Here is a 115,343-nt window from a genome sequence, read left to right as displayed (position 1 = left end):
AAGCGCAGCTGCACCTCCATCAGTGTGCATATCCGAGGCCCTCCCCGCCCCCGCGCGAACAAGATCCACTGCGGAATTGCCAAAAATCCCCACCCAAATCACCACATAAGCAAAAGGAATAGTCAGTGTTCCTGCAACGAATTGTCGAATCGTTCTCCCACGAGAAATACGCGCTAAAAATATGCCAACAAATGCTGCCCACGTGATCCACCACGCCCAGAAAAACAAGGTCCATGTATTGAGCCACGCATCCGGCCTTTCCCATGCGTAGGTCTCTAGACTCCATGCGGGTAACAGCCGCACAAAATCACCCAGATTGCCCACGAGCGCATCAATGAGGAACGCAGTGCGTCCTGTGATGAGCACATAACCTGTCAGTACTCCAGCCAAAGCCACATTTGCTGAACACAGGATTTTGATGCCTCGTGAAATGTCGGTAAGTGCCGACAGGCACGCCACTCCAATACCGATCAACAGAAGCATCATTTGTGTAGGTAACCCAGCAGTGACACCGAAGATTACATTCAACCCTGCGCTGAGCTGAACCACCCCTACGCCAAGAGAGGTGGCAATACCGAACATGCCGCCAACAAGGGCAGCAGCATCAGCAATATGTCCAACCCAACCATCGGCTAACGGACCGAGCACCGGACGCAGCACTGAACGCAAGGACAGTTCAGCGCCTCGTCGATACGCAAAATATGCCAATGCCATCCCCAGCAGCGCATATAACCCCCACCCGTGCAAACCATAATGAAACATCGTCATGACGACCGCTTCACGAGCCGCCTGTACCGTCTGTCCTTGTCCCATGGGCGGCGACAGGTACTGCAATACAGGCTCAGCGACAGCAAAAAACATAATATCGGTGCTGATGCCAGCCGCAAAGAGCATGGCGGCCCACGAGAAAGTGGAATACTCAGGTTGTGTATCGTCCGCGCCGAGGCGCACACGACCAAAGCGGCTCAGTGCCAGTCCAACGACCAGCACCAAGACCCCGGTCGCTACCAGCATGTAGACCGAACCGAAATAGCGGCCCGCCCACTCAACAGCGTGTGTGAAAAGCTGTGCGATCTGTTGTGGAGCAAAAAGTCCAGCGATGGCAACGGAGATAATGACGGGTGCAGCAAGACCAAAGACTGGCCAACGTAGTGACGGCGTGATGTCCGTGAAGGAAGCACGGCGAAGCATCCAGCTTTTCTCCTCATCGCTACTTGGAAACGACAGCATGTCAGCTCATATGTGTGTGATACGCGCGTATGTTTTGTTAATAACCATACTGCCCGTTGGTTGACATCCGCAGCGACTAAACGCCTGACAGGCAAAGATGGTCGCCTCTTACAATTTTCGGTGAACCTCGATAGTCTCAGGTCACAAGCAGTCCGTCGACAACCCGCCCATGCGGAAAACAGGGAGTTAGCGTGCTACCTACACTTTTTGCCCCGAGCACTACGGCAGTGGCCGATTCACTACCCATCACGGCACTTTTGGCGCTATTGCCGCTTCTCGTTTTCTTCGTCATGCTGGGCGTATTTAAGATTGCCACTCACTGGTGTGCCATTGGTTCCCTTGCAGTGGCGTTAGCTGTAGCAGGTTTTGCTTTAAAAATGCCGCTTTCGCTGTCGCTTTTGTCGGCAAGTCAAGGCGCAGTATTTGGCCTCCTCGTCATTTGTTACATTGTTGTTGCAGCGGTGTGGCTCTACAACATTACTGAAGCCTCAGGTCGAGCAGCCGACGTGCGCACGATCTTTTCCCTAGTCGGTAAAGGAGACCTTCGCGTTCAAGCCCTGCTGATCTCCTTCTGCTTCTGCGGAATGCTGGAAGGTCTGGCAGGTTTCGGTGCACCCGTTGCCATTACCTGCGCCATGTTGCTGGCACTGGGACTGTCCCCATTGAAAGCTGCCCTTGCCACCATGGTCGGCAATAGCCTCAATGTCGCATTCGGTGCCATGGCAATCCCCATGATTACCACCGCACGACTGGGCGGCGTGACCACCGAGGTCCTCACCTCCACAAGTACCCGCATCACCCCGATTTTCTTCCTCATTATTCCGTTCCTCTTACTTGCGATGTTCGACGGGGCGCGAGGAGTCCGCCAGTTATGGCCAGCAGCCCTCGTTTCCGGGGCGGGTATGGGAGCGGGACACTTCATCACCGCTCACTTCATCTCTTTTGAGCTGACAGCTGTGGTGGCCTCGTTGATTTCCTTTGTTCTCACTGGGTTGCTTCTGGTGGTGTGGCGTCCCCCAACGCCTGAGGAGCAACGCTCAGAAACTGACACTGCGCGCATGAAAATCAGCCCTGCACGTATTGGATTGGCTTTGCTGCCGTATATTTTCGTCGTCTCTGTTTTCGCTGTTGCGAAGCTATGGCGCATCGGCTGGGATATTCCAGCGGCCCTCAAATCCACCGATCTGCCAATTCCATGGCCCGGCCTTGACGGCAACATCGGTACGGTTGCTGGCGAAGTCTCAAAGGACACGATTTTCGTGCTCTCCTCGCTGTCGTCACCTGGGACGATGCTGCTGTTTGCAGGCATAGTGGTGACACTGGTGTATGCTTCGACAAGTTCCGGTGGCCTTTTTCCATTCACTATTCGGCAAGGTATTGCCACCCTTGGCACGACCTTGTCGAGCCTGAAAACCGCAATCTTTACCATCGCGTGCGTGATGGCCCTTGCCTACACCATGAATTTCTCGGGCCAAACGGTGGCAATTGGCACATGGCTCGCCACAACCGGCGCCGCCTTCGCCTTCTTCGCCCCATTCCTTGGATGGCTTGGTACGGCGGTGACTGGATCAGCTACCTCTGCTGGCGCACTCTTCGCTAATCTGCATTCCGCAGCGGCTCAACAGGCGGGCCTGAGCCCACAACTGCTCCTAGCAGTCAACGAAATCGGTGGCGGTACCGGAAAGATTGTGAGCCCACAAAACCTTGCTATTGCCGCCACTGCGGTCAAGCAGGAGGGCTTGGAATCGGAGTTGCTGCGTAAAGCTGCGCCCTATTCTTTGGGCTTGGTGACGCTACTGGGCGTGATTACGTTCCTCGCGTCCATCGGCGTGCTGGGATTCCTTATCGCACACTAATCGTGCGGTCTGCGTTCTGCCTCGCGCGTGAGTCGTGCGACCTGTGTTCCGCCTCGTGCGTTTGTCGTGAGGCTTGTGTTTCGCCTCGCGCGTTGGTTGTGCGACCTGCGTTCTGCCTCGCGCCGAAGAAAGGGAGGTGGCAGGATAGGGGCATGACACTGAAGTCTCACGCTGATCTTCCCCCTATTCCCGAGGCCATGGCTGACCTTTTGCCAGGTGGCCACCCCTGGGCAGACGCCCACATCCTCGACCCGATGACGGCGCCGCCGCTTCGGTGGGGCATACTCGGTGCGGGCGGTATTGCTCATACCTTCGCACGTGACGTCCCAGCACACACTCGATCCACCGTTGTTGCTGTTGCCGCCCGCGACACCGATCGTGCCCAAGCATTCGCAGCAGCTCACAATATTGCCTCTGCCTACGGTTCCTACCAGGAATTGCTGACCAATGATCAGGTCGACGCTGTTTATGTCGCGGTCATCCACCCGTATCACGAAGAACTCGCACATATGGCCATCGAGGCAGGTAAAGCACTCCTCGTTGAAAAACCTTTCATGATGGACAGCGCACAAACACAGCGTGTCCTCACCGCCGCACGCGAGGCAGGTACATTCCTTATGGAAGCCATGTGGACACGCCACCTGCCGCAACACACACTCATGCAAGGCATCCTTGATGCGGGGGCACTTGGCCAAGTCGTCACCGTCCACGCTGACCACGGCCAAGCTCTGCGCCACGTACCACGACTGACCGAGAAAGAACTTGGTGGCGGGTCGCTCCTTGACCTTGGTGTCTACCCCATCTCGTTCATACAAAGCGTCCTGGGAAACACCACGCGCCTTTGTGCCGCGTCAGCACATATGACCCAGGCCGATGTTGACGCTCAGGTCGCAGCCATCTTCGAAGGGGCCGGCGCCTTGGCTACTGCAACTGCAAACCTTGACGGGCGTAGCGCCACCGCAGCAGAAGTCGTCTGCGAATGGGGTGCCATTGAAATGCCTCAACAGTTCTACCGGCCAGGCCAAATCCGCTTGCGTCAATTCCCTGAAGCAGGGTCTTATGGTGACATCACGTCGTGGGACGCCACCGTTGACGGTGGTTTCCAATACGAGGCCGCTGAAGTGGCACGCTGCATTACCGCAGGTTTGACACAATCCTCGGTTATGCCCTGGACTGATACCCTCCAGGTGATGCAGTTGATGGATCAGGTACGTGAACGCATCAACTTAAGTTACGACTAATACGACTTGCACAACATGCCGACAGTGTCACCCTGCGGCATAGGCAGGTGGGGTAATCCATACAGAACCCGCCTATTTCACGGTATCTGGTGCGGCGCACAGCAAAGGGCGTAAAACCAATGTGGGACAATGCTTGTACGTAATTGAGTCCTGCAACGGTGCGATATCCGCGCTGGGCGCCAGACGCCGCGACTACTGTTGTGCGCCTCGTTTCACTGATTCCAGAAGCATCACGGCAACATCCTTGACCTCAGGCAATGGGTGACCAGATCCTCCACCCGATGCAGAGCGTGCTGGATCAGCATCGTCTTCACCTAGCGCCACGTCCGGAAGACCTGCCTCAGGCGTCAAACCAACTGACGAACCAGTCGCAGACCCTAGCATCTGCGAACAGAAGGGGCAGCCTGTGGCAACAATATCAGCACCGGTTTGAGCCGCCTCGACAATACGCGCATCAGCAATGCGCACCCCACGGGTTTCCTCAAACCACGCATGCGCACCACCAGCACCACAACACATGGCGCGCTCACGATTACGAGGCATTTCCACCAGGGTCACACCCGGCAAAGCACCCACCAATTCACGAGGCGGTTCATACACTTCATTGTGACGACCCAAGTAGCAAGGATCGTGGTACGTGACAGTTGGCGAGGCGTCACCAGCAGATGGCGCAAGGGGTGTCAGGCGCCCTTCACGCACTAAACGGTTAAGCAACTGCGTGTGGTGGACCACGTCAAAGCGGCCACCAAGCTCCGGAAACTCTCCAGCAATCGTATTAAAACAGTGAGCGCAGCTCACCACAATGCGTTGAACCTTCGCATCATTCAGTGTGTCAATAGCCGCAGCAGCAAGCATTTGGAATAGCGGCTCATTACCGGCACGCCGAGCCGCATCACCTGTGCAGGACTCGCCAGAACCCAATACAGCAAATGACACGCCCGCAATATGCAGCAGCTCAGCAACGGCAGCAGAGGTGGCGCGGCCTCGGTCATCAAATGCCCCAGCGCATCCCACCCAGAACAGCCAATCGACATCTTCAGCAGATTCAATATCCACCCCAATGACAGGAACCTCGAAATCTAAGCCTTTGGCCCATTCCATGCGTTTACGTGCTGGCTGGTTATACGGATTTGCTTTGGATTCCATACCGCGGAAGGCACGTCCCAGTTCCCGCGGAAATGCTGCCTCCATCAGGACACGGTGGCGACGCAAGTCAAGGACGTGGTCAATATGTTCAATATCCACCGGACACTGGTCAACGCAGGCTCCACACATCGTGCAATCCCACAGTGCCTCTTCACTGACCACATGCGGGACAAGATCAGTAAAAACGTCAGCAGCCCCTTGCGGACCACTGGTGCCCGACACCGACAAAATATCAAGCAAATCCATACTGTGAGGTGTAGGCTCAGCGCCCTTTTCCAGCAGCATCGTGCCGTCTTGTTCCATCTGCGCGAGCCTGTCAAGACCCCCAACACCGGGTATCTCCGCGTCGGTAACCTCGCGTTCCTGCAGTTCCAAACGCGACAACGACTGCACATGATCCCTCATAGCCAACACGAGGAGTTTCGGCGACAAAGGCTTGGCGGTATTCCACGCTGGACACAATTCCTGACAGCGACCACACTCAGTGCAGGTATACAGGTCAAGGCGATCTTTCCATGACAGATCCGCAGCAGTGCCCGCCCCTAAATGCACGTCATCGCCCAGATCGTCAAAAGCGTCGGGACTTGTCACCGGAGCGCCATCAATGAGCATCGGAGCTGCTGGGCCCAGGCTCTTCGAACCATCAGCGTTACGGCGCGTATAAATATTGACCACAGCCAGGAAACGGTGCCACGCCACACCCATTGACGTTTGGACACCTACCACCATCAGCCACACCATTGAGGCCAAGATTTTCAACAGGGACACCACGACAATGGCATTAGCAAGTGCGGTGGGGGTGGGGGAAACGACGCCGATTAATTCGCCCGCCCACCACGTCGCTGGGTAATTCCACCACATGGCAGCATGTTCGTGAGTGCGCGCAATGTCGACCAGCGCATAATCGAGGGCGCGCAGGACCACTACACAGGCACACACAATGAGGATGACCCACTCAACAAACAGAGCCTGCCATCGAGTCGAACCAAGGAAACGGGAAGCCAAACGATTGGCCTGGCCGCGGCGCGGCAATGACGAGGCAGAGGTGCCGGATGCGTTAACGGGCGAGGGAAGGGCCGCTTCGGGCGAGGACAGGGCGGCTTCGTGAGAGGGAAGGGCCGCATCGCGCGCGTTATTGGGCGAGGACAGGGCGGCCTCGGCAATCGAACCGGTGCCTTCGCGCGACCGCACGAACATGAGGGCACCAATACCAAGGAGCCCTCCCCACGCGAAAAACTCCACCAGCCAATTCCACGGCGCAAAACTGCCCAGCAGCGGCAAGACCCACTCAGGGTCACGCAGATGCACGTAGGCCGAGGTCAACGTAAGGAAAAGAACGGGGAAGGACAACATCACAAGCCAATGCGCTGCCTTCACCAGCGGACGGCCGCGAAATTCGCGGTGAGAGAGTGCAGCCCACACTAGCGACCAGGTTCGACGCAATACAGGGCGGGTACGACCAGGTTCTGGCGTTCCTGAAGAAAATTGGCGCCACAAGTGGGCAAGGCCACGCGCGAAGGCAATCAGTGCAAACAGGGTGGCAAATAATGCCACAACCCAGCTCACAACAGACAAAACGGGCGTTGCCATGCAAACTCCAGTCGATAGCTGAATAACGGTACCGCTCCATTGTCCCACGCATAGCGTTGACTAGGCGCAGTGCAGTGGTATGGACCTGTCCAATCGGTGGCGTCGTTTCTTGGGGCAGCAGCACTTATCGACCACGACCCACATGAAGGACATGTGCTCACTGGAGTCGTGTCACATGCGAGGTGAGATTTGTGTTGAAAGCGCACAAAGACGCGGATTCCATTATTGTTAAAAGATAACAAAGTTCCGTCCGACTCCCATCCCTGACTGGAGCCGTAATGTTCGCCGTGATCGCTGCCCACCTGTGTGCCGCGATCATCGCCCCTGCACTTGTGGATGCAATGGGTCGTCGCGCACTGGCCATCCTCGCAGCCATCCCCGCTTCAGCCCTGATTTACGCCCTATGGCACAGCCCCACCATAATGGCAGGCGGAAGTATCACCAACACGTGGACGTGGATCCCCGGACTTGCCCTGACCATCAGCTTGAAAATGGATCTGCTTGGTTGGGTGATGAGTCTTATCGTGGGTGGCGTGGGCGCAATCGTCCTGCTGTACGCCAGCGCCTACTTCACCGACGCCTCGGTCGGCCTGCGGCGCTTTGCCTCAATATTCACCCTCTTTGCTGGCGTCATGTTTGGCCTCGTCTTAGCAGATCACACGATGGTGCTGTACACCTTCTGGGAAGCGACGTCGATCCTGTCGTACCTGCTCATCGGCCACCACCACGAACGTCGCCCCGCGCGCCTCGCCGCACGCCAGGCCCTACTGCTGACCTCGTCGGGCGCATTAGCAATGTTTGCCGGACTCATTATGCTGGCCGAGGCGCCCGGAGGTTCCTACAGGATCAGCATCCTGGTTGCCAACGCAGCCAACGGCACCCTTGACACATCCTCCCCATTGGTGATCGTCGCTACCTTCCTCGTCTTGGCGGGTGCCCTCTCCAAATCAGCTCAACTCCCTTTCCACTTTTGGCTGCCCGGCGCAATGACAGCCCCCACACCCGTGTCGGCCTATCTGCACGCTGCAGCGATGGTGAAAGCAGGAGTTTACCTCATTGCCCGCCTCACACCAGGTTTCGTTCAGGTCCCAGCATTTAGTCCAGTCTTAGTGATCTTCGGTCTTGTCACCATGTGCCTAGGGGCACTGCGCGCACTACGACAATACGACCTGAAATTGCTTCTAGCCCACGGCACCGTATCTCAACTCGGCCTGATTATCGCCACCATCGCACAGGGGAGTGCCGCTGCCATGACGGCAGGTTTGGTCATGTTGGTATCCCACGCCACCTTCAAATCGGCCCTATTCCTTACCGTGGGGGCCATCGAACAGGCAACCGGTAGGCGCGACTGGCGTCGCCTCAGTGGTGTCGGCAGACGCAAACCTGTCCTGGCTGCGGCGGGTGCTGTGGCATTGGCGTCGATGGCAGGTATCCCGCTGACAACAGGCTACCTAGGCAAAGAAGCACTGATTAGCGCACTGTTACACGGAAGTGGAGCAGCGTGGACACAGGCAACACCGTGGGCCGATGTGCTGGTCTTGGTCGCCGTTGCACTAGGTTCGACGCTTACCGTTGCCTACGCATGGCGTGCATGGTGGGGAGCTTTTGGGACGCGGCCACTGCCAGATGACGAAGATATTTGCCGCACCACATCAGTCAAGGGCAGTGTCATCGCCGCGCATAAATGCACACGCACCCCCACATTGATGGTGCTCATGATTGTTCTATTAGCAAGCGGTGCGTTAATTGGTCTATTTCCCACAGCTCTTGAACACGTCTTGTCACCATTTGGCGCAGACACCCTTCCTGGAAGTGCCCACCTAGTATGGTGGTCCGGCTGGGGGCCAGCACTGATCACCGCTGCGATCCTCAGCGTCGGAGCCTTCCTCGCATTTGCTGGACGGAACGTAGAAAGGCTCCAAGAACGTTTTGCGCCACGTGTGGCACTTGTGGACCTGTATGCGTGGAGTATCCACGAACTCGACATTGTGTCAGCGCGCATCACTCGACTTATTCAACGCGGTTCTTTGCCATGGGACCTGTCAGTTATCGTTGTCACCCTTGTGTTGCTGGTGAGCGGCGTATTCATCATTGCGCCGCCGCAATACTTTGCGATCCGGTGGGCTGATTCAGCTGCGCAGGTCGCAATTGGCGTCGTCATCGTCCTAGCTGCCATTCTTACCGTTCGTTCCCGAGGCCGTATGCGTGCCGCTATCCTCCTAGGCGCGGTAGGTCTTGGGGTGGCGCTCCTATGGGCAAGTCAAGGTGCCCCCGACCTTGCGTTGACCCAAATCGTTGTCGAGGCGGTAGGTATTGTCGTCTTCGTCCTCGTCTTGCGGCGCCTTCCCACCTACTTTTCTGACCGGCCCCTCCAACGTTCTCGCTGGTGGCGCTTTGCTCTTGCGTTAGTGACGGGTGTCGGTGTGGTCGCCACTGGACTGTACGCCTCCTCGGCGCGTATCCACGATTCGGTGGCGACATTGATGCCTTCAGAAGCCCTGGACTTTGGTCACGGAAAAAACATTGTCAACGTCATCCTTGTGGATATTCGTGCTTGGGACACTGTGGGTGAATTGTCAGTCCTTCTGGTAATTGCCACCGGTGTTGCGGCCCTTATCCATGTGCGTTCCCGAGGCCGTAGTCCCCGCAGTTTGCCGCGCGCTACCACGTCGGCAGCAACACCACGTTTCTTACGCGGTGTTGCCTTGCTGGATCCACGTGAACGCTCCACAGTGATGGAAGTTGTCACCCACCTGCTATTCCACACGATGCTGGTATTGTCCGTGTGGCTGCTATTTATTGGGCACAACAGCCCAGGTGGCGGTTTCGTTGGGGGCGTTGTGGCTGGATTGGCCTTCCTCCTACGCTACCTGGCGGGTGGCCGATACGAATTGGCCGAGGCAATGCCACTGTCCGCGGGACGTGTCCTCGGTTTTGGTCTTTTCCTTGCCGGTTTGGGGGCTTTGCTGCCACTTCTTGCTGGCAATACCGTTTTAGAATCAACGGCTATTGACTGGAGTTTGGGTGTCCTTGGCGAAATCCATTTCACGACCGCCATGCTGCTTGATGTCGGTGTTTACGTCCTCGTGATCGGTCTGGTCCTTGACCTCGTATCGACCCTTGGCAGCGAAATTGACCTTCACGCGCGTGAACACACAGAGCAGGTGAACGCATGAATATCCCATCGGTAGCCCTGCTTGTCATCGCTGGCGTTCTTGTAGGTTGCGGCGTTTACCTGCTGCTGGAACGCAGCCTGTCACGTATCTTCATCGGTCTAGGCTTACTCACTCACGGCGTCAACGTCCTACTGTTGGCCTCTGGTGGAGCCGCAGGTCGTCCCCCGTTGATTGGCTCAGAAGATGTGGCGGCCATGTCCGACCCCTTACCGCAAGCTATGATGCTCACCTCGATCGTCCTGTCACTGGGGACCACCGCTTTCGGTCTTGCCTTGGCGTATCGGCAGTGGCGCCTAGCAGGTCACGATGAAGTGGTCGACGATATTGAAGACCGTTTGCTGTCGCGCCGCATTGAAACGGAACACGCCGTGGATGCACGTGAAGAAGCGGCAACCGGTGCCGAAGACGCCAATATTGACTACGACGAAGAAGCTGCTGACGGTGTTGCCGGAGCCGCTGGTCCTGGCCGCGAAGGCTTGGCGCCTCAGGCCAGCGATCTTGACCTTAGCAAGGAGGATCGCCCATGATCGACCTTGCGTGGCTGGTTCCCGTTCCGGTTCTGTTGCCTCTGCTTGCAGCAGGTATGGTTTTGGTTCTTTTCCGCAGGCCGAGGCTGCAGCGTTTCCTTGCGCTCCTCACACTGTCGGCGACTACCGTGGTGTCTTTCGCTTTAGCATACGCAGCGCATTGGGGTCCGCAGGTACTTGACGTTGGCTCCTGGGCGGCACCTATCGGAATCACCCTGGTCATTGACCGCCTGTCAGGAACGATGTTGGTCGTCAGTCAGGTGGTGACGTTGGCGGTCCTGGTTTACTCCACGTCGCAGTCAACCGTTGATGACAATCCGCGCACCCCTGTCGCCATCTACTTCCCGACATTCTTGATCCTGTCAGCGGGGGTAGCCAACGCATTCATCACAGGTGACCTTTTCAACCTTTTTGTTGGCTTTGAAATCCTCCTTGCCGCGTCCTTTGTCCTGATTACTTTGGGTGCGACCCGCGGGCGTGTACGTGCAGGCACGGTGTACGTTGTCGTGTCGCTCCTGTCATCGGCGGTCTTCCTTGCCGGTATTGCACTGACGTACGCGGCAACGGGAACCGTTAACCTCGGCCATTTGGCGCAGCGGCTTCAAGAAATCGATCCAGGCACTGCTTTAATGATTAATGTCGTGCTGCTGACCGCATTCGGCATTAAAGCAGCTATTTTTCCGCTGCACGCGTGGTTGCCTGACTCTTATCCGACCGCCCCAGGTCCTGTCACGGCGGTCTTTGCCGGCCTGATGACGAAAGTTGGCGTCTATGCGTTGATCCGACTTCAAGTTCTGCTTTTCCCTGGCGACAACCTCAGTGCGCTACTTACCGTTCTTGGCATGGCGACCATGCTGGTGGGTATCGTAGGCGCCGTCGCACAAAATGACATTAAGCGACTCCTGTCCTTTGTGCTGGTGTCACATATTGGCTACATGCTGTGGGGTCTTGCCATACTGTCAGAAACGTCTTTAGCTGCCACGATCTACTACGCTGCCCACCATATTGTGGTGCAAACCAGCCTATTTTTGGTGGCGGCTCTTATTGAACGACGGATGGGAACAACGTCGCTGGCGCGGCTCCATTCCTTGTCGAAGACAGCGCCTGTCCTTGCCGGTATTTTCTTTGTTTCAGGTATTAACCTGGTGGGGATTCCCCCTTTAACGGGCTTCGTTGGCAAGCTGGGTTTGGCCCGCGCTTCGGTCGAATTAGCGACGCCGAGCGCGTGGATACTGCTTGCGGGTGGTCTTATCACGTCGTTCCTTACCCTGTATGTTCTGGTGAAATGGTGGGCGCTTGCCTTTTGGCAGGGTGAGGATGACCGGTATAGCTATATGACCACTCCGCTGGTAAGGCCTGACGCCAGCGAAGCTGTCAAAGCGCGTGCCGAACGGCAATTTGAGCGGGCACGTCAGGTTCTCGTTCCCGCTATTCGGCGTGCCGAGGCGGTGGCGGACCAGGCGCGCACCGAAGGGGAAACGGGTGCGAATGCCTCGACACGCCTCATGTACGCGGTGGTAGCCGTGTTGGTCGGTGTCCAAGTTGCCATGGCGGCGTTTTCAGGGCCACTGTGGGAGTACATGTCCTCAGCCGCACGTGACCAGATTGGTGGGCGCGCCTATGTTGAAGCTGTCCTTGGCGACGACGGTCGTGGGTCAGGTACTTCAGATGAATACTCCTCCAATGACCTTAATGTGGAACCGTCGCCTGACCCGACCGCACCACCGCTTGACCAGAACGACGCAACTAGCGGAGGTGAACACTGATGAAGCGTGTATTGCGGCGAATATCGCCAGCGATGACGGTGTGGCTCACGCTGCTGTGGCTGCTGGTATTCCACTCAGTGGCACCCCTGCACGTAATGTCGGGCCTGCTGGTTGCCATCGTCGTGCAGGTGCTGTTCCCACTGCCGCAGACCAATACCAGGTGGCGTTTACGAACTATCGCAATCGTTGTGCTCCTGGGCGTCTTTTTTAAAGACCTTGTTGTGGCTTCGTGGCATGCGATACGTATCGTTGTCAGTGGACGCGAGGTGACCAACGGGGTCGTGCATGTGCCGCTGAACTCTCCTGATCCGGTTCACTTGACCATAATGTCGGCCATGACATCGCTGGTTCCGGGTTCACTGGTGGTCAAAGTGCATCACGACACGTGCGCATTTGACCTGCACGTATTGGATCTCCCTGCACAAGGTGGAGTGCGTGGCGTACAGACGAAAGTTCTTAAGCTCGAACAGCGACTCCTTGCCGCAGTGGCAGGCACGCCGATACTGCCACGCCCCAACCCTCGTCTGACAGATGTGAGGAGCAGCCGATGAGCGCCATTGACTACATCCACTTGGCGTCCTTGGTGATTGCCGCAGTGGCAGGCATTTTCACACTGTGGCGCATGAGAATCGGCCCGACCATCCTTGACCGTGTCGTTGCCAGTGACGTACTAACAGCTGTGGCGATTACTTTCGTTGCGGTCCTCATCGTATGGTGGGCGCGTTCTGATTTGGCGCTGGTACTGATCCTTTTAGCGCTCACAGGTTTCATCACATCAGTGGTTGCAGCACGCTTCGTCACCCGCGAGGTCGTGGGGGAGCGGCGCATCCTTTCGCGGGAAGAAGCTGCGATCCAGCAGCAGGCCCGCCAAGCCATTGAAGAGGAGGCTCTTGACGAGGCGGAACAGGAGGCTGAGCAATGGTGATTGCCGCCGCTGCCCTTTCGACTGCCCTGACCACCGAATCGAGCGTAGGGCCACTCATCAGCAGTATTGACTGGGCGCAGGTACGCACGTGGATTGGGGCGCTCCTCATCCTGTTGGGTGCCGTGCTCACATTGATTGCTGCAATTGGCGTTGCCATCAGGAAAGATCCTTATGAGCGTATGCATGTGGCATCAAAGCCCCAATACCTTGGCCTGATCGTGCTGTGCACCGGCATTGTTGTGGAAACGGCGTCACTATGGTGGCTGATTACCGGCGTGGTAGTCCTTATCCTTCAAGCAGTGACCGTCCCTGTCGGTTCTCATCTGGTGGCACGCGCCTTCGATCGCACACACCGTCTTGATGAGCCGGCCGACGAAGAAGTGCAGTACTAAAAGTACAGCTCAGCTTGCGCCTGCACGGTGCAGCACCAAGGCCACTAAGGGCATCGGATTGGCGCTAGTGGCCGGGACGAAAGGGGAGTTCTGCACCCAGACTTTGCTGCGCCTCGCCAATTGTCGGACCATAGTGGCATCAAAGGTGCCAAGTATGAAAAAGTTAGCCTGTGCGTGCTTCCCTACAGGATCATACGGACCACCTTCTCGATAGCGTTGACCCTTTCGAGGACGATCGACCACATGACCACTGCGGTGTCTTTGGCGTGTGGGCACCCGGTGAAGACGTTTCACGTCTGACGTATTTCGCGCTCTACGCTCTGCAACACCGAGGCCAACAGTCAGCGGGTATCGCCACCTCCGACCGTGAATCTATCCTCGTGTATAAAGATCAGGGGCTTGTGAACAGGGTTTTTAATGAACAAACCCTCCAAGGCTTGAAAGGTCACATCGCCCTGGGGCATGTGCGCTATGCCACCACCGGTGAGGATACGTGGCGCAATGCTCAACCGACCCTTGGCCCAACCCCGGTTGGTACCGTGGCCCTCTGTCACAACGGTAACCTCACTAATACCGCTGAACTGAGGCAGCTCGCAGCCTCTATCGCTGGTGATGACGATGATTTTGAACGTGGCGCATCCACAGACACCAGCATCGTGACCGCCCTGCTCGGGATGGCCGATCGCATTCCCGGCCCTGCGCCGTTCATCCCCCAAGGGACACACACGCCGACTGACGCTACCCAAACCTCGGCAATCCAACAGGCAGGCCACCTCAGAGAAAGCGAAGAACGTATCCGAGGCGCCCTGGTTGGTGCCGCGCTCAAAGTATTGCCGCGACTCAAGGGCGCATTCTCGCTGGTCTTTATGGATGAGCACACCATGTATGGGGCGCGCGACCCCCACGGCTACCGACCACTGGTCCTTGGCCGCCTCTCCTCCGGGTGGGTGTTGGCCTCAGAAACCGCAGCCCTTGACCTGTGCGGCGCGACCTTTGTGCGCGAAGTCGAACCAGGCGAACTGATCACCATTGACTCCACTGGCGTCCACACTCGCCGTTTTGCCATCAGTAACGCCAATACCTGCGTCTTCGAATACGTGTACCTGGCGCGACCAGACACCAAGATCGGCGGCACACAGATCGTCGCATCACGGCACCGCATGGGCGCATTGCTCGCCAAAGAAAACCCCATCGACGCTGACTTGGTCATTCCGACCCCAGACTCTGGTACGCCCGCTGCCATTGGCTATGCGGAAGCATCCGGTATTCCTTTCGCGCAGGGCCTAGTGAAGAACGCCTATGTGGGTCGCACCTTCATCCAACCTACCCAGTCCTTGCGGCAACAAGGTATTCGCCTCAAACTCAATCCGTTGCGTGACGTTATCGAAGGTAAACGGCTTGTCGTCATCGACGACTCGATTGTGCGCGGCAATACGCAGCGTGCGTTGGTGACGATGCTGCGCGAGGCGGGGGCTGCTGAGGTACATGTGCGTATCTCATCGCCGCCGGTGACGTGGCCATGTTTCTTCGGTATCGACTTTCCTACACGCGCTGAACTGATTGCTTCAGCCCTTGACGTGGAGGGGGTGCGGGCCTCGATTGGCGCCGACTCCTTGGCTTACCTGTCCCTGGATGGCATGGTGGAAGCCACCGGTCAGGGAACAGCCCTGTGTTTGGGGTGTTTCACCGGCGACTATCCTGAGGACGTGCCCGAAGGTACGCCAATACCTGGCACACCTGGCGCGCGAATATAGCCGACATAACGGGCGCGCGAGGCCCATTTCGATCACAATCCCCACCGTCCCACCGTCCCACCGTCGCAGGAGAAATGATGACTGACACCAAGCCCCTTGACTACGCTACTGCAGGTGTCGATACCGCTGCCGGCGATCGCGCGGTGGACCTGATGAAAGCCGCAGTGGCGTGCACGCATGATGCCACCGTGGTGGGCGCAACTGGAGGTTTTGCGGGAATGGTGGACGCCTCGGCACTGCTGGGGATGAAACGCCCACTGCTGGCAACGTCTACGGACGGTGTGGGAACAAAAATTGCTTTAGCGCGCGCTCTGGATATCCACGACACCATTGGTCAAGACCTTGTGGGCATGGTGGTTGACGACATCGTGGTCGTCGGGGCCCGCCCGGTGCTGATGACGGACTATATTGCCTGTGGCAAAGTCGTGCCCGAACGTATTGCCGATATTGTTCGCGGTATCGCTCAGGCGTGCCAGCAGGTTGCGTGCCCGCTTGTTGGTGGGGAAACGGCAGAGCATCCGGGTTTGATGGCTGACGATGACTACGATATTGCGGGTGCAGCCACCGGCGTTGTGGATGCCGATCAAGTGCTTGGCCCACAGCGTGTGCGCCCTGGTGACGTGCTTGTGGCCATGGCCTCGTCGGGTCTGCATTCGAATGGCTATTCGTTGGTGCGCGCTGTGGTTGACCGTGTTGGTCTGCCCTTAGAAGCACAGGTGGCAGATTTTGGCCGCACCCTAGGTGAAGAGCTACTTGAACCGACACGGCTTTACACCACCGTTTGTCTTGACCTTGTCCAGACCTATGGCGTTGAGGCAATACATGCCCTGTCCCACGTTACTGGCGGAGGATTGGCTGCCAATGTGTCGCGTGTACTACCTACAGGCGTGACTGCAAGCGTTGACCGCAGTTCGTGGAGTGTTCCGCCGGTCTTTGACTGGGTGCGTCGCGGCGGAGACGTAACGTGGGACGCATTGGAAGACTCTCTCAACTTGGGGGTCGGCATGGTCGCGGTCGTTTCAGCTGATGCCGCTGACCAGGTTATTCGTACCACGCGTGAGGCTGGTATCGAGGCGTGGGTCCTTGGCGTGGTTCATGACGAGGCGTGGGTGGGCGCTTCTGGTGCGCGTGTGGTGCGTGGCGCGAAAGGTGTGACTGCGGGCGCGGTGGCCATGAGCGGGCAGTACCGACTGTCTTAAAAACGGGTAGTACCGACTGTCTTAAAAGTAGTGCCCTTAGTGGGCTTGTGGTGGCGGTGACTACTGTGGCTGTCGTCTGGCTCGGCATTTCCCCCTCAGCTTTGCTTGCTGACAGATTGTGTGACCGTTAACTTAACAATACGGGCCGCTTCGACATAGGATTTGTCTAGCGAGCACCGCAATACCGTCACAGGAGACGATCACGGAGGATACAGCCATGTCAGAAACACACGAGCGCAGCTGGATTGACAGTGGCGACACCGCGTTGGGTATCGAATTAGGGTCAACCCGTATCAAAGCCGTACTTATTGGCCCGGATCACCAAGTTTTGGCAACAGGGGGCCACAGCTGGGAAAACCAACTTGTTGACGGTCTGTGGTCCTACTCCCTCGACGCAGTACATGACGGTTTGCAGGCGGCCTACGCCAGCCTCGTCAATGACGTGCAACAGCGGTACGGCACCACCCCCACCACCTATGGGTCCTTTGGCGTTTCCGCCATGATGCACGGCTACCTTGCCTTTGACGAAGATGGTCGCCAACTCGTGCCATTCCGTACGTGGCGCAATGTATCAACCGGTGCTGCTGCGGAAGAACTCACCGCGCTCTTTGGCGTGAATATTCCCATGCGATGGTCGGTTGCTCACCTGCATCAAGCAGTCTTGGACAACGAGGAACATATTGCACGTGTTGCCTCGATTAATACGCTTGCCGGTTACGTCCACGAACTCCTTACCGGACGCCACGTCTTGGGGATCGGTGACGCTTCGGGGATGTTCCCCATCGACTCAGTTGCAGGCGACTACGACCAGAAGCGTCTTGACGCGTACGAGCAGCATATTGCCGACCGCGGATATACGTGGACACTACGTGAACTTTTGCCTGAGGTCCTTTGTGCAGGAGCTGATGCAGGTGTTCTCACGCAGGCAGGGGCAGCGTTCCTTGATCCGACTGGTGTTCTTCAAGCAGGTGTTCCGCTGTGTCCGCCCGAAGGTGATGCAGGTACCGGCATGGTTGCGACCAATGCGGTGGCGCCACGCACCGGCAATGTGTCGGCAGGAACATCTATCTTCGCCATGATTGTTTTGGAAAAAGCACTGTCGAAACTCCATATGGAAATTGACCCCGTCACCACGCCTGATGGCTCTCCAGTGGCAATGGTGCATTCCAATAACGGCGCCTCTGAATTGGATGAGTGGGTGGGAGTATTTGCTGAGTTCGCAGCCCTGGCTGGCGTGGAGATTCCTATGGGGCGTATCTACGACCTGCTGTATAGCCATGCTCTGACAGGTGCAGCTGACGGTGATGGCGTGATGGCCTATAACCTGTTGTCCGGGGAACCTGTCATCGGGTTGGATGCGGGGCGTCCGCTGGTCATGCATACGCCGGGTGCGGATTTTTCCCTCGCGACCTTTATGCGCACACAATTGATGGCGGTTTTTGCTCCTGTTCGCGTTGGTATGGATATCCTCACAGAGGAAGGCGTGGAACTTGACCGCCTTTTGGCTCACGGTGGCATCTTTAAAACAGCGGGTGTGGCACAGAAAGTCTTGGCTGACGCCCTTCGTACACCTATTGCTGTGGGGGAGACTGCTGGCGAAGGCGGCGCGTGGGGTATCGCGGTCCTTGCACGCTTTGCGCAGCGGGCTACCCAAGGACAAAGTCTGCCCGCCTACCTTAATGAGCAGGTCTTTGCTCAAGCTGGTATGAGCGTGATCGACCCCGACCAGGATGATGCGGCGGCATTTGAAACCTTCCTTGCCCGCTATATGCAGGCGCGTCCCGTTGTCGAGGCAGCCGCTACGCATTCCTAAAGGGTTGGCGCCGCCGTCGAAGCGCGTATCACAAGATCGGGCACAAAGCGCCGATGTGAAGCCGCCTCGCTTGCGTGAATGTCCCCGTTCAGGAGAAGGTCGGCGGCGGCCCACCCTAATTCATCCATGGGTTGATGCACTGTGGTGAGCGGTACGGCCATCTGCTTGGCCAGGGGAATATCGTCGAATCCGACGATTGATACGTCATGTGGCACCCGTAGTCCAGCATCGCGCAGTGCTGACACCGCGCCAATAGCAATCAGGTCGTTGGCGCAGAAAAAGGCAGTGGGTAGCGTGTCCATGCTGTCGCGGGCGCAGTTGTCAATGAGTTGTCGCATGAGTGACATGGAGGCGTGGACTGTGAAGGCTTCACATTCGTAGACCGATAACGCCACCTGGTCATCTGTATCGCGTTGGGCGTTGAAGGCAAGGACTGCTTCACGTGTGCCTGCCTCACGATCGCGTGCTTGTCGAATGCGCGCGGGGCCGTTGAGGAAACCGATGCGGCGATGTCCCAGTTCCATCAGGTGATTGAGTGCAAGTCGTGCACCAGCGTGGTCGTCTACAGCAACTGAAGGAATCGAGGTGTCGTCGGCAGGGAAATCAAAGAGCACTACCGGGATGCCGCGCTCAACTAATTCGCGCGCGATCTTCAACGAGGCGTCGACAGGGGACAGGAGAATGCCGCGCACTGCCTGTCCTGCCAGGGTGCGCAGGAGCTGGGCCTCAGCCTGCGCCTCGGCCTGCGTTGCTGACAGCGCCATAATGCACCCGCCCTCGGTAAGGCGCCTGTCCATACCTGCGGCGGCCTCCATAAAGAACGGGTTCGTCAGATCGTAGACGGCAACCCCGACCAGTGGGGAGGTGCCGCGACGTAGCGCTTGTGCGGTTGGGTTGGGAACGTAGCCGAGGTCGCGTATGGCAGTCTCGACGCGCTCGCGGATTTCGGGACGCACCGTACCCCGTCCGTTAATAACGTTCGACACCGTGCCGACGCTGACGTGGGCGTGGCTGGCGACATCTTTGACGCTGGGTGGACGGCTCGCGGTATTCATGCGCCCATCATAGTGGGCGCAGGATTGTTGATAGATACCGTCGGGATTACGCAAATATGCGCAGTTTGTTGACGAGCAGGTGTTGCTTATGTGTTTGGTCTGCATATTGGCATCGAATCGTTATGTGATGCGGATTGACAATGTGGTCACATTTACGCGATGATACGTTTTAATGAATCGTTTCAGCCCTCAAAGAGGAGGAGGTGACTTCGTGCCAACATCACAAACCGTGCCACTGGTGTCTTTACAACATGCGGTCAAAACCTTCGGACCTGTTGTTGCGATGGCAGATGGATGTATCGACCTATATCCCGGTGAAATCCATGCACTCGCAGGAGAAAATGGTGCAGGTAAATCCACATTGGTGAAGGTGCTGGCCGGTCTTCATCGCCCAGACTCCGGTGAGTTCCTTGTTGGCGGAAAGCCCGCAAAATTCGCTAGCCCTGCCGAATCAAAAGCTGCAGGGATCTCGGTGATCTACCAGGAGCCCACGTTATTCCCGGACCTGAGTGTTGCAGAAAATATCTATATTGGTCGCCAGCCCCGTGGTCGATTCGGCATGATCGACCACGCGAAGATGCGGCGTGACGCCCAAACACTCTTTGAGCGCCTTGAGGTAGATATTGATCCATCGCGCGCGGCTGAAGGTCTGTCTATTGCCGATCAGCAGATCCTGGAAATTGCAAAAGCCATCTCCCTAGATGCCAATGTGCTCATTATGGACGAACCTACGGCCGCACTTTCTGGGCACGAGGTGGAGCGCCTCTTCGCTATCGCACGCACCCTACGCGATCAAGGCGCTGCGCTGATGTTTATCTCGCATCGCATGGAAGAAATCTTCGACCTATGCGACCGCATCACCATCATGCGCGATGGGCGGTATGTTTCCACCCGGATGTTGGCTGAAACCACCCACGCCGAATTGGTGCGCGACATGGTGGGACGCGATGTCGATCAGCTCTTTCCAAAAGTTGAGGTTGAGATAGGTGAGCCAGTATTACGCGTCAAAGGTCTGACCCGCACAGGCGTCTTTCACGACATTACCTTCGATGTGCGCGCTGGTGAAATCGTTGCCTTGGCGGGGCTTGTCGGAGCAGGACGTTCAGAGGTTGCACGAGCCATTATGGGTATTGATACCGTCGATGCTGGTAGCATCTGGGCCCTCGGCTCCGATCTGCCCCTTGGGAATACGGCCGCCACCATTGCCCGAGGCCTCGCATTTGTTCCCGAGGACCGACGCAGACAAGGCCTCGTCATGGAGATGTCAGTCCTGCGCAATACCGCACTGACATTGCGTCACCAACTGGCACACTTTGGGTTGATTAGCTCCAAAGAGGAAGAAAGCCTTGCCACCGAATGGGCGCGCAACCTTGAGGTGAAAACCGCGACGATGCACCATGCCGTCTCAACCTTGTCAGGTGGCAATCAACAAAAGGTTGTCCTCGCCAAATGGCTAGCGACCGACCCTCGGATCCTCATCGTCGACGAACCCACCCGAGGCATCGATGTGGGGACGAAAGCAGAGGTACACCGACTACTGGGAGTCCTTGCCAAACGAGGCGTCGGCATCGTCATGATTTCTTCTGAATTACCCGAGGTACTAGGGATGGCTGATCGTGTCCTCGTGATGTGTGAAGGGCGCCTTACGGGTGAATTCACCCGAGAGCAGGCCAATGCCGAGGCCATTATGGTTGCGGCCACCGACCACTCAAAGGCGGCATCATGACAAAAAGTCTTTCGCAGAGCCATTCGCGGCTGCGCGCAATTTTGAGCGCACGAGAAATGCCGGTATTTGTTGCTCTGCTTGCATTGGTCATTATTACCTGGGCAATCAACCCACGATTCCTCACCCCACAAGGGGTGAAGGATCTCTTCCTCAATGCCACCATCGCCATGCTGATGGCCGCAGGGCAATCCCTCATCATTTCCTCAGAGGGTGTCGACCTGTCAGTCGGTTCAATCCTGGGATGCTCAGCATTCTTCACGGGCGTGCTCTTTGCGCAATACCCAGATATTCCCATCGTGGTGGTCTTCGTGGCAGGCACCCTATTGGGGGCGTTGCTGGGCAGTATCAACGGCATACTCGTCACCAAAGCAAAAGTGCCAGCGATGGTCATTACCTTGGGAACCCTGTATGCCTTCAGAGGCTTCCTTAACTGGTGGGCGGGTTCTACACAGTATTTCGCTGGCGACCGGCCCCAAGCCTTCGGTGACATGGGCGTGGCCACCTTCTTTGGTTTCCCGGTCCTGACTGCATTGGCCGTATTTGTCGTGATCCTTGTATCACTCTACCAGCGTTATGCGCGCTCTGGCCGTGACCTCTACGCCATTGGTTCCGATCGTGATGCTGCTGCCGTCTACGGTATTCCCGTGGGACGCCGAGTCTTTACAGCCTTCGTAGTCAACGGCGCTCTTGTTGGCCTAGGAGGCGTCCTTTACGCCTCGCGTTTTAATTCAGTAGGCGCCACCACCGGTAGTGGCATGGAACTTGATATCGTCGCCGCCTGCGTCGTTGGCGGTGTGGCAATTACTGGCGGTGTCGGTATCGCCTATGGCGCCGCCATCGGAGCATTGCTTCTCAACACCATTACATCGGCGTTGACGGCGCTCGGAGTCGACAAATTCTGGCAAAAAGCCATGGTGGGCGCTCTCATTATCGTCGCCATTGTTATCGACCGTGTGTCGACCATTCGCCGCCAAGAAGCTCTGCGGAAGAAGGGAGCTGCAGCATGAGTAGTGGTGCAACATTAGGGCGACTTGTCGCATCACGTGACGCGAAGATGACCATGATTCTGCTTGCGGTCGTCATCATTGCGGCCGTTCTCGTCCCGCGGTTCACTCAACCGCGGACCCTGACCTACCTTGTCTTGGATATTGCCGCCATCTTGCTGATGGCCTTACCTATGACGCTGGTAATGATCTGCGCAGATATCGACCTCTCGGTGGCCTCTACCGCTGGATTGGTCAGTGCTGCAATGGGTGTAATGGTCAGTAGCGGCATGCCATTTGCTCTCACCATCATTGTGTGCCTACTCATTGGCATCGCCTGCGGCACATTCAATGCACTGATGACTACATGGGTAGGTCTGCCTGCGCTTGCCGTCACCATCGGTACCTTGGCGCTCTATCGTGGCCTCGCTTTAGTGGTTATTGGAGACCAATCCATCTCGGCATTCCCCGAATGGGCTACCGCACTGGTCACAGGCAAATTTGGAACTACTGGGATCCCCTACATCGGGCTCCCTCTGGTGCTCATCGTCATATTCTTCTGGCTACTGCTACACAAAACTCCTTATGGTCGCGGTCTTTTCGCATTGGGATCCTCACGGGAAGCGGCAGCATTCGTTGGGATTCACACGCAGCGTTCACGCAGTATCGCACTGATCCTGTCTGGCCTGATGGCTGCTATCGCAGGTATCTATTGGACGCTGCGCTATTCAGCGGCAAAATCAGACAACGTCGAAGGCCTTGAACTCACCGTCATCGCTGCGGTGGTTTTTGGTGGCGTTTCTGTCTTTGGCGGCAAGGGGTCCATTTGGGGCTCTGTCTGCGGCGTGATGACGGTCGGCGTGATCAACTACGCTCTGCGTCTTAACCGTGTGCCAGAGGTGGTCCTTGTGACCATCACTGGTCTGCTCCTTATCGCATCGGTCGTTGCCCCGTCGGTGGCCTCGGCCTTTAACAACTGGCGTCACCGCAATCAACGAAAGGTGACGACCCAACCGGCAACCCCCCACACAATTGGCGCATAACGCCAGAAAGGAAGACAACGATGTCCCGCTCAACACGAGGCATAACCGCCCTCGGTGTCGTCACTGTCACCGCTGCAATGGCGCTATCAGCTTGCTCAGGAAGCAGTGACACTGCGAACACCACTGAGACGACGAGCAGTGATGGCGCCAGCAGCGCTGCCACCATCGACGTTGCAGATGCCACGATTACGTTCATTCCGAAACAGCTCAACAACCCCTTCTCTGATGTGATGCTCGGTGGTGGTGAGGCAGGCGCCAAGGAACTTGGATTTGCCGAGGCCAATATCGTCGGCCCGCTCGAAGCATCCTCCTCGTCACAGGTGTCCTTCATTAATGCTGAAGTGCAGGCAGGCACCAATGTTCTGGTGATTGCAGCCAATGACCCCGATGCCGTGTGTCCGGCACTGAAAGAAGCCCGTGATGCTGGCACGAAGGTGGTGACCTTCGACTCTGACGCATCAGCTGACTGCCGTGACGTCTTTATTAATCAGGTGGAATCCAAGCAGGTTGCTATCACCATGCTGGAAATGGTGCATGAGCAGATCGGTGGCCAAGGTGATATTGCCATACTGTCAGCAACAGCGACAGCAGCCAATCAAAATGCGTGGATAAAGTTCATGGAGGACGAAATTGCCTCTAATGACAAGTACTCCAAGATCAATATTGTCACCAAGGTCTACGGCGATGACGATGACACCAAGTCCTTCCAGGAAGCGCAGGGGCTGCTTCAGCAGTACCCTGAGCTCGATGCGATTGTCTCGCCAACAACCGTTGGTATAGCCGCAACAGCTCGTTACCTGTCGACCTCAGAATACAAGGGGAAAGTGGTACTGACCGGTCTGGGCCTACCCAATGAAATGCGTTCTTTCGTTAAAGATGGAACAGTTACGGAATTTGCACTATGGGATCCAGCTCAGTTGGGGTACGTCGCAGCCTACGCAGGAGCTGCGCTGCACTCAGGTGTCATCACCGGCGCCGTGGGTGAAAGCTTCACCGCAGGTGAACTGGGTGAACGCACCATTGAAGAAGGTGGCATCGTCGTTGTTGGCGATCCTGTCCGCTTCAATGCAGACAATATTGACAACTACGACTTCTGACAGATAAAGGGGCGGTCGGTGATCGAGTGTCATCGGCCGCCCCTTTGCCATTGAAAAATACGCTACCCCATTGCAAATGAAACGATTCAGCGCTATGCTAAAACCATCGCTTCCACTCAAGGATGAAGGAGAGCTGATGAGCACACCTACCGTATCTGAACTGCTAAACAGCACATCGCAAGCATCATCCACACGCGCCTGCTTTCTCCTTCGCGTCCGGCCAGAAAAACTCGCGGAATACATCGAGGTCCATCAGCATGTCTGGGAGGACATGCGTCAAGCTCTCTCCGATTGTGGCTGGCGAAACTACTCCCTATTTCTCGACCCAGATACCGGCATGGTCGTTGGCTACTTTGAATCAGACGACGTTAAGGCTGCCCAAGAATCCATGGCGCGCACCGATGTCAATACCAGGTGGCAAGCCGAGATGGCGCAATACTTTGTCCAACCAAGCGGCGGAAACGCGCATATTCTGCCTCAATATTTCTACCTGCCGTAAAGCTGCGCATGCATCTGAGCGCCCCTGTCTTTCGCGGCAATGTCTGCATCGTCCTTACCACACCACCCCCTAATAACTCGTGGACAGATGTTCCGATCCTCGCCCACATCACCCTCGATAATGCGCGATCCCTGCCCGCGCCTCGTCAATCACCCCTAGGAGAACAACGATGGTCACCCTTGACAGTCTGGCCCCCAACCAGCGGCGTCTGCTGGACGAACAAAGTATTGAATTGCCCAGCTGGGCTTTCGGAAACTCGGGTACGCGATTCAGGGTATTTACCACCCCAGGTGTCCCGCGCGATCCATTTGAAAAAATCGACGACGTCGCTGAGGTCCACAGGCTTACAGGCATCACGCCTCGCGTATCCCTCCACATCCCTTGGGACAAAGTAGACGACTACGACGCCCTGCGTGCGCACGCCCACAGTCAAGGCATTAGCATCGGCACCATTAACTCCAATGTTTTTCAAGACGAAGACTACAAACTCGGGTCACTATGTCACGCAGATCAGCGTGTCCGTGACAAGGCCATCGCCCACCACATTGATTGCATCGACGTCATGCGCGCGACCGGCGCATTCGCACTGAAAATCTGGCTTGCCGACGGGACAAATTATCCAGGTCAAGACTCGATACGTGCTCGCCAAGATCGCTTGGCTGACTCTCTGCAGCAAATATATGCGGCAATGGATGACGACCAACAACTTGTCCTTGAATATAAGTTCTTTGAACCTGCGTTCTACCACACTGACGTGCCCGACTGGGGGACAAGTTTCGTCCACTGTCTCGCTTTGGGCGACCGCGCCAAAGTTGTCCTAGACACGGGGCATCATGCGCCGGGGACCAATATCGAGTTCATAGTCGCCCAGCTGGTTCGTGTGGGCCGCTTGGGTGCCTTCGACTTCAACTCCCGTTTCTACGCTGATGATGACCTCATTGTTGGTTCAGCCGACCCCTTCCAACTCTTCCGCATAATGAACGAAATTATTGCCGCGGACGTTTTGCGCGCTGACTCAGGTGTGAACTTCATGCTTGATCAGTGCCACAACCTGGAAGAGAAAATCCCGGGCCAAATTCGTTCAGTCACCAATGTGCAAGAGGCAACAGCCAAGGCGCTCATCGTTGACCGTGAAGCGTTGACGGCAGCGCAGAACGCGGGCGATGTGTTGGGTGCAAACGCCATTTTGATGGATGCTTACAACACGGATGTGCGTCCGCTGCTGGCCGAACTGCGTCAGGCACGAGGCTTACCTGCCGACCCCATGAAGACTTTCCTTGAATCAGGGTATCTGGAGCGTATCCGTGCCGAACGCGTTGGTGGCAACGCAGCCGGTTGGGGTGCTTAAACGTATGACCGTGGGGGTGCGGCGGGCAATTGTGCGCCTAGTTGAGCCATTGCCCGCGGCACCACGGTTGGGCCAAAAGAGTACGTGGCCCGCTACATCATCGATGAAACGAGTTTCCTATGGCACACATATTGCCTGTCCATATTGGTGCCGTTGACCTTGGTGCATCTTCCGGCCGTGTCATGGTCGGTACCTTCGACGGCGAGTCAGTAACACTGACCGAGGTGCGCCGATTCTCCAATGCGCCTATTCCAGTGCCCACGGATCGTGGTACTCGGCTGTATTGGGATGTGTTGCGCCTATGGGATGAGATACGTCAAGGTCTTGCCCAGGGTGCGCGCGATGTTGGTCCGCTGTCTGTCGTTGGTATCGACAGCTGGGCGGTGGACTACGGCATTATTGACGAGGCGGGGGTGCTGAGCACTCAAATGGCCTCCTACCGCTGTCAACGGACCGCCGGTGTGCCACAGGAGGTATTTGCCAAGATTCCGGCACAAGATTTCTATCGCATTAATGGCTTGCAGGTGCAACCATTTAATACGGTTTTTCAGCTCATTGCCGAGCAGCGTGAAGGCGGTTTGGCTGCCGCGCACAATACCGTATTGCTCTTGCCGGATTTATTGGCTTACTGGCTCACAGGTCAGCGCGTCGCGGAAGTTACCAACGCCTCGACAATGGGCCTTATTGATGCGCGCACACGTCGGTGGTCGGCGCACCTTCTGGAGGAGCTGCGTGACAAGATGTCACTTGATGTTGCCCCACTTTTGCCGACATTGGTGGAAAGTGGTGCGCTGGTCGGTACTATTCGCCCTGAGGTTGGTGATCTGCGCACGCCTGCCGGTGCGCTAGTGCCAGTGATTGCGGTGGGGACGCACGACACTGCTTCGGCGGTTGCTGCCGTACCAGCTGCGGGCAACGATTTCGCCTATATTTCCTGCGGTACTTGGTCGCTCGTTGGTCTTGAACTTGATGAACCGGTGCTGACTGAAGCGTCGCGGGCCGCGAATTTTACGAATGAACTGGGTGTCGATTCTACGGTGCGCTATTTGAAGAATGTGATGGGCCTGTGGGTCTTCAACGAAGCGGTGCGCACGTGGCGCGAGCAGGGTTACGAGGCTTCGTATCGTGACCTTGATGCGGCTGCGGAATATGCCGAACCATTGCGCACCGTGGTTGATATTAACGATGAACGTTTCTTTGCGCCTGGCGATATGGCGGCCCGCATCGACGCCTACGCCAAGGAAACGGGTCAAGCGATCCCGCGTAGTTTAGGTGAGTATGTGCGCTGTATTGATGACTCTTTGGCCTTAGCGTACCGGCGCGCGGTGAGGCAGGCTGTCGCGTTGTCAGGTCGTGAAGTGTCGGTACTCCATATGGTTGGTGGTGGTATTCGCAACCGCCTACTGTGCCAACTTGCCGCCGATGCGACAGGTTTGCCGGTTATTGCTGGGCCCGAAGAAGGTACCGCCATGGGTAATATCCTTGTCGCGGCCCGAGGTGCGGGCATCGTTGAAGGGGATCTTGCGGATTTGCGGGCTATCGTGCGCGCCTCGACGTCGCTGCTGCAATATGCGCCTCATGAGGCGCTTGCCCTTGCGTGGGACGAGGCTGAGGCGCGGATATTCGGCTAAAGCGGGGCGCGGATATGGCAGCGTGCGGATAGCGTTGCGCATGGGCATGGCAGAACACGGATAGAGCGGCGCACCGCCGGTGTTGCGTGCGGATAGCGTTGCGCATGGGCAGCGCAGTCTGTGGATAGAGCAATGCGCCCGATGGTGACGGATGAACACCATCGGGCGCGCGGCTAGTGTCGTGATCCCGGGTGGCAATGTGACGTGACAGTCGACGCTACGGAGCCTTGATGCTGGGGCTAGCCCTGTGCCGCTACGTGCTTTCGGTAGGCCTCGGCTTCCCAGTTTTCGATGAAATGACGTTCGCGCATATCCATTGCGCGGCAGGTGCCAAGCCTAGAGGCGTCGGCAGCCACCCGCAGCGCGTCCGTAAATGTTGCGAGGGCGTTAGTTGCACTGGCCTCGCTGTTTCCTGCAGCAAAAATTGCCCGACCTGGGATTACTGCCACAATGGGGCAGCGGCCATGCGTTTCGCGATACGTTGACATGGCATTGGCAATCTCGTCTGCTGAGGCATCGGCGGGAAGTATTAGTGGTAGAGACCCGGCATAGACGATCTGATCGGGGATCAACGGCCCGTCGACAAGGGGGGTGGCTGTTGGGTGGGCTAATGCCAGGGTTGGCGTGTGGGTGTTGATCGCGATGCTGTCCACTTCCAAAACTTCTTTGAGGTGCTTTGCTACGGCAGTTGCGCGGCCCGGCTCAAGCGGATCGGCGGTGAAGGGTGCAGGATGCGGCGCCTCGTCAATGGTGGCACGAATGGCGGCAGTAGCACTAAAGATGCGTTGCGCAACCTCGTCGTAGCTGTTGCCGGAGGCAATAATGCCGTGATTGCCGAGCATGACTAGACCAGGCGTGGCCTTGCCTGTGCGCTGCTTATGGGCCTCAATGGCTGTTTCAATACCGCGTGCCAGCGGGATGCCTGGATCGAGATAGTCCACCCAAATGGCCTCGTCACCAAGTATTTGAGCGGTGAGTTCGCGGCCGTGTGTATTGCAGGTGATGGCATTAGCAGTGAGCGGGTGGAGATGGAGAACAAGAGGCTGTTCAAGAAGGGCATGGAAGAGGATTTCGACGCTGGGTCGCCTGCCACCCGCATCGCCGACCTGTGCGCGCTGGGCTGCGATACGGACAGGGTCGCCGTCGAATTCTTCGTCGCTGTGAAGGGCGGCAAGGAGTACGTCAATTTTGAGTGGCACAAGGTCGTCGGCATCCAAGGTTGCCAGCGGTACGCCGGAGGGTTTGATGTGAAGGATGCCGTCGATTTTTACCGAGGCGTTGCCACCGCCTGCGCGTGAAAACTCAGGGTCACCGCCAATTTCATTAGCGAGGCGGATGAGTTCAGATGTGAGGCTGTCCTGCGGCACGAGATTCTCCAATGAATACGTGAATCGTTTCAGAAGTAGCCTATGGTGCGTTTCGGTTATTGTCAATGGAACGTTTCATTTCCTTGGCAGTGCAGCATGCTGGGGCAGGACATGACTTATTAACCAATAAACTAAATATCGAATGAATAGTGGTGAGCTTCGTGGTACTGCCGAACGCCTCCCACCCTTTTCGGGACCGTCATTCGTGGGCTAGTGGATATCAGTGGCTGTGACGACACTCAATCACCAAGTAATGTCCAGGCACTTCCACCGTGTTCATTTTCTTCCTTTCTCTCAACTCCAGGTACCCTTGAGTCCATGGGTAAAGCCAGTCGCCGCAAGAAAATCGCACACGTCGCCAACCGACCCGCGCCTCGTGCCGTTATTCCTTTCGTGGAACGGCCCTATGAAGGGCTTTCCGCAGAAAAGGAATTGGTCGCCATGCGCGAAATCATTCCATGCGCAACGATGAGCGCACGTACCACAGCCCAATACGGTGACCTTGAATTCGACATTGTTACGCTTCTGCCTGACGGTGTTGCTGCCATGGTCAGAGGCGACGGACGTATCCTCGTTGGACTTCAAACACGCAATAACTCCGGTGACCTCTCACATGACGCAGGTGCCGCACTCCTTGCAGCCATCGCCGCAAAGGAAGCAGGCAATGACGGCGTGGTCACTACCGACGTGCGTGAACCTGCGCCGCGCCTCCAAGAACTCCTTGTTGCAGACGGTTTCGGCCCAATGGAGCTGACCGCCGACTACGGATATTGGTTCGACCCAGCTGAAGAACTTGACGCTGACACCCGCAGCGCCCTGGAGCGTAACCGTGAAGAGGTCGTCCCTACTGAGGCTGTCCCAGGTGTTGACGGCATGTACTGGTGCGAAATGAACCGTAATTTCGTGCGTATTCTTACCGACGTCGACGAATCGAAACTTTTCACTGCACTGGCACGCCTCCAAGCTTCCGGCAAAGCCACTCTTGGTGACGGCTCCCGTTTCGTCGGCGCATTCCGTGCCTGCGGTATTGCCATCCCAGTATTTGAACTTGCTGAAGGGGCAACAGCGACCGACATTGCCGACGATGCGAAAAAACTCGCCGACAACCTCGCTGCCGCGCTGAAAGTCACTGACCCAATGACGCACGACGAACGCAGAGCCCGCCAAGGCCTCGTTTCGCGGCAAGTCACCATCCGCTGAAAAGCCGCACCCGGGCCTGCAGTGAACGACGCTGCAGGCCCAGTGTATTTGCCCACAATTACACGCAGAAGCCGTCCGTAAGCCGAGGAGTGGTTTCACTGCCGACAGCTTGCCTCTACCATTGATGCTGTGAATCACGCTGGTCCGCTCGCGCCACACCACCGCAATGCCCCGCAACGAGTCGCAGCAATTATCCCTGCCCACAATGTTGGCCGAATCATTGCCTCTACGGTACGTTCATGTCGCGCAATCCCCGGCGTTGACCTCATTATTGTCATTGACGATGCGTCAACTGATGACACTGCCCGTGCCGCGCGACATGCAGGTGCCACCGTCGTCTCTCATACGGTGATGCGTGGTCGGGCCTCGGCCATCGAAACCGGCGTCAAAGTTGCTGCCATGCGTGATCACTCAGACTGGCCACCACGGCTCCTCCTGTTACTTTCAGGAGATCTTGGCGAATCAACAGTCGAAGCGACAATCCTCGTCGAAGCGGTAATGTCAGGCCGCGCTGACTGCGCTATCGCCACCCCACCTGGAGCCGAGGCTCCGCCGCGTACCGTTTCAGAAAACCTTGCCCGCGCCTCGATTCGCCGCGCAACCGGCTGGAATGCGCGTTCGCCACTCAAACAAGAACGCTGTCTGACACGCGAAGCAATTACCGTGTCCATGCCATTTGCCTCTGGCACAGGTCTGGAAGCGGCAATGGCTATCGACATTTTGACCGCTGGCCTCTCCGTCGTCGAATTACCCTGCTCTTTCGTTCACCACGACCCTCATGGGCACGCGCGCACATCACGGCGTTCCCGTAACCCTGCTGAAGTGCTCCTCGGTGTCGTCAAACGCCGCATCGTTGGTAGACGTATGCCCAGGGCACAACGCACACCGATCACCAAACAGCACCCCGTCGGTGACCCGTATCCGCGTGCAGCCTACGAACGGCTTGCCGTCAGCGACGAGGCGTAGTGATGTTCGCACAACAGCTGTCCGCGTGGATGACGGTTGCCACGCCGATCGGTGACCTCGTGTTGTACGCCAGCGAACAGGGCCTTATGCGCATCGCATTACCCTATGAACGTCCCAGCGGGATATTTGCCACCGACCATACGACCATGGGTGATGTGGCTAATTGTCCTCAGGCCCACCTCATCCTTGAGGAGGCGAGCACACAGATCACCGAATATTTTGCCGGCCAGCGACACCACTTCGACCTTCCTCTCGACCGACGCCTCAGCGGGGCCGAAGGCTCATTTACACAGAATATTCACCGAGCCATTGGCCTCATCCCGTACGGACACACCATGACCTACGGTGAAGTCGCCGAAGTTGCAGGGCATCCTCGCGCTGTGAGAGCTGTCGGCACCGCATGCTCAAAAAATCCGCTGCCCATCGTGGTGCCCTGCCATCGTGTATTGCGCGCCGACGGGTCGATCGGCGGATATGGTGGCGCTGCAGGTGCTGGCGGTGGAGGACTCCTCATCAAAGAAACCTTGCTGTCTCTGGAAGGCGCAATCTGAAGTATCGCAGCACACTTTGATGCAGGTGTTCCCATGACAGATGTCATGGGAACACCTATCCCAAGGGCCACTGTGCGTACCGACAGGGTGAACATAGTGTTGAGGTATGGAAACGACACATGCACTTTCAGCCCGCGAGATCATCAAATCTTTCGGGGCCACAACAGCTGTGAACAAGGTAAGTATTGACATTGCTTGCGGTGAAATCGTTGCTCTCCTGGGCAAAAACGGTGCCGGCAAAACGACGTTTCTGGACATTGCCCTCGGCCTGCAGCAGGCAGACAAAGGGCAGGCCACCCTATTTGGTATGCCGCCACGTGAAGCGGTACGCCGTTCCCTGGTGGGTGTTGTCCAGCAAACCGGAGCACTGCTCGAGGAATACACAGTTCGTCAATGCCTTGGTGTTTTCGCAGCAGCCCACAGTCACGCTCGCGATATCGACGAGATTTTGGCCGAAACCCGGCTAACAGCCCTGGCCAAACGCCCAATCCGTAAACTATCTGGCGGCGAGAAACAGCGGGTGCGCCTAGCTCTCGCGCTGTTGCCTGACCCGAGGCTACTGATCCTTGATGAGCCAACCGCAGGGATGGACGCCCTGGCGCGCCGCGATTTTTGGGCATTGATGCGTCAGCAAGCAACCAATGGACGCACCATTATCTTCGCCACCCACTACCTGGCAGAAGCGGAAGATTTTGCTCAACGCACCATTGTCATCAAAGACGGGTCCCTTGTTGCAGACGCTGAAACCTTCGCCTTACGGCAACACTATGCGCGCAATGTATTGCGTATCTGTGTAGCAAATCGCGCGCGCACAGCAGTCGAAGACATTGTGTCCAACACAGGCGATCTTGAGCCGGGTAGCGTCACATGGAACGCCGTTAATGGGTCGGGTGACAACGAATTAGTGATTCGTTCGCACAACACTGACGCTCTTGCACGACACCTCCTTGCCATTGACGGCACGTCAGGGCTGACTATCAGCGCCTCCAGCCTCGAAGATGTTTTCGCCCACCTCACTGCCTGACTCACTCTGCCCGCACCGCCTCGTCACATATCAGCGTCGACCCCTGACCTTAGGAATGACACTCATGGAAACCGTATCCACACCTGCCAGCACACCTACTCGCCGCCCCCGTCCAGCAAAAGCTGGGACCGGATGGAAGGGGTGGGGAACCCTCACCTGGTACTCCTTCTGGAAGATGCTCACCAACCCCTTTATCGTCGGCTTTGCCATTGGGTTGCCGACCTTTATGTACTTTATGTTCGGCACGGGTCAGGACTACTCGAAAGAATGGGTGATCTACTCCAACGTTGCGGCAACGGTTCTGGTCAATATGGCAATCTATGGCGCAGTGATGACGGTATCGTCGATGGGTGCCAATTATGCCCTTGAACGCACCAGCGGAGTGTCGCGCCTATTCGCGATGACGCCACTGTCACCACTGGCCATCATCGTCTCACGGCTGAGTGCTGCGGTGAGTTTGGGTGCTTTCGTTGTCGCCATTGTTTTCGCTATCGGGCGGGCAACAGATGCACGTATGGAGGCTCATGCTTGGGCAGGGTCCTTCATCATGATCCTCGTGCTATCGGTGCTTCCAGCTGTTATTGGCCTTGCCTTCGCATTTGCAGTACGCAGCGATGGGGCCTTTGCTGCAACGAGTGGCCTGACAGTGGTGTGCTCTTTTGGGGCGGGGATGTTTATCCCCGTGGAACAAATGGGTGAGTTTATGGGACATCTTGCCCCGTGGACACCTCTGTATGGGCTAGCCAAACTGTCGGCACTGCCCATGTACGGCTGGGAAGAGTTCCAATGGGAGTGGCTGGCGAATTTCGTCATCTGGACCCTACTTTTTGCCCTACTCGCAGTATGGGGGCAGCGCCGAGACACTGGTCGCTAACCTATTATTGATGGTGGACGAGGTGAGGAAGAGTATGCCAACATCAGGTACGACACGCAGGTGGCGCCTCACCCTACCACCTGGACGTCTCGAATCATTGGCATGGGCAAGTCCATATGTCATATTCCTCCTGCTGCCCGTGATAGGTGCCGTCCAATTGGGTGTGGCGACGCCCCAAGGGGCAGCGGTACTGGCAGCCACCCTTATCTTCGGCGCCGTCTATCTCTTAAGTTGGTTGTTTAATGAGTCGGCACCACCTGACTCACACAGCAGCCGCATATTCGTCGCGTGGTTCATGGCTCTGTGCGCTACCTATGGGCTGCTTCACCTGAGTCTGGAGTGGAGCGGTCTAGGGTCCGGTACGTACTACCTCACCTTCTGTGCAGCCGCTTTCGTCTTTCAAGCACCCAAAAAATGGTTGATGCCTGGCGTGACCGTCCTCCTCTTTCTGGTGGGACTGTTGGCCAATGTCATCACCAACGATGGTCTCATTCCTTTTGTGGTGGCCACCATCACCACTATCGCAGCGTTGAAAGTACGTAACGAAGTTGAACGTGAACAATACCGGTCGCTTCAGCTTGAACACGACTTGGAACTGTCTCGCGAACGTGAAAGGGTGCGTCTGAGTGCTGACCTTCACGACATCCTTGGGCACACACTCACAGGTATCACTGTGACAGCCGACCTTGCTGGGCGTTTGCTTGACGCAGGAAAAATTGACCAGGCCCGCGCGCAACTTGACGAACTCACTGAAATGTCACGCCAAGCTCTGGCGGATGTGCGCCAAGTCGTGGCCGGCAACCGAAGTCTGGAACCTGCAGCTGAAATAGACAGTGTGCGCCGACTGCTGGCCAGCGCCCACGTTGAATGTGTGGTGATCAACGATGGTGAACCGAGCTTCGCACCGATGAGAACCCTGGTTGCCCACGCCATTCGTGAAGGCTGTACAAATGCATTACGACATGCGAATGCCAACACCGTGACCATCCACATGCGCACCGATGGTGTCACCATCACGAATGATATGGCGCGGCGATGGCGGCGAAATGTGCCGCGTGCAGAAGGGAGTAGCGGAACTGGTCTTGAGGCCTTGCGGGAGCGCGGCCTCAATATCGCCACGGTCACGTGGGGACTGCGCGATGCTCAATGGGTACTTGATGTGAAGGAAGACCGAGGATGAATGCCGGAAGCACACTCCAAGTGGTCGTCATTGACGACCAAGCAATGGTGCGTGGAGCGATTGCCACACTGCTCAGCCTGGAAGACGATATTGACGTGGTAGGACAAGCAGGTGACGGCGCGGCGGCGTTGACTCTTTTGGAAGAGCTAAAAAATAAGGGTCAGCATGTTGATGTTGTCCTCATGGACATTGAAATGCCAACAATGGATGGGATTACTGCGTGCGCAGCAGTGAAGGCACGGTATCCGCGCACGGCGGTGCTGATCCTCACCACGTTTAGCCGCCCGGGCTACGTTCAACGTGCCCTTGATGCCGGTGCGGGTGGTTTCGTTGTCAAAGATGCGCCATCAGAACAGTTAGCTCTTGCGGTGCGACAAGTTGCCGCAGGTAAACGGGTGATTGACCCTGCTCTTGCCCTTGAAACGCTCACCGCAGGTGCAAGCCCCCTTACCGAGCGAGAGGTAGAGGTACTGCGCGAGGTGGCCAAGGGTGGAACGATTGCTGACGTTGCCGACGCCCTTGGTATGAGCCAAGGGACGGCACGTAATCACGTGAGTTCTGCGATGGTGAAAACCGGTGCACGTACCAGAGCGGAAGCAGCGGTAATCGCCAATGGAGCGGGTTGGCTGTAGCGCCGAGGTGGTGGATGCTTTCGCTGTTAGTCGATTGACAAGTAATTTTATTAAGTTGTAACGACGTGTTCAGGGTTTTGTTCCGTTTATTTGTTGGGTCATTACCGTGGCTGGTGTGCGGTGTGTGGATCATTTTTTCAAGAATGCGGTGGTTGAGGGTTTGGTGGAGGCGGATGGTGTTCCGCCAGTGCGCTCACGAGGTGGTCGCCACTTCTGTTTCGGTGGGACTGTCCCATTGTTGGGAGTAGGTGGGTTTGGTTTAATATGAGCCGAAGGCAGTGGCGGACAAGGCGTCAGTGATGACCGCTGTATACACCAACAATTATGTGGTAGAGACGTCGACAAAATTGGTTTCAAGCTCAACTATCGTGTACTACCGGCATTCTATGTAAGAATGGATCAGGTGCTCTTGCTTGGCAGATCGGAGAGAATCGTTTGTCACATTGCGGGGCTTTGGATTAATCTATTCATCGTTTTTATGGTTATTCTCTTTGCAGGTAATGTAAGATATATGGTCTCTCTCGAATCCTCTGCCTTCGTTTTTCTGACGATGCTCATTATGAATCTTCTCCCTATTCTTAATACGGATGGCCAGAAACTCCTGACAACTATTTTGGATATCGAGCGACCATGAGACATGAGGGTCGCGAGTCAGGTCTTGCGTATTATTCATGTTGTGTCGATATTGGCTGTAATTGGGATTGTTGCTCGTTTTATTTTTGACGTGTCAACGGTTTTTTGGGGGGAAGTCGGCGTATGAATACTGTTGTGGAGGCTCATCATCTACGTGTCTCATACGGGAGACATGTTGCCTTGAATCTCGAACAGTTCGTGTTGGATCGAGCCGAAGGAATCGTTGGAGTTTTTGGACCGAACGGTGCGGGCAAATCGACCTTTTTAAGGACCGTTGTTGGTGACATCGTCCGATACGAAGGTAGGTTGTCAGTTCCAAATCGAGCCGTAGTTAGTTATCTTCCTGATGAGCCATTCCTGTATCCGTGGTTGACGGTATCGCAATGCGTTGAGTTATTCCGCAACCGCTACCCTGATTTCCGGACGCCGGTTTTTGAAGATTTTCTTTCAGGCGCACAGTTTTCATATTCGAGCCGTGTACAAAGCCTCTCAAAAGGAATGAATGAGCGTCTTCACCTTGCGTTGGTAATGTCAAGAGCGCCTCATCTTTATGTTCTGGACGAGCCGCTTGCTGGCGTTGATCCTCTCACTCGTGATCATCTTTTGGAACTCATTCAAGGGTTGCGTTATCCAGAGGCTCCAATGCTGCTTAGTACCCATCTGATTAATGGTGTGGATTCCATTTTCGATCAGGTGGTACTTTTCTCGGAGGGGCGCGTGCTCAGACATGATAGTGCGGCTCATCTTCGTGAATTAGGTGAGGGCGATCTTGAACGGGCGTACAAGCTGAGTATGTTGGGACAGGAATGACGATGACTGAAATTCACCTTATCGCGACCAAATATGGCCGCCTCATGATCTCCCTTGTTTTGGCTCTCCTAGTCTTTGCGTTCATCCGCCTGATGTCCAGCGAACTCCTTGCTGCCCAAATTTACGGCGTCGGAACAATGTTGATAGAAGTTGCGCTAACGGTATACGCATTAGATGCTGTTATCCGTCTCGTTGGAACATGTGATGACCAGTTACTCTTGCTCTCACCACTTCCCAGGTGGCGTCTCGCTATCAGGGTCATCACTGTCCTGTGTGCGAATCTGCTGGCGGGATATCTTGCAACATTGCTGCCGCTTCTTCACGGGACCCGAGACGAGTGGATGGCACAGATACCAAACCTTGTTGGCTATGTCGTTTCAACTTTCACCGGACTCGGCATGATGTTGCTCATCGCATACGCTCTAAAAGGGATCAATAATCGTTTCGCGTTCCTTGTTCTCGCCTGGTTCAGTTATGTGCTCGTCAGTGCCATCGCAGTCGGTGTCGGCCTGTGCTGGCTCGAGACTGCCGCTCCCGATGCAGTGTGGATTCTGGGCGCGACATCTAATGAATCTGTCCTCAACCTCTTCGCCGCTAATATCCCGATCACCGTTCTTGACGCGACAGCGCAATCGAAAATTGCTGCCGCTTATATCCTGGCGAACGCGGTTTTGGGGATTGTCTGTTGGGTAACTGCTTTCACTGTTAGTCGATCGAACAACAATTTCATCAAGCTGTAATGAACTGTCCTGGGTTTTGTTTCTTGGTTTTTGAGGTGGATTTTTTGGGGGTGGATTTCGTTCGCCGTGGAGTTTGGAGCGTTACTCTGTGGGGATTAGGGATCGGGTTGGCACGCTTGTTGAGAATCAAATCAAAGCCAAACTTGGCGCGTTAAACTTAGAAAAGTGATCCGCGCCAACACTCAAAATCGGACACCAGACGCGGTGGCCACACAATAAACAAGCAGAACAACACCCCGGATATTTCAGTTCTTAAGTCGTAAGCTATTGAGGACCACGAAAACTGACGAAAATGCCATTGCTGCCGAGGCAATCATGGGATTGAGCATGCCCAACACAGCTAGAGGTATCATCGCCACGTTGTAGGCAAAGGCCCAAAAAAGGTTCTGCTTGATGACGCGCAACGTTTTGCGGGAGATTCGGATGGCGGTGGCAACGGTGTGAAGGGACGAGGTGGATAAGGTCACCTCAGCCACGTCAATGGCCACATCCGTTCCTGAGCCCATCGCCATCCCAAGATCAGCTTGGGCTAAAGCCTCGGCGTCATTCACGCCGTCACCAACAACGGCCACTGTGTGACCGCCTTCGCGTAAAGCAGCGACCAGAGCACGCTTATCGTGGGGGAGCATGCCAGCGTGAACTTCGTCGATGCCGACCAGCATGGCAACGTGGTGGGCTGCTCCCGCATTGTCGCCACTAGCCAACATAGGTGTTAAACCTAAAGCTTTGAGGTCTGCGATGGCGTCGCTCGCCTCAGCTTTGGGTGTATCGCGGATGGTGAAAAGTCCCAGCACCTGCGCCTGAGGTAGCTGCTCAGGAAGGACACGGTGCCGCGATGGAGCCGTGGCCAGTGGTGCTTCCACCTGCACCTGTCGTGCCTCACGGCGCTGAACCTGTCCCTGATAGCCAGCCGCGTTGACGGTATATTCCAACTCGGCATCGTCCCAGGGTCGGGTCAATGTGATGGTTGCTGACTCAGTGGCGAGGTTGACGACGGCAACAACACCATCAAGCTTGCCGAGTTTACGTTCCACGCGACGCACGCAGGATGCGCAGGTCATCCCTTTGACGCTCATATACACCGTCTCCGTCAAAGCATCAGGGGCAAGGGACGAGGCGGTGGCAGATTGCGCCGCAGACGTGGCGGGCGCACGGTGATTCCAGGTGTCCTCACGCCAGCAAGGGACGCGCGCAAGCAAAACCGCTGAGGCGCCACTGGCCTCGGCCCGCTTCGCTTGGTCTGCGAGGGGGGTAGATAGGCCGTGGCCCGCCAGCCACTCGGGTTTCCCCAGCAGTATCAATTCGGTGGTATCGCCACTGCGAACGAGGGCGCTCACCCCATGACCAGGATGATTAGTGAAGGCGTCGACGGGCGGTAGGGCAAGACCTTTGGAATGAGCTGCCTCGACAATAGCGCGAGCCAAGGGATGTTCCGATGCTGCCTCAATACCTGCCGCCACAGCAAGCACCTCATCACCCGTCAACTCCAAATCGGCAGGTACGTCAACCGACTCCAGGCTCATCACGCCTGTGGTCACAGTCCCAGTTTTGTCGAAAACCACGGTGTCGATGCGGCGCGTCGACTCTAAAACCTCTGGTGTACGAATGAGGGCACCAAGTTTTGCTGCCCGACCCGACCCGACCAGCAGTGCTGTCGGCGTCGCAAGACCCAGGGCGCAAGGACAGGCCACGACCAACACGGATACTGCCGCTGTAAATGCCATCTGTATTTCTGCGCCCACCAGCAGCCACAATACAAAGGTTGCCAGCGCAATGGCGATAACAACAGGAACAAAAACGGCGGAAATACGGTCAGCGAGGCGCTGAATTGGAGCTTTGCCGGATTGGGCGTCAGCAAGAGCCTTGCCCATCTGCGCCAGTGTCGTTTCGGCCCCCACTTTGCGTGCACGCACCACCAGTGTGCCCCAGGTGTTCAGGGTGGCGCCCGTAACCTCGTCACCCACCGTGACATCTACAGGCAAAGATTCGCCGGTCAGTAGTGCGGTATCAACGGCGGAAGCTCCTTCAATAACCGTACCGTCGGCGGCAAATTTTTCGCCTGGACGCACAAGGAAAAGATCCCCTGGCTCAAGTTCGCTGGCAGCGACAGTGCGTTCAGTGCGCACGCCTGTTTCGTCAATGGTCACCAAGGACGCCGTTTTCGCCCCCATTTCAAGGAGGGACCGTAGTGCATCGCCTGCGCTGTGTTTTGCTCGTGCTTCCAAAAGTCGACCAAGGAGCAAAAAGGTGACGATAGTGGCGGCACCTTCAAAATAGATATGTGCGCCGCCAAATGCGTGGCTGCTTCCGGCGTGCGTGGCAGTGCTTTCGGTGAAGTAGGGTGGCAGAGTCGGTAGGAACGACGTCCACCCCATGTCGTGCGAAGTGGCTGCTGCGCCGCCAAATATCAATGCCCATAGGCTCCACGCGGTCGTGGCAACCACCCCCAGCGATACCAGCGTGTCCATAGTGGTGGAGCCATGCTGTGCAGCACGCCACGCTGTCGCGTGAAATGGCCACGCTGCCCATGTCACTACCGGCATGGTCAGTAGTGCGACCAGATACTGCCATCCGTTGAATTGCCACACAGGCACCATTGATACGGCAACGATTACCGCAGTGAGCGGTAAAGCGACCCACAAGCGTATGCGGAGTTGGTCGAAACGGTCGGATGTGGGTGCGCTCATCGGTAGTGTCCTGTGAGTGAAGTAGAGAAAGCAGGGCGAAGATGCCCGCAGCGTGGCCGCCCACATGCTGGGGCGGGTGACAGGCGAGTGACCTTAGAAGTCGCGGTGGATACCCACAAGTTCAAAACCGGCTTCTGCGACAGCGTCGCCTAACGCTGCGTCATCAACACCGGTGTCGGTGACGACGGTGACTTTCGAGGTGCCGCCAGAGTTGAGGATGACCTCAACGTTGAGGACGCCGTCAACGTCTTGCAGTTCCTCAGATATGGAGGCGACGCAGTGTCCGCAGGTGAGTCCGTTGACGTCAAGGACGACGGTGCGATCAATAGCCATGGGTTTCTCCTTATGGGTAGGTGGGGCAGATGGGTGGGCGCTTTGTGATGGTTACGACTTGACGAGGCGGGCGATGGCCTTGGTCGCTTCAAGGACTTTCTCCTGCGCTGCCTCGTCCGATTCCTTTGCTGCCTGCACCACGCAGTGTCCCAGGTGGTCTTGGACCAGACCGAGCGCAACGGCGTCAAGGGCGGACTGGACCGCGGACACTTGGGTGAGGATGTCAATACAGTAATCCCCTTGGGAGACCATGCGTTGGAGACCGCGCACTTGGCCCTCGATGCGACGAAGGCGCGTGAGGTACTGCTCGGTGGAAGCGGCGTATCCGTGCATATTCCCCTCCTTAGTGGACCACAATCCCCAAGGTACCCCCAGGGGGTATGTCTGTCAATGGCTAAAACGGCACACGGCCACCACACAGCAGTCGTACTCTTGGAGGTGTGAGCCTTGGTCAGAAATATCTTCCCGCAGTTGCCCTTATCGGTGTGACCGTCGTATGGGGCTCCAGTTTCTTCCTGATCCGCGACCTTGTCCACACCATTGCGCCACTGGATTTCCTTGGCCTGCGTTTTGCTATTGCGGCACTCGTCATCGGAGCCGTGCGCTGTAGGCCACTTATCCGATCAACGAGGCGCACGTGGGGTCGCGGCATCATCCTTGGCTTAGTATGGACCGGCGCGCAGATCTTTCAAACCTATGCACTGTCAGTGGGTAGTGCCTCGGCCGTTGGTGTAGTAACAGGCATGTACGTTGTCCTCACCCCACTGATCCTGTTCCTCGCTTGCCGAATGCGGTTATCAGCGCGAGTGTGGGCAGCCAGCGCCCTTGCGATGACAGGGCTTGTTGTCCTGAGCTACCAAGGGTGGTCTTTTGGTGGTGGCGAAAGCCTCGCGCTGGTCGGTGCTTTTCTTTATGCGGTGCACATCGTATTACTTGGCCGCTGGTCACCTAAAGAAAATGGACTAGATCTTGCGGCCATACAAACGATTACCTTGGCACTGGTGCTGGGGCCGCTCGCACTCCCCGGCGGCGTGACACTGCCGCAGACACTACAACAATGGGGTGTCCTCATGTATATGGCGCTGGTGGCCGGCGTTGGTGCACTCTATATTCAAACCTGGGCCCAAGCCCATATTGCCTCCACAGCAGCAGCCGTCATCATGACCACCGAACCTGTTTTCGCCGCAGCCTTTGCCGTAGGGCTTGGCGGTGAAACTCTCACCTTGCGACTCCTCGCTGGGGGCGGAATGATAGTGGCAGCGATGATGATCAACGAACTTGGTGGGGCATCCACAGTGTCTCGGGCCTCTGGGCATTCAGGGGGTCGCCCACGCTCCTCCTGGACAAGGACACGTAGGAGGTGACCTTATGGCGCGACAACGCAAACGCTCGCCGTTTTACGCATCGAGGCGTGTTCCCCATGCCATCACCCCCCTACATGCCCGCCTCAAACTAGCGCCGCTTCTGCCACAGGTTGTCGGGGTTGCCGCTGCTCACCTTGTCACCTCCTCGTCCCTATTACCTGAAAACCTCCGTAACGTCACCCAAGAAAAAGCCGCGCGTTACGGCGACCAAGTCACAGCCAAAGCGCAGCGACTTTTCTTTGACGACCCGGGCCTTGACACCCTGCTGATACGCGGCATCACCCGTTTTTCTGCCGGTATTGCCACCCTTGGGCGCACATGGCTGCGTGCCTCGATTGCCCTAGGCGCTGACCGTGATGGCCGTGCAAAGGCACTGCTCCCATTGATTCCCACCCGAGGATATGACGCCTTGATGACTTTTGCCCTCAGCGCCGGAACCGCAGTGGGCCTATTCAAAGGTGGCCAGGTGCACCTCGACCTGTGTTACGACTCTGCGCGCCATGGTGAACCCTATGTTCCCTTTGAGTCGGAACGGCCACGACCACAGTTCCACCGATATGATGCGCCACGTCGCATATCCGATATGGTTGCTGACATTGATGACCTCTACTGGTCAGCGGGCTACGGGCAGAGCATAAAAATTACTCGAGTAGGTACGGGTCTTGCCAGACGGTGGCTCGTATCCCTGCCGGGAACGGACCACGTGGACCTCGAAAGTACACCAAACCCATGTGACGGCGAATCGAATATCCGCGAGGTCCTTGGTTTACCGTCAGCATCCAGGGTGGGAACGGTGATGGCGTTACATGCGGCGATGGATATGGAGGAGATCCCTATCTCTGACCGCAGTAAAGAACAGGTTGTGATCTGTGGTCATTCACAAGGGGGGATGGTGGCTGTGGCGCTCGCTGCTTTACCGCCGACCGAAGCGGGGGTACGCGTCACGGGTGTACTTACTGTCGGGGCGCCGGGTCGTCGATTCCGTATCCGCCCAGATGTCACCATGCTCGCCATTGCTCACGACCAAGATGTCGTTCCCAGCATGGATGGGACTTCGACGCGGGTACCGGATCACCGCGTCGTTGTTGGCCGCCGCCTTATCCGCCCACGGCGAGATCCGCTGTATTACGCACATTCATCAACAACATACACACAGACAACGATGCTGCTGGAACGTCAGGTCGCTGTCGCACCATTTGGTCGGGTTGCGCGTGCGCTGCATCGCTTGGAAGAGAATTTACCTAACGAAGGGGAAGACACTCGCGTCTTTTTCTTTAATTTCTGGCAAGAGGTGCTGGATACGACCTCTGCGGACACATGGGAAACCTTCATCCGCCTCGACCGATCACAAGCGCTCACAGCTGTGGATGCTGACGGCGAACCGCGAACGGCACGCAACGGGACAGCCCCGTCACCAACACCTAGGAGAGAAAGATGAATAAGCGCCCCAAACATCAAGGGAAGATCCTTCCCGTTCTCCGGCGTGCGTTACGAGGCACCCCACCGGTCAACAAGGGCCTTGCCGACGGTGGTGGGATCCTTTCGACAGGTTCGCGCGCAGGCATTGACCGTGGAACGTCAGCCATCCCTCAACTATCAAGTCCCGCCATGATCGCCGGTGCTGCAGTTGCAGCTGTGGGAGTGGGGGCTGCCGTCAAAGGACTGAAATCGTCGCGGCGTGCAGGTCGCTCAACCCGAATGCGTGACTATCTTGAGCACATACTGGGTGGCTTTGCTTTACCTCTTGGCTGGGATGTGCGTCTAGCGCATGTGGAAATGCACGAAGGATTTGGTAAACCCGCACTGGCCGAAATCGATGTCTTCGTGAGCCGCCGTGAGCGGACCGACAGTGATGATGCTGTGCTTCGTCGCCTCCTTGACACGCTCATTGAAGCAGCCTGGGATAACCGCGAGATCGCTCCCGTGTCAGTACGTATGAGGCTACTTGATGCCCATGATGGCGAGGCGGTCACCCTTGAAGGCGATATCCTCACTTTGGCTGACGCCACGGCCCTTGGCTTTAGTTCTACGACCGCAACGCCACCTGAACTATACGAGCATTACGGTTCGCCAGCCTCAGATCGCTACTGGCACCCGTGATACATGCTGCCGTAAATACTTGCTGCTGGGCGAGTCGCAGGTGGTGCTACCAGACAGCACTGGCTTAGAGGACCCACCGGGCAATTTGGCCGGACAACCCGATATATGATGCTGGAGTGAGCGCGATAAGGCGCGCTTCAACGTCATCGGGAAGTCCCAAACTGGAAATAAAGTCACGCATCTGAGCCTGGCCCACCTCGTGACCGCGGGTCAGTTCTTTCAAACGCTCATAGGGATTGGCCATCCCTTGTGCCCCCGCAAGTGCAGCAGCACGCATTGCCTGCTGCACCGCCTCGCCAAGTACAGCCCAATTCGCATCCAGATCATCAGCCATTCGCGTTGCGTCGATATCAATCCCTTGCAAGCCGCGCAGAAGGTTATCCAGTGCCAGAAGAGAATGGCCCAAGGCCACACCAATATTGCGTTGCGTTGTCGAATCAGTAAGGTCACGTTGAAGGCGCGATGTCACCAGGGTTGCTGCCAAAGAATCAAAGAGCGCGCATGACACTTCCAGGTTGGCTTCGGCATTCTCAAAGCGGATGGGGTTGACCTTATGAGGCATCGTTGAGGAGCCGGTGGACCCCTGTGCCGCAAGGTTTTGATGGAAATACCCCATGGAAATATAGGTCCAACAGTCTGTCGCAAGGTTATGGGCAATGCGGTTAAAGCGCGCCAGATCGGCGTACAGTTCTGCCTGCCAGTCGTGGGACTCAATCTGCGTGGTCAGCGGATTCCACGTCAATCCCAGGCCCTCAACGAAACGGCGGGATAACTCAGGCCAATCCGTAGTGGGCACTGATACGACGTGAGCGGCCCACGTGCCAGTTGCACCGTTAATCTTGCCTAGGTAGTCAGTGGCTTCCACACGCCGAAGCTGACGTGACAAACGGTGGTGGACGACGGCCATTTCCTTGCCAATGGTGACCGGTGTGGCGGGTTGCCCATGCGTGTGGGCCAGCATTGGGACATCAGCACCCAATTCCACCAGTTCAGCAATACGAGCAAGGAGGGCACTTGCAGCTGGCAGCCACACTTGCTCCACCGCTGCCTTGATGGTCAATGCGTAGGCAAGGTTGTTGATATCTTCCGAGGTGCAGAAAATATGAACCACTTCGGTCAGTGTCGGCAGTGTCGTGTCGGCTCCCACAACCGTTGGGGCAGCCGCGAGGTACTCACCGATGAGGTATTCCACAGCTTTGACGTCGTGGCGGGTCACAGCTTCAATGTCCGACAGGCGCGCAATATGTGTTGCGTCAAATGAACGAGGTAATGCGCGCAGGTAGCTGCGTTCAGCGTCGGTCAGACTCGGTGCGCCTGGAAGAGCACGGGTATCAAGAAGGTGGATGAGCCATTCGATTTCGACGTGAACACGTGCCCGGTTCAACGCCCCTTCACTGAGGTAGTTGGCTAACGGCTCAGCCGTGGAGCGATAGCGGCCATCCAAAGGGGAGAGGGCTTGGCCAACCTGAGACAGATTCACGTATCCGCACTGGGGGGAAAATATCGAAGACGCGCTCATGGATTAATCATGGCAGATACCGACTGGGCAATACGGGTCGTGCCCTTGTTCTGGACGAGGCGCCGAATCTTTGGCTGGCACTGTGGATTTCAGTGTGCCTATTGTGAACACGGGTACTGCCATGGTGCCTTTTTCACAAGCATCTTGAACCTGTGTTGCTGCGCAACACAGTGGCCGTGGTTGTGCTGTCATCTCCACAGGCAAACCACTCATCACTGCCTTATCCACCACTTTATTGCGCACACACTGTTTCCCCAATGTGCCTTGCTACACGTGGGTGCGGCACCAGCATCGCCGTAACCTCAAGGAAGCGACGCATGGACCCGCACGTGTTTATATGAGCGCAGAAGCTCAAAGGGAAGGATATGACGATGTATGACAACCCTGAACTAACCCGATGTTCCAGTGTGCAGGCACTTCTAGATCAGGCCGCCAATGCGCTCGCTGACGCACAGGCGGTCCTCGCCAGCGAGGCATTACCCTCCTGGGAAGGCCACAGTGCTGATTGTGCGCGAGGACGTCTGGCACAAGTGCAAGGAATTGCCAGCATTGTACGGACTGACACGAAACAGGCTCGTAATGCTTGCCATCTTCTTTACGCCATGGCGCAGGAAGAAATTGAACGAACTCAGCTTCTCCTACTTGGGTGATGACCATGACTTTTTCTGACGATGTCGTGGTGTACTCATCCCACACGCACGTTGATACCGATGCACTGGTCGTGTCGTGTACACGTTTGAGTGGCAGCTACGAGCATGTTTACTTCGCCTGGGAGTGTATTCGAGCAGCCCAAGAACTCCTCCAATCCAACGGGGCGTTAGCGCCCGAAGCGCTGGCCTTCGCGAAAGCCGAATTAGAGGACTGTGCACTCAGCTATGTGCGTCTAGTTGAGCAGCTGGAGTTTTTCTTACAGCAATTGACCTATGCGGCGCTGATATATGCTGCGGCAGAAAACGACGTATTTGCTTACTGGCAGCTGGATTATGTGCGCAGCAAGATTCGGACACACATGCCTTTTCGTCTACCTTGGGCGCCTACCCTCCACGCTGCAGGCTTTTTCGCTGCACTTGATGCTACATATTTTCGTTTCGGTGCCAGCAGTGACTTGTCCGGTGTGCGTATGCAAATGTCCGCTGGGCTTCTCGCTGCACTTGCAACCGTTACGCCCCGTGACTTCACACTATCGGCAAAGGAGCGTGCACGGTGGAACGGACAAAAAGCAGGTGTTGCCGCTTCAGCCTTACTTGCGGCGATGAGTGGAGACCCTGACGGTCGCACTAAGGTGAATGTGCAACACGTGACCTCGGATGGTGCAATTGCAGGCGCTGAATCTGTCGGGGTTGCGGCAGGCTACGCAGCCGCGTCGCATAAGAAAGGGTCGATAGCGCAGGCACTGGGTTTCGGCGTGCCAACTGCGTTGTGGGTGCGACAGGGTGCTCATGTGGGTGCACCTAGAGGGGGCGCCACTCGGTTATCCGGCAGCGTGACGGAAACACCAAGAAGTGCCTCCGATCTCCTTCATCGCGTCGGTGAAGTTGGTGGGACCAAAGAGGAAGGACGTATCGAAATACTCAAACATGACACACCAGGACACGGGACGTCGTGGAGTGTCATTATTCCCGGAACGAAAGTGTGGAGCCCCGGGGGACCCAACCCGCAAGATATTCTGACGAATACGCAACTGGTGGGCGGCCTCAGCAATGACCAAAGTGCCGCTGTCCTCCACGCGATGAAAATGGCGGGTATTGCACCAGGAGAGGCGGTAGAGTTTGTTGGCCATTCCCAAGGTGGCATGGCGGTCGCGCAGCTCGCGTCTTCGCCGCAGGTTGCCCAGCAGTACAACGTGGTGTCAGCCTTAAGTGTGGGTGGTGCAACAGCTTATGCCCAGCCCGCACATGGGGTGAATATGCTCAACCTGGAAAATACGCGTGATGTGGTGCCCGCAGCCGACGGTGCTTCGGCGGGGTCTCAACCAGGGTTGACCAGCGTGTATTTTGACGGGAAGAATGCAGCTCCCCACGTGAACGGTGCGGGAAGTGCGCACAGCCTTGCTGTTTACGAGGCAGCAATGGGTTCACTGGAGGATGACGTCAACAGTGGGCGGGGCGTGCCTGAGGTCGCTCAATGGCTCAACGACCGCGAAGAACACCTGGCGTTGAACCAAGACACGGTGACAACCTCGTATATTTTCACATCCAAGCGGGGTAACTAGCGTGCAGGCACCTCATGGCGTACGTGGGGTAACAGGCAGAGGCGCACTGAAGGCGAGGTGTGCCATACAGGTAAGACGTGCGCTACAGGCGAGGTGTGCTCTGCAGGCAAGACATGCCGTGCAGTAAGCACAATGGTGGCACGGTAATGTGCCGGGGGTCAGTTCTTGTCTTCCTTGCCCAGAATCGCCACAGTGAGGGAGGAAATAATCGCCGTAATCGTCCCACCCAGCAGAGCAGGCCAAAAGCCACCGACAATAAACGGCAAACCAAGGGACGTAGCTGCCCACCCAGTGATCATGTAGACCACTGCGTTCGTGACCAAGGCAAATAAGCCAAAGGTGATGAGGTACAGCGGAAAAGCCACCACCGTCAACACGGGACGAACCAGACTGTTCACCAAGGTGAGAACTAATGCCACACCAGCCAAAATCAACAAGCGTTCAGTAAGCGAGGTACCTTCAGAAATGTAGATACCAGAAACCAGCAGGGTGGTTACCCAAATGCCGAGCATGGTGCCAAGTAAACGAATCACAAATCTCATGCCACAAGTCTCGCATCCATGCTCCCGCTGCGCTCGTCTTACGACGCGGTCTGCTGCACGTGCGGACTGTCTTGCATTCACTTGCTCGCTGCGCTCATCGGCACCATCGCATCCACCAGCTTCACCGTGTCCACACCCTGGGGTGAGAAAGAAAATACAGTCAATATACGGTAGGACAGATATATGACCCTACCTGTCCGACTGCGCCCTGAAGCTTTGACAATCCCTCGCTACGTGCCAGGCCGCGCTGTGCCTGGCGCAGCAAAACTCTCCTCCAACGAGATGCCCTCACGACCTTCGCCCTCCGCCATTGAGGCCGCCAGCGCAGCCATCGCCTCGGCACACCGATACCCTGATATGGCCGCCCACCAACTGCGTGACGCCATCGCCACGCACTATCGCCTTGACGTTGAGCAAATATGTGTCGGCACAGGGTCCTCGGCCGTACTCTTGGCGGCACTTTCGGCTGTGTGCCAACCAGGTGCGGAAGTGATCTTCCCATGGCGCAGCTTCGAATCCTACCCCATTGCAGTGCCAACCTCGCATGCCACACCTGTGCCCATTGCCCTACGCCCTGACGGCAGCCACGATCTTGACGCCATGCTGGCTGCGGTTAACGAGGCAACAGCAGCCTTGATCCTATGCACCCCAAATAACCCCACCGGTGTGGCCCTGACCTACACGCAGGTAGCTGACGTGGCTGCGCGCCTACCCGACCACGTGCTGCTAATCGTCGACGAAGCATACATGGAGTTCGCCACCGCCCCTGAGGTGACAACAGCAGTGCCACTGATTGCTACACACCCCAATATCATGGTGATGCGTACCTTCTCCAAGGCCTATGCACTCGCAGGGCTGCGCGTCGGCTACGGCATGGGACATGCTGACCTCATAGGCGCAATGCAGGCCCTATCGGTCCCCTTCGGTGTTTCTGGTCCAGCGCAGGCGGGCGCGCTCGCGGCACTCAATGACCAGGCGTATATGTGTGCCGCCGTAGCTGAGGTTGTTGCCGAACGAGAACGAATTGTTACCCGCCTGCACGACATGGATGTCTTGCTACCTGAAACACAAGCTAATTTTTACTGGCTGCCCACATTTGGGCGTGATTTCGTGGACTCCTGTGCCGCTGAAGGCCTCATTATTCGCCCATTCCCAGAAGGTGTACGGGTCACCGTTGGTTCTGCTGAACACAATGATCGACTGCTGACACTGGTGCAGTGCTATCTAGAGCTTCGCCGCAGCACACAGCCACGTAGGCATCGCTAAACGGCGGGCTTAGTGGTGCCTCGGGTAAGGCACAAGCGGCGCAGGGCACGTAACGTCCCATGCGGACACTGCCTCGTAGCGACATGCGCCCTATGCGATCTGCGCTGCAGCAACACTCACTAACGCGCAGGCCACCAATTCAATAATGCCGATCACCGCTGGGCGGAGCGGTACCTCGCGCCGCTTTTGATACAGCGGCACGACCAACGAACGCCCAGACAGAAGTAGCCACACGGCCGGTGCGCTCCAATGTACCTGGCCCAGACTCCATGCCATCGTCATCGCCACAGTCACTACCACGTGCCAGATGACGGCTGCATATACCCAACGAATATCACGACGACCACGTATGAGGGAACGCACGTAGGGGACGGTGCCCAAAAAATACGCGCAAAGAAAAGCAGCTATCAGCCATGTCTCACGCGTGCCGTAGCCGCTACCATAGGCCACCGGCGTCATCAAACACGAGGCAAGAATAGTGGTCACGCGCACGGACAGGGCACGGCTGTGCCGACGCCAAATACCCCATCCGGCAACCGCTAAAAGCGGAGCAAATAACGGTGCCCACGCCCAAAGACTTGGGCGCCACAACAGCAACGGAACACCAGAAAGGAACGTCAAAATGCCCCACGTGACCAGTGCGGCACGGATACGATGACGGCGTCGCGGCGCGGTTTTTGCCCACAATTCGAAGGCATGAAAAAAGGCAAAAGCACTCAGCCACGCCACCAGCAGTACAAGATGCCACGCACCCAGGCCCGCCTCGGCAATCCCAAAAAGGATTGGTAACAGCGCCATCGGCCACGCCCCATGCTGATCAGGGACCCAGCCGTGTGCTCGTAATGACGACGCCATAACCACCAATCCTAGGGCGTGAAGCTAACTTTCAGCGCGCCCGCGACGCCAGTAGCCCATAAAAGCGACCGCGCGCCGATCAAGACCACGCTGCGCCACCAAATGACGACGCATCGCCTTTACCGCAGAGGCTTCGCCAGCAAGCCATGCGTAAAGAGGCGCAGAACGCAGTGCCGCCCCACCTTTCGCGTGCCGAGGTACCTCCCAGAGCAGTTCCTCGTCAACATTGATTTCTTCCACGTCCTGTGGCACCCCCGTCGGACACAATTCCTGCGCAGCACGAACCACTTCCGAGACAAGAAGCTGCCCGTGTTCGCCGCCATCACGAGCCACCACGCGCACATCAAAACCAGGGTGGGAAGGAAGGTACGCCATATCGGCCTGCGTTGGCATCTCCACAACCACAATACCGCGAGCCGACTCAGGCAGATCCTCAAGGATACGCGCGATGGCAGGAGCCGCGGTTTCGTCACCGCCCAGAAGGTAAGCGCCCGTATGCTGTGGAGGCACAAAATCGACGCCTCCAGGGTCGCCATGGTAACGGCTGTCTGGCCCGAGCAGCATCAACGCGTCACCAATCTGAGCTGCCTCAATCCACTGTGCGGCGGGCCCGCAAGGGCTATGGCGGACCGCATCGATCTGAACGTGACGCATACCGCTGGCTTGGTCAATGGTGACACTGCGAGTCGTATAGGTTCGGATCGGGCAGCGTTGATCTTCAGGCAAGGCAAGATAGTCGGCATACCAGGAAGGTCCGTGTGGCAGATAGGCGTAGCCGCCGCAGCGCGCAGGAAAAACAAGTTTAATACGCTGATCCCACCCAGGGTCCGCCCAGTGTTCAAGGTCTTTGCCTGAAAAGGTTAAGCGGCGAATGTGTGGCGTGAGGTCCTCAATGGCGGTCAGTGTAACGGCGAAAAGATCGAAAGGTTGCACAGCATTGGCAGTGTGTGTCGCACTCATGCGCAGACCTCCTCAGTTTTTCGTGGACCTTCAGCTTTCGTAACATGGTGGCGTCCCAGGGGTACGACAAGCGGCGTGTCTGAGGCAGGATCACGCACCACAGTGGACGGGAGGTTGTAGACCTCCTGGATCAGTGCCTCGTCAATAATGTCGCTCGGCGCACCGCTGGCGACAATACTGCCCTGTTTCATGGCGATCACGTGATCGCCGTAGCGGGCTGCAAGGTTAATGTCGTGCAGCACCATGGCGATAGTGGTTCCGCGCCTGCGATTAAGGTCGGTCAGCAGGTCGAGGACCTCCACCTGGTGGGCAAGATCAAGGAAGGTGGTGGGTTCGTCCAGTAACAAGATATCGGTGTGTTGGGCCAAAGACATTGCGATCCATACGCGCTGGCGTTGTCCTCCAGAGAGTTCTTCCACGCGTCGCTGCGCCAACTCGCTGGTGTGGGTGACCCGTAGGGCTTCATCGACGAGGTGCGCGTCCATGCGTCGCGACGAGGTAAATAGGCCTTGGTGCGGGTGCCGTCCACGCGAGACCAGGTCGGCGACGGTGATGCCTTCGGGGGCGATGGGCTGCTGTGGGAGCAGGCCGAGGCGTTTGGCGAGCGTGCGGTTAGGGATCCGTTCAAGCGGTGTGTCATCAAGGGTGACCGCACCGCCGCGTGTAGGGAGCACACGCGCCAACGTCTTGAGCAGTGTCGATTTTCCGCAGGCGTTGGCGCCAATAATTACAGTAATTTTCCCAGTGGGAATGTCGACGCTGACGTTGTTGACGACCGTGCGCTGTCCATAGCCGGACGACAGATGGCGTGCACTGAGCTTACGGGCAATCGCATGGTCATCTGCTGCAGGGGGTGCAGTGGGTGAGGATGGCCCCTGGCGGCGTTGCGTGGATTGGAGTGCGGGGTGAGGTATGCGGGTCATGCGCTTGCTCCTGACTGATTGAGGCGGAACAGAGACAACAACAGATAAGGCGCACCGACGACGCCAGTGACAACGCCAACAGGCAAGACAGTGGGGAAAAGGTGCTGTCCTGCGAGGTCAGCGCCTAAAACAAGAAGAGCCCCAATAAGAGCCGACAAACCCAGTAGGGTGGAATCTCCGGGTCCAGCAAGACGCACCGCAAGTGGTCCCGCAAGGAATGCCACGAAGGCAATGGGGCCGGTGGCGGCTGCCGCAAATGCTGAGAGCACCACAACCCCGACCAGAAGAAGCAGACGTGTGCGCGCCACATTGACACCCAGACCGATAGCGGCCTCGTCACCCAAACGCAACGTCCTCAGGTCTCGTTCAAGGAGCAACATCATCACACCGACTATGCCAACGGCTAGCGACAGTGGACCTACCTGCTCCCATGCCGCATTCGATAGCGAACCGGAGAGCCACCGTAACGCCTCGGAAATGTCAAAAATATTGGCGCGCAGGATGACGTAGTTCGTCATAGCCATCGCCACTGCGGACATGCCAATACCCACCAGGATGAGTTTGCCACCCTGCGTGCTTGCGCGGCCAGAGAGGGCAAAGATCAGCAGGACCATGCCAAGTGCACTGGCAAGCGCAATGGTGTTAACGATCATGCCCGAGAGGTCAAAGAGCAGTACTGCAATCACTGCGGCAGTACTTGCGCCAGAGGTAATACCAATAATGTCAGGACTGGCAAGGTCATTACGGAGCAGTGTCTGGCTGGTTCGCCCCGCGATACCAAGGGCAATCCCAACAAGCGCAGCGATTATTGCGCGCGGGAGGCGTAGATGCCCAACAGCAAAGGAAACACCGGGGATTAGTTCACCGCGAATCACAGCGAAGATTTCACCAGGGGTATACCACGAATTACCCGCAGCAACATCGAGCCAGAACAGAACGAGGGCCAGCACTGCAACGATGGCCAAAGCACCGTAGCGACGCCGATTGTGTTGGTGCAGCACCTGCAAGGTGGTGATGCCGTCGGCTGCAGGTGTCGTTTTCGAGGCGGAATCAACGTGCGTCGGCGGTGTGTCCTCATCGGAGGCGGAGTTAGTGGGCGCTTGGCCTGCGGCGGTCAAATTATGCGTTGTGTGTGTGACGGACATTAGTTCAGCCCCACTTTCGCTGTGCGGGCAACGGCGATAAGCACAGGAGCACCAAGGAATGCGGTGATGACGGCGACAGGTATTTCGCTGGGGGAAATCAGCACGCGACCGATGACGTCAGAGGTAGTGAGCAAGAATGCGCCACCTAGGGCACTGAGGAATAGAAGCCAGCCATGGGAAGGACCAATGAGGATTCTGATGACATGCGGCACCATAAGTCCGACGAATCCGATAGGGCCTGCGATGGCGGTGACTGTGGCTGAGAGGATCACGCCTGCTAGGGCTGCGAGTGCACGTGTGCGGTCAACATTGACGCCGAGCCCAATGGCCATTTCTTCGCCGAGCGCAAGGCTGTCCAATGCGCGTGCGATAACAACGGTGATGATGGCGGCGACAAGCAGGAACGGGGTGAGTGTGAGGATCGCTTGCCATGTTCCACGTCCAAGTGAACCCACCTGCCAGGCGCGGAATGCATCAAGCCCTTGTGCTCGTGGCAGCATAATGGCGCTGATGAGGCTGGACAGGGCGGCTGTGGTTGCCATACCGGCAAGAGCGAGTTTAACCGGGGTTGCGCCGCCGGGACCTGCTGAGCCAATTGCATTGACGAAAAATGCGGTGACAAGTGCGCCGACAAGGGCTAATCCGATGTGTTGTGACAGGTGTGTGGCGCCGAAAAATGCGATGCCAGTAACGACGGCGAGGGCGGCACCAGTATTGATGCCAAGGATGCCTGGGTCGGCGATGGGGTTGCGGGTCAGGGACTGCATAAGGGCACCTGATACTGCAAGCGCAGCGCCAGCAAGTAAGGCAATGACGGTACGTGGCAGACGCTCGCGCACTGCGAGGGCACCGAGTTCGTCGGTGGGAGTGTTGGTGATGCCGATGTAGATTTCGTCAAGGGTGACAATGCGTGCACCAAAGGCAACCGAGGCGAGGCTGGCGGCGCCAAGTGCGAGGGTGAGGACAACCCCAATAAACAGTGGTGAGATGCGTTGTGATGCTGCACCAGCCCTGGCCTCATCTGTTGACGAGGCCAGGGCTGGGTGTGCATGGCGTGTGGTCACTGGACTTTCGCAGCTGCTTCTGAGATTTTTGCGACGTAGTCAGCGATACCCCATGGGATCGAAAGTGGGCTGGGGTTCGTGGAGGCAGCGAATGCGCCATTGCCAACGAAGACGACAGCGCCGTTTTTGATGGCGGGGATAGTGCCAAGGAGCGGGTCGGCTTGGAAGGTTGCTAGGTCCTTTTCATCGCCGTACATCACGATGAGGTCAACGTCGGCGAGTGCATCGGCGTTTTCTGCGCTGACTTGGACGTAGAACGAGGTGGGGTCCGCTTCTGAGGCTGTCTTCACTGAGGCAGGAACGGCCAGGCCAAGGTCTGCAAGGAATGCGGTACGTGGGTCAGCGGTGGTGTAGTAGCCAATTTGGCTCATATCTGCGGGGGAGCCATAGAAGAAGGCAGCGGATTTGCCTTCGATATTGTCGTATTTGGCGACTTCGTCTGCGATTTGCTTTTCAAGCTGAGCTACGAGCGCAGTGCCTTCATCGGCTTTACCGATGGCGGTGGCATTCATGGTGATGTATTCGCGCCAGGGTGTGCCCCAAGCAACGGATGGGTAGGCAACGGTAGGTGCGATTGCGGACAGTTTGTCGTAGTCTTCCTTGGTCAGCCCAGAGTAGGCCGCGAGGATCACGTCGGGCTGGGTGGCAGCAACGGCTTCGAAGTCGATACCGTCCGTTTCATCGAAAAGAACGGGTGTGCCGCCAAGTTCTTCGACCTTTGCTTTGGTCCAGGCAAGCATCTGTGAATCGTCTTCAACACCCCAGGTTTGCGCAGCAAAACCTACAGGCATGACACCAAGGGCAAGGGGTACATCCTGATTGGCCCAGTTCACTGAGGCAATACGCTCAACTTTGGCTGGGATCTCGGTGGTACCGAATGCGTGTTCGATGGTGGTGACATTAGCAGTGGTGCTCTGTGCAACATCTGAGGTGCTGGTGGTGTTGCTGGCTGATGAACAGGCGGTGAGCAGACCAAGTGCCAGGGCGGCAAGTGCGGCGGTGGCGACTTTCAGGCTACGCATGGTGGCCATCTTTCTCTCGATGGGAAGCTACGAAAGGTAAGGCTAACCTAAACGTCCACGTCTGTCATTTTGACAAAATTCACATTGCGTAATTCATTGTTGCTCTACGCGATAGTTTCGAGGCGTCTCTGGTCCGCGGATCGCCCACGTAGCAATGCTTTGTCCAGGATGCGGTTGCCTACACTGGGAGGATATGAGCCAGCAGACCGCATCGCCTCAATCGCCAGCCAAGGCCATTGTCCTGGTCGTTATCACTGGCGTCGTCGCAGGATTCCTTTCGGGCCTCTTTGGTGTTGGTGGCGGATTGATCATCGTCCCCGCACTGATGGCGGCCTTCAACATGGATCAGCGTAGAGCCTCCGCCACATCGCTTGTTGCTATCATTCTGACCGCAGGTGTTGGCATGCTCACCTACGCGATGAACGGGTACGTATCCCTCGTTGCTGCTCTTTTCCTTGTTGCGGGTGCGCTTGTTGGTGCACAAATTGGCGTCTATCTTCTGCGGAAACTGCCCGAATGGTCTTTGCCGTGGATATTCGTTGGTTTTGTGGTCGTCATTATCGTCTCCCAACAGCTTCACGTGCCTACGCGCGACGCTGAACTTATCCTTGACGCGCCTCGTGCCCTCGGATTAATCGCCGTTGGAATCCTTTCGGGAATCTTCGCCGGTCTGGTTGGCGTAGGTGGAGGTGGCGTGATTGTGCCTGGTTTGGAGCTCCTCGTTGGCGTTGGAGACCTCCTGGCTCGCGGCACCTCACTGTTGGTGATGATCCCCACCGCTGTCACAGGGTCGTGGACAAATATCAAACACGGGCTGGCAGACCTCAAAATTGGCCTGCTCGTTGGGGCAATTGCAGCAGCGCTAACCCCGGTTGGTGCCGCCGTGGCTAAAAGCGTAAGCCCTGCAACAGGCAATATATTATTCGCCTGCTTCTTGCTTGTGCTGGTGGTCAATATGCTTGCTAAGGCCTACGCGATGCGCCGCGCCAAAAAGGCGTCCGAAGGCGGTGTTGGCGAGTGAGGTACCCGAATGTGGGGAGATGATAGCTGGTGCCTGAATCTCGCATCCTAAAATGACAAAACCGCTGGTAAGCAGCGGTTTTTGTCTGTCGGGGTGGCGGGATTTGAACCCACGGCCTCTTCGTCCCGAACGAAGCGCGCTACCAAGCTGCGCCACACCCCGTACGACTAGATGAGTATAGCCACCCTTTGGCGACAGCACCAAAATTACGTGCAGGCACAGGATGAACGGTAGATCACACAGAGATGAAATGTAGTAGCGACACCTCTGGCCTCGTGGCAATTCTGACTGGAGCGTAAGGCGATGTTCCCAAACCTGCCGAAACATGTAAAAGCGTCTGCGACGCTGGCGTCACCCACTCATGTACACCTTTAGCCCAGGCACGCGGCAGATCACAGTTGGTCACCAAGGCGCCGTACCCCGGTAGGCCAATCTGTCCACCGTGGGTGTGTCCCGCAAGAATGAGGTCAGCACCCGCGTTACTCATCGCATTGACGATACGAAGATATGGTGCATGTGTGACGCCCAAGCGCAAGACCTGATCATCGGACCATTGTGAAACAGGTTTAACCAGACGATCCCGGTCGATATGCGGGTCATCGACGCCCAGCAGTGCAAGAGTCTGTGTCCCCGCAGAAGAGACAATATCCATCGTAAGGGATTGGTTGGATAGATCTCGCCATCCTGCCTGCCGGAGAGAATTGGCGAGTTCAGCCCAGGGAAGGTCTGTTTGGCGGTGGTCATCGTGGTCGCGTGCATCTGTGCGTAGATAGCGGGACCAGCGTTTGCGGCGCGGCGAAAAATAGTCATTGGAACCGAATACGAAGGCGCCAGGACGGTCAGCGAAGAGCTCATGTGCGGCGATCGCCAGATCAATACCTTCCGATGCGCCGAGGTTGTCACCAGTGGAGATTACCGCATCGAAATGTTGTGTGGCCGCCACCTCGGCCAAGAAATCAAGAAGAAATTCTTGGCCAGGATACATATGAAGATCGGAAATGTGGAGCAGTGTGACGTCATGTATGCCGCGGTAGGCTGGCATTTCAATCTCGTAGCGGCGAATGGTGGGGAGCCTACGCTCAATAGAGCCCCATAGCAGTGCTGCACCACCTAAAGCAGCGGTTGTCGCCGCTCCCCATGCGAGTCCACGACCCAAAGAGGTAATGCCTGCACAGCAGCGGCGGTGGGTGGGAGACATTATTAGTCCCCTTCCGTTGCTTCTTGTGGAGCGTCGGTAGCCTGGGCACCTGAGTTTGTTTGGTTTTGCTCCTGGGTCTCGACCCGAGGCGTGGGTGCGGGTGCAGGGGCACCGATGTACGCAGTGTTAATCGGCGTGATGGGAGTACCCTCCAATGCGGCGCTCATATAGGGTGCCCAAATATTTTGCCCGACGAAGGTTTCACCATAGATTGCACTGTAGTAACGCCCATTAATGGTGACGTTATTGACCGGTGTTTGTGAGGCGTTGGCATGCCCAACCCATGCCGCTGTGGCCAGTTCGGGGGTAAAACCGGCAAGCCACGTATTCGCGTTAGAGTTCGTTGTGCCTGATTTTGCAGCGAAAGGACGTCCCCCAGCAAGGCGCGTCGCATTGTAGTAGCCGCTGGTAGAGCGGGTGAGGATGGTGGCGACCTGACGCGCCACGCCTGGTGTGACTACTTCACGGCATTGCGGCTGGTATTCCTTGATGACGTTGTCGTTATTGTCGGTCACTGTGGTCATGGACTGAGGCTCGCAGTAGCTCCCATCATTGGCGATGGCCGCGTAGGCGCCTGCCAACGCCAATGGTGAGGCCTCAGCGGAGCCAAGGATATTTGACGGGTAGGCGTCGATTGGTGAGCCGTCTTCCTTAGTGAAACCAAAGTCGGCTGCGGTTTGGAAAATGCCACAGAAGTCAACTTTGGTGCCCATATTGACAAAGGCCTGGTTGGCAGAGGTACCCGTTGCCCGAATAACGTCCATTGGCCCATCTTTCAAGGTGCCACCCAAGTCAGTCACGCGATATTGGCTGGTGACATAGGGTGCGCCGTCGCAGGTGAATTCGCCGTTTGTGTAAACACGGTTGGCGCGGCCAACGGCTTCGTATGCAGAATGTCCTTCTTTGAACCACTGGATCAGTGAGAACAGTTTGAAGGTTGACCCCACTTGGAAGTGTCCATCCGCTGCGTAGTTATTCATCGTCCGACCCTCTTCCAGGCCAAAGGCCGTATTTTGAGCCATCGCGACGATTTGGCCTGTCGACGGGGAAAGGGATGCGAGCGCTGTGTCGACATCTGAAGCGTCGTCAACGGGGATGGTCCCAACCAAGGCGTTGTAGGCATGTTGTTGTTTCGTCGGATCAATGGTCGTGCGAATGGTGAGGCCACCGGTCTTTAAAAGGTGGTCACGTTCAGCGGCAGTGGCACCAAAGGATTCGTCTGCAAGAAACGCTTTGACAACGTAGGTGCAAAAATATGCCATTACATCAGAGGCGCCGAGGCACCCCTGTGGGGTGACCGTTGGATTGAGTTGGTCAGGTACCGCAATAGCAACGTACTGTTGGTATTCCTCTTCGGTGATGATCTGCTCGTTCCTCATCACGCCAAGGACGATATCGCGTCGGGTTTGTGCGGCTTCGGGATTTGTCAGCGGGTCATATTCCACTGGCGACTGAACCAGACCGGCGAGCAATGCAGCCTGGCCCCAGTCGAGTTCTGCAGCACTCTTGGAAAAATAGCGTTGTGAAGCGGCCTCCACCCCGTAGGTAATGGGACCAAAGGGGGCGATGTTGAGGTAGCCAGTGAGGATCTCATCCTTGGACATGCGCCTCTCAAGGGCCATCGCATATTTCATTTCGCGGAGTTTACGCTGAGGCGTCTGCTCCACCGCAGAGTTCACTAAGTCTGGGTCACCTTCGAGATATCCGCGTTCCTGGAGAGCATTTCGGACGAATTGTTGGGTGATAGTCGAGGCACCTTGTGTACCTGAACCGCCAAGGTTATTGATGAATGCGCGGCCAATACCTGTGGCATCAACACCAACATGTTCGTAAAAACGCTTGTCTTCAATGGCGACTATTGCAGCCTTCATTGTGGCAGCGATCTGGTCTGAAGCGACAACAACCCGTTGTTTGTCGTAGAAACGGGCAATGATATTGCCGCCCGCATCGAGCATGACCGATTCTTCTGCAGGTTGGACGATTTGTAGATCGCCAGGCAGGTCCTCGAAGACCTTGGGTACAGTCTTGGTGACCACGGCGGCAGAACCCGCGGCGGGGACAAGTAAGCCTGCGCTCAGTAGTCCCAGCGTTCCCGAAAACAGCAGGAAGGCGAGGAGCAGCGTAAGTAATTGTGCGAGGCTCACTGAACGTTTGCGGGTCTTTGCCATAGCTCTAAGGATACGTCCCTTCGAGACAATTGCCATTGTGAAAAAAACCGTGTTAATGCGTGAAAATGCATATTTCAAGCAGCGTTAGTCAAATATTTGAAAACTGTTGGGTTGGATGCTGGCTTGCAGTGGCGACTAGTTATTGTGTATCGTCGCATGTGAAAGGTCAATGATGACCCCAAAAGGAGATAAGACATGCCTCTCGATGGCAACGATCAAAGTTGGGTTGCACGCGCACTGTGTGCCGAGTATGAACCAGATGCACTCTTTGTTCAGGGCGCCTCGCAAAGGCAAATTCGACTTCGCTGCATGGAGTGCGAGGTGCGTTTGGAATGTTTGGCTGACGCGCTCCAATCGTCAGCAAATTATGGCGTATGGGGTGGCTTGACAGAGCGGGAACGCCGAGCGCTGCTCAAACACTATCCGCATGTGACTGATTGGGCAGAGTGGATCACTACCTCCGACGATCCGTTGGCCTGCGAGATTCGCGCCCCCAAGGTCCCGCGGATCCTCGCCCGGGTCAGAGCCTAAGCCTCCCTACGCGTCGCCATTGTCGAGGTGGGGTGCAGCTTGGCTTAATGCGGGGACGCAGCATGGTCTGAGGCAGCGCGCCATTCCGACCCAAGGCTTTTGAACAGCACGGTCCGAGGCGGGGGCAGTATGGTGAATAACCTTTAGTGCGCGTAGGATCTGCCTATGACTACTTGGGAATATGCAACTGTGCCGCTACTGACTCACGCCACCAAAGCCATCCTTGACCAGTGGGGCGCTGATGGCTGGGAACTTGTTCAAGTCATCCCTGGGCCGATGGGTTCAGACAATCTGGTTGCCTACCTGAGGCGACCAAAAGGCGAGAAATAAGGCAGCAGGTGCTGCGCCAACATGAAGTGCTGAGCCACCGCGGAAACACAGAGTAGATAACGTGAGGGCGGGTCGCTACACCACATGGTGTAGCGACCCGCCCTTAGTGTTCAGCGTGCGCGACGCGCAAGGCGATCAACGTCAAGGAGCGTAACGGCGCGTCCTTCAAGGCGGATCCATCCACGTGAAACAAAGTCTGCCAGTGACTTATTCACAGTTTCGCGAGAAGCGCCAACGAGTTGAGCCAATTCTTCCTGGGTGAGGTCGTGCGGCACATGCACGCCCTTGTCAGTGGTGTTACCGAAACGGTCAGCCAGGTCAAGCAGTGCCTTAGCCACACGGCCGGGAACATCAGAAAACACCAGATCAGATAGTGATTCATTGGTGCGCCGCAGGCGTTGTGCAAGGGCGCGCAACATATGCTTGGCCAGCGTGGGGTTCGTATCGAGGATTTCCATCAGATCCTCATGTTCGAGGAATAGGAGGGATGCGGGGGACACTGCGGTGGCAGTGGTTGAACGCGGGCCTGGATCGAAAAGGGTGAGTTCACCAATGATTTCACCTGGGCCAAGGACGGCGAGCAGTGATTCGCGGCCATCTGCTGACGTGTGGCCGAGTTTCACCTTTCCTTCAGTGACGATATAGAGGCGGTCACCAAGGTCGCCTTCGTCAAACAGGGTTTCGCCGCGGCGGAGGGTGGTGTGCCCCATCTTTTGTTGCAGAGAAATCTGCTGAGCCTCGTCGAGGCCTCCAAAGAGGGGGACCTGACTAATGAAGTTTCCGTCGCCGATCATATGAGGCTGGTCTCCGTTCTTGTCTACGAGTATCCGCAGGAGTACTGCTGCGGGGCAACCAATGAAGTTGCGCACGTTCGCGCGCGCGGTTGCCTGTATCACATCTATTATGCGCCTGTGACGCAAAAAAACACAGTGCCGCGCGCAGTAGACGAAATACTTGCCATGATTGATGGCCTTAATCATCTCTATCCTGATGCTCGATGCGCACTCAATCACAGCAATGCCTTTGAATTGCTGGTCGCAACGGTGCTCTCGGCACAAACCACGGATGTGCGTGTCAATCAGGTCACACCAGTTCTATTTGGCAAATGGCCGACACCACACCGCCTTTCCCAGGCACCTATCACCGAAGTGGAAGCTGTCGTGCGCCCGCTAGGTTTTCAGCGTCGTCGAGCAGCTCATATCATTGCGCTTAGCCACGACCTTGTCGAATATTACGGCGGTGAGGTGCCCGGTGTTGCCACCCACCTTGAAGCCCTTGCGGGGGTCGGCCACAAGACAGCTAATGTCGTATTGGGTAACTGGTTCGGCGGATCGTATCTCACGGTAGACACCCACGTCGGCCGCTTGTCGAGGCGCTTCGGATGGGCCGCCTCGACAAACCCTGCCATTGCGGAACGTCAGATTGTCGCCGTAGTGGAGCAAGCCTCGCCAGGTATCAACCTGACGAGGCTATCCCACCAACTCATCGACCACGGGCGAGCGGTGTGCAGCGCAAAAAACCCTGCGTGTGGCACCTGTGCGCTACGTTCCCATTGCCCGCGTATCGGCCTTTAACGTAGGCCCGCTGCCTTTTCTGCCTTGCGGCGTGCGCGGGCAGTGAAATGTGCGCCGGTAGGGTTGACGACCTCGACCTCCGCACGCAACGCTTCTTCTTTGCGGCCACGGCGTCGAACAGAGTGAGACACCATACCCAACGCAATCAGCCCCAATGCCAGCAGTGTCAGCCGACCTGAGTACCCCGACGCTTGGATGTGGTGGGCGAAATTGCCGCCTACCACATGCAGGTTCGACACCCACGCGAGGAACGCCTCGGTCACAGTGCGTGTCCACGCGGGGGCAAAGAGCCATGGAAGCCCCACAATGAGCATGATCACGCCACTGACCCAGGCGCCCAGCGAAGAGCGAATGCTCGCCAATACGAGAATAAACGCAAGGACAACGGCTGCGCTCAACTCGATCAGTGCTGTGGGGGACAGGTTGCCAGTAACACCAGGGCCAGCCGGGTTAAGTGCCATGCGAGCGCCTGCGTCAGCTGCAAGGAACCACGCGAAGGGAACGAAAAGAAGGAACAGGATGAGGGACCACCAGTGCGCTCCTGACCGGGACGGCATTTCTGGTGCGAGTGATGCACCGTCAAAGAGCGCATCGTCAAGGCTTTGTGGGGTTTGAGAGGGGAGGGGCCGGACCTCTTCGTCGTCAGCGCGCGGCTTCCACGCTCCCGCGGCGGGAGTATCCGGGGTGTCAACGGCTGCCATCAAGGAACGTCGTTGGACGATCGTGTCTTCTATTTCCGACTGGATATCTTCGTCAACTGATGCATCATCAAAGCGATTGCGGAGCACATCTTCAACAGGCGCATCGGTGCTGATGTCTGCTGCCTGTCGTACTGCGGCAGCATCGTCAGCTGACATCACCGGAATGGTCGTGGTGTGTGCGCTGGCGTAGGAGGATTCGGCGTCTTCATTGTCGAGGCGGTCCTCACCGTTTTGCGTTTCTTGTCCGGTTGCGCTTCCTAAGGTCTCGGCGGCGCCTTGGTCGGTGTCGTGCGCACTCGTGTTTGGTGCGGGCACCGCGCTTGCCTGGGTGCCCGATTCTTCCGTGGGGGCAGCGGCGGGGCGTGTGTCAGGTAATGCTGGAGATTCTAAGGTGACTTCTTCGCCGGAGAGTACAGGTTCGCGGTCACGTACTGCAGCCCAAATTGACTCCGCAACACGATCAACCGATGGTGTTGGTGTTGGTGTTGGTGTTGGTGTTGGTGTTGGTGTTGGTGCTGGTGCTGGCTGCGCTGTGGCTTCAACAGTCGTTGAGGCTGCCTGCGATGAGGTTTCGTGCGCTACTACGGTATCGCCTGCCTGCGCCGTGTCGGCCTCAGCGTTTTCAGAGTGTGTGTCTGTCTTCGCCGTGTTGGTATCGTCTGTCTGCGGCGTGTTGGTACCGTCTGTTACCTGCGTGGTCACAGGCACAGCCTGCGTCGGGGCTTCCTCAGCGATGGGCAGTGAGGAAGACTCAGATGAGACAATCGGGCGGGTGATCTCGATGTCAACATGGTCAGTTTCGTTGGTGCCAAAGGCTGATTGCTCCGCTTCCACAACAGAGGAAGTAGCATCGGAGGCTGTTGAGGCCCCATGGTCGTGAGGCGCATCCGCGGTACCAGTGGCGACCTTGTCCTGCTGGGTGGGTGTGTCGTCCGGTGTGCTGAGTGCGACGGCCTCGTCCAATTTTTCGACGGCACTTGCCTCATTTGATGGCAGGGCCGAGGCCTCGTCAACGGCATCTTCCACACTTTGGCTCGCGATGTGAGCTGATGAAGCCTCGAAAGGTTGGTCTGTGTCGCGGTCCCCTTGAGGTGGCAATTCCTGGTCTTTTTCCGACATGAAGATCCTCCTTGTTCAGGGCACACGATAACTCCCTAATGGCGCCAAATGAGTCAAGCGTGACGGCCCGCCGCAAAAATATGGCAAATATTGACCCTGGCGCCTTGGCTACCCCAGTGTTGTGCTGACCTCGGTGTCGTGGTCCGGTGTGTCTGCCGTGCTGCAGTCTGGTGTACCAGTTGCACTGTGGTCCGGTGTTCCTGCCGTGCTGCGGTCCGCAATGGGCGCGTTATCACTTATTGATCGAGCGACAGCCTTCCGCACCCAGTGCACACCCAAGGTGGCAGCAGCAAGTACCAACCCCCAACTCGCCAAAATTGGCGCACTCAAAGCAATGGCCGTTGCGGATTTGGTGCCAGGTGTGACCACGCTTCCACTCAACGTTGCCCACAGTGGTAGGACAAGGTAGAACGGGAAAATAAGGAATGCCCATGCGCATACCTGCGGCCCAAAAAGAGACCATCGCGACGCAAAGGCCACCAGGCCAAGACATAACGCCGCCACTGCCGCCAATCCCGGATTAAAAGTCGCTGGATCGAAAAGGCCAGACAAACCTTCGATTGCTACAAGGCCACTGTCTTTGGGCGCGGCAGAGGCCAATGCAAAGGCCGCGGCCAGCGTCAGCGGCACTGTTGCAACCGCAACAAGAGCACGAATCCGTTGGTGCTTCAGGCGAGCCGCGCGCGAAGTTTCGTCAGATCGGAGGACGCAGCGTTTCACAGCGGAACGTTTAAGTGCCACCGCCAATGTCGACCCGAGCAGGATGGCGAATATCCCCACAGGGTGAAGATTCCACACAGCTGACGCTCCAAGATCATCGGCGGTGGTCGACATTGAGAAGACGCCCGGAATATGAAGCACACCCAAGAATTGGAGCACGGCAATGGGCAATGAAATAACTGTAGCCACTACAAGGCCAGCTACGGAATCCTCGCAGTTAATTGACACTAATCCAATGAGGATGGCTGACATCGCCATGCCGATCATGCCTTCCACAGACGCCAAGGGCTGTCCCGTAGCTGTTCGCATCAACACGTCAGCCATCGCACTGCCCAGCAATGTGAGTGCGATCGGGGAAAAAACCAAGGAAAATAGCGCCGACCGGAAGGCAGGCGAAGCAAAATTGGGGCGCTGCATTCCTCCAGTGTCGCACCGTCACACAAGTTTTGCCTGGCACATGCCACGATCTGCAGATGCGAAGGAAGGTTAGGGTAGGACAGTGACTATAGATGCCCTTGTGAACCCGCCGTTGTCTGTGCTGTATGAAGCGGCCGACGATCCGGCAGTACAGGCGCGCCTTCTTCAGGTGCGTGAGGCAATGACACGCCTCCGCTTCCACGAGGGTCTACGTCGCACCTGGGAAGCTGCACGTGCCGAGGCCGCCATACGTGAAGCAGTTGCCCTGTCCTTACTCGAAGGCGTACGTACCAGCGTGGATGATCTACGTGCATGGACACTGTCAGATACTAACCTTGACAGAAAGAACACCGACCCTGGCCTGGCACTTGCGCTTGGAATATGGCGAAGCCAATGGAATCTCGCTTCGTCGTTCCCGGCACTCAATAGCCGCCACGGACATACGCCGCTCGCCCACCCCTTGCCGCGCGTCATTGCGGGTTGTCATCGGGATATTGCTTCCGTCATGCTGGCAGGTGGGTGGGTAGAGGCCGATATGGTTGCCATCCCTCGCGACACCATGCACCTGTCCTATGCTCAAGAACTCATAGCCTCGTCACTACCGGCACCACTGCTCTGCGCGGCTCTGATTGCTCACTTCCGATTCCGTGAGGTATTTACCCCAGCATCAGGTGCTGTGGGCAGCGCTGTTGCACGGTGGCTTTTGGTAACTCGTGGCGTTGATCCAACCGGCGTGGCCGTGATTTCTGCCCTTGACGGCACCGACGCGGCGCGCGCCTCGCAAATGATGGCAGGCTGGGTCCGTGCCGATACGGCGGGGGTTGCGCGCTGGTACCTGCATGCCCTCGACGCGATGATCCATGGTGCCCGCATAGGAGCCGACGTCGCGCGGCACGTGCAGGCTGGGCGCCTGCACTAGGTGTACCGATAGGTGTGCCAATGGCATTAGTGGCGTTTGGTGCGAATAGCCCACGCGGCCAAGGCAGCGGTCACGCTCACACCGGTAAGGACCGCGGCAGCGATGGCGACATACAAGCCCACATGATCTTCATGGATCGTGCGTTTAAAGGTCATCATTTCCCAGCCACGCTCCTTAGCGACCTTCGCCAGCGCTGCATCGGGGTTGACGGCCACCGGGTGACCAACGAGTTCCAGCAAGGGAACATCAGTAATGGAATCAGAATACGCCCACGATTCGTTGAGATCCCACCCCTGCTCCGCGGCCAATTCCGCGCAGGCACGTGCCTTATTCTCCGCGTAGTTGAAATGCGGGATTGTGCCAGTGAAATGCCCCTCGTCGTCGCATTCGGCAACAGACCCAATGGCGTGTTGCGCACCGAGGGCAGTAGCGATTGGGCGCACCATTTCACCAACGGATGCAGAGGCAAGGACCACCGGAGTGCCGTCAAGTTGGTGGCGTTTGATTTCGTCAAGGGCACCAACGAAACACTGCGGGATGAGTGCTTCGTCAACACAGGCAACGACAAGTTCCTCCAATGCCCGCGCATCCCAGCCTTTAGCAAGTGACCCCATACTTTGGGCCATTTGCTGCATACGTGAATCGTCCGCTCCGCGCAGAAGATAAGGAATGTGGAGCAGCACGGCGGCGGCCAGTGCGCGGCGGCTCAGCATCCCTGCTTGGCGCAGTGAGCGGCGCAATGCCATTGCTGCTGCGGTGGCGAGGATGGTTTTGTCGAGGTCGAAAAATGCTGCGCCACGAGGGGGGTGTCCCGCTGGTCGATGTGGCTCACTCATTATCCAACTCCTGCTCGTCATGGCGCGTCGGTGCAGCCATGTGGAAAGACATCGTCATGTTTTCACAATAACTATCGATTTGACAGTTTTCCACACCTTAGCAGTCTTGGCGCACTCTGGCTCACCTAATGCGCTCAACTACATATGAGGAGAAAGGAGATCCGGTGCAGCAACGCCTTGGCCCCCACATTGTGGGCGACGACTTAACACGTGCAGACCTGCGCGCCCTGCGTGCCCTTATCGCCCGCCTGCCGCTAAAGGCGGGCGCCCCTTCACTCACCGTCCTGCAACAACGACAAGACGGTGACGACGTCGCGCTTGCCCTATGTGGCACGATCGATGCGTGCCAATGGTGGCGTAGTCGCTTCGTGACAGCAATCCATGTGGGTTCAGGCGGCGGCATACAACTGCCGCGTGACGAGGCCGTGCTGCTTACGCTCATTGAGGCAACCCTTGGGGGTGGCTCCCCCGACAATGCGAAACACGCACTTCGCTTGGCATTTGCTGGTTATGGGCGCCGTGATACACCACCACAGGTCGTGAGCGCCTGCGCGCGGGCTTTGGCTGCATCCAAAAGTACATACCAGCCAGTTGTCATCAATGCTGCCGGCGACGCGACATATTGCCCTGATACGAATGGGATCTTCTGGGCAGATCTTGACGCCAACGAAGACACATACCTGCCTGAGATGGCATCGGCGCTGCCAGCATGTGGAACCTTCAGAGTCCTTGAAAGCAACCATCACGGTGCCGCATGTGCTGACGACGTGCGGATAGTAAAAGTCTTGGAGGCGCTGACTACGCATGTCACCTTGCTAGATGTGGGCCGCTGGGATGACCGCGCACACAAGGCAATTGAGTGGGTCGACGCACTAATTCTGTGCGGATCGGGCAGAGCTGACTCCATTGAGGCCGCCTGCATCGCACTTAGCCGGTGGGCACCGCAGGTGCCGCTGGCACTCCTGACCACTGGCAAGACGTGGCCGCTGGCACGTGCATTGCTTGATCAAGCCACCGATGGGCCATCGCATGTACAGCGATGCCCGCGTGGTCGCGCCTCGTGGCTGCGCCTCGTTCATCGCCTGACCCACCAAGACGTGAGGGACATCGGACCATGAGTATCAGCCGATACGTGCCACCGCGGGTGGGCGTACCACTCGACAGAGGAATGCAACGCCGCGAACCTGTGCAGCGCAACGATTCGGTGCAGCACAGTGAAGCAGTGCAGCGGCGCGAAACGATGCTCCGCGCCATTGCTGACGGTGCGAAGGCCGACGAATCAGCACGCAAAGCTTTGCGGCCAGGTGCAGGAAGCAGCGAATATGCCGCATTGGAATACGAAGCACGCGCCATCGCTGCCGGAACGGAACCAGTACTGGCCGCAATCCTCGCCGACCCTGCAGTCAGCGACGTTTTCGTTGTCGCAGGCAACGTATGGGTAGACCGGGGGAGCGGGATAGAAAACCTCGGTGTCAGCCTTGGCGACGAAAACAAGGTGCGGGCACTTGCTACCCGCATGGCCGCCGCCTGCGGCAGACGCCTCGACGATGCGTGCCCAGTAGTGGACGGTACCCTACCCGGAGGTGTTCGCCTCCATGCGGTACTGCCACCCATTTCGCGCGACGGCACACTGATATCCCTACGCTCCTTTGGGCCTTCGGCGGTGAATTTCCCGCAAATGTGTCAGCAGGGCAGTATCAACAAGCGGATGGCACGTCTGCTTGAAGCGATGGTGGATAGGCGGGCCAATATTTTGATTTCCGGCGCCACAGGCTCAGGTAAAACAACCCTGCTGGCCGCCCTGCTGGCGCTGGTCCCACACGATCAGCGCATCATCTGCATAGAAGAAGTAGCTGAGCTTCGACCCGACCATCCCCACGTGGTATCCCTTCAAGAACGCACAGCAAATATCCAAGGCGCAGGTGCGGTAACCCTCGTGGACCTGGTACGTGCCGCGATGCGGATGCGCCCCGACCGCCTCGTCCTTGGAGAATGCCGCGGAGCTGAAGTACGGGAAGTTCTGACCGCACTCAATACGGGCCATGACGGTGGGCTTGCTACTGTCCACGCCAACAGCGTTGAAGACGTGCCTGCCCGCCTCATCGCGCTGGGATCGCTGGCCTCCATGAGCCCACAAGCGGTGAGCGTACAAACGATCGCCGCACTCGACGCTGTGATTCACATGCGTCGAACCGCAGGGAAGACACCTGAATACCCAGGACATCGGTGGGTGGGGCAGGTGGGCATATTTGACCTGCGCGAAGGAACCCTTACCTGCATGAGTGCCATAAAGATCGACGCTGACGGTTCTGAACACCTCGGACCCGGCTGGGAGAGCCTGTGTCGGCGCCTCGGAATTGACACATAAGACAAGGCACCGACCATGGACAACGTACGAATCCTCAGCGTCGTGGCAACACTGAGTGTTCTCACCTGGCTGGGTGAACAGATCTATCGGGCACAGCGCATCCGTCAACGGATTGGCCGCAGTGGGCACCACCGTGGGCTGGGAGCACGACGTTCTTCCTCGGTGCGCCTTGATGAAGCCACACTTGCCCTGCTGTGCGTGGAAGTGGCCGCGCGAATACGTGCAGGCAACTCGACCGTTCAGGCATGGCAACGTTCCTGGGCGCGACTCAATATGGGACAGGACGCAACACTACTTGAAGCCGATGGGACAGGCATACCCGAGGTACTTCACGCTCTGGCAGAGCGACGCTGGGGTGACTTGGGAATGGTGCACGTCGTGCGTCGACGACGAGCCGCCGTTGCGCGCACAGCACGTGCCCTCCTAATCGCCTGTCGCTACACCGCACATGCGGGTGCACCACTTGCGGACATCCTTGAGTCGACTGCTGCAGGTATTGACGAGGCCGAGGCCGCCCACGATGCCCGAGCTGTGGCAGCGGCAGGTGCCCTCACCTCGGCGCGCATACTCGTTGCGATGCCGCTGGTGGGTGTGGCCTTAGCGCAGGTCATCGGCGCCAATCCGATCGCCCGATTTGGTGATGGCGCGTCAGGGAGCATCAGCCTGGCGGTAGGTGTGGCCTTTTTCGTCAGCGGACTGGGGATCACTACAACGCTGTTGCGCCGCGCACGCCACAGCGTGCGCTACGGCCTCGATGGGCCCATGATCTGCGATTTAGCGACGGCTGGACTTGAGGCTGGGGCAGCAATCCCCACCGTGATCGAAGCTCTTGGAAATGCGTGTGAAGACACTGCGGTAGCCGCCATCGGGCGACGTCTGCGCGTTGGTATGTCATGGAGGGGAGCATGGCGAGGTGTGGACGAGCCGTGGAATATACTTGCGCAGAGTTTGGAACCAGCCTGGTGTGATGGCGCGTCACCAACTGTGCTGCTGGCACGTACAGCGGCGCAGATTCGTGCACGCCGTCTTGTTGAGGCGCGAATAGATGCAGAAAAACTGGGAGTGCGTCTTGTACTGCCGCTTGGTGCCTGCCTGCTACCAGCATTCATTGCCTTAGGTGTGGTGCCGATTGTGCTTTTCCTTGTCGAATCTGGGATATTCGCACAGTGATATGTGGTCACGACAGCTGCAACGACTGCACTGCATGAGCATCGGTCGACTGGGTAGGCGCCGACACACTCACAGTGGCCGTTTTGCACAGTGGACAACCGGCACTTTTCCACAAGACGCATTGGTCGTCTTTCGTATTTCCACAAACCATAGACGTGCGCTCGCGGGCGGCTAGGAGCAGTCGCATGGTGGTGGTACCGGAAATACCGGTTTACCCAAAGGAGGTCCCATGATGAATACGCTTCGCAACGCAATGAGCGTCAGAAATAACCTAAGTAGGTCCGTGCCTGACACGATCGCTAGGCGCAAGGCAGATGATGCCGAAGAAGGTTCCACTACGGTGGAATACGCCATTGGTGCGGTTGCTGCCGCAGCATTTGCTGGACTGCTATTGGTCATTCTCAAATCAGACGGTATGCGTGCAGCTCTGCAAAACATTATTGAGCAGGCATTGTCGCTATGAGTACGGTGAGGCGGCGCGCCACTACACAACGGGAACGCAACCGTGCGTCTAGCAATGAAGAGGGGATGGCTACCGTCGAAATAGCGATCGGCATGGTTGCGGTGGTGATCGTCCTTGCTATCGTCGTTGCAGTGGTCAGTGCAGGTATCGCTAGGGTAAAGGCCTGCCAAACAGCCCGTGACGTTGCGCGCGCCGCTTCCACTGGCCTCACCTTGGCTGACCCCTCAGTGTCGGTCAGTGTGAATGGACGATGGATTACCGCCACTGCCACTGCTCATCTTGGTCGCGAATTGCTACCAGGAGGTGTCGCCCAGTGTTCGGTGACCACACTCATGGAAAGCCATCTCCCATGACTGCGCCACTTCTTTCGATGCGGTGGATCAACACCACTGCGACCTGCCTGAGTAAACACAACTTCCGACTCCGGGCGTGCAGATGCGCAGATCAGAGGGAAAGAGGCTCCGGCACTGTTGCCACAGTGGGTGTACTCGTGGTGGCAATTGTCCTTTTGGGTGCACTTTTGGTGGTTTCTGCGCTTCACTATGCTCAGGCGCGCGTCAATGCAATTGCTGATCTGTCTGCATTAGCAGGTGCCGATATCTCAGCAGTCGCTGACATGTCAGCGGTGGCGCAACAGCCATGCGATCGTGCCCAGCAGGTCGCGTCGGCTAACGGTGCCGAGCTGATTCGCTGTGAAGTAGCTGGTACCGATATTCGCCTCGAATTAAGGCAACGGGTTGCCTTGTCTACTGTTACGCATTTGGGCATTGCGCCGTATGTGAGTGGCAAAGCACGGGCAGGTCCGCAAGAAGGGGAGTAGCCTGGCGACCTTGCGCGTAGTCACGTCACAACGGGAAAACTAGGCATCGAGGCGTTACACGAAGTTGAGTGCGTGACGCTGGCCATGTGACGCCTGTGGGTATGTCACACAGAGAAATGCTTACACCATCGGCTCCGCGCACGTTCTACCAGGGTGCAGCGCGTACTATCACGGACAATGCTGGACAAGGAAAGTCAAGAGCGCGATGGCCCCGTCTTTCGACAAAGGATCATTGCCATTGCCGCACTTTGGAGATTGGATACACCGCGGACACCCATCACTACATGCGCAGGTGGACACTACCTCAAGCGTGGACGTCATCCACTGCGCGAGGCGATCGAACCCGGTTTGTGCGTGGCCTGCACCGCCTCGATAGGCGTCGTGGACAAATACTGTTGGTGCATTCGTGTCGGGATGTAACGCAGCCGACAAGCCACCCAGATCCCACCGGTCGCATCGTGCCAGTAGGGGCAACATCGCGATTGAGGCATGTTCTGCGGCATGAAGTGCCCCAGGTAGGTCAGCGTCAGCTATTCCCATGCGTGCAACAGAACTGGCAGTGAGCGTGTACCACACCGCTTTCGTGTCCAAACGGTGCGTTGGAAGTGACAACTCCTGGTTGCGGATAAAGTCGAGACCGGGTAGGCGCAACAGATCAAAATCGGTGACCTTCGTTGACACAACAACAGGGCCAAAATGCCATGTCACAGCACCATCGGGACTTGTCCACGATGCCTCAACACCTATAATGTCCACCGACACATGCTGTTTGGCGCGCGTACGCAGTGGTGTGCGCACCTCCTCGACCATGGCGACGCGTTGACGGTCATCCGACTCGCCTGAGGCACCTTGAAGGAGCGGCGCCAATGACAAGACGTGGAAGGTGCGGCCCTGATGGACATAGATCGCATCGGGAAAGACCTGCGCATCAGCCGATGTGTTATCCACGGTGCCAATCACGGCACCCGAACGCACGTCGATGATTTGCACGTCGCCACCGGCGCCTCGCAAATCGGTGAGGTCACTGGGGCGTTCCTTCCGTGTCGCATCCCAAAACCACCCTGCGTCGCGACGCTTGAGCAACGCATCATCAGTGAGCCGAGCTAAAACCGCTGGCGCAGAAGGGCCAAAAATGCTCAGATCGTCCCCATTATCCAGGTGCGGTGCTACAAGCGGGAACTCTGCAGCAGCGGCACACAGATGAGGAGCCAGTACCCACGGGTTATTCGGATCAATGACGGCAGCTTCAACCTGCTCAAAAATTTCCTCACCATGGTGCACCAGATAGGTATCTAAAGGATTCTCAGAGGCCACCAACACCGAAACCCCTTCGGAACCGGCGCGGCCCGCGCGGCCAGCCTGCTGCCAGAAAGAGGCACGCGTACCCGGCCACCCAGCGGTAATCGTGGCATCCAAGCCCGAGACGTCCACCCCCAATTCCAAAGCAGAGGTCGTCGCGAGTGCACGAATATCTCCTTGTCGCAGCGCTTGTTCTAAAGCACGTCGCTCATTGGGCAAATACCCGCCACGATAGGCTGATACCGCATCAGCGTACTGGTGCGAAAGCGACCGTAAACGCTCATGTACCTGCGCAGCTACCGCCTCGGCCCCCGCACGTGAACGCACAAAGGTAAGCAGACGCGCACCTTGAGAGACCATTGCCGACGTGAGGATGGCTGCTTCGGTCTGTGCTGAACGGCGCTGCATCGGCGCATACAGGAGCGCAGGGTCCATTGGCCCCTGGTCGCCACGTCCATCGCTACCTAATTCTGCTGCACGTTTAGCCTGTTCAGCAGCCGTTACGGCGCGTAGATAGTGGTCGATATCGACCGTGTCAGGGTCAAGGATCTGCGCACCTTGCCACAGGACAATATGGTGTTGCCCAGCAGGTGACCCGTCCGTATCAATGGCGACGCATGGCCTGCCTGTCATCGCTTGGCCAACACTAGCGGGGTCTCGTACGGTTGCCGACAACATGATGACGCGAACGTTGGCGCCTAGGCGCCGCGCAATCCGCAGCAGACGGCGCATCACTAGCGCAATATGACTGCCTGTTACGCCCCGCCAATAGTGCAATTCGTCAATGACCACGTAGCGTAGCGAGGCCAAGAAACGTCGCCACCGCTCGTGCCCAGGCAGCATGACATGGTGAAGATAATCGGGGTTTGTCAGCAGAAGATCCGCGTGGGAACGCGCCCATTCCTTTGCTTCACGAGGCGTATCCCCGTCCGCCGTCGCGGCTCGCACCATCGTCAGCGGCGAGGGCTTGTCGGCAGTGCTGTCGAGCGTGGTCGTACCCCGTAAGAGGCGCTGTAAGGCATCCAATTGGTCGGCAGCAAGGGCCTTTGTTGGCGCGATATACAAGCAGGTGGGGCGACGGTGGACATCAGAGATCCTTTGTGAATGGCTCGTTGTCGCCAAGTCGCTAAGGATCGGCGCCCAGGCTGCCATGGATTTTCCAGAACCGGTCCCGGTTGCCAGCACGATATCGTGGCCATTATGTAACGCTTCTAAAGCCTGGACCTGGTGTGACCACGGATTTTTCACGCCACGGGCTGCCCATGCTGCGCGCACATCGGCGTTTATCCAATCGGGCCACGCAGCATAGGAGGCGGACCTGGCCGGCAGTGTGGTCACCGATACGAGGCGGTCGTCACCTTCGGCGAGTGTGCGCAACAGCTCCACCAGCGGGTGTTCTTGGGTTTGCGGCGCCTGCTGCCCAAAGGTCGGGGCGTCAGTTGGTGGTGTCACCGGTACCGCATTGCTCGCATGCCTGTTGGATGTACTCAATGGCGGTGATACCCGTTGAGAGGCCCGCTGCGAGGTTGTCTTTGAGTTGCACATTTGAAAGCCCGGCGGCAGTATCGACGGCGAAGTCGGCACATATTTGGACGTGGCCGTCCTCTCCGTTGACCCAGTACATTGTGGGGAAGTATTTTTCGCGATTCCAACTGTCGCAAGCAGCAAAAACCCACGAGGAGACCTCCGCAGGTGTCATGCCTGTATCCCAAATTGCGCGGATTGAGAGGAAGCGGCCCGTTGAGTCAATGGAGAAAAGGAAAGGAACCTTGTCGAAGACTGCGCCGGCTGCCTTGCCTGGGACGAGGATGTCGGCTGCGTAATCCATGTCATTCATGGTCTTGAGTAGACGTTCAAAGTCCAGCGGCCATGGTGTTGTGTCGTTGTCGGGAACGGCGAATGGAACGCTCACGGCTCAACCTCCTCATTGTCATCCCACGTCACAAGGGATGGACATGCGGCTTCAAGATCACGGAAGAAACACATGATGAGTGACATGGATGATTCGAAAAAGGTGTCCAATTGAGTGGGGGTGAGGCCAGCAGTGGCAACGATATTTGACTCTGCGATCAAGCCGAAGTGTTCCCCGTCTTCAAAGGGTGCAAGGTAGGCTTTCGGTCCGGTGCGTGTGGCATTGCACTGTGCGATTTGTTCGGCGAGTAGCGCAAAGGATGATCCGTCTGCAGCAACACCACGCCATTGCCCGCGTACCTGTAGTATCTGCGGATTCGAGGTGTTGATGTGGAATACCGCATTGTGGGTGGGGACCGCGAATTCGGAATCTGAGATCGAACCAAAATGAATGTCGCGTCGGCTCAGCATCTTTTCGATGCGCGCGGTATCGACAGGTGTCGGAGTGGACACGATTCCTCCTGCGAGGGTTGACGGGCGTAGTCCACTGTAGTTGAGGTCAGCCGTGACGGCGCGGGCAAGCGTCCTTGTTCCGGTGTCGGTCGTGGGCTGGGCTATGTAACGTGGGTAGGCGCTGGGCTTAGCGGTGTGGATGAGCGGTGGGTTTTGTGGCTAGGTCCATGGTGGGCCTAGCTGTGTGGCGTGCACGCCCAGTCCGTGCCGCATGCTTGCTTAGTCCGCGTTGTCAGTGGGTCCGGGGGTCTGAGCAGTGTCGTACTTTGCCGTTGCGGCGATAGTGTTGGACGTGCGGCCCGCGTGCTGCGGAAGACGATTCTTGCCTCGGCAAGTACAGTGGGCCAACAGAGGTAGACATTTTGGTGGAGGTGACAATGAAGGAACAGCAAGAAACGGCTAGTGCCTCGATGCGTCGACGCGGCCCCGCGCGGCCCCGAGGGCACAAAGTTGCTTCAACGTCCTCGACGACACATTCAAGTCTGCCGCGTCTTTTTCGCATAGATAACACTCCGGTCCCCTATGAGCTGCGTTTGCGGCGGCGAATCGTTGGGGCGGTGCTGTGCGCCATCATGGCGCTCTTCCTGACTTTGACGGCGATGGCTACCACCTGGGGACAAAGTATCGACACTGTCGCCATGGAGGCGCTGATGACCTGGTCGGCAAGCGTTTTACATGTGGGCCGTACTGTGACGGGGATTATTTCGGTGCCGGTTTTAATTGGTGCGGCTGTTGTCGTCGCCATAGTCGCCGTGCTGCGTCGTCGGCCGACGTTGGCAGGACGTGCACTTGGAATGCTACTTGCCGCCAATGCCACTGTGCAGATTCTTAAATGGCTGTTGCAGCGTCCTGACTTGGGTGTGGTGACCTTGGTGAGTAACTCACTGCCATCAGGACATGTCGCCGTTGCCATCTCGTTATGTATTGCGCTGGTGATGGTCGCCCCCGAATGGCTACGAGGCCCTTCAGCGTGGTTTGGTTGGGTGTGGACATCGCTGGTGGGTGTGATCGTGATGGCTTTTGGGTGGCATCGCATCAGTGATGTGGTGGTGTCGGTGTTGATTACGGGGATGTGGGCATTACTGTTGTCGCCTATCGAAACGCGTCGCCGACACAGTGTGCCACTGCAGCAGCTCATGACTCTTGTGGTGCTTTTCTCGGCTGTCGTTGCGGCTGTCATGAGCCTGTGGGCTTTGTTAGGCGTTGATATTACGGCTGTTGCCGAGCCTGGGAATGGCTACGGTTTTGAAGATTTTCTTGCAGACAACCCATTAAAGACGCGTTTATTCGCTTTTGCGTCTGTGATGTGGATCGTTGCCACTGTAGGGGCCGTTGTTAACGCCGTTGATCGTCTCTCCGGCCAGTAATCGCCTAAGCGGCTGCCAGCACGCCTGTCGTCATCGCATTACCGCCACCATGCCTGTGGTCAGTATTTACCTGCGGCGACTACACCTGTCGTTATCGCGGTAGATGACGTGGTGTGTACTGCAGTGATATTGCCGAGGCGGTGTCAGTTTCGCGGTCGTGTTGCCGTTGTTCCTGCAGTGGCGTGCGCCACGTGTGGTCAAGTGGCGTGAGTTAATTCAGGTTGCAACCACTGAAAGGGACGAAAGTCCGTGCCTTACTAGGTAAGCTGCGCATTTGTCTGCCTGCACGGTTTACGTGATGAGACACGCGGGATGTTGCACTGGAAAAGCGTCACCCCCATATGTAGTGTCTAAGAGTCACGCTAACCACTGTATGTAGTGGTTGAAGCGTCAAATAATGCGATGATGCCATCAAGGCCAATGCCAAGCGTAAATGCCTGTCGCTTCGTCGCCACACAGCCCACAACACGGCCCATCACCCGTGTATTCGGAACGACCAGCGAAGGTAGCCATGAACGAGCGCGCCCAGACCACCGCCACCCCCACACGCTACGACGTGGACGCCATTGGCACAATTGAGGAATACCTCAGCCGATCTGACTGGCGCGTCAACGCCAACGCGAACCAGGGCTACTCTCTGGGCGGCATGATCCTCAACGCCGCCGGAAAAATGGTGGCCAATTACTGGCTCGAACGTATTTACACCCCCGAAGCCGGAGCGGCTCACCGCAGCGGAGACATCCACATCCATGACCTCGACATGTTCGCCGGATACTGTGCTGGCTGGTCACTGAAGAGGCTCCTCCAAGAAGGCTTCAATGGCGTATCAGGAGCCATCGCCTCGGCCCCACCCAAACACTTCTCCTCTGCCTGCGGACAAATCGTCAACTTCCTTGGCACCCTTCAGAACGAATGGGCAGGAGCACAAGCATTCAGTTCATTCGACACCTATATGGCACCCTTCGTTCGCCTCGACAATATGGAATACGACGAGGTCGTCCAATGTATGCAAGAACTGGTATATAACCTCAACGTGCCAAGCCGCTGGGGCAGCCAATGCCCTTTCACGAATCTTACCTTCGACTGGACGTGCCCTGACGACCTCGTCGACGAATACCCTTTCATTGGCGGTGACGTCGTTGACTTTACCTATGGTGAACTTCAAGCCGAAATGGATATGATCAACCGCGCCTTTATCGACGTCATGCAGCAAGGTGACGCCGATGGTCGCGTCTTCACCTTCCCTATCCCCACGTACAACATCACGCCTGATTTTGATTGGGATACACCCAATGCTGAGCGTCTCTTTGAAATGACCGCGAAATACGGCCTGCCGTACTTCCAAAACTTCATTAACTCCGACCTTGACCCGCATATGATCCGCTCCATGTGCTGCCGTCTACAGCTGGACCTGCGTGAGTTACTCAAACGCGGCAACGGTCTCTTTGGGTCGGCAGAATTAACCGGCTCCATCGGTGTGGTTACCCTCAATATGGCGCGCCTAGGGTACCTTCATGCAGGCGACATTGACGGACTGTATGCGGCCACCGACCGTCTCATCGACATCGCCAGCACCACCCTTGAAGCAAAACGCGCGGTGATACAACACCACATGGACTCCGGTCTTTTTCCCTACAGCCACCGTTACCTCGGCAGCCTTGACAATCATTTCTCCACCATTGGTGTTAACGGCATGAATGAAATGGTTCGTAACTTCACTGGCGATGCCTACGACATCACTGATGATGCTGGTTTTCATATGGTTGCTGACCTCCTTGATCATATCCGTGAACGTATGGTCTCTCTTCAAGAAGCGACGGGTCATATGTATAACCTGGAAGCCACACCTGCCGAAGGCACCACCTATCGTTTCGCAAAAGAAGACCGCAAAGCCTTCCCTAACATCCTCCAGGCGGGCAGCGCCGAGCAACCCTATTACACGAATTCCTCACAGCTTCCGGTGGGCTTTACTGACGATCCTTTCGAAGCGTTGGAACGTCAGGAAGTCCTCCAAGGCAAGTACACCGGGGGGACTGTCCTGCACCTGTATATGGGGCAGGCAATGAGTAACGGGCAGGCATGTAAAGAAATGGTGCGTCGCTCCCTCACGGCCTTTAAAGTCCCCTACATTACGATCACTCCAACCTTCAGCATCTGCCCAGTACACGGCTACCTATCAGGTGAGCATCTCACCTGCGAAAAATGCGCCCAGGCTCACCCTGACCGTGAAGCAGTTCAATGTGAAGTGTGGACACGCGTCATGGGGTACTTCCGTCCCGTACAGTCCTTTAACGTGGGCAAGAAAGGCGAATACGCTCAGCGGCGCATGTTTTCGGAAGAGGCGGCCGAGCAGCACGGTGAACTTGTCAGCGCATTCCCACCGGTTGGGCAGCGGTGACGATTAACGAGGCCGGGAACGGTAGGTCCGCTGCCTGCCCTATGCCCAGCCCAGGTGCCGTGCCGATAGATGTGCAGCTGTCTGCCCCGCAGGCTGTGGCACCGCCTACCTTGGTGCGTCCACGTGCCGACAGTGCTGATGACCTGCAAATCGCTGGACTTAGCCCCATGTCGGCCGTGGACTGGCCAGGAAAACTCGTCGCCACAGTCTTTTGTCAAGGATGCCCGTGGCAGTGCCCGTACTGTCATAACGTCGCTATCATCGACCCGCGTATCCCAGGCGTTATTGCTTGGTCACGCGTCGAACAGTTGCTAAAGCGCCGCCATGGCCTCCTTGACGGCGTCGTCTTCTCAGGTGGTGAAGCGACGCGGCAAATCAGCTTGGGAGCTGCGATGCGCCGCGTGAAAGACCTGGGTTACCAGGTGGGGCTCCACACTGCCGGTCCCTACCCCACGCGCCTGAAGACACTGCTGGCCCAAGGCCTCATTGACTGGGTTGGCCTCGATATTAAGGCCCTGCCTGGGTCATCCTACGAGCAGGTCGCTGGCCGTGCCCATGCAGGAGAAAAAGCCTGGGAGTCCCTTGACGTCCTTTTGGGATGCCCGGATACCGCCTACGAAGTACGTCTGACCGTTTACCCTGATGGCCCACGCGATGTGCTTGAGGTAGCTCGGCGGCTGCGGCAGGCAGGTGTCGGTTATTTTGCCCTCCAACAGGCACGGGCCATGGGGGCGCCAGCGGACTTTGTGGCGACAGCGAAAGGGTGGGACGGCCTCGTCCAGCGCTGGGCTGAACAGATCGAAACCCTTGGTTTTACGCACTTTGAATACCGCAGCGCATAGACGAACGATGGGGGGCGAGACCAGACTGTGACATACTCGCGCTGCACGTGCGGCTACTTGCCGGGTAAAGTAGCAAGAACTCGATCGGTCAGTGGAGGCGGACAGTGAGTCAAACAGAGTTGCCCGCAGCGCACGGATTGGCGGCTTCAGCTGCTAATCCTCATACGTCGCCTGCTGTTTTGCGTGAAATTGCCTACCATTACCCGCAACTGCGGCTAACTGTTGCCCAAAATCCTGCCTGCTACCCGGCTCTACGCCGTTGGATCCACGAACAGGAGAAAGCAGGTAACGCCACAACTGGGGAGTTATTTCCTTTGACGCCGGTGGCTCAAAGTCCCCAAAAATCGCACTGGCCATTGTTGGTCACAGTAATTGTCGCAGCGCTTGTACTTGCCGGTGGCACATGGTTCCTTTTGCGCGAATTTGGCGCACGTAACGACGGTGCAGGCGGTGGGACCGAGCCGACGATCATCATCGAAGGTAAAGATCCTCAGCCTGAGGAGCCCGCTAAAACGCCTGCACCGTCGGTAGAGCCCACAACGGAGGAACGTTTCCCAGCTCCGGAAGGATCGCAGACAGTTGGACTGGTGCGTTCACCCTCAGGAAATATTGAGTGTGTTGGTGGGCAAGACTCCCTCACCTGCACGATCGTCACCCACGACTGGGAAAATACAGACCAGGAAAACTGTACGTCAACTCAATTCACGCAGGTGATCTTGGGCTCGGAAGGGGCTCGCCGTACCTGCGGTGGTGCGTTGATACCGCAGTCAGGTGGAAGTGTCACTGTTGCCTATGGAAGCAGCGCAGTGACAGGAAGTTTTGCCTGCACCTCAACGGAAAAAGGCATGAGCTGCTGGAATCGGTACACAGGTAAGGCAATTGCTCTTGCACGCCAAGGGTGGACCAGTAGCGATGAAGGTCCCATTACCGAGGCGAATTTCCCCTGGTAAATACCGCGCGGCTGCGCTGGACGGCCGGTATGGTGTCGGCTCACAGCAACGACATGTGGCCAAGCAGATGCCGTTACCACTCGATGTCTTGTAGGTTTGTTCTGTGAGTAATCCTTTTGACACTTCTACGTACGGGCCAACACCACGCCAAAGGTTTCGTCGTGAGCGCCAGCGCCGCCAAAATATTACCTTCAGCGTCGTATTCGCTGCCCTGGCTGGTTTAGTTGTCATCAGTTTGCTGGTGCTGAACGGCATCATCCCATTGCCTATCGGCCAGACCTTCAATGCGGAAGAAAAATTTGCCGAAGTCGGTGACGTACCGTGTCCACCAGCCAACACACTTCCCGTTGCAGCTGAGATGGTCAAAGTGCAAGTTCTCAATGCGACGTCACGCCAAGGTATCGCTGGCGAAGCCACTGCGTTGCTGCAGGCAGCTGGATTTACTCCATTAGAACCAGGTAACTCAGCTGAGGAATATGCTGGACGTGTCCGCATTAGTGCAGGTCCTAGTGCAGTTGCTCAAGCCTATACTGTTGCGCGTTTCTTCCCAGGCGCACAGGTAGTGCTGTCAGGTGCAGCCGATGACCTTGTGATCGTCGAACTGGGTGAGTTCTTCGACGGCGGAGTCGCCCAAGCAGATTTAGCCAACGTTATCGGCGACCAGAGTGCCCTAGTTGCCCCGTCGAATTGTCTTCCCCTTAAAGATGGCGTTACCTCAGATAACAACGCCGTGACCGACACAAGCTCGAATTAGGGGAGAGCCACCTGCTCTTTCCCAACGCGAATAATCAAGCCATCAGCAAGTAGGCCTTCCAATACGCGCGCAGCCTGCGCCTCTTCCGCACCTGGAAGTGTCGCCTCGGCAAGAGCCTCCTGCCACGTAAGTGTCGGCGCGCCCGATGCGTCACCACGGTGCCGACGTCGCAGTGCCTCAATAACCCGGCCACGCGCCTGCCTGTCAGTGCCGGTCCAAGCTTGGCTCCGCCTCGGCGAATGCGTCACAGGGAAACCTGTGCGCGCCCACTGACAATGCTGACGGAGCGGACAATCGTCACACTGTGGTGTTCGGCTGGTACACACCAACGCACCAAACTCCATCACCGCCACATTCCATCGTGCAGCCGCTTGGCCATCGGCCGGAAGTACGGACGTTGCCAACGCGATTTCGCGTTTGGTTGGCGCTGCACTTGGGGGCGCAGACTTTCCGCCGATAACGCGCGACAAAACACGCCGCACATTTGTGTCCAACACCGGGCGACGCTGATGAAACTGAAAAGAAGCGAGGGCACTGGCCGTATACGGGCCAATGCCGGGTAAGGAAAGCAATTCATCGTAGTCAGCTGGAACCTCGCCGCCAGGGCGAGCTGCAATGGCGGCAGCGCAGTCTCGCAGGCGCAAAGCACGGGAAGGATAGCCTAGGCGGTCCCATTCCACAAGGACATCAGCGGATGCCGCTTGAGCAAGAGCTGCCGGAGTGGGCCAGCGACGCATCCATACAGTCCAGATAGGTTCCACACGCAAAATGGGTGTCTGTTGACTCATTACCTCAAAAACCAATGTCGCCCACGGGGTGACGTCAGGGCGGCGCATGGGAAGGTCTCGGCCATAGCGGGTATACCACTGATCAAGCAGGGGAGCGAGGATGCGAGCCAAAGCAACTTCAGTGCTGTAGAGGCTGGCTTTCGGCATCCAAACTCCTTGAGTGACGCGCTGCGGGCAATAAGTGACACCCTAATGTATTTAGATGTGGATGGCTTGTCGGCTGTCCCCGCCGTGTGTGCCACAATGGCTAAGGCTTCGTTCCACACAACTCAGGAGATATACCGATGAGCGCTTACGATCCCCAATACCCGGGCGCACAGGGTGCACAACCGCAGTACGCACAGCAGGCCTACGGACAACCGCAATATCAGGTGCAGCCTCAACAAAAGTCAATGATCGCTGCGGCTTTGCTCGCATTTTTCCTCGGCTGCTTCGGCGCCCACAATTTCTACCTTGGGTACACCGGACGCGGTATCGCGCAGCTTCTGCTCACGCTGCTGTCCCTCTTCCTTTTGTCGTGGGTGACTGCAATCTGGGCATTCGTTGAGTTCATCCTTATCTTGATGCGTTCAGGCTCTTACGGCCATGACGCCAACGGTGTGCCACTGGCAAGCTGAGCGTGGGCCGATAACGGCTACACCAAAAGCTCACAAATGGCGGATTTTCAGGATATTTTCCCTTGAAAATCCGCCATTTCGTGTGTGCGCCGCCATTTCATGGCAACTCGAGCGCAGAAAAAACCCTTGCGCACAGGCCCGAAAGGTGCACGGGCCAATTGTTGAGACCGTTTAGAAAGTCATCAGTGCGTCAACTACACGTTCAAAATCCGAACGAAGTTTGGCTTGTGTGAGTGCCTGCAAAACCTCAACAGGCTTGTCGGTGATAATCCCATCAACACTTGAGGCAGAAAAACGAGTAATCGACTCAGCCGAATTCACCGTCCACACCACAGCACGTTTCCCCGCTGACTGGACCTGGAAAATGCGATCCTCAGACGCTAATCCTTCTTCCATAATGAGGTAGTCAGCGGGTATCGCTGTAATATCGCCTAACGCAAAGTAGAACAGATACCCCGATAGTAGCTGCGGGTAGTGCGCCTCAGAATATTTAATGAGGTCAAGATCGAGGCTGAGGATCACCGCCTGGGATTCCATGTGGTTGCGGCGGATCATCTGGGCCACATCGTCCACCATCTGCTTATCCGCGGTGGCACCCTTCAGCTCAATATAGAGACCAATGCGTCCACGGGCGGCTTCGAAAACCTCATCCAAAGTGGCGATATGGCGCGACGGGGCACCAGCAGTGAAAGTATTTTTCACCTGCAATGCGCGGATTTGCTCAAGAGTCATCTTCGAGGCGCGGCGTGAGTCGCCTGCGAGGCGCTGGAAGGTCTCGTCGTGGTTGACGATGTAGTACCCGTCCGCGGTTCGTTGCACATCAATTTCAGTCCACGCCGCACCAGCATTAGCGGCAGCAACCACGCCCTCAACGGAGTTTTCTGCATCAAGGTTCCCCCCGCCTCGGTGAGCAACGACCGCAATAGGGCCGGAGTGGGGGAATAGCACATCAAAGGCATAAGCGCCAAAAGCAGATAGGCCAATCAACGCCACGATGCCTGAGGTGAAGGCACCAATTAAGCGTGGCCACGCTTTGCGATCTTCACGACGAACAAGGGCAATATCACGCCGCGTAAACTCCTGGCCCCCCTCGCTCTGAGCAAAATAGCGTGTAGAGCCGCGCAGTCGTAACGGAGCCGACAGGAAAATAATGACAGCCATCGCAGCTGAGGCTGACAAAGTGACCGCAATAGCGGACATACGTGAAGCAAACAGGGATGACGACGCCCACTGGGTACCTATAACGGTTAACAGTGCAACAGGTCCAAATACGCAGATGACACTGACAGCAAGTGAGAGGAAGCTGCGCAGTACAGAGCGAAGTTGGTGGCGCCAGTGACGCCTCGTGAAACGCGCCGACATGCGCATGGCCTGCAACGGATTGAGGTCTAAGACCAACATGGCGGGCACCGTTTGCAGTAGGAAAAAGGTCACCACAACACACACAAGAACGACAAATCCGTATGCGAGGCTATACCACGTATTGTCGAAGATGACGTGCTGGACGAATGCCGGTATCTTCAGCCATGACAAGCCTGCGAGGGAGGGACCAAAACCGGCCAGCGGAACAAAAAGGCTGGGTACAAGTACGAAAACCAAGGTGCCAGGGTGGAAGAAGCGCGGCACGTGGCGTAGTGCCATCCACAGCAGCGTGCGGGCACTGGGGAGAGCTTCACCGCACATGCGACGCATTTCGACAATGACAAAGGCAACAATGTCGGTGACCAGCATTACTGTGAGGAGAAAAAGACTCAGCACAATGATGATGAAGCCATAGGGGCTAAAAAGGAAGCCTTTGAAGTCCCCTGAACTGATTGATGTGCGTCCTGACAGGAGGATCAGACCGTGGGCAAGAAAGCGAAATAACGGAAAGACCACGAGCGACAAAAGCAGTTTGGACAACAGATGGTATCGGATGTAGAGCCATAAATCCGATGGGGTGCCGCCTCTAATAAGCCACGGGATAGCGACAGGGAGCGGTTCGTGCTGTACGTCAGATTTGGGCGGCATAGTATTCCTTCACAACGGGGGCTTACAGAGTAAGCTGTCGGGTGCAATATGCGTCAACCGCAACGGGTTTCAGGGCACCCTGAGAATACCCTGAACTTTCCCTAAGTAACTTCAAAAATAGTAGTGAACCAGGGAAAGTAACCGGTAACCTGATCGGCAGTGCGTCCGATTATCACTCGCCGTTGAGGAGGATCCCAATGTCAACCCATCAAGGCAAAGCCGCCATGGTTTTCAATATTGTGAAAACGTTGTGCTGGCTTGTTATAGCCGCGGCCTTTGTGAAATTTGCTTTCTTCCCCAGTATTAAAGCCGAGGACACGGTAGTGGTGGATCCTTCAGCGACCTATGGTGAAATCACTGTAATGCCTGAGCGTGGCGATATTACGAATACGGTGAAAATACAAGGAACGATCGAGGCCGTACCCACCGTTGATACGAAGGCCACCCTTGACGGCGAGGTAACGGTGGTGCATGTTGCGGACGGAGCTTGGGTGGAAGCAGGCGCCCCACTTGTTGAGGTCCGAAAGGAAATGCCTGGGCAAGACACTCAGCGCACCGATGCAGAAGGAAATGTAGAAATTATTCCAGGCAGGCCATGGTATAAATACGAGACTTTTAGCTCCCCAACTTCGGGAACGGTGTCAATTTCTGCGCTCAAAGGTCAACACTTCAATATCGGGGACGTGGTGGCACGCATACAACCACCCAATTACTCAGCGGTGGCGAGCCTTAGCCCGGAGCAGATGTATCGAATCCAAAACCTGCCAGAAACCGCGACAGTCACCATTAAAGACGGCCCGGCCCCCTTTGAATGCACGTCACTACGTGTGGAAACATCTAAAGCAACCCAAACTCCCCAAACCTCAGGCAGTACCGAAGGCTCCAACACATCCGGTATACGCGCCGTATGTGCTGTGCCAGCCGAGCAGCAGGTTTTCCCTGGCCTTCAAGTACAGATGGACCTTATCGCAGGTTCCGTGCAAGGTGTCATGACGCTGCCAATAAGTGCTGTGGAAGGCCGATTTGAAACAGGTTTCGTTTATATTCCGAACGCGCAAACCGGTACGCCCGACAAAGTGTCAGTCAAACTTGGGTTGACTGATGGAAAACGTGTTGAAATCAAAGAAGGTCTGGAAGAAACCCAGGAGGTCCTTGAGTTCATCCCCAACCGTAAGCAGGAGCAGCTTCAGCAAATGATGGACCAGGATATGGGTGTGGTGCCTGAGGGTAAAGAGGCTCTTACCGAAGACACATCGGGTGAGGGTGCGTGACATGTCCCTGGTAGAACTTCAAGGCGTCACGCGCAGCGTGGTCCTGCCTGATGGTTCAGATCTTCACATTTTGCGGGGGATCGATCTGAGCATCGAGGCGGGGGAGCACGTGTCGGTCGTTGGTCGTTCAGGTACGGGCAAGTCCACGCTTCTCAATATCATTGGCATGTTGGATAAACCCGACGGTGGGACCTACACCATTGACGGGCGTGATGCTGTCAAATTATCTGAAGGCAGCCGAGCGCGTATGCGTGGCGACACATTCGGCTTTGTTTTCCAACAGTTCAATATCTTCAATGCGCGTACTGCGCTGGAAAATGTTGAGGTGCCGCTGCTGTACGCCTCTGGCGGCATGTTTTGGCAGCGGCGCTCGCGGTGCGCAGCGATGCTGGAGCGCGTTGGCTTGGGTACGCGCCTCGACTCCTACCCAACTCAAATGTCAGGTGGTGAGCAGCAACGTATTGCCATCGCACGCGCCCTTGTCCGCAAGCCGCGAGTGATCCTCGCTGACGAACCCACAGGCGCACTTGATCCTGATACGGGACGTTCAGTGATGACCCTATTGGAGCAGGTTGCCCACGAAAATGATGCAGCCCTCATCGTGATTACGCACGACCTTAATGTTGCTGTGCGTGCTGACCGAGTACTGTCGCTCAGCGAAGGGCGTCTGCATCTTATTGATGATCCTGCATCGGCGCTGGCTCCTACAGAGCGAGAACAGGCGATTCGTGCCGGTAAGGGGCGGGACGCAGGTGGCCAAGGTATCGGTGGCGAGCACACACAATTAGCCACAGAGGTGACACCATGACCTTTCTTACGCGCATAGTGGGTCCCCTTGTGGAAGCTTGGGGCGAAGTGAAAGTCCAGAAGGCACGCGTCATTTTGTCCCTTGTGGGTGTGGTGGCGGCCGTTGCTGCATTGGCAACCGTCATAGCCTTGGGTGATCTGCAGGTCCAGGCACAAAAAGAAATGAATGAGTCCTACGAGGGCCGCTCCGTCACCCTGCATATCCAGGCGAGTAAAAGCAGTGGCGATACCAACGCAGAGCCAATGATCATGGGCGGTATGGCAACCGAGAATGGTCATATCGTGACATATAGCGGCCCGATGCCTTCCACATCTGAATCGGCGACCGAAGGGGAACTCACCGCAGTCGACACCGGGTCGATTAACGATCCGGTAGGTTCAGCCATGGCGTCTGTGGCCCAGCGTTACGCCATACCGTACTGGTCGCGGAAGGTCACAGTACCTACGGAATTCAAAGAAGTCTTACAGGCACAGTCGACAGGTACCTTCCGCGAGAAACCCATTGAATTGCCCGAATCGGGAAGCGTGCATCCCGAAGTGATGGCTGTTGACCCTGCTTACCAAGTGATCTATCGGCTGAAAGTGCTTTCTGGGCGCTGGTTGGAACCAGGAGATGAACAGCATCGCATCACACCGGTCGTTATTAATGACGTGATGTGGAAAGCACTTGCCCGGCCCGATATTAACGACCCCGTTGTCTTGTCAACCAATGAGGATATCCCCCGCATGTATCGTGTGGTGGGTGTTGTGAAATCCAAAACGCACTGGGACCCTCCGCAAGTCATTATGTCCTATGCAGCATGGCAGTATACGCGCACAGACCAGTCACCGACCGCGGAGATGCTGGTGTGGGCTGGCCCAGAGCAAGTGGACGAGGCGAGGCGCTTACTTCCGCTGTCCATTGCCGCTGTCCTTGGCCAGGGATGGAGTGCTGAAGCTTGGGGCGGTGAAACGACGGATGGTTTCGAAGCACAAATGGACGCCACGCAGAAAGTCATCATGGTCATTGGCGGCATCGTCATTTTCCTAGGTGCACTGGGTCTTCTTAACGTTGCGATAGTCACGGTAAAACAGCGGATGCGCGAAATTGGTATCCGCCGAGCGATGGGTGCATCTGCTTCCCGTGTGTTCTTCGCAGTATTTATGGAGTCAGTGGTCGCTACCTTTGTTGCGGGCGTCCTAGGTGTTGCGTTCGCTGTGGTAATCCTGCGGTATCTTCCGTTGGAATCCATCCTTGCTGTGGTGCTCGAAGAAACGCCGTCCTTCCCCATGCGGGCGGCCCTTGCCGGGGTGGGTATCTCTGTGGGGATCGGTGCGCTATGCGGTATTATTCCGGCGATTTCGGCGGTTCGCGTCAAGCCTATTGATGCGATTCGTTCCTAGACTGCGACGCAGACGCATCGCGGTTTGTGATGATGCGTCTGCGACTGCGGGGTGTTATTTGCGACCAGCTTGGCAAAGCTTATGCTGGTGCGGCGACCTTAGGGTGCAGTGCTGGCAGCACTCATCAAGGCGCGGCATGATGCTTTAAAGTAAAGCCATGTGTCTGATGAAATGCGCTAGGGCGTGCGGTGACTAAGCACGTTTTTCACGATTCCTTCCTGGTAAGACAGGGACGAGTCGCTGGCCTTGATCGACACATTCGCCGCCTCGCAACAAGTGCTGCACTGCCTGAGGTGACGCTTCGCGCTACCTACCAGGCGATACTTGGCGAGATCGCTGCACAGGACCGGTGGGCTTTCCCGCTTGTTACCGCCTGCGATGGGTACGTGAGTTACGACCTGCGTTTCATGTCGCCAACAGCGCTCGACGACACCGCAACCTTGTGGACGTATCCCAACGTTGACCCTCGGACGCTGCCACATTTCAAGGGGCCAGATTTCCCCATCCAAAAAAGCTTGCGTGAGCAGGCACAGTCCCACGGCGCCAACGAGGCGGTGCTGCTGGGTGCAGATGGGGTGGTACGCGAAGGTGCCTTTAGTGCCATTGTGCATTGGGTTGACGGCACACTTGTCCTTGCGCCCCGCGATGGTCGGATGCCCAGCGTCACCGAGGAACTCGTGACCGAAATTGCCCGCGAAAAAGGTATCCAGGTTGTTGTCCGAGGTGCAAGTCCTTGTGAGGTTGCCTCCGCCGATGAAGTGTGGTGCCTGTCGTCACTTCATGGGATTCGCGTCGTTACCGCGTGGGATGCCATGCCAGTTCGTCACGCTGGTATTGCTGAGGATTTTCGCACAGCGTTGCGCGCCAAAGAGGTTGCTATTTCAACGCTGCGGGAAATAGGCATTACACCCATGCTGGAGCGGTGTCGGGTGCTGCTGGTCGATAATTACGATTCTTTCACCTACAACCTTGCCCACCTAGTGGCAGCATGCACCGGAAAAGAACCGCACGTCGTGCGTAATGACACTGAACTGGACGATATTGACCTTGACCGGTACACCCACATTATTTTTTCTCCCGGTCCCGGCAGTCCTGAAGAGGGCGCCGATGTGGGTATCTGCGCGCAGATATTAGAAGTAGCAACGGTCCCCATACTGGGCGTGTGCCTGGGACATCAATTGATTGCCCACATATGCGGTGCGCGGATTGAACGAGCGCCACAGCCAATGCATGGTCGCCGCTCAACGGTACGTCATCAAGGCGAGGGATTATTTGAGGGTGTGCCAAAGGACTTTCAGGTCGTGCGTTATCACTCGCTTGCTGCGACCTCACTTCCATCAGTGCTGCAGATGAGTGCGGTGTCTGATGATGGCGTGGTAATGGCCTTTCGTCACCGTGAGCGACCGCTGTGGGGCGTGCAATTCCACCCAGAGTCGATCCTCACTGAATACGGTGCCACTATCCTCAGAAATTTTCTGTCCATGCCAACGACTCATAGTTTGGCTAGTGAACCACCTCATGCAGGTACCCAGCTTGCTTGGCATTGCGAGCAAGGTTTTCCCTCTGAACAGCGCATTGGCGGTCAAGACCGGGAAGGCGCCCAGGGGGATGACACCGCCCAGGCGAGTGAATGCAGTCAGGACCACGAAAGTGCCCTGGCAGAGGCTGCTGGCTGTGAGCCGCAGCCCGTGCTCCCGCATATTCCTGCTCCCACACGCACGTGGCGCATTGAACGTCGCCACCTTGGTCTGGGACATGACCCCGAGACAATATTTCGCGCCCTGTACGGCGCTGATCATCATAGTTTTTGGCTCGACAGCAATAGCGGCGACCAGCGCTGCCAACTAAGCATCATGGGAAGCTGCGACGGCAAATACGCCCACACGCTTCGCTACCAGGCGGACTCTGGCAACACCCTGTGCGAAACCTCCGACGGGCGCACCCAAAAGATCGCCGCAGATATTTTCACGCTAATCCACACCACCCTTGCCGCATATGGGAGGCTGCGGAAGGAATCATCTGTCCACGGATTTATGCTCGGATACGTCGGGTACCTGGGGTATGGCCTCAAGGGCGACACCTGCGGGGTAGCTGATCCGAAAGGATTAACCTTTTAGGGACAGAGAAAATAATAAGAACTTGGAAAGGAGGTAATTCTCATGTCAAATATGAAAAGAACAGGACAAACAGCCCTTTATGAGCGTTTAAGTCGTGATGACGAAATGCAAGGAGAAAGCAATTCCATCACCAATCAAAAACAGCTACTTGAAAGCTATGCGAAAAGAAACGGTTTTGTAAATATCTATCACTATACCGATGATGGAGTAAGCGGAACGACCTTCGATAGAGAGGGATTTCAAAAGATGATAAAAGCAGTAGAAGAAAACAAAGTATCTACTGTGATAGTAAAAGATATGAGTAGGTTTGGCAGAGATTACCTCAAAGTAGGCTTTTACACCGAAATACTTTTCAAAGAAAAGGGAGTAAGGTTTATCGCCATCAATAACGGAATAGATAGCGAAAAACAAGCAGAAAGCGACTTTACCCCATTTCTAAATATTATGAATGAATGGTATGCAAGAGATACCTCAAGAAAAATACAATCCATCTTTAGAGCAAGAATGGAAGAGGGTAAAAGAGTATCACCCAGCGTTCCATACGGCTATTATAGAAACCCTAAGAACAAACAGGAGCTACTTGTCGATAAAGAGAGTTCAAAGGTCGTAAAACGCATTTACCATCTTGTAATAGAGGGATATGGAGTAACGCAGATAGCAGATATACTAACCAAGGATAAAGTTCTTATACCATCAGCCTATGCAGAAATACATTACCCAGAAAATAACCACAGTTCCAAGAAAAGAGGAATAGCCGATCCATATTTTTGGACACCGACCACAGTAGGTTATATTTTAGAAAAAAGAGAATATATGGGACACACTGTACTTGGTAAAACAATATGCCTTGATTACAAAACTAAGAAAAGAAGAAAGGCAAAAGAAGATGAACTCATTATCTTCAAAAATACCCATGAAGCCATCATTGATGAAGAAACATGGAATAATGCTCAAAGGCTAAGAAAAACAGTAAGAAGAAGTCCAAAATACGGAACAACCTCACACCCATTTACAGGACTTTTAATCTGTGCAGATTGTGGAGGTAAATTAAGTTACAGAGAGCCGGCAGAACATAAAGAAAAGAAATATGATTGTGATTACTCTTTTGTATGTCAACATTACAGACACAGAAAAGGCACTTGCAGTATGCACTATATCAAAGTAAAAACAGTGAATGAAATTCTCCTAAAATCAATCAGAGAAATCACAGATTTTGCAAAAGAAGATAAACAAGAATTTCTAAAAGTGATGAACAAGTTATCCGATGAAAAACGAGAAGAAAAGTATCAAGGAGATAAAGAAAAGTTAGAAAAACTGTCATCAAGAAATGAAGAACTAACAACCCTCATTACAAAGCTATATGAAGACCACGCACTTGGAAAAATTCCCGTAAAACATTTTGACAGACTACTTAATACCTATGATACGGAGCAACAAGACTTAGAAAAGCAAATACAGTATTTTGAACAAGAAATAGAAAGCTATCATCAGAGAAAAGTTGACACCGATAAATTCTTAAAGATGATAGAGAAGTATACTGATATTGAAGAACTTACAGTACCGATGATAAATGAGTATATAGAAAAAGTTGTAGTTCATGAAGCAACAGGAGGAAGAAAAGGCAAAGACCGAAAACAACAAGTTGATGTTTACTTTAACTTTATAGGAAACTGTCAAGTACCACAGAAAGCTGATATGGAAAAAATGGCTTAAAAATGGTATAATATTACTAATTATTGAGATAGAAAAATTTGAATTTGTGGAGGATAAAGATGAGAGAATATATAATTAGAGGCACAAATTATAAAATTCGTTATAATGATTTCCACGGTGAATTGACACCTATTATTTTTATACATGGCTTAGGATGCGCAGGTTCCTTTGATTATGTGGAAGTAGCGTCCCTTTTAAAATCTAGCCATCGAATAATTTTAATTGATTTATTGGGTGCAGGTTATAGTGATAAGCCATTACATTTTAAATATACGATAGATTCACATGTTAAATACTTAAAAGAATTCATTGAGGATCTTGACCTAGAAAAAATTATCATATTTGGGCATAGTTTAGGTGGTCCTATTGCAATAGAATTGTGTAATTTATTCAAAAACAAAGTTAAAACTCTGATACTTAGTGAATCTAATTTAGATCCAAGTAGTTATGGTTCTGCAAGTTTTGAAATTGCTAATCTTAGTGAAAGTGATTTGAATAAGATTTTTGAGAGAAAGTTGACAGAGTATGAGAAATCAGGAAATACAATGTGGGTGGCTACTTTAAGAAATTGGTTGCCAAAAGCTGCTTTTGAAATTTCTAAAAATGCAGTTAGTGGAGGAAGAATATCATGGAGACATCTTCTGTACAAATTTGAGTTCCCTAAATATTTTATTTTTGGAGAGAAATCATTGCCTGATGCGGATTTTGAAAATCTAAAAGAACATGGTGTGAAAATTGAAATTGTTCCAAATGCTGGTCATTCAATGGCTTGGGAAAATCCTGAAGGTCTTGCAGAAGCTATAAAACAGTGTTTATAACTCCCAGTTTGTCGAAGTAAAACAATTAAATACAAGCAATGATATAACAACTTACGAAACAGTAAATCAAAAAAGGTTTACTGTTTTTTCTTTGTCCAAAAACAGAAGAAAGGAAAACAGAAATGAAAAACATAGATGAAAAAATCTTAATGGCAGAAGAAGAAATTAAGCAGTTACAAAACAAAAGAAGAAAACTCATCAGTCAGCAGAAACAGGAAGAAAGAAAAAAGAGAGATAAAAGGATATATGAAAAAGGAGCAGTTTTTGAAAGTATCTTTAACGAGAGTAGGGATTTTACCAAAGATGAATTTTATCAGCTAATCACATTCCAAAATATCAAAGAAGCAGTTAATCAAAAAATCTTAAAAATCATAGAGAAACGAGGACAAAGCGAAAATCAAATTACAGAAACACAAGAGGGAGTAATGGAAACAGAGGAATAGTCCCTTGTTGACAAGGGCGCACTTATACACCCTAAAGGGTGTGTGCGTTCTCCGAAGGCTCTTGCAGAGAGCATATCAGCTTAACGCTGATACAGGGGAGCTACACTCCCCTACGGAAATAAATTTCCTACCCCTTGTGTACTTCCCAAAAGAAATCGGATAAAAGCTATCCGATTTTTTTAGTAAGTCTTATCCATCGCCACCATACCCACATCAGAAAAGAGAGGAGGTTTTTTCTTATGGCAATCTATCATCTCAGTATCAAAATTATCTCAAGAGGCAAAGGCAAAAGTGCAGTAGCAGCTTCTGCCTATCGTAGTGGCGAAATGATAAAAAATGAGTATGACGGAATAGTCCACGATTTTACAAGAAAAGGCGGAATAGCACATACAGAAATCCTATTACCGCAAAATGCACCACAGGATTTTGTAAATCGTTCTGTCTTATGGAATAGTGTTGAGAAAATAGAAAAAAGTAAAAAATCACAGCTTGCAAGAGAAATCGAAATTGCTTTACCCAAAGAATTAGATAGGGAAAAACAGATAGAACTTGTAAGGGAATATGTAAAAGAAAATTTTGTGAAAGTTGGTATGTGTGCCGATATTGCATTACACGATAAAAATGACGGAAACCCACACGCTCATATCTTACTAACTATGCGACCACTAAACGAAGATAAGACATGGGGAGCAAAATCAAAAAAGGAATATATCCTTGATGAAAACGGAGAAAAAGTAAAACTCAAAAACGGTAATTACAAAACAAGAAAAATAGATACAGTAGATTGGAATGAGCAAGACAAAGCAGAACAGTGGCGAAAGTCGTGGGCAGACATTACAAACAAGTATCTTGAAGAAAACAGCATACAAGAAAAAGTAGACCATCGCTCCTATGAAAGACAAGGTATAGAACAAATACCGACAATTCATTTAGGTGTATCAGCAAGTCAAATGGAAAAGAAGGGTATAGTCACCGACAGAGGAAATATCAACAGAGAAATCAGACATCAAAACAAGATATTAAGAGAAATTACAAGACGAATAAAAGCCTTAATGAGATGGATAAGAAGTTTAACAACAAACAAGAACAAAGATAATCTAACGGAGAACCAAGAGGATATATCTTTACAATCCACCACCCTGCCAAGACAAAATAATTTAACAGATATACTCTCCCATCTCATAAAAGAAAATGCAGATAACAGTAATATAAACTCAGAAAAATATATTGAAAGCTATCAATTTCTTAAAGAGAAAAATATTACATCATTATCAGAATTAAAAGAAAGTATATCAGCATTAAGAGATAAGAACTACAAGACTACAAGAGCTATCAAAGATACCGAAAAGAAAACCAATGACAAAGTAGAGCTTATCGACCAAGCAGAAAAGTATTTGAAACATAAAGACACATACAAAACCTATGTCAAGTTGAAGAAAAGCAAGCAAGAAGATTTTTATAATGAGCATACGGCAGAGATTATTTTATTTGAGAGTGCGAAAAAATATCTGAAAGAACATTTAGGAGAAAGCAAGAACTTAGCCATTAGCAAATGGAAATCGGAAGTTGATACTTTGAAGAAAGAAAAAAAGAGTCTATATAATCAAATATTAGAAATACGAGAAGAAGTTAAACAGGCAGAAAAAGTTAAGACTTGTATAGAGCGATTACAGGAAAAGTCAAAGGAACTAACACAGGTAAAGAAGAACGAGTTAGAACTATAAAACCGAGCTGAAAAATGGTATAATAATAAACAAATATTTGATTTTTGGAGGTGCTTAAATTTATGGATGAAAGAGAGAAAATCATTCGTTTATGGTTTGATATGTGGCTTGCTCAACAAGACTTAGGGATAGATGATATTTTTTCAGATGATGTAATTTATATTGAGAGCTGGTGTCCTAAGTATGAAAATCGACAAACAGTAAAACACTGGTTTAACGAGTGGAATACAAGAGGAGCAGTTCTTGCGTGGGATATAAAGCAATTTTTTCATAAGGATAATCAAACTATTGTAGAATGGCACTTCAAAAATAAAATGAATGAGGGGAAAGTTGAAGAATTTGACGGTATCTCTTTGATTGTTTGGACAGCCGATAATAAGATAAAAGTATTGAAAGAGTTTGGCTGTAATTGTAATAACTACAATCCTTACAAAGAGAGTGAAACACCATTGTTTAGAGATGAAAAAGCGAATTGGTTTTAAGGTGATTACTATGGATATAGATAGATTTTTCAAAACGGTTTTATCACAAAATGCAGAAGAACTTAGGAATTTTTTTCAAAAAAATGCCGTTATAAAATGGCATTGCACAAATGAGTTATTTACCTTAGATGAGTATATAAGGGCAAATTGTGAATATCCGAGGAATTGGAACGGAGAAATAGAGAGAATTGAAGAAAATGAAGATACTATTATTTTAGCTTGTCGAGTTTTTCCAACAGATAATAGTGAGTCTTTTCATGTAGTAAGTTTTATCTATCTTGAAAATAATTTGATTGTTGATATGGATGAATATTGGTCTGATGATGGATTGGCACCAGAATGGCGTAAGAAAATGAAAATTGGGAAACGCATTAGGTAAATTTTAATTTTGCAAATCAAGCAATTTAATAAAAACTAACACAAAAGCAGTAAATCAAAAATGGTTTGCTGTTTTTTTATTGTCAAAAATGGAAAGGAGGACTTATGGAAGAAGAAAAAAGAGAAATAAAAGCACCACCTAATAAACAGTTAATTATGGATATTGGAAAGACAAAATATACTGTAAACCTACATTTCAAGCAAGGCACAGGCGAAACATACAAGGATAAAATACTAAAGCTAATCAAGAGAGAAACAGAGAAGATATAAATTTGTCAAATAAATTTTGTTTATGTCCTTGACAAATCTTCCCAAACCCATCAGTGCTGCCAGATGCTTATGTCACCTTCGTTGAGCGGGCCGTCGTCTTTGACCACGTCAGCGGTGACTGTATCCTCATGGCTTTGCACTCTGGCGGTGACGATCCAGACCTTGACCAAGCGACAATACAGTGGTGTAACGAAACCGAGCAGAAGATAGCCGCCCTGGCCTCGGCGCCCCCAGCACCCTCGAAACCACTGCCCTACCCACCACATGAGCAGGTAGAGCAGGTATTCACATTCCGCCACAACCGACAGGCCTATCTTGGCCTTATTGACCACTGCAAAGAACTCATCGCTGCCGGGCAAACTTACGAAGTGTGCTTGACCAATATGGTGACCTATCCGCACAGCCTCGATCCGTTGGAAACCTATCGGCGCCTCCGTACCCAGGCGCGCGTCCCATTCGGAGCATTGTTGCGTTGCGGCACCTACTCGGTGCTGAGCGCATCACCTGAACGTTTCCTCAGCGTAGATACTGACGGGCATGTGGCGGCCACTCCCATTAAAGGCACGAGGCCACGCAGTCACAATCCCCAGGAAGACGAGGATTTGCGTCGCGACCTTAAGGAAAGCGAAAAAGACCGCGCTGAAAACCTCATGATCGTTGATTTGTTGCGCAATGATTTGAGTATTGTGTGTGAGCCAGGATCAGTGCAGGTCCCCTGTCTATTTGACGTGGAATCCTATCCATCAGTGCACCAACTTGTCAGCACCGTGACAGGTCGCCTGCGCTCAGACGCCTCGACCATTGACTGTGTGCGCGCCGCGTTCCCTGGCGGGTCAATGACGGGCGCGCCAAAGATACGTACCCTTGAAATCATTGACACCCTTGAAGGTGGACCACGGGGTATCTATTCGGGTGCTATCGGCTGGTTTTCCCCCAATGGAGCCGCTGACCTCAGCATTGTGATCCGCACCCTCGTGGTGGAGCGCACTCAAGCGACCTTCGGGGTAGGCGGCGCCATTACACACCTGTCAGTACCTGAGTGTGAATGGGAGGAAACGCTGGTCAAGGCACGTACCATCGCCTCGTCAATTCTCCAGTAACGGATTAGGAACGAACGACAGCACCATTTGACATCCTGATCACGATATCGCATTGGAGAGCCTCATACTGATAGTGCGTGGTGACCAAGACACCGACACCCTGAGCGGCAGCTGCCCTGATTTGTTTCCATAGGCGTGCGCGTTCCAAAGAATCCATACCGGAAGTGGGCTCATCAAGGATAAGGAGGCTGACAGGGTGGCTTAATGCGCAGGTAACTGCGACTTGTCGGCGCTCGCCCAACGGCAGTCGTCCCACGGCAGTGGCATTATCGAAAGCAGGTGATTCTACATGCGCCTTGGGTATCGTAGGGTTTAAATGTGCTGTTGAGAACACATCTTGAGTGAAGGCGATATTTTCTGCTGCGCTTAATGTGGGATATAAGCCAAGTGATTGCGGCACATAACCTACGTGGGTGCGTGCCTGTATGCCGGGTTGTTGGCCACAAAGTTCAATATTTCCGCTATCTGGCTGCTCAAGCCCCAGGATGAGTCGGATCAGGGTGCTTTTGCCTGCACCGTTCCCACCAGTGAGTCCCACAACCTGCCCAGGGAGAACCTTGAGTGAAACGCCGTTGACTGCCAGGGTGCGTCCGAAGCTCTTCGAAACATTCTCACAGGTCACAAGGGGGGTGTGATCGTCAGCAGGGGTATTGTCGAGGCGCACTGCAGTTGGTGCCACCGCGGCGGCTATCGCCGAAGGAGGGTGCCTGCGCGAGGCGTGGGAGCGTCTATGGGGTAGCGTTTCGTCGCGTAGAAGGAATGCAATAGAGGAAAGTTCCAGGTCAGGCGTAAGGGTGCGTCCTTCGCTGAGAATGCGAGGTGTATCTGGATGTGGGGTCCACTCGTAAAGGTCGGATCCACGCTGCCAGAGATGATCATGTGCCCTAAGGGTCGGAATTACTGTGGTTTCGGTGTCGACAGGATTAGTCCAGATATGTCCAGGGGTAAGGGCGATGACCTCAGTAGGGGTACCTGCCGCCACGACTTTTCCATTATTGAGGAAGACCACGTGGTCCGCGTATTCGGCCTCGTCCAGATAGGTTGTTGAAATAATGACGGTGGCGCCCTGACGGGCAGCGTCCCACACCATCGTGGTGATACGTTCGCGACTTTGTGGGTCAACACCAGTGGTGGCCTCGTCAAGGAGAAGTAACTGTGGATGTGGCAGCAATGCCATAGTGGTGGCAAGTTTTTTACGCATCCCGCCTGACAGGCGTGAAGCGATCCTGTGGCGTGCCTGCGCTAAGTCAGCTGCCTCAATGAGATCGTCGACGGCACCGGCATAGTCACGTAAGCCGTATGTTTGGGCGACGAACTCAAGGTTTTCTTCGACAGACAAATTTGGCCACGCGCCCGGCCCGTCGGGCAGATACGTTACCTCCGCCTCGGAAAACCCCTTAATGTGGAGGCGTTTGCGTCCACTGCGTGTAGCCAATTCCCGTAACAGCGTACTTTTCCCCGCACCATCGCCACCTACGAGTGCTGTGACCTTCCCCTGAGGAAAGGTCACGTTCACGTTGGCGAGGGCCACGGTATTGCGGTAGCGAATCGTGAGGTTGTTGACGCGAATCATCGTGAACCTCCGTGCGTGAGGGAGCGTGCCATCCGTGCGATTGCAATACCAAAGACGATGATGGCCATTGCACCCAATATCACTAGTGACATCCAAATATCGTCACTTTGTGCTCCGCGGAGCATAATGCCTTGCGAAGCCTTGGTGAACCACGTTAAAGGCAGACAGTAGCCGATCCAGCGGACCCCTGTTGCCATCGCCTCAAGTGGAAATATCAGCCCGGATAGAAGGATTTGGGGCACCATCGTCATAATCGCCAGTTGAATTGCCTGCCCGGTGTTTTCTGATACTGATGAAATAAGGATGCCGACGCCCAAGACGACGGTGACGAATAGCATCATCAGGCCGATAAAGAGAAAAATATTTCCTTCAAAGGGGACGCCAAAAATCCACACTCCAGCACCCGTGATAATACCGGCATCAACGAGCGCCAATAGGAGGTAAGGGGCAACTTTCCCTCCGATAATGGCGGCGGGGGATAGGGGCATTGCGGCGAGTTGTTCTAAAGTGCCTGCTTCGCGTTCCCGCACGAGTCCGATACTGGTGACCACTGTGCCGACGAAGGTAAGGATGAGGCCGATAAGGCCAGGGATCATGATCCAAGAGGTCGATAAGTCGGGATTGAATATGGTGGTGCTGAGTTGGTCAATTGATAGGGCAGTAAGATCCAGTGCGCTTTGGTCGGGCAGTGTTGGCAGTTGGATTTGAGTGGGTTGTAGGACACCAAGCTGTGCGGCATTTTGTCCTTGTGTCATGTTGTGCTGCGCAAGTGAGGTTAGCACTTCTTGTGCCTGGGTGATCTCTGTTTGTAGCTGTGTGAGGCGTGTTTTGTTATCTGAAGTGACAGTTTCAATCCATGTTCTGCTGACTTCTTGGGCGGCGAAGAGTTGGCTGCCGTCAATCCAAAGGTGAGTGCGTGACGCGAGAGGCGTTGCGGTATCTGCACTGGTAGCAGCCACAAGGGCGACGTAACGGCTGTCGCGTAGCAGTTCTTTGGCGTCGGTTTCACTGAGGGTTGAATAGCTGGTGTCAACCTCCATGACGAGGCTATCGCTCAGTGTGGTAATTTCAGCGGAGACTTCTGTGGCGGCTTCACCAACGACGAGGATGCGGGAGGTGTTAATGCTGAAGTTGGCGGCGTAGCCAAAGACTATGAGGAGGAGAATCGGAATGGCGATGAGTAACGCCAGGGTGCGGCGGTCGCGTGCGAGTTCTCGGAACTCTTTGATCATCATTGCTTTCACGAGGAGTCCTTAGCACTAGAGTTTCGCCAGTTGATGAAATCCTATTGCATGGAAGCAGGTTATGGGTAGAGTCACATCATGACAATCCGCGCCGCAGAGACCACAGAAATGAGTGTGACAATGGCTCAAGCACAAGGCGTGCGCCGAGGGCCCCGACAAGATCGCAGTGACCTTAAAGAAGTCATCCTTGACGCAGCAGGGGAGTGTTTCGCCGCAAACGGTTTCCAACAAACAACCATGAGGAGCATCGCACAGCGGGCAGGTACCAACGCCAAACTCATCCACTACTATTTCGGCAGCAAAGCTGAACTATTTGCAGCGGGCCTCGAACGAGCCTTCGCACAAACGGAACTCCCAGTTCTTCTTGCTCAGGCGAACATGCAACCTAAGGGTTTCGGGCAGAGGTATCTAAAAGCTATCCTCACCATTATGGAGGATCCGCAGCGAGGCGCTGCCTTCCTTTCGCTTCTGCGGTCAATGGGGACACATGACGAGTCTCGCCTGGCATTTAATGACTTTATTATGCGGCGCATTGTGTCGCTTGCTACCACGCCTGCCCAGACCGTACGTATCGCACTCATGGGTAGTCAATTACTTGGCGTGCTCTACACCCGGTACGTGGCAAAGGTAAACCGGCTTGCCGACATGAGTGTCGACAGTGTTGCCGCACTTATCGGCCCGACCCTCGATCACTATCTCACGATGGACATACCCGCCGAACTATTGTCAGAGTCCTCCCAATTGGGTGGCCCTGCCTCGTGAAGCAATAGGATGGGCGGATCGGCCACATGTGGTAGCGATACCTAGCGCGGCCTCGTCAAACGGTGGGGGCGAGAGCCGCCCCGCACAACAGCGATACCTGGCACCGCCTCGTTTGGCCGCGAGTGAATCAGCGTACTCAGAAAGGCCACACGCTGGCGCAGAATATGACCACGGTACATAGGTTGCCCACCTTGGCGCAGCACCAATGAGATTGGCCTAGCGCTTGAAATATCACCGTGCTAGCGTTCACCAGTGACTGACGAGCAAATAACACCCAGTGCGCCCACCGAAGGCGACCCAAAGTGGAAACAGCGGATGGCGCTGTTCCTTGGTTCGCAAACGATCTCCCTGTTCGGCTCTTCAATCGTGCAATATGCGGTGATGTGGCACCTTACCCTCACCACTAAAGCCGGTTGGGTCATCATGCTGTACGCAGTGGCAGCATTTATGCCCCAAGCGATCCTGTCACTCTTTGGCGGCGCATTGGCCGACCGAATGAATCGCCGCACGGTCATCGTCGTTGCCGACACTGTCATTGCCGTGGTCACCCTTGGTCTAGCGATCCTCATGACAATGGGGAATGCTGGGCTGTGGATGATCCTGCTCGCCGTTGCAATACGATCGGTGGGACAAGGCTTCCAGTCGCCAGCAGTTGCCGCACTCATTCCGCAGCTCACGCCCCCAAGCCAATTGATGCGAATCAATGGACTGAACCAGTCGATTCAGTCAGCGATGGCTTTGCTGGCCCCAGCAGTAGGTGGCGCGATCTATGCCTGGGGTGGCCTCGTGCCAACATTCTGGGTGGACGTTGTCACTGCTCTGATCGGTGTGGGCATTATGTTGACCATTCCTGTGGCCACAGTGCGTTCAGCAGCAAATCTTGACAGCTCGCTTATCGCCGACCTGCGTGACGGCTTACGGTACGTCTACCACCACCGCAAAGTGGCGTGGCTCCTTGTGCTTTTCGCTGTCATTTTCACTTTGGTTGTGGCACCCAGTTTCCTCACACCGCTAATGCTTGCGCGCAGTTTCAGTGACGAGGTGTGGCTGCTGACCGTCAACGAACTCGTCTTCTCGCTGGGGATGGCCCTTGGCGGAATCAGCATTGCCACTATTGCTGCCGCATGGCACCAAGGTCGCATGTTGAAAACAGCGTGCTTTATTTTCGGTGTTGCCTCTGCGCTGCTCGGATTCACGCCACTGCTGGGATATACGGCTGGACTTGTCGTGTTCTACGCCTTAGGTGCCCTGATCGCTGCTGCCATTCCGTATTTTTCTGCTCCCGTCAATACATTGATTCAACGCAGCGTGGAAACGGAATATATGGGGCGCGTGTCGTCAATTATTAATGTGGTGGTCACGCTGGCCATGCCTGTCGGTATGCTCGCATTCGGACCGCTGGCTGACATCGTCAGTGTCGAAACGATACTTGTCGCTACCGGTGTTATTGCGGTTGTCTTTGTTTCGTTAGCATTTGCTGCCCCGATCGGCAGGGAAGTAGCGAAAGACTCGGGCATTGATGGAAACAGAGCCAATACGTCCGATGTGCCGAACTAGCCCGACTAGGGCTTTAGCCCAGGCGCAATAGCCGCAGTGGTCCTGTAGACCTTGTCGCATCCTTTGAACATTGGGCAACAGCCCGGCAGCTCCGTACTCCCTCACGTCAAGGCGCAGAAGCCTCCATTTCCCAGCGGGATGTGGCCGATCACCCTGATATCGTCCAATGCAATCCGCCCGGCCATCTCACATAGGTGGCCGGGCGGATTGCATTGATAATGCCAACTGACGCCTCTTCAGCTTTTAGTACCGTGAATACCTCGCACGGTGAGCTGACGGGTCAAAGACGAATAAGTGGACGGTCACGTCATTCAGACGTTAGTCGTGGCTAATCGTCCGGTGACGCTTCGCGTACGCTTCGCCCTCAAGTTCGGTACCCGCGGGTGCTGATGCTGGCGAGGCTTGTTCAAGGTTGGTGCCACGCAGATTCGAAATCAAACGCATGACGTGGTAGATGATGATCGCAGCGGCGGTGCCAAGGGCGATACCTTCGAAGGTCATGCCTAGCGGTGACCAAGTGAAGTTGGCAATGGCGATGATCAGCGAGATGGCAGCTGTATTGAGGTTCACCGGGTTGGAGAAATCGACGCGGTTTTGAACCCAAATGCGGACACCGAGCATGCCGATCATGCCGTAGAGGACCGTACCGGCACCGCCAAGAACACCTGGTGGAATGGTCGCAATGAGGGCGCCAAATTTCGGCATAAGGGAAAGGACCAGAGCAAATCCTGCTGCCACAACATAGGCTGCCGTCGAATAGACGCGGGTTGCAGCCATTACGCCGATGTTCTCAGCGTAGGTGGTGGTGCCAGAACCGCCGCCTGCGCCTGCAAAAGCGGTGGCAAGGCCGTCAGCCAGAAGGGCGCGACCTGTGACATCGTCGAGGTTTTCGCCGGTCATTGCGGCCACAGATTTCACGTGGCCAACGTTTTCCGCCACCAGTACGAAAACCACGGGAATGAATAGGCCGAGGGTGGAGATATCGAATGCGGGGGCACTGAATTGCGGAAGGCCAAACCACGCTGCAGCGGTCACGTTTTCGAAGTTGACTTCACCTTGAAGGACGGCAGCAAGGTAGCCAATGAGCACGCCAAACAGGATGGAAAGACGTCCGATGATGCCCTTGAATAGCACCGTGATCAGGCAGATAGACGCAATTGTGATGACCGCAGTCAGCGGTCCTTCTTTGACGTTATTCCACGCTGCGGGGGCAAGATTGAGACCGATAAGGGCCACGATGGCACCTGTGACTACAGGCGGCATAAGTGCGTCAATCCAACGCACACCGGCGAAATGGACGACAAGGCCGACCAGTGCCAATGTAACACCGGTAGCAATAATTCCACCCTGTGCGTAACTAGCGCCCAGGGTGGTGGAAACGGCTCCGATCGGTGCGATCAACGCAAATGATGAACCGAGATAAGAAGGCAGTCGGCCCGCTGTAATAAGGAAGAACAGCAGTGTGCCAACCGCACTGAAGAACAGGGTGGTAGCTGGTGGGAAGCCGGTGAGAAGCGGAACGAGGAAGGTTGCGCCAAACATTGCAACAACATGCTGGGCGCCGATACCGATGGTGCGAGGCCATGAAAGACGTTCGTTGGCTGCGACAACTTCGCCAGGGGAAATGTGATTGCCAGTGCCGTGCACCTTCCAGCGGAAAAAGCCGCTGTGCTTGTCGCTCATAAGGAGCTCTCCGATCAGTTGATGGGCGTGGCCGTTGAACCGGTCGGAATACCAGGATAGTGCGCCGACAGTGGTCGGTTAGACATTTTTTGCCATAACGTGACCAGATGAATGGGTGGGATCGCTCACGCAAAAGTTCTGGGCGTGACGTATCGTAAAGGGGTGAGTGGAGATAATAGCGCCTACCTACGTGCTGATAGGTGGCAGTTGACCCCAGCAGCAGGAGCCGCAATGCGCGCGTCAGTGGGTCGCCAGGTGCTGGACGACTGTCAATTCCCTGCTGCGGATGCAGCGAATCCGGCAGAGGTTTTCTCAGGTCCGGGCTATACTTCGGCGTTAATGCCAACTAATGGGATTGCGCGCACAGCCCTGTGGATGTGCGTGGCAAGCATCTTTTTTCCTCCCTTTTTCGTTGTCGCTTTGATCTTGGGTGGCGTTGGATTCATTCGTGCAGGGTTGCTTCGTGGCGCTGGCAGACACGAGGCGCTAGCGGCAGTGGTGATCAGCGGGCTTTACGGTGTCCTGAGCTTGCTTTTAATCTTCTTTATTTCGACGAATGCTTAATGGGCGCCTAAACTCTGCGATCGGGCTCTGTGTTTGAGTTCCGCGAGCAGCGTGGTGCGTCAATTCATGCTTATGTTGCGCGTAGTGCCATGGTGTTTGTCCAAGTTGGCGCTCCTTTTGGTCGGTGTTGGCTCCCGTGCTCAGGGTGTCTTTGCGTGCTTTGTCATAGGACCATTGGGGCTATCTCCTTCCTTTTTCTTTGCCTAGGCTTGAAACATGTTGCCTTTTCTCTTGGTCTCTACTCGACCCGAAGATGAAGCTATTGAAGCGGAATACCGAATATTTCTCACGGTCTCGCAGCTTGAAGCCGATGAATTACAGCAGGTGCGCCTCGATATGCTTGGCCTGCCCGATATTGAGGTCCGAGACTACGCTGGCATTATCGTGGCGGGCTCTCCCTACGGAACTACGACACCTGATGACCGCAAATCAGCAACACAAAAACGAACTGAAGCCGAACTTCTCCAAATCTTTCGCGACGTCGAAACTTACGGGGTTCCGTGCCTGACAACTGGTTTCGGCTCAGAGGTGGCAGCTGTTCTTCGTGGTGGCCTCGTGTCGAAGAAATGGGGTGAATGGTCCCAGATCGTTGACATTATGCTCACCCGAGAAGGCCTCGAAGATCCCCTACTTGAAGGCTTTCCGCACGAATTCGCCACCTACGTAGGACATCGTGAGGCCGTTGAGGTATTACCGGAAGGCGCAGTAGTACTAGCTCGCTCCCTGACATGCCCGTACCAAATGATTCGACTAGGCGAGCGTTTCTGGGCGACACAATTTAACCCGGAGCTGGATTCGGATGCCATACGTGCGCGCCTACAAGCTTTTGAGGACGCAGGCTATCCCGGTACCGACGACTTGGAGACACTTGTCATGATGGGACGTAGTGGCCAAGGGCGTCACCAAGCAGGTGCATTGATCCGCAATTTTGTGCGACTCAGCCGTTCGCTTGCCTGACGAGGTGGGCCTCGTGAGCGATGACACCACCGTCACGCTGGATGCCGGTTGGCATTTCTTGGCTGTCTCCATATAAACTAGCCAGGCACGTCGTTGCGGTGTCCGTAACTTCGCGCAGCTGGAGGATTCGCCTAGTGGCCTATGGCGCACGCTTGGAAAGCGTGTTGGGTGCAAGCCCTCGGGGGTTCGAATCCCCCATCCTCCGCGCTCTCCCCGCGATTCCATTGGAATCGCGGGGCTTTTCGTTGAAATGACACGGAAAGAGTGTCTAGCGTTTCCCCTCAGCGTGACTCATTAGCGTTCATGTACACACCTTTTTCTAGATCCGCAATAGATCCCGATTAGCGCCCGCGTGAAACAAGCGCCGATGCCCAGAGGCGATGACCTGCCAACGGGTATCTCGCGCTGTCGAGGCGGCTGCCCTGTCGGCATCGCAGTCGACGACAGGCGATATCACATCGGTGAATATTTCACCCTATGTGGAGTATTGAGCAAAGGCGTGTAGAATCGAGCTGATCCTCCGCGTGACGGTATCGTCCGAACCTCCCCAGGGCCGGAAGGCAGCAAGGATAAGGGCGCGCTGCCGGGTACGCGGAGGGTCCTTTATTTTCTATTGCTGCTCACTGTGTCAATGAGGACTACCGGGTTACTGGCCATAAGTGGAGAACAGGGCTACCAAGGTTGGCGGCAATCCATATCTTCACTCATCATCGGCTTCGTGCCACCGAGCCTGCGAATGGCCGGGTGACAGGGAACAGAGTGGATGCAACGTCAAAACACGGTCAGCGCACGCGCCGATAAGTTCCCAGTCATGTGTGACCACCATGACAATGCGTCCATCTGCGGCCAAAGCACGCAATTGCCGTGCAATCTCAGCCATATGTCGTGCATCAACGCCAGATGTTGGTTCGTCCCACACGTGAAGTTCTGCACCGGAGGCAACGGCGCAAGCTGCTGCGAGCCGTTGTTTTTGTCCTCCTGATAGCGATTGTGGATGTCGCGTGCTCTGCGCTGCCAGGTCGTATCGCTCCAGAAGCGTACCTGCGACCGCCTCGTCAAGAGGAGGAATACTGCCCAGGCGCACCTCGTCGAGCGCCGATGCGCAAAACAGCTGCCGGTTAACGTCTTGCATTACCATAGCCGACCGCTTGGCCCGCTCGGGCGCAGACAGAGGATTGCCATCAAAACTGATGGAGCCACGGCGGTGCCGTCCGTGCCGCGTAATGTCAAGGAGTCCTGTCAGAAGACGGCTCAGGGTGGTTTTGCCTGCCCCATTTGCGCCTACGAGCGCAATGACCTCCCCTCGGGGAATGCGGAGGTCCTTAATAGCTAAGACCGGCGTTTTTCCGTAGGCAAAATGCAGGTCGCGTATGTGTATGCCTGCGATTGCCGAGGCGGTCGCAGGGGTGTGCATGGTGTGCGGTAGGGGGAGGGGTATTCGCGGGGTCTGCGGATCTAAGATGCGTCGCGTTTGCGGGCGAGGAAGATTCGGCAACTGCCGATGAGGATCGCTCAGACTGCGCAAGCCCAGGCTGCTCTGCTCGGTGGCAGAAAGTGCGAAAAACTCCTCTCCACTCCACTCATGAGTGAGGCGCCCTCCGGCTATGCGGGCAACGCGATCGATAAGGCCACGCAGAAAATACAGACGATGTTCGGCAATGACGACGGTTTTCCCCGCGGCTTTGAGTTGAGTAAGGGCTTCGCGTAGCAATGTTATTGCCGAGGCCGACAGGTTTGAGGTGGGTTCGTCGAGGAGTACTACCGGTGTATTGGCGATCAATGCCTGCGTGCAGGCTACCTTTTGTAACTCGCCGCCTGACAGTTGTGACAATGGTCGATCAAGGAGAGCCGTAATCGCCATGTCGTGCGCAGCAATGGCGATATGAGAACGTAAAACGTCAGGTTCTACACCGTAGTTTTCGCCTCTAAAGGCAAGTTCGTCGCCAACATGGGTGCTGAAAAATTGCGTCCTTGGGTTTTGAAATACGGTCGTTGAATACTGGCCTGCGTCAATAAGGTCGCCCTTGGCAAGGTCTATATTTGCTACCCGCACGGTTCCGGTGACGTGGGCTGAATGGAAATGTGGCACTAATCCGTTGAGCAGGCGAAGGAGTGTACTTTTGCCGCCACCACTGGGGCCGCATAACAGCGTGATGCTCCCTGCCTTGCAGCGCAGTGACACGTTGGTGAGTGCGGATTCAGCAGTGGGCTTTTCCTCGTTGTCGGCGACAGCATAAGCCCACCCTGGGGCAGCGGCTCCAGAAGGGCCGTAGGTGCATGACACGTCGGAAAGTTCAATCATTGCAGGACCTCCCACTGGGCCCAACGCAGGGCACAAACTGCAACTAGTACGAGGCCGACTGCCGCGTCAGCCCATGTGTAACCGATGCGGACAATGGAGGTCCGCTGCCCGTCTTTGCCCAGGCCGCGAAGTATTGCTGAGGCGCTTAACTCGTCTGCCATACGCGTCGCCGAGGCCAAGAGTGGCACAAGGATGTATTCCGCGCACTGTGCGGGATGCGCCAGAAGACGCAAGGGTGATGTGGCGATACCTCGAAGACGCATCGCGTCGATGATTGCTCGAAACTCGATGGCCAGAGCGGGGACAAAGCGCAACATCACGGCCAATGGAATGATGGCGGCGCGGGGGCAACGAAAGGCTGCAACGAGTTCGTTGACTCGTGTCGAAGCGATGACATACCACGCGCAGGCAAAGCCAACGCTAAAGCGAGTCATCCAAAACCCTAGTGCGGCGACGATCGTTGGGGCCCAGCCGTGCCACAGCAGTGGTAATGCCAGGTACAGCCCGGCCCAGAGTCCTGTCCATATTGCCCAAGTGAGGACGGCACGTGGTGTGCCCAGGGTTGACAACGGCAGGAGCAGTAAGAGCGCGCAGGTGAGGGTCAGCGAAAAGGGGCCCGGCCCCATCACCAGTACGTTGATGGCCAGTAATGCGATGATTTTGGTTCGCGGATCGACGAGGCGGCTCGAAGCGGTTGTCACAGTATCCCTGCGCGGGTGAAGTGTTTGGCGAGGATGCGTGTGGCTAGCCATGCGGCGATGCACCCAACGAGACAGACGACAACTTGGAATGTGAGGAGGAACCACGGGGTAAATAGGTTGCGCATAAGGTCGGCGTATTCGACGCCTTGGCGCAGTGCGATGCGTTGGAAGAAAGCGTCCGACCCGAAGATGACCGGGAATAGTGGAGCGATTGTCCAAAACTGGAATACGCCGTAGGCAATGCAGACGTGGAGGCGGCCTTGATATGCGCCTGCGCGCACAATGAGGTCGGCAGCTAGGCCGCAGAGTGCTGACAGGATGACTGTCCCCCAGAATTGCCCGAGCAAAACCATTGTTGCTCCGATGGCTGTGCCGAATATGGTCATTGCCCACATGCGTGGTGTCTTTGCCATATACAAGAGGGTGACTGCCGCATTCATCAATGTGCCGACAAGGATTCCAAGAAGGTGTAATGCGGGGTTAATGAAGCCGATGAGAGCGGTTGCGAAAAGGATGACAAAGTATAGGGCAGCGAATACGCCGGCGTTGACGAGGCTGCGGGCATCGAGGGCTGTGGTACGGCGCGATGGTGATGCGGGCATTTTTGTCTTTCTGTTTTATGTGGTGTTTTGCGTCATGTGTACGGGAGTAATGATGGGCTTTCGATGGTGCAATGTTGGTGACAGCGTGTCGGAGTCGCTTGTCGTCAACGAAAAATAGCCACCCAAAATAAACTGACACAATTTCATAATATGTCACTTAAGTCATGGGGTTGTGACGTAATTCCACCCCCAAATAATGGCAAGCACTCCGTTACCGTACCGCTGCCTCGCACAAATCCAGCACGACAATGTGCGAAACGGGAAGCAGCAGTGGATGTGACACCCCGTCATATGCCGTGTCTAGCGACCGCGATACCCTAAGACGTCGCATTACCGAACAGGCGTGGATAGGCCTCGGTAATCTGCACACCTTCGCGCTTTGCGACACTGACTTCGCACTGAACGACAATGAGAGGATACGAGGCAATGAACATCCTTGCGTTACATTCAAGTCGCTTTGGACATACAGAACGTATCGTCCACACGATGGCGGAGGTTCTGCGTGATTGTGGGCACCAAGTTGATACACGCCCAGCGCACGTCATGCGTACGGTGCCGACTGAAGCGGAGGCGGTCCTTATTGCAGGATCGGTTCGTTACGGTTTCTATTCTCCGCGTCTCAAGCGTTTCACTGTGGCCAATGCCGAACGCCTTAACGCGATGCCCACCGCATTTGTTGGGGTGAGCCTGTCGTCAGCACGTGCTGATCGAGCTGAGGTTGAAACAAATGTGTACTCGCGAAAATTCCTCGCCTCTACCCCGTGGAATCCGACGATGTCAACACTGGTCACAGGGGAGATTAACTTCGATCTGTATAACCGTGTCGATACCTTTTTGATGGAGCAAATCCTTACTCGCTCCGGTAAACCTCATGGGCCAGGTGTCAAAGTGGACTACACCGACTGGGCGGCCGTTCGTGTTTTTGCACAAAACTTCGCCAAATTATTGGGGTAGGTACGCAAATGTCGGCCTCTACCTTTAGGGTTGGAGGGTGACCACAGCACTGTACCGCCGCTACCGACCCGATACCTTCGCACAGGTAATTGGTCAGATACACGTGACCGATCCTTTGCGTGCGGCTTTACGGGCCAACCGCGTCACGCATGCCTACCTGTTTTCGGGGCCGCGCGGATGCGGAAAAACGACGTCCGCACGCATTTTAGCGCGCTGCCTCAACTGTGCAGACGGCCCGACGGACACCCCGTGCGGGCAGTGTGACTCGTGCCGTGAACTTGCCACGGGTGGCCCGGGTTCTTTGGATGTTGTTGAAATTGATGCAGCATCACATGGTGGTGTCGACGATGCGCGTGATCTTCGGGAACGTGCCACATTTGCACCGGTGCGTGACCGTTACAAGATTTTCATCATTGATGAAGCCCATATGGTCACCTCCCAGGGCTTTAACGCGCTGCTGAAGTTGGTGGAAGAGCCACCTGAGCACGTGAAATTTGTTTTTGCCACAACCGAGCCGGAACGTGTCCTTGGCACGATTCGTTCGCGGACTCACCATTACCCGTTCCGACTCGTTCCCCCCGACGTCTTAGGTCCTTACCTTACGCAGCTGTGTAAAGAGGAACATGTCGCCGTCGATGACGGGGTAATTCCAATGGTGATGCGCGCTGGTGGCGGATCCGTGCGGGACACATTATCTGTCCTTGATCAGCTCATGGCTGGTGCGATAGATATGCACGTGCCCTATGACACGGCAGTTGCACTTTTGGGCTATACAGACCAGGCGCTTCTTGATCAAAGTGTTGATGCGCTTGCTGGCGGAGATGGAGCTGCGGCATACCGAGTCGTTGAACGAATGGTGGATTCGGGCCACGACCCCAGGCGTTTTGCTGAAGATCTTCTGCAGCGTTTGCGTGATCTGCTCATTATCGCCGTGGCGGGTGACGGGGCGCGGGAGGTGCTCGCAGGAACACCCTCCGACCAGGTTGAACGCATGTTCGTCCAGGCACGCAATTGGGGTCCACGCCAGCTGTCGCGTGCGGCAGATCTGGTTGACGAGGCGTTACGTGCTATGACGGGGGCGACATCACCGAGGCTCCAACTGGAGTTACTTATTGGCCGCATCCTTGTGCCTGCCGAGGCTTGGGCGCAGGGCAGCGCTGTTGGTGGCACTCAGGTGCCGGTGCCTGGCGCAGTGGGTCTACCAGGTGGTGGTGCACCCGTGGAGCAAGCTTCGCCTGTTGCCACAGGTTTTGGTGCGCGGCAGGCGCGCGAAGAACTTGCGCGGCGCCGACAAGCCCAACGAACCTCCCCCACACGCCAGGACCCTACGGCACCTACCTCAGCCCAATCGGTACCCGCGCATCCTTCACCACCTGTCGACCAGGCAGCATCCACGCTTCCTTCACCACCCCCAATTCAGGCGCCTTCTGCTGCGGCTTCGCCACTAACGGCTCCCGCAGCGGCCCCCGAGGTTGTGGCACCTGCGGCTGTGTCTGATTCTGCCCAAGATGCAGGGCAAATGGTAGGCACGCATCAAGTTTTTACCGAGGCAGAAATACCTGCGACGCCGGCCAAAGAGCCAGAACCTCCCCTTGTAACTGCTGAACAGCAGCCCTTGCCTCAGAAAACAGCCCAGGGTCGTGATGCTGACATCTTGCGGAGCCGGTGGGCTGAAGTCGTTGATTCGATCGCTAATACCAGTCGAGTCGTATGGTCGATGCTGCATCAAAATGGCCAGCTCGGCGCTGTTGATGCCCAGGTAGCTGTGATCCTGTTACCGACACCAGGCCATGTTGCTCACTTTACGTCTGGTGGTCGCAGTGACATCGTTGCACGTGCAATCCATGAGGTTACCGGTCTTCAACTGCAGGTGCGAGCTGAAGTGGGACAATCGGGCGGTGGCCGCCCCTTGACGGATGCGCGCGCGACGCACGCCCCCTGGCCCGAACCGTCCCACGGCGGTGAGCCTCACCCTTTTGATGAAGGCGGCCACGCCGCACAGGAGCCGCAATCAGAAGGTCTACCAGATTCGTCGCACCGCCTCGTCACTGAGGCTGACGAGGCAGCCGTGAGCGGCTTCGCAGCACAGGACACGCTGGGCGCAGCACAGGTACCAACCCAACCGCGTGGGGATGGGAATGTTGACCAACCGCATGAGGATGGGCGCACTGACCAGCCACGTGGCGACGCGCATATTGACCAAGAACAGACCGGATGGCCTGAAGCTGCTCCCATCCCGGAAGGTCATATACCAGCGCATCCGGGCTACGCACCTAGCGGCGACCAGGGCGACTGGCCGACACTGCCTCGTCTTGGGCACGAAGGACCAGCGTCAAACCACGCAGAAGAACCCCGGATACCTGAACCGTCGCGCCTAGCCGACCCCGATCGACTCCGCGAAACGGCACGCATCGGCGAACCGATAAGCAATGTGCGCGAAGAATTGACGCAGGTACCAGATACTGCGCCCACCAACCTCGCCACGCCGCAGGTCGATCGTCACTACCTGCCAGGGGATCCGGCAGCGGAATGGGGCCGTCTTCCTGTAAAAAATGGGCGGATCAATGAGGCAGGGGCCAACGCTCACGGTCCCCTCTCAGATACCGTCGGTGGCCACAATGACACGCCACGTGACGTGTCGGCTGCATCGCCGGTAGTGCCACGAGACGGGACTATTGCATCGCAGAAAGCTCCTCATGACCAGACCTCCGCATTGCCGGTGGCGCCACATGACCAGGCCTCGGTGCCTCCGATGGTGACACACCTAGAGGAACCTGCCGTTTGGGACGAGGTGGCGCCGGACGACCCGGGCGAAAGTTGGACTTCAGCGTCGCCACAAGACCAAAGTGGCGCATGGCCTGCGATGTCGCAGCCTGCCGCGATGGAAGTCGACAGTAAGCGTGACGCGACGGTCCAGGCAGATGAAACTGCGCCGTATGCGACAGTTACGCATATCTCTGCAGCTGATGACGACTCGGCGAGTATGGACGACGAAGACGCAGAAAACTCAGGTATGGTCGGCGTCGGCGCTGTACTTGAAATCCTTGGCGGCACCATTATCGAAACCCAACCCACCCAAGGAGGCTTCTAAGAGTGTACGAAGGTGCCTTACAAAACCTCGTTGACGAACTAGGACAACTTCCAGGCGTTGGGCCAAAATCTGCGCAACGTATGGCACTGCATCTCCTTGACGCTGAACCCGACGACGTCAACCGCCTTGTCGAGGCGATCACTGCCGTTCGCCACCGCGTAAAACACTGCGTTACCTGCGGCAATCTCACAGAAAGTGACGAGTGCACGATCTGTCGAGACCCAAGGAGGGACGCCTCGGCAATCTGTGTAGTGCAGGAAGCAAAAGATATCCACGCCATCGAATCTGCCCGCGTTTTTCGTGGACGCTACCACGTGCTGGGCGGCGCCATTGACCCTATACGCGGCATAGGACCCGAACAGCTGCGCATCCGTCAGCTGCTTGTGCGACTGCAGGACGGTCAGGTCACCGAAGTGATCCTGGCCACCAACCCCAATATCGAAGGAGAAGCCACCGCTTCATATCTTGCGCGCACGCTGTCCACTATCGGGGTCGAGACAACGCGCCTGGCTATGGGACTACCTGTGGGTGGCGACTTGGAGTATGCCGATGCCCTCACCCTTGGTAGGGCACTCGAAGGTCGACGACAACTCGTGTGACGTAGAGCCAAGAAAGCTGCAGCTTTCACAGGGCCTTCACAGGTAGTGCATGTACTTAGTGGCGTCAAACATGGAAGAATCACCTATGTGACACCACCACATGAATCCACATTTGTGCGCCCCGATGGTACCCCTGCCCGTATTCTCGTTGTTGACGACGAGTCGATGCTTGCGGACTTACTGGCTGCGGCACTGCGCCACCAAGGGTGGGATACCCACACTGCTTCGAATGGGTGGGAAGCCCTTGATGAAGCTGATGCCTTCGACCCTGACGTTGTAGTCCTTGACATTCAGATGCCAGGACTTGACGGAATGGCCACCCTGGAGCGTCTGCGTAAAAAGAAGGCACACCTGCCGGTTCTCTTCCTGACGGCGCGTGATGCCGTGGCTGACCGAGTGGCGGGGCTGCGCGCAGGTGCTGACGACTATGTCACCAAACCTTTTGACCTTGACGAGGTGACTGCACGTATTGACGCACTATTACGCCGTGCGGGGATGGCGACGAATACCGTGAGCCATGTGCTGACGGTCGGTGACC

The 115,343-nt window shown here is 55.7% G+C and carries 102 protein-coding genes, 2 tRNA genes and 1 other RNA gene (2 of these 105 cut by a window edge); 72 read left to right on the top strand and 33 right to left on the bottom strand.

Going from position 1 to position 115,343, the window contains the following annotated elements; translation table 11 throughout:
• On the bottom strand, positions 1-1,191 hold the 5' portion of the coding sequence (locus G438_RS12625) for a BCCT family transporter (RefSeq protein WP_051259283.1). Its footprint begins 687 nt before the window's first position; only the first 1,191 of its 1,878 coding nucleotides appear in the window; its start codon is at positions 1,189-1,191; its stop codon lies off the left edge, out of view.
• 230 nt (positions 1,192-1,421) lie between these two features.
• Here G438_RS12625 and G438_RS0104240 point away from each other — a divergent pair, with 230 nt between their 5' ends.
• Both G438_RS0104240 and G438_RS0104235 read left to right on the top strand, forming a co-directional pair.
• A complete protein-coding gene (locus tag G438_RS0104240; protein ID WP_026460278.1) occupies positions 1,422-3,086 on the top strand; it encodes an L-lactate permease in 1,665 nt (554 codons plus the stop codon).
• A gap of 152 nt (positions 3,087-3,238) precedes the next feature.
• Positions 3,239-4,327 carry a Gfo/Idh/MocA family protein gene (locus tag G438_RS0104235; RefSeq protein ID WP_051259282.1) on the top strand — a complete coding sequence of 363 codons (1,089 nt, stop codon included), beginning with the start codon at positions 3,239-3,241 and terminating at the stop codon, positions 4,325-4,327.
• 192 nt (positions 4,328-4,519) lie between these two features.
• Here G438_RS0104235 and G438_RS0104230 read toward each other — a convergent pair whose 3' ends face one another.
• Positions 4,520-7,063, bottom strand: coding sequence for a (Fe-S)-binding protein (locus tag G438_RS0104230; RefSeq protein ID WP_026460276.1), 2,544 nt, complete (start codon positions 7,061-7,063; stop codon positions 4,520-4,522).
• 278 nt (positions 7,064-7,341) lie between these two features.
• Between G438_RS0104230 and G438_RS0104225 the strand changes: the two genes are divergently transcribed.
• The 9 genes from G438_RS0104225 (at position 7,342) to G438_RS0104185 (ending at position 18,615) form a co-directional block, all read left to right on the top strand.
• Complete coding sequence (locus G438_RS0104225; RefSeq protein ID WP_026460275.1) at positions 7,342-10,239, top strand: Na+/H+ antiporter subunit A; 2,898 nt, start codon at positions 7,342-7,344, stop codon at positions 10,237-10,239.
• Positions 10,236-10,766, top strand: coding sequence for a Na(+)/H(+) antiporter subunit C (locus G438_RS10770; RefSeq protein ID WP_084403066.1), 531 nt, complete (start codon positions 10,236-10,238; stop codon positions 10,764-10,766). The genes G438_RS0104225 and G438_RS10770 overlap by 4 nt, the downstream gene beginning before the upstream one ends.
• On the top strand, positions 10,763-12,532 hold the full coding sequence (locus G438_RS10765; protein WP_084403064.1) for a Na+/H+ antiporter subunit D: 1,770 nt from the start codon (positions 10,763-10,765) through the stop codon (positions 12,530-12,532). The genes G438_RS10770 and G438_RS10765 overlap by 4 nt, the downstream gene beginning before the upstream one ends.
• Positions 12,532-13,083: a Na+/H+ antiporter subunit E gene (locus G438_RS0104210; protein ID WP_026460274.1), complete on the top strand. Its 552-nt coding sequence runs from the start codon at positions 12,532-12,534 to the stop codon at positions 13,081-13,083. The genes G438_RS10765 and G438_RS0104210 overlap by 1 nt, the downstream gene beginning before the upstream one ends.
• Positions 13,080-13,457 (top strand): MrpF/PhaF family protein, encoded by a 378-nt coding sequence (locus G438_RS10760; RefSeq protein WP_051259281.1) that lies wholly within the window; start codon positions 13,080-13,082, stop codon positions 13,455-13,457. The genes G438_RS0104210 and G438_RS10760 overlap by 4 nt, the downstream gene beginning before the upstream one ends.
• Positions 13,451-13,849 carry a cation:proton antiporter gene (locus tag G438_RS10755; RefSeq protein ID WP_051259280.1) on the top strand — a complete coding sequence of 133 codons (399 nt, stop codon included), beginning with the start codon at positions 13,451-13,453 and terminating at the stop codon, positions 13,847-13,849. The genes G438_RS10760 and G438_RS10755 overlap by 7 nt, the downstream gene beginning before the upstream one ends.
• 170 nt (positions 13,850-14,019) lie before the next feature.
• Positions 14,020-15,603: an amidophosphoribosyltransferase gene (purF, locus tag G438_RS0104195; protein WP_026460273.1), complete on the top strand. Its 1,584-nt coding sequence runs from the start codon at positions 14,020-14,022 to the stop codon at positions 15,601-15,603.
• 77 nt (positions 15,604-15,680) lie between these two features.
• Entirely contained in the window at positions 15,681-16,802 is a 1,122-nt protein-coding gene (gene purM / locus G438_RS0104190) for a phosphoribosylformylglycinamidine cyclo-ligase (RefSeq protein WP_026460272.1), read from the top strand.
• Positions 16,803-17,019: 217 nt separating this feature from the next.
• Positions 17,020-18,615, top strand: coding sequence for a xylulokinase (locus G438_RS0104185; RefSeq protein WP_026460271.1), 1,596 nt, complete (start codon positions 17,020-17,022; stop codon positions 18,613-18,615).
• Here the strand turns inward: G438_RS0104185 and G438_RS0104180 are convergent.
• Positions 18,612-19,670 (bottom strand): LacI family DNA-binding transcriptional regulator, encoded by a 1,059-nt coding sequence (locus G438_RS0104180; protein WP_026460270.1) that lies wholly within the window; start codon positions 19,668-19,670, stop codon positions 18,612-18,614. The genes G438_RS0104185 and G438_RS0104180 overlap by 4 nt on opposite strands.
• 211 nt (positions 19,671-19,881) lie before the next feature.
• Here G438_RS0104180 and G438_RS0104175 point away from each other — a divergent pair, with 211 nt between their 5' ends.
• From G438_RS0104175 to G438_RS0104145, 7 genes are all read left to right on the top strand, one after another.
• Positions 19,882-21,396 (top strand): sugar ABC transporter ATP-binding protein, encoded by a 1,515-nt coding sequence (locus tag G438_RS0104175; protein WP_026460269.1) that lies wholly within the window; start codon positions 19,882-19,884, stop codon positions 21,394-21,396.
• Entirely contained in the window at positions 21,393-22,403 is a 1,011-nt protein-coding gene (locus tag G438_RS0104170) for an ABC transporter permease (RefSeq protein WP_026460268.1), read from the top strand. Before G438_RS0104175 ends, G438_RS0104170 begins: the two co-directional genes overlap by 4 nt.
• Positions 22,400-23,422 (top strand): ABC transporter permease, encoded by a 1,023-nt coding sequence (locus tag G438_RS10750; RefSeq protein ID WP_034285052.1) that lies wholly within the window; start codon positions 22,400-22,402, stop codon positions 23,420-23,422. The genes G438_RS0104170 and G438_RS10750 overlap by 4 nt, the downstream gene beginning before the upstream one ends.
• Positions 23,423-23,442: 20 nt before the next feature.
• Positions 23,443-24,519 (top strand): rhamnose ABC transporter substrate-binding protein, encoded by a 1,077-nt coding sequence (gene rhaS / locus G438_RS0104160; RefSeq protein ID WP_026460267.1) that lies wholly within the window; start codon positions 23,443-23,445, stop codon positions 24,517-24,519.
• A gap of 133 nt (positions 24,520-24,652) precedes the next feature.
• On the top strand, positions 24,653-25,018 hold the full coding sequence (locus tag G438_RS0104155) for an L-rhamnose mutarotase (protein ID WP_026460266.1): 366 nt from the start codon (positions 24,653-24,655) through the stop codon (positions 25,016-25,018).
• A gap of 169 nt (positions 25,019-25,187) precedes the next feature.
• Positions 25,188-26,366 (top strand): L-rhamnose isomerase, encoded by a 1,179-nt coding sequence (gene rhaI / locus G438_RS0104150; protein WP_034285050.1) that lies wholly within the window; start codon positions 25,188-25,190, stop codon positions 26,364-26,366.
• A 119-nt stretch (positions 26,367-26,485) separates the two neighbouring features.
• On the top strand, positions 26,486-27,997 hold the full coding sequence (locus G438_RS0104145; protein ID WP_026460264.1) for a rhamnulokinase: 1,512 nt from the start codon (positions 26,486-26,488) through the stop codon (positions 27,995-27,997).
• A gap of 239 nt (positions 27,998-28,236) precedes the next feature.
• Here G438_RS0104145 and G438_RS0104140 read toward each other — a convergent pair whose 3' ends face one another.
• Positions 28,237-29,364, bottom strand: a complete 1,128-nt coding sequence (locus G438_RS0104140) for a class II aldolase/adducin family protein (RefSeq protein WP_131245761.1) — start codon at positions 29,362-29,364, stop codon at positions 28,237-28,239.
• A gap of 318 nt (positions 29,365-29,682) precedes the next feature.
• Between G438_RS0104140 and G438_RS0104135 the strand changes: the two genes are divergently transcribed.
• The 9 genes from G438_RS0104135 (at position 29,683) to G438_RS0104090 (ending at position 37,974) form a co-directional block, all read left to right on the top strand.
• Positions 29,683-30,564, top strand: coding sequence for a DUF5926 family protein (locus G438_RS0104135; RefSeq protein ID WP_026460262.1), 882 nt, complete (start codon positions 29,683-29,685; stop codon positions 30,562-30,564).
• Positions 30,565-30,693: 129 nt separating this feature from the next.
• Positions 30,694-31,530, top strand: a complete 837-nt coding sequence (locus G438_RS0104130) for a glycosyltransferase family 2 protein (protein WP_026460261.1) — start codon at positions 30,694-30,696, stop codon at positions 31,528-31,530.
• A gap of 2 nt (positions 31,531-31,532) precedes the next feature.
• Positions 31,533-32,081, top strand: a complete 549-nt coding sequence (locus G438_RS10745) for a methylated-DNA--[protein]-cysteine S-methyltransferase (protein WP_034285048.1) — start codon at positions 31,533-31,535, stop codon at positions 32,079-32,081.
• Between the two features lie 106 nt (positions 32,082-32,187).
• Entirely contained in the window at positions 32,188-33,105 is a 918-nt protein-coding gene (locus tag G438_RS0104120; RefSeq protein ID WP_026460260.1) for an ABC transporter ATP-binding protein, read from the top strand.
• Between the two features lie 64 nt (positions 33,106-33,169).
• On the top strand, positions 33,170-33,979 hold the full coding sequence (locus tag G438_RS0104115) for an ABC transporter permease (protein WP_051259278.1): 810 nt from the start codon (positions 33,170-33,172) through the stop codon (positions 33,977-33,979).
• 22 nt (positions 33,980-34,001) lie between these two features.
• Positions 34,002-35,159, top strand: a complete 1,158-nt coding sequence (locus G438_RS0104110; protein ID WP_205618403.1) for a sensor histidine kinase — start codon at positions 34,002-34,004, stop codon at positions 35,157-35,159.
• Complete coding sequence (locus tag G438_RS0104105) at positions 35,156-35,791, top strand: response regulator transcription factor (RefSeq protein ID WP_026460257.1); 636 nt, start codon at positions 35,156-35,158, stop codon at positions 35,789-35,791. Before G438_RS0104110 ends, G438_RS0104105 begins: the two co-directional genes overlap by 4 nt.
• A 756-nt stretch (positions 35,792-36,547) precedes the next feature.
• Complete coding sequence (locus G438_RS12215; RefSeq protein ID WP_084403060.1) at positions 36,548-37,234, top strand: ATP-binding cassette domain-containing protein; 687 nt, start codon at positions 36,548-36,550, stop codon at positions 37,232-37,234.
• 2 nt (positions 37,235-37,236) lie between these two features.
• Complete coding sequence (locus tag G438_RS0104090) at positions 37,237-37,974, top strand: hypothetical protein (protein WP_240470978.1); 738 nt, start codon at positions 37,237-37,239, stop codon at positions 37,972-37,974.
• 245 nt (positions 37,975-38,219) lie between these two features.
• On the opposite strand, the gene G438_RS10740 is transcribed toward G438_RS0104090, so the two are convergent.
• The 3 genes from G438_RS10740 to G438_RS0104075 form a co-directional block, all read right to left on the bottom strand.
• Positions 38,220-40,661: a heavy metal translocating P-type ATPase gene (locus G438_RS10740; protein WP_051259277.1), complete on the bottom strand. Its 2,442-nt coding sequence runs from the start codon at positions 40,659-40,661 to the stop codon at positions 38,220-38,222.
• A 93-nt stretch (positions 40,662-40,754) separates the two neighbouring features.
• Positions 40,755-40,994, bottom strand: coding sequence for a heavy-metal-associated domain-containing protein (locus G438_RS0104080; RefSeq protein ID WP_026460253.1), 240 nt, complete (start codon positions 40,992-40,994; stop codon positions 40,755-40,757).
• Positions 40,995-41,045: 51 nt separating this feature from the next.
• Positions 41,046-41,327, bottom strand: a complete 282-nt coding sequence (locus G438_RS0104075; RefSeq protein ID WP_026460252.1) for a metal-sensitive transcriptional regulator — start codon at positions 41,325-41,327, stop codon at positions 41,046-41,048.
• 107 nt (positions 41,328-41,434) lie between these two features.
• Between G438_RS0104075 and G438_RS10735 the strand changes: the two genes are divergently transcribed.
• The 3 genes from G438_RS10735 to G438_RS11910 are packed head-to-tail and all read left to right on the top strand — an operon-like array spanning position 41,435 to position 44,458.
• On the top strand, positions 41,435-42,358 hold the full coding sequence (locus G438_RS10735) for a DMT family transporter (RefSeq protein WP_084403056.1): 924 nt from the start codon (positions 41,435-41,437) through the stop codon (positions 42,356-42,358).
• A 4-nt stretch (positions 42,359-42,362) separates the two neighbouring features.
• Positions 42,363-43,796 carry an alpha/beta hydrolase family protein gene (locus G438_RS10730; protein ID WP_051259276.1) on the top strand — a complete coding sequence of 478 codons (1,434 nt, stop codon included), beginning with the start codon at positions 42,363-42,365 and terminating at the stop codon, positions 43,794-43,796.
• Positions 43,793-44,458 (top strand): hypothetical protein, encoded by a 666-nt coding sequence (locus G438_RS11910; RefSeq protein WP_051259275.1) that lies wholly within the window; start codon positions 43,793-43,795, stop codon positions 44,456-44,458. Before G438_RS10730 ends, G438_RS11910 begins: the two co-directional genes overlap by 4 nt.
• A gap of 64 nt (positions 44,459-44,522) precedes the next feature.
• Here the strand turns inward: G438_RS11910 and purB are convergent, their stop codons facing one another.
• Entirely contained in the window at positions 44,523-45,977 is a 1,455-nt protein-coding gene (gene purB / locus G438_RS0104055; RefSeq protein WP_034285045.1) for an adenylosuccinate lyase, read from the bottom strand.
• Positions 45,978-46,342: 365 nt separating this feature from the next.
• On the opposite strand from purB, the gene G438_RS0104045 reads away from it, so the two are divergent.
• Together G438_RS0104045 and G438_RS11905 are read left to right on the top strand one after the other, a co-directional pair.
• Positions 46,343-46,627, top strand: coding sequence for a hypothetical protein (locus G438_RS0104045; protein WP_131245759.1), 285 nt, complete (start codon positions 46,343-46,345; stop codon positions 46,625-46,627).
• A gap of 5 nt (positions 46,628-46,632) precedes the next feature.
• Positions 46,633-48,189: a hypothetical protein gene (locus G438_RS11905; protein ID WP_131245757.1), complete on the top strand. Its 1,557-nt coding sequence runs from the start codon at positions 46,633-46,635 to the stop codon at positions 48,187-48,189.
• 158 nt (positions 48,190-48,347) lie between these two features.
• Here G438_RS11905 and G438_RS0104035 read toward each other — a convergent pair whose 3' ends face one another.
• Entirely contained in the window at positions 48,348-48,731 is a 384-nt protein-coding gene (locus G438_RS0104035; RefSeq protein WP_026460247.1) for a phage holin family protein, read from the bottom strand.
• 183 nt (positions 48,732-48,914) lie between these two features.
• Here G438_RS0104035 and G438_RS0104030 point away from each other — a divergent pair, with 183 nt between their 5' ends.
• The gene (locus G438_RS0104030) at positions 48,915-49,997 is read left to right on the top strand and encodes a histidinol-phosphate transaminase (RefSeq protein WP_026460246.1); all 1,083 of its coding nucleotides are present in this window, start codon (positions 48,915-48,917) and stop codon (positions 49,995-49,997) included.
• Between the two features lie 90 nt (positions 49,998-50,087).
• Here G438_RS0104030 and G438_RS10715 read toward each other — a convergent pair whose 3' ends face one another.
• From G438_RS10715 to G438_RS0104000, 6 genes are read right to left on the bottom strand one after another with little or no spacing between them, the layout of a single operon-like run.
• Positions 50,088-50,852, bottom strand: a complete 765-nt coding sequence (locus G438_RS10715; RefSeq protein ID WP_034285041.1) for a YwiC-like family protein — start codon at positions 50,850-50,852, stop codon at positions 50,088-50,090.
• Positions 50,853-50,876: 24 nt separating this feature from the next.
• Positions 50,877-51,812 (bottom strand): siderophore-interacting protein, encoded by a 936-nt coding sequence (locus tag G438_RS0104020; RefSeq protein WP_026460245.1) that lies wholly within the window; start codon positions 51,810-51,812, stop codon positions 50,877-50,879.
• Complete coding sequence (locus tag G438_RS10710; RefSeq protein ID WP_084403055.1) at positions 51,809-52,735, bottom strand: ABC transporter ATP-binding protein; 927 nt, start codon at positions 52,733-52,735, stop codon at positions 51,809-51,811. The genes G438_RS0104020 and G438_RS10710 overlap by 4 nt, the downstream gene beginning before the upstream one ends.
• Positions 52,732-53,880, bottom strand: a complete 1,149-nt coding sequence (locus G438_RS10705) for a FecCD family ABC transporter permease (RefSeq protein ID WP_084403053.1) — start codon at positions 53,878-53,880, stop codon at positions 52,732-52,734. Before G438_RS10705 ends, G438_RS10710 begins: the two co-directional genes overlap by 4 nt.
• Complete coding sequence (locus tag G438_RS0104005) at positions 53,880-54,944, bottom strand: FecCD family ABC transporter permease (RefSeq protein WP_240470976.1); 1,065 nt, start codon at positions 54,942-54,944, stop codon at positions 53,880-53,882. The genes G438_RS10705 and G438_RS0104005 overlap by 1 nt, the downstream gene beginning before the upstream one ends.
• A complete protein-coding gene (locus G438_RS0104000) occupies positions 54,941-55,966 on the bottom strand; it encodes an iron-siderophore ABC transporter substrate-binding protein (protein ID WP_026460243.1) in 1,026 nt (341 codons plus the stop codon). Before G438_RS0104000 ends, G438_RS0104005 begins: the two co-directional genes overlap by 4 nt.
• A 193-nt stretch (positions 55,967-56,159) precedes the next feature.
• Here G438_RS0104000 and G438_RS0103995 point away from each other — a divergent pair, with 193 nt between their 5' ends.
• Complete coding sequence (locus G438_RS0103995) at positions 56,160-56,987, top strand: sulfite exporter TauE/SafE family protein (protein WP_026460242.1); 828 nt, start codon at positions 56,160-56,162, stop codon at positions 56,985-56,987.
• Between the two features lie 88 nt (positions 56,988-57,075).
• Here G438_RS0103995 and G438_RS0103990 read toward each other — a convergent pair.
• The 3 genes from G438_RS0103990 to G438_RS10695 all read right to left on the bottom strand — a co-directional run bounded on the left by G438_RS0103990 (position 57,076) and on the right by G438_RS10695 (position 60,353).
• Positions 57,076-57,149, bottom strand: a tRNA-Pro gene (locus G438_RS0103990).
• Positions 57,150-57,222: 73 nt separating this feature from the next.
• A complete protein-coding gene (locus tag G438_RS10700) occupies positions 57,223-58,185 on the bottom strand; it encodes a metallophosphoesterase (RefSeq protein WP_131245755.1) in 963 nt (320 codons plus the stop codon).
• 2 nt (positions 58,186-58,187) lie between these two features.
• A complete protein-coding gene (locus tag G438_RS10695) occupies positions 58,188-60,353 on the bottom strand; it encodes a transglycosylase domain-containing protein (protein WP_051259274.1) in 2,166 nt (721 codons plus the stop codon).
• 195 nt (positions 60,354-60,548) lie between these two features.
• Between G438_RS10695 and G438_RS0103975 the strand changes: the two genes are divergently transcribed.
• Entirely contained in the window at positions 60,549-60,884 is a 336-nt protein-coding gene (locus tag G438_RS0103975; protein ID WP_026460241.1) for a WhiB family transcriptional regulator, read from the top strand.
• Positions 60,885-61,049: 165 nt separating this feature from the next.
• Positions 61,050-61,214: a Sp36 family protein gene (locus G438_RS12210; RefSeq protein WP_084403050.1), complete on the top strand. Its 165-nt coding sequence runs from the start codon at positions 61,050-61,052 to the stop codon at positions 61,212-61,214.
• Between the two features lie 110 nt (positions 61,215-61,324).
• Here the strand turns inward: G438_RS12210 and G438_RS0103965 are convergent, their stop codons facing one another.
• Positions 61,325-62,008: a Crp/Fnr family transcriptional regulator gene (locus G438_RS0103965; RefSeq protein ID WP_026460240.1), complete on the bottom strand. Its 684-nt coding sequence runs from the start codon at positions 62,006-62,008 to the stop codon at positions 61,325-61,327.
• A 117-nt stretch (positions 62,009-62,125) separates the two neighbouring features.
• Between G438_RS0103965 and G438_RS0103960 the strand changes: the two genes are divergently transcribed.
• Positions 62,126-62,788, top strand: coding sequence for an endonuclease III domain-containing protein (locus tag G438_RS0103960; RefSeq protein ID WP_240470974.1), 663 nt, complete (start codon positions 62,126-62,128; stop codon positions 62,786-62,788).
• On the opposite strand, the gene G438_RS12450 is transcribed toward G438_RS0103960, so the two are convergent.
• Positions 62,785-64,608, bottom strand: a complete 1,824-nt coding sequence (locus G438_RS12450) for a UbiA family prenyltransferase (RefSeq protein WP_051259273.1) — start codon at positions 64,606-64,608, stop codon at positions 62,785-62,787. The two genes, G438_RS0103960 and G438_RS12450, sit on opposite strands and share 4 nt — an antisense overlap.
• Positions 64,609-64,716: 108 nt before the next feature.
• Complete coding sequence (locus tag G438_RS10685; protein WP_051259272.1) at positions 64,717-65,745, bottom strand: hypothetical protein; 1,029 nt, start codon at positions 65,743-65,745, stop codon at positions 64,717-64,719.
• Positions 65,746-65,827: 82 nt separating this feature from the next.
• Between G438_RS10685 and G438_RS0103945 the strand changes: the two genes are divergently transcribed.
• Positions 65,828-66,664 carry a hypothetical protein gene (locus G438_RS0103945; RefSeq protein ID WP_026460238.1) on the top strand — a complete coding sequence of 279 codons (837 nt, stop codon included), beginning with the start codon at positions 65,828-65,830 and terminating at the stop codon, positions 66,662-66,664.
• Positions 66,665-66,690: 26 nt separating this feature from the next.
• On the opposite strand, the gene G438_RS10680 is transcribed toward G438_RS0103945, so the two are convergent.
• A complete protein-coding gene (locus G438_RS10680; RefSeq protein ID WP_034285039.1) occupies positions 66,691-67,500 on the bottom strand; it encodes an HAD family hydrolase in 810 nt (269 codons plus the stop codon).
• Between the two features lie 164 nt (positions 67,501-67,664).
• Between G438_RS10680 and G438_RS0103935 the strand changes: the two genes are divergently transcribed.
• The 6 genes from G438_RS0103935 to G438_RS10665 all read left to right on the top strand — a co-directional run bounded on the left by G438_RS0103935 (position 67,665) and on the right by G438_RS10665 (position 72,321).
• Positions 67,665-68,618, top strand: a complete 954-nt coding sequence (locus G438_RS0103935) for a hypothetical protein (protein ID WP_026460237.1) — start codon at positions 67,665-67,667, stop codon at positions 68,616-68,618.
• Positions 68,615-69,868 carry a TadA family conjugal transfer-associated ATPase gene (locus G438_RS10675; RefSeq protein ID WP_240470973.1) on the top strand — a complete coding sequence of 418 codons (1,254 nt, stop codon included), beginning with the start codon at positions 68,615-68,617 and terminating at the stop codon, positions 69,866-69,868. The genes G438_RS0103935 and G438_RS10675 overlap by 4 nt, the downstream gene beginning before the upstream one ends.
• A 15-nt stretch (positions 69,869-69,883) precedes the next feature.
• The gene (locus G438_RS10670; protein WP_051259271.1) at positions 69,884-71,038 is read left to right on the top strand and encodes a hypothetical protein; all 1,155 of its coding nucleotides are present in this window, start codon (positions 69,884-69,886) and stop codon (positions 71,036-71,038) included.
• 229 nt (positions 71,039-71,267) lie between these two features.
• Positions 71,268-71,501 (top strand): DUF4244 domain-containing protein, encoded by a 234-nt coding sequence (locus G438_RS0103920; protein ID WP_026460236.1) that lies wholly within the window; start codon positions 71,268-71,270, stop codon positions 71,499-71,501.
• 65 nt (positions 71,502-71,566) lie between these two features.
• Positions 71,567-71,854 (top strand): hypothetical protein, encoded by a 288-nt coding sequence (locus tag G438_RS12445; protein WP_026460235.1) that lies wholly within the window; start codon positions 71,567-71,569, stop codon positions 71,852-71,854.
• On the top strand, positions 71,851-72,321 hold the full coding sequence (locus tag G438_RS10665) for an Rv3654c family TadE-like protein (RefSeq protein ID WP_165569225.1): 471 nt from the start codon (positions 71,851-71,853) through the stop codon (positions 72,319-72,321). The genes G438_RS12445 and G438_RS10665 overlap by 4 nt, the downstream gene beginning before the upstream one ends.
• Positions 72,322-72,489: 168 nt before the next feature.
• Here G438_RS10665 and G438_RS0103905 read toward each other — a convergent pair whose 3' ends face one another.
• Genes G438_RS0103905 through G438_RS0103895 form a run of 3 tightly spaced genes read right to left on the bottom strand, consistent with a single transcriptional unit; the run spans position 72,490 to position 75,984 of the window.
• On the bottom strand, positions 72,490-75,072 hold the full coding sequence (locus tag G438_RS0103905; protein ID WP_338054384.1) for a DEAD/DEAH box helicase: 2,583 nt from the start codon (positions 75,070-75,072) through the stop codon (positions 72,490-72,492).
• Entirely contained in the window at positions 75,056-75,532 is a 477-nt protein-coding gene (locus tag G438_RS0103900) for a YbjN domain-containing protein (RefSeq protein ID WP_026460233.1), read from the bottom strand. The genes G438_RS0103905 and G438_RS0103900 overlap by 17 nt, the downstream gene beginning before the upstream one ends.
• Complete coding sequence (locus G438_RS0103895; RefSeq protein WP_026460232.1) at positions 75,529-75,984, bottom strand: YbjN domain-containing protein; 456 nt, start codon at positions 75,982-75,984, stop codon at positions 75,529-75,531. The genes G438_RS0103900 and G438_RS0103895 overlap by 4 nt, the downstream gene beginning before the upstream one ends.
• A 377-nt stretch (positions 75,985-76,361) precedes the next feature.
• On the opposite strand from G438_RS0103895, the gene G438_RS0103890 reads away from it, so the two are divergent.
• From G438_RS0103890 to G438_RS10655, 5 genes are all read left to right on the top strand, one after another.
• Complete coding sequence (locus tag G438_RS0103890; RefSeq protein ID WP_051259270.1) at positions 76,362-77,351, top strand: phosphatase PAP2 family protein; 990 nt, start codon at positions 76,362-76,364, stop codon at positions 77,349-77,351.
• Between the two features lie 511 nt (positions 77,352-77,862).
• Complete coding sequence (locus G438_RS0103880; protein ID WP_034285036.1) at positions 77,863-79,749, top strand: ribonucleoside triphosphate reductase; 1,887 nt, start codon at positions 77,863-77,865, stop codon at positions 79,747-79,749.
• A 41-nt stretch (positions 79,750-79,790) separates the two neighbouring features.
• On the top strand, positions 79,791-80,591 hold the full coding sequence (locus tag G438_RS0103875; protein ID WP_084403044.1) for an anaerobic ribonucleoside-triphosphate reductase activating protein: 801 nt from the start codon (positions 79,791-79,793) through the stop codon (positions 80,589-80,591).
• A gap of 104 nt (positions 80,592-80,695) precedes the next feature.
• A complete protein-coding gene (locus G438_RS11895) occupies positions 80,696-81,541 on the top strand; it encodes a variant leucine-rich repeat-containing protein (protein WP_026460228.1) in 846 nt (281 codons plus the stop codon).
• Between the two features lie 103 nt (positions 81,542-81,644).
• Positions 81,645-82,295, top strand: coding sequence for a LytR C-terminal domain-containing protein (locus G438_RS10655; RefSeq protein WP_051259269.1), 651 nt, complete (start codon positions 81,645-81,647; stop codon positions 82,293-82,295).
• Here G438_RS10655 and G438_RS10650 read toward each other — a convergent pair.
• Positions 82,292-83,230 (bottom strand): HhH-GPD family protein, encoded by a 939-nt coding sequence (locus G438_RS10650; RefSeq protein WP_084403042.1) that lies wholly within the window; start codon positions 83,228-83,230, stop codon positions 82,292-82,294. The genes G438_RS10655 and G438_RS10650 overlap by 4 nt on opposite strands.
• A gap of 137 nt (positions 83,231-83,367) precedes the next feature.
• Here G438_RS10650 and G438_RS10645 point away from each other — a divergent pair, with 137 nt between their 5' ends.
• A complete protein-coding gene (locus G438_RS10645; RefSeq protein ID WP_051259268.1) occupies positions 83,368-83,700 on the top strand; it encodes a TM2 domain-containing protein in 333 nt (110 codons plus the stop codon).
• A 171-nt stretch (positions 83,701-83,871) separates the two neighbouring features.
• Here the strand turns inward: G438_RS10645 and G438_RS0103850 are convergent, their stop codons facing one another.
• Complete coding sequence (locus G438_RS0103850) at positions 83,872-85,710, bottom strand: glycerophosphodiester phosphodiesterase family protein (RefSeq protein ID WP_026460227.1); 1,839 nt, start codon at positions 85,708-85,710, stop codon at positions 83,872-83,874.
• Positions 85,711-85,907: 197 nt separating this feature from the next.
• Here G438_RS0103850 and G438_RS0103845 point away from each other — a divergent pair, with 197 nt between their 5' ends.
• From G438_RS0103845 to pabB, 12 genes are all read left to right on the top strand, one after another.
• Positions 85,908-86,981 (top strand): efflux RND transporter periplasmic adaptor subunit, encoded by a 1,074-nt coding sequence (locus G438_RS0103845; RefSeq protein ID WP_026460226.1) that lies wholly within the window; start codon positions 85,908-85,910, stop codon positions 86,979-86,981.
• Position 86,982: 1 nt separating this feature from the next.
• A complete protein-coding gene (locus tag G438_RS10640) occupies positions 86,983-87,789 on the top strand; it encodes an ABC transporter ATP-binding protein (RefSeq protein WP_051259284.1) in 807 nt (268 codons plus the stop codon).
• Positions 87,786-89,171, top strand: coding sequence for an ABC transporter permease (locus tag G438_RS0103835; protein ID WP_026460225.1), 1,386 nt, complete (start codon positions 87,786-87,788; stop codon positions 89,169-89,171). The genes G438_RS10640 and G438_RS0103835 overlap by 4 nt, the downstream gene beginning before the upstream one ends.
• Before the next feature lie 188 nt (positions 89,172-89,359).
• Positions 89,360-91,288, top strand: coding sequence for a glutamine amidotransferase-related protein (locus G438_RS11890; RefSeq protein ID WP_051259267.1), 1,929 nt, complete (start codon positions 89,360-89,362; stop codon positions 91,286-91,288).
• Between the two features lie 42 nt (positions 91,289-91,330).
• On the top strand, positions 91,331-93,001 hold the full coding sequence (locus G438_RS0103825; RefSeq protein WP_026460224.1) for a recombinase family protein: 1,671 nt from the start codon (positions 91,331-91,333) through the stop codon (positions 92,999-93,001).
• Between the two features lie 59 nt (positions 93,002-93,060).
• On the top strand, positions 93,061-93,819 hold the full coding sequence (locus G438_RS0103820; RefSeq protein WP_026460223.1) for an alpha/beta fold hydrolase: 759 nt from the start codon (positions 93,061-93,063) through the stop codon (positions 93,817-93,819).
• Between the two features lie 122 nt (positions 93,820-93,941).
• Positions 93,942-94,262 (top strand): DUF3847 domain-containing protein, encoded by a 321-nt coding sequence (locus G438_RS0103815; RefSeq protein WP_026460222.1) that lies wholly within the window; start codon positions 93,942-93,944, stop codon positions 94,260-94,262.
• 239 nt (positions 94,263-94,501) lie between these two features.
• Positions 94,502-95,986, top strand: a complete 1,485-nt coding sequence (gene mobQ / locus G438_RS0103810) for a MobQ family relaxase (protein WP_026460221.1) — start codon at positions 94,502-94,504, stop codon at positions 95,984-95,986.
• Between the two features lie 62 nt (positions 95,987-96,048).
• Positions 96,049-96,468: a nuclear transport factor 2 family protein gene (locus G438_RS0103805; RefSeq protein ID WP_026460220.1), complete on the top strand. Its 420-nt coding sequence runs from the start codon at positions 96,049-96,051 to the stop codon at positions 96,466-96,468.
• Positions 96,446-96,847: a nuclear transport factor 2 family protein gene (locus G438_RS0103800; protein ID WP_240470972.1), complete on the top strand. Its 402-nt coding sequence runs from the start codon at positions 96,446-96,448 to the stop codon at positions 96,845-96,847. The genes G438_RS0103805 and G438_RS0103800 overlap by 23 nt, the downstream gene beginning before the upstream one ends.
• A 104-nt stretch (positions 96,848-96,951) precedes the next feature.
• The gene (locus tag G438_RS0103795) at positions 96,952-97,116 is read left to right on the top strand and encodes a transposon-encoded TnpW family protein (protein ID WP_026460218.1); all 165 of its coding nucleotides are present in this window, start codon (positions 96,952-96,954) and stop codon (positions 97,114-97,116) included.
• A gap of 53 nt (positions 97,117-97,169) precedes the next feature.
• Positions 97,170-98,216, top strand: coding sequence for an aminodeoxychorismate synthase component I (gene pabB, locus G438_RS10630; protein ID WP_051259266.1), 1,047 nt, complete (start codon positions 97,170-97,172; stop codon positions 98,214-98,216).
• A 4-nt stretch (positions 98,217-98,220) separates the two neighbouring features.
• On the opposite strand, the gene G438_RS0103785 is transcribed toward pabB, so the two are convergent.
• Both G438_RS0103785 and G438_RS0103780 read right to left on the bottom strand, forming a co-directional pair.
• Positions 98,221-99,789, bottom strand: a complete 1,569-nt coding sequence (locus tag G438_RS0103785; RefSeq protein WP_026460217.1) for an ATP-binding cassette domain-containing protein — start codon at positions 99,787-99,789, stop codon at positions 98,221-98,223.
• A complete protein-coding gene (locus tag G438_RS0103780; RefSeq protein WP_034285098.1) occupies positions 99,786-101,024 on the bottom strand; it encodes an ABC transporter permease in 1,239 nt (412 codons plus the stop codon). The genes G438_RS0103785 and G438_RS0103780 overlap by 4 nt, the downstream gene beginning before the upstream one ends.
• Positions 101,025-101,111: 87 nt before the next feature.
• On the opposite strand from G438_RS0103780, the gene G438_RS11885 reads away from it, so the two are divergent.
• Together G438_RS11885 and G438_RS10620 are read left to right on the top strand one after the other, a co-directional pair.
• Positions 101,112-101,795, top strand: coding sequence for a TetR/AcrR family transcriptional regulator (locus G438_RS11885; protein ID WP_051259265.1), 684 nt, complete (start codon positions 101,112-101,114; stop codon positions 101,793-101,795).
• 252 nt (positions 101,796-102,047) lie between these two features.
• Positions 102,048-103,352, top strand: coding sequence for an MFS transporter (locus G438_RS10620; protein ID WP_051259264.1), 1,305 nt, complete (start codon positions 102,048-102,050; stop codon positions 103,350-103,352).
• 318 nt (positions 103,353-103,670) lie between these two features.
• On the opposite strand, the gene G438_RS0103765 is transcribed toward G438_RS10620, so the two are convergent.
• Positions 103,671-105,035 carry a uracil-xanthine permease family protein gene (locus tag G438_RS0103765; protein ID WP_026460215.1) on the bottom strand — a complete coding sequence of 455 codons (1,365 nt, stop codon included), beginning with the start codon at positions 105,033-105,035 and terminating at the stop codon, positions 103,671-103,673.
• A 162-nt stretch (positions 105,036-105,197) separates the two neighbouring features.
• Between G438_RS0103765 and G438_RS10615 the strand changes: the two genes are divergently transcribed.
• The 4 genes from G438_RS10615 to ffs all read left to right on the top strand — a co-directional run bounded on the left by G438_RS10615 (position 105,198) and on the right by ffs (position 107,163).
• Entirely contained in the window at positions 105,198-105,599 is a 402-nt protein-coding gene (locus tag G438_RS10615; RefSeq protein ID WP_165569224.1) for a hypothetical protein, read from the top strand.
• 216 nt (positions 105,600-105,815) lie between these two features.
• The gene (locus G438_RS0103755) at positions 105,816-106,556 is read left to right on the top strand and encodes a glutamine amidotransferase-related protein (protein WP_026460214.1); all 741 of its coding nucleotides are present in this window, start codon (positions 105,816-105,818) and stop codon (positions 106,554-106,556) included.
• 120 nt (positions 106,557-106,676) lie between these two features.
• A tRNA-Ser gene (locus G438_RS0103750) sits at positions 106,677-106,761 on the top strand.
• 306 nt (positions 106,762-107,067) lie between these two features.
• Positions 107,068-107,163, top strand: an RNA gene (ffs, locus tag G438_RS12200) — signal recognition particle sRNA small type.
• Positions 107,164-107,256: 93 nt separating this feature from the next.
• Here the strand turns inward: ffs and G438_RS10610 are convergent.
• From G438_RS10610 to G438_RS10605, 3 genes are read right to left on the bottom strand one after another with little or no spacing between them, the layout of a single operon-like run.
• Positions 107,257-108,858, bottom strand: coding sequence for an ABC transporter ATP-binding protein (locus tag G438_RS10610; RefSeq protein WP_051259263.1), 1,602 nt, complete (start codon positions 108,856-108,858; stop codon positions 107,257-107,259).
• Complete coding sequence (locus G438_RS0103740) at positions 108,855-109,559, bottom strand: energy-coupling factor transporter transmembrane component T (protein ID WP_026460213.1); 705 nt, start codon at positions 109,557-109,559, stop codon at positions 108,855-108,857. Before G438_RS0103740 ends, G438_RS10610 begins: the two co-directional genes overlap by 4 nt.
• Positions 109,556-110,161 (bottom strand): MptD family putative ECF transporter S component, encoded by a 606-nt coding sequence (locus G438_RS10605; protein ID WP_051259262.1) that lies wholly within the window; start codon positions 110,159-110,161, stop codon positions 109,556-109,558. The genes G438_RS0103740 and G438_RS10605 overlap by 4 nt, the downstream gene beginning before the upstream one ends.
• A gap of 426 nt (positions 110,162-110,587) precedes the next feature.
• On the opposite strand from G438_RS10605, the gene G438_RS0103725 reads away from it, so the two are divergent.
• The 4 genes from G438_RS0103725 to G438_RS0103710 form a co-directional block, all read left to right on the top strand.
• Complete coding sequence (locus G438_RS0103725; protein ID WP_026460212.1) at positions 110,588-111,115, top strand: flavodoxin domain-containing protein; 528 nt, start codon at positions 110,588-110,590, stop codon at positions 111,113-111,115.
• Between the two features lie 37 nt (positions 111,116-111,152).
• Positions 111,153-114,206: a DNA polymerase III subunit gamma and tau gene (locus G438_RS0103720; RefSeq protein ID WP_026460211.1), complete on the top strand. Its 3,054-nt coding sequence runs from the start codon at positions 111,153-111,155 to the stop codon at positions 114,204-114,206.
• Between the two features lie 2 nt (positions 114,207-114,208).
• On the top strand, positions 114,209-114,805 hold the full coding sequence (gene recR / locus G438_RS0103715; RefSeq protein ID WP_026460210.1) for a recombination mediator RecR: 597 nt from the start codon (positions 114,209-114,211) through the stop codon (positions 114,803-114,805).
• Between the two features lie 87 nt (positions 114,806-114,892).
• Positions 114,893-115,343: the 5' portion of a response regulator transcription factor gene (locus tag G438_RS0103710; protein ID WP_051259261.1), read on the top strand. The gene runs 284 nt beyond the window's last position; the window shows 451 of its 735 coding nt (coding positions 1-451); the start codon lies at positions 114,893-114,895; its stop codon lies beyond the right edge, outside the window.

The organism is Schaalia suimastitidis DSM 15538 (assembly GCF_000429105.1).
Classification (GTDB): Bacteria; Actinomycetota; Actinomycetes; order Actinomycetales; family Actinomycetaceae; genus Pauljensenia; species Pauljensenia suimastitidis.
The sequence above is the reverse complement of the archived record's forward strand: the minus strand, read 5'-3'. Positions and strand labels throughout refer to the sequence as shown.

Excerpts from the sequence above, each read along its gene's own strand:
- G438_RS0103880 (WP_034285036.1), top strand. The coding sequence starts at position 77,863 with ATGAACGAGCGCGCCCAGACCACCGCCACCCCCACACGCTACGACGTG.
- G438_RS0103890 (WP_051259270.1), top strand. The coding sequence starts at position 76,362 with ATGAAGGAACAGCAAGAAACGGCTAGTGCCTCGATGCGTCGACGCGGC.
- G438_RS0103825 (WP_026460224.1), top strand. The coding sequence starts at position 91,331 with ATGTCAAATATGAAAAGAACAGGACAAACAGCCCTTTATGAGCGTTTA.
- G438_RS0104235 (WP_051259282.1), top strand. The coding sequence starts at position 3,239 with ATGACACTGAAGTCTCACGCTGATCTTCCCCCTATTCCCGAGGCCATG.
- G438_RS0103795 (WP_026460218.1), top strand. The coding sequence starts at position 96,952 with ATGGAAGAAGAAAAAAGAGAAATAAAAGCACCACCTAATAAACAGTTA.
- G438_RS0104115 (WP_051259278.1), top strand. The coding sequence starts at position 33,170 with ATGGAAACCGTATCCACACCTGCCAGCACACCTACTCGCCGCCCCCGT.
- G438_RS10605 (WP_051259262.1), bottom strand. The coding sequence starts at position 110,161 with ATGCCCGCATCACCATCGCGCCGTACCACAGCCCTCGATGCCCGCAGC.
- G438_RS10665 (WP_165569225.1), top strand. The coding sequence starts at position 71,851 with ATGACTGCGCCACTTCTTTCGATGCGGTGGATCAACACCACTGCGACC.
- G438_RS0104105 (WP_026460257.1), top strand. The coding sequence starts at position 35,156 with ATGAATGCCGGAAGCACACTCCAAGTGGTCGTCATTGACGACCAAGCA.
- G438_RS10705 (WP_084403053.1), bottom strand. The coding sequence starts at position 53,880 with ATGTCCGTCACACACACAACGCATAATTTGACCGCCGCAGGCCAAGCG.
- G438_RS0104045 (WP_131245759.1), top strand. The coding sequence starts at position 46,343 with ATGACGATGTATGACAACCCTGAACTAACCCGATGTTCCAGTGTGCAG.
- G438_RS10710 (WP_084403055.1), bottom strand. The coding sequence starts at position 52,735 with ATGACCCGCATACCTCACCCCGCACTCCAATCCACGCAACGCCGCCAG.
- G438_RS12210 (WP_084403050.1), top strand. The coding sequence starts at position 61,050 with ATGACTACTTGGGAATATGCAACTGTGCCGCTACTGACTCACGCCACC.
- mobQ (WP_026460221.1), top strand. The coding sequence starts at position 94,502 with ATGGCAATCTATCATCTCAGTATCAAAATTATCTCAAGAGGCAAAGGC.
- G438_RS0104230 (WP_026460276.1), bottom strand. The coding sequence starts at position 7,063 with ATGGCAACGCCCGTTTTGTCTGTTGTGAGCTGGGTTGTGGCATTATTT.
- G438_RS10700 (WP_131245755.1), bottom strand. The coding sequence starts at position 58,185 with ATGTCTCCCACCCACCGCCGCTGCTGTGCAGGCATTACCTCTTTGGGT.
- G438_RS0103995 (WP_026460242.1), top strand. The coding sequence starts at position 56,160 with ATGAGCCAGCAGACCGCATCGCCTCAATCGCCAGCCAAGGCCATTGTC.
- G438_RS11905 (WP_131245757.1), top strand. The coding sequence starts at position 46,633 with ATGACTTTTTCTGACGATGTCGTGGTGTACTCATCCCACACGCACGTT.
- G438_RS0103835 (WP_026460225.1), top strand. The coding sequence starts at position 87,786 with ATGACCTTTCTTACGCGCATAGTGGGTCCCCTTGTGGAAGCTTGGGGC.
- G438_RS0103875 (WP_084403044.1), top strand. The coding sequence starts at position 79,791 with ATGCCCAGCCCAGGTGCCGTGCCGATAGATGTGCAGCTGTCTGCCCCG.
- G438_RS10640 (WP_051259284.1), top strand. The coding sequence starts at position 86,983 with ATGTCCCTGGTAGAACTTCAAGGCGTCACGCGCAGCGTGGTCCTGCCT.
- G438_RS0103815 (WP_026460222.1), top strand. The coding sequence starts at position 93,942 with ATGAAAAACATAGATGAAAAAATCTTAATGGCAGAAGAAGAAATTAAG.
- rhaS (WP_026460267.1), top strand. The coding sequence starts at position 23,443 with ATGTCCCGCTCAACACGAGGCATAACCGCCCTCGGTGTCGTCACTGTC.
- G438_RS0103765 (WP_026460215.1), bottom strand. The coding sequence starts at position 105,035 with ATGAGCGACAAGCACAGCGGCTTTTTCCGCTGGAAGGTGCACGGCACT.
- G438_RS0104080 (WP_026460253.1), bottom strand. The coding sequence starts at position 40,994 with ATGGCTATTGATCGCACCGTCGTCCTTGACGTCAACGGACTCACCTGC.
- G438_RS10770 (WP_084403066.1), top strand. The coding sequence starts at position 10,236 with ATGAATATCCCATCGGTAGCCCTGCTTGTCATCGCTGGCGTTCTTGTA.
- G438_RS10670 (WP_051259271.1), top strand. The coding sequence starts at position 69,884 with ATGGACAACGTACGAATCCTCAGCGTCGTGGCAACACTGAGTGTTCTC.
- G438_RS10680 (WP_034285039.1), bottom strand. The coding sequence starts at position 67,500 with ATGAGTGAGCCACATCGACCAGCGGGACACCCCCCTCGTGGCGCAGCA.
- G438_RS10745 (WP_034285048.1), top strand. The coding sequence starts at position 31,533 with ATGTTCGCACAACAGCTGTCCGCGTGGATGACGGTTGCCACGCCGATC.
- rhaI (WP_034285050.1), top strand. The coding sequence starts at position 25,188 with ATGGTCACCCTTGACAGTCTGGCCCCCAACCAGCGGCGTCTGCTGGAC.
- G438_RS0103845 (WP_026460226.1), top strand. The coding sequence starts at position 85,908 with ATGTCAACCCATCAAGGCAAAGCCGCCATGGTTTTCAATATTGTGAAA.
- G438_RS0104120 (WP_026460260.1), top strand. The coding sequence starts at position 32,188 with ATGGAAACGACACATGCACTTTCAGCCCGCGAGATCATCAAATCTTTC.
- G438_RS10650 (WP_084403042.1), bottom strand. The coding sequence starts at position 83,230 with ATGCCGAAAGCCAGCCTCTACAGCACTGAAGTTGCTTTGGCTCGCATC.
- G438_RS0104180 (WP_026460270.1), bottom strand. The coding sequence starts at position 19,670 with ATGAATACCGCGAGCCGTCCACCCAGCGTCAAAGATGTCGCCAGCCAC.
- G438_RS0104030 (WP_026460246.1), top strand. The coding sequence starts at position 48,915 with ATGACCCTACCTGTCCGACTGCGCCCTGAAGCTTTGACAATCCCTCGC.
- G438_RS0103780 (WP_034285098.1), bottom strand. The coding sequence starts at position 101,024 with ATGATGATCAAAGAGTTCCGAGAACTCGCACGCGACCGCCGCACCCTG.
- G438_RS10760 (WP_051259281.1), top strand. The coding sequence starts at position 13,080 with ATGAGCGCCATTGACTACATCCACTTGGCGTCCTTGGTGATTGCCGCA.
- G438_RS12445 (WP_026460235.1), top strand. The coding sequence starts at position 71,567 with ATGGCTACCGTCGAAATAGCGATCGGCATGGTTGCGGTGGTGATCGTC.
- G438_RS0104035 (WP_026460247.1), bottom strand. The coding sequence starts at position 48,731 with ATGAGATTTGTGATTCGTTTACTTGGCACCATGCTCGGCATTTGGGTA.
- G438_RS0103975 (WP_026460241.1), top strand. The coding sequence starts at position 60,549 with ATGCCTCTCGATGGCAACGATCAAAGTTGGGTTGCACGCGCACTGTGT.
- G438_RS0104075 (WP_026460252.1), bottom strand. The coding sequence starts at position 41,327 with ATGCACGGATACGCCGCTTCCACCGAGCAGTACCTCACGCGCCTTCGT.
- G438_RS0103800 (WP_240470972.1), top strand. The coding sequence starts at position 96,446 with ATGAAAAAGCGAATTGGTTTTAAGGTGATTACTATGGATATAGATAGA.
- G438_RS10740 (WP_051259277.1), bottom strand. The coding sequence starts at position 40,661 with ATGAGCGCACCCACATCCGACCGTTTCGACCAACTCCGCATACGCTTG.
- G438_RS10715 (WP_034285041.1), bottom strand. The coding sequence starts at position 50,852 with ATGGCGTCGTCATTACGAGCACACGGCTGGGTCCCTGATCAGCATGGG.
- G438_RS10750 (WP_034285052.1), top strand. The coding sequence starts at position 22,400 with ATGAGTAGTGGTGCAACATTAGGGCGACTTGTCGCATCACGTGACGCG.
- G438_RS10730 (WP_051259276.1), top strand. The coding sequence starts at position 42,363 with ATGGCGCGACAACGCAAACGCTCGCCGTTTTACGCATCGAGGCGTGTT.
- G438_RS0104210 (WP_026460274.1), top strand. The coding sequence starts at position 12,532 with ATGAAGCGTGTATTGCGGCGAATATCGCCAGCGATGACGGTGTGGCTC.
- G438_RS12450 (WP_051259273.1), bottom strand. The coding sequence starts at position 64,608 with ATGTCGGAAAAAGACCAGGAATTGCCACCTCAAGGGGACCGCGACACA.
- purM (WP_026460272.1), top strand. The coding sequence starts at position 15,681 with ATGACTGACACCAAGCCCCTTGACTACGCTACTGCAGGTGTCGATACC.
- purB (WP_034285045.1), bottom strand. The coding sequence starts at position 45,977 with ATGAGCGCGTCTTCGATATTTTCCCCCCAGTGCGGATACGTGAATCTG.
- G438_RS0104000 (WP_026460243.1), bottom strand. The coding sequence starts at position 55,966 with ATGCGTAGCCTGAAAGTCGCCACCGCCGCACTTGCCGCCCTGGCACTT.
- G438_RS0103755 (WP_026460214.1), top strand. The coding sequence starts at position 105,816 with ATGTTGCCTTTTCTCTTGGTCTCTACTCGACCCGAAGATGAAGCTATT.
- G438_RS10610 (WP_051259263.1), bottom strand. The coding sequence starts at position 108,858 with ATGATTGAACTTTCCGACGTGTCATGCACCTACGGCCCTTCTGGAGCC.
- G438_RS0104145 (WP_026460264.1), top strand. The coding sequence starts at position 26,486 with ATGGCACACATATTGCCTGTCCATATTGGTGCCGTTGACCTTGGTGCA.
- G438_RS0104225 (WP_026460275.1), top strand. The coding sequence starts at position 7,342 with ATGTTCGCCGTGATCGCTGCCCACCTGTGTGCCGCGATCATCGCCCCT.
- G438_RS0103785 (WP_026460217.1), bottom strand. The coding sequence starts at position 99,789 with ATGATTCGCGTCAACAACCTCACGATTCGCTACCGCAATACCGTGGCC.
- G438_RS11885 (WP_051259265.1), top strand. The coding sequence starts at position 101,112 with ATGACAATCCGCGCCGCAGAGACCACAGAAATGAGTGTGACAATGGCT.
- G438_RS0104135 (WP_026460262.1), top strand. The coding sequence starts at position 29,683 with ATGGGTAAAGCCAGTCGCCGCAAGAAAATCGCACACGTCGCCAACCGA.
- G438_RS0103820 (WP_026460223.1), top strand. The coding sequence starts at position 93,061 with ATGAGAGAATATATAATTAGAGGCACAAATTATAAAATTCGTTATAAT.
- G438_RS0103850 (WP_026460227.1), bottom strand. The coding sequence starts at position 85,710 with ATGCCGCCCAAATCTGACGTACAGCACGAACCGCTCCCTGTCGCTATC.
- G438_RS0103725 (WP_026460212.1), top strand. The coding sequence starts at position 110,588 with ATGAACATCCTTGCGTTACATTCAAGTCGCTTTGGACATACAGAACGT.
- G438_RS10675 (WP_240470973.1), top strand. The coding sequence starts at position 68,615 with ATGAGTATCAGCCGATACGTGCCACCGCGGGTGGGCGTACCACTCGAC.
- G438_RS0103920 (WP_026460236.1), top strand. The coding sequence starts at position 71,268 with ATGATGAATACGCTTCGCAACGCAATGAGCGTCAGAAATAACCTAAGT.
- G438_RS10645 (WP_051259268.1), top strand. The coding sequence starts at position 83,368 with ATGAGCGCTTACGATCCCCAATACCCGGGCGCACAGGGTGCACAACCG.
- G438_RS10685 (WP_051259272.1), bottom strand. The coding sequence starts at position 65,745 with ATGCAGCGCCCCAATTTTGCTTCGCCTGCCTTCCGGTCGGCGCTATTT.
- G438_RS0104170 (WP_026460268.1), top strand. The coding sequence starts at position 21,393 with ATGACAAAAAGTCTTTCGCAGAGCCATTCGCGGCTGCGCGCAATTTTG.
- G438_RS0103965 (WP_026460240.1), bottom strand. The coding sequence starts at position 62,008 with ATGATCGGCGACGGAAACTTCATTAGTCAGGTCCCCCTCTTTGGAGGC.
- G438_RS10755 (WP_051259280.1), top strand. The coding sequence starts at position 13,451 with ATGGTGATTGCCGCCGCTGCCCTTTCGACTGCCCTGACCACCGAATCG.
- G438_RS0103805 (WP_026460220.1), top strand. The coding sequence starts at position 96,049 with ATGGATGAAAGAGAGAAAATCATTCGTTTATGGTTTGATATGTGGCTT.
- G438_RS10765 (WP_084403064.1), top strand. The coding sequence starts at position 10,763 with ATGATCGACCTTGCGTGGCTGGTTCCCGTTCCGGTTCTGTTGCCTCTG.
- G438_RS12215 (WP_084403060.1), top strand. The coding sequence starts at position 36,548 with ATGAATACTGTTGTGGAGGCTCATCATCTACGTGTCTCATACGGGAGA.
- G438_RS0104020 (WP_026460245.1), bottom strand. The coding sequence starts at position 51,812 with ATGAGTGCGACACACACTGCCAATGCTGTGCAACCTTTCGATCTTTTC.
- G438_RS10695 (WP_051259274.1), bottom strand. The coding sequence starts at position 60,353 with ATGGCAAAGACCCGCAAACGTTCAGTGAGCCTCGCACAATTACTTACG.
- G438_RS0104090 (WP_240470978.1), top strand. The coding sequence starts at position 37,237 with ATGACTGAAATTCACCTTATCGCGACCAAATATGGCCGCCTCATGATC.
- G438_RS0104185 (WP_026460271.1), top strand. The coding sequence starts at position 17,020 with ATGTCAGAAACACACGAGCGCAGCTGGATTGACAGTGGCGACACCGCG.
- G438_RS11910 (WP_051259275.1), top strand. The coding sequence starts at position 43,793 with ATGAATAAGCGCCCCAAACATCAAGGGAAGATCCTTCCCGTTCTCCGG.